The sequence below is a fragment of the Roseiflexus sp. RS-1 genome (genome assembly GCF_000016665.1).
In the GTDB taxonomy this organism is placed as follows: Bacteria; Chloroflexota; Chloroflexia; order Chloroflexales; family Roseiflexaceae; genus Roseiflexus.
The window spans coordinates 5,539,015-5,654,357 of the sequence record NC_009523.1 but is presented as its reverse complement, the minus strand read 5'-3'; the positions used below and the strand labels follow the sequence as shown (position 1 = coordinate 5,654,357).

Genomic DNA, 115,343 nt, shown 5'->3' with positions numbered 1-115,343 from the left:
TGCCGACCATGATGATGATGTACACCGGCGCCAGCACAATGGTCGAAGGTCCGGGCAGTAGCGAAGCAATTCGTGCGTTACTCGTGGAGCAGCACGGATGGTCGCTGCTGACGGCGGTGAACCTGATGCTCTTCTCGTTGCTCCACAATCCGTGCGGCACGACGATCCTCACAATCTATAAGGAAACCCGTTCGTATAAGTGGGCGGCGATGAGTGTGGTGATTACGCTGGGGATGGCATTTCTGGTAACGTTCATCACAGCCAGTCTGGCGCGCCTGATAGCACATCTGGTATAACCATATGCGCCGTACGATGGTGCTTGTTCCCGATCTGCGCTGTTTGCCATGGAGCGAGGGGTGACATCCTCACGGGGCGGTCGAGGACGTGATGCTCGCGCCCCCGTGAAGGGGCGCAGGGCTGCGTGCGGGCGGGACGCCCGCGCACCCAGGGGCTGTGCGGGCGAGACGCTTGCGCATTCGTGATGGGGCGGTGCTGCGTGCGGGGGAGATGCCTGCGTCCCCGTGAAGGGGCGCAGGGCTGCGTGCGGGCGGGACGCCCGCGCACCCAGGGCTGCGTGCGGGGGAGATGCCTGCGTCCCCGTGAAGGGGCGCAGGGCTGCGTGCGGGCGGGACGCCCGCGCACCCAGGGGCTGTGCTTGAGCAAGTCGTGCGTACATCTGCGACTGTGCGAGACGCCTGTGCACCCAGGGCCGCGTGCGGGGGAGATGCCTGCGTCCCCGTGAAGGGGCGCAGGGCTGCGTGCGGGCGGGACGCCCGCGCACCCAGGGCTGCGTGCGGGGGAGATGCCTGCGTCCCCGTGAAGGGGCGCAGGGCTGCGTGCGGGCGAGACGCCCGCGCACCCAGGGCTGCGTGCGGGGGAGATGCCTGCGTCCCCGTGAAGGGGCGCAGGGCTGCGTGCGGGCGGGACGCCCGCGCACCCAGGCGTGCTGGTGGGGGAGATGCCTGCGTCCCCGTGAAGGGGCGCAGGGCTGCGTGCGGGCGGGACGCCCGCGCACCCAGGCGTGCTGGTGGGGGAGATGCCTGCGCCCCCCAGCTTACAAGGGTGGGTTTTTTGGCAAGCCCCTGCGCGCCATCTCCCATTTCAGCCGTCAGGACGCCCAACCTCCCCCTTCTCCCCGTGTGGGTTGAAAGGGGGGGGATTTAGGGCGATTTCAGGCATTGGGACGGGTCATAGATATGCATGGTTACGCTGTCACCTATTTTGGGCAAGGGCTCCGGGCGCAACCACAAGCGGACCCAACAACGCCCTTGCGCCAGCAACCAGCGCAGGCGCCGACCTGCCCCCCGCCGGAGCAGGCTGATCACCCGCTGCGCCGTGCCGCTCCAGCGACGGCGCGGCGGCGCGCCGGTCGTCGGCGGCGCCCGCTTCAGGCGACCGGGCGGAACCCCCTGCTGTTCTGCATCTTCGATCCGCGTGCCGACGGCCACCGTCCACAGCGTGACCGTCGCCACTACCAGATACTGCCAGGCGACTGCATCCGGGTCCGTCAACTGACCGCGTTGCCAGTCCCAGCCCATCGACGTACTTTGGCGGAAGCCCGCCTCGTCCCAACTGCGCAGGGCATACCACGCGGCATCCACCCGCGCGGCTGAACGCTCGACGAGCGGCGCCCACGGTTCCGCATGGTCGGCGCCCCACGCCACCGCCAGCGTGCCCGCAATCCGCTTGGGTGCGTGCTTGAAGGCGACCCCCACGCCCACCCATCCATGCCCCGGTCCGGGCGCCAGGCGCAGCACCGACTGGCGCGCCTGACCGGTCGGCGCGAAGGTCGACGTGGGACGCACCCGCATGATGGGATGGACCTGCTGCGACCGGATGGCGTGCCACAGCCGGGGGCTCCACAACCCCTGATCCGCCAGCGTGAGGACCTCCTGGTCGCGCGGCAGCGCGCTGCGGGCCCAGCGCAGCATCCGCTCCCAGTGCGGTTCCCACGCACCCGGTTGGTTCGCCGGGACGATCACCCAGGCGACCGGCAGGGCGGTGCCCCGATAGAGGACGCTCATGCGCAGCAGAACGACGTCAGCGCGCCGATGGGAGGCATCCAGCCCAGGCGCCAGCGGTCCGCCGGTCCAGTGCGCGCGAATCCAGCGGAGCAGGTCGGCGCCGCACGCCAGCGGACTGACCACCGGTGGCGCACCCGCTGCGGGTGGGTCGGCGGTGTCAATGCGATGGGCCGGGGCGGCGATCCAGGCATCCCAGGCGTCCGCCAGGGTGGCGGCGCGGGCGATCCCGGCAGTGGCGAGCGCCGGCGCCAGCGCGGGACGATTGGCGCTCCCCGCCAAGAGGGCGCCCAAGACCCAGCGGGCCAGGGCGCGGCGCCGGTGACGCGACAAGCGCGGGAAGAGGGTCTGGATCTGCTGCTGCAGCAACCGTTCCGTGGGCGTGCGGGCCATTCGTTCTATGCGAGGGGGATCAACGATGCCAAAAGAACCGTTCCGTGGGCGTGCGGGCCATTCCATCCTCCGTGTCTCGCGATCCTTCCATGATCATGATACCGACGGATCGGCCCGTGCGTTCGGTGGAACGGAAACGGTTGACAATCTGCCTGCGAATCCCCCCCCTTTCAACCCCTTGTGGGAGAAGGGGGTCGGGGGGATGAGGGGCAAAGGCGTACGGGAATGCAGAACGTTGCTCATCTCTCCCAAAAACTCTACCCTTGCGAGCAGGGGGGTGAGGGGCAAAAGCGCACCGGAATGCAGAAAATCACGCATCTCTTTCAAGAAATCGACCCTTGAGAGTGCGTACCCAGGGGCTGTGCGGGCGGGACGCCCGCGCCCCCAGACAAGCGTGCGGGCGGGACGCCTGCGCCCCCAGGCTACATCCTGTTCGATTGTGATTTGATATCTGGTATCAATCTTTGTAGGGGTCGAACACATCTTCACCCGCCATCGCCACCCCCATCGGCTTGAGCGTATGGACGATCTTGATAGTGTTGGCGTGGTGCGCCAGCACCTCCTGCAGCGGTCGGTAGACGTGCGGGCTTTCGTCTGTACCGCCGCCGCGCAGTTCGACCCCTGCGCGCCGTACTGCTTCGAGCATCATTTCACGGGAGATTTTACCCGGTTTGACGACCTCCTGCACCCGCCGTCCGTTGCGCCGGACCCAGCGCCGCTTGCCAGCCGCCTGGATGCGACTCATCACGCGCCCTGCGCCATGGATGGTGCTGTGCAGCGCCAGGCGTGATTCGTCGCTCTCGACCCCCTCGACGACCACGCTAATGTCGCCCATCGAACCGCCGACGAACCCGCGCTGACCGGGCCAGGCAGGTGTGGCGCCCTTGCGCACAACGATCAACTCCTCGCCGTTCACCTTTTCTTTCCAGGCGTAGTTGTGGTGATTGTGAACCTCTTCCGTTACCTGTGCGCCGAGAATGTCGAGCACCTGCTGCACCACAAAATCGCGTCCCGCATAGGCATAACGCCCGGCGAGGGTCATCGCCTGCCAGTATGCCTGTCCCAGGTCGCTGCGTAGCGAGATGACCGTTGCTGGTTGCTGCATCGACTCACCCGGCGCGGGCGCGTCGAACGGTTTCCCGTGCGCCAGGTTGAGGAAGCCGCTGGCGATGCGATGACCGAGACCGCGGCTGCCAAAATGGGCGGCGACCCACACCCACCCCTCTTCGTCCTCAAGAATATCGACCCAATGGTTGCCTGAACCAACCGTACCGAGTTGCTCACGCGCCAGCTGGCGCAGTTTGCCGACCTGCGGCAGATCGCGCCATGTGGGATCGTCGAAGAGTGGATGATCGGCAGCCTTACCGCTCGTTCCGCCAAGACCGAAAACCACCTCGCGCGCAACCTGATCCATGATGCGTTTGATATCCTTGCGAATGTCGTCGGCGCGCAGGTTGGTGCGCACACCTTTGATGCCGCATGAAATGTCGTACCCCACGCCGCTGGGACTGACGGCATCGCGGTATGCGACGACGCCGCCGATCGGCATGCTGTATCCGAGGTGCCCATCAGCCATCAGTGCAGCCTTGACCGCTTCCCGGTCGCTGGCGCACCGTTTGATCTGCTCGATGGTTCCCTCATCGTGTTCACCCCAGACAGGAATGCCATCAATCATGCGAAACATAGGCGTACCTTCTTTCTCTTTCAGAAGCATCAAAGACAATGATTTTCGCGCGCTGCGCCCGGTTCTTCTGTAGCTACTCGTCTGAACGATACACCACGATCCCGTCACGCTGAATGGCAGCGCGCAATTGCTCATCGATCACATCTTCTTCCCGCACAATATCCAGTTCATAGATGATCGGTGCGCACTCGAGCGCCTCGCACAGATCGTGCCACTCAGCCGCACTGATGTCCGGCGCAGAAATTGCCAGGTCGATATCAGATGCGCGGCGGGTGTGGCCGGTAGCGCGCGACCCGAAGATGCGCGCCTGCCTGACCGCCGGAAACCGACGCAAAATGGTGCGCAGAGTGGTCAGGTCGTCGAGGCGCAGCATGACCGTTGCCATTGATCACTCCCATGCAAGGCTCTGTATTGTTGTTGCCATCGCGCTCAGCCTGACCGCATACTCCTCAACGATAGCATTATAGGTGCGGCGCGCTAACGCCTCGTTATACGTTTGACTCGTCAGATTGCGGTCTTCGAGCATCCGCAACCAGACATCAGCCTCTTCCGGTGTTGCAATCAGTCCCTCAACAAATGCCGTTTTGATGGTGCTGCGTGGACTGTTGCATTCGTGCCCCTGATGCTCAAGGAAGAGTCGCAGCGCTTTCCAGGCGACTTCAAAGGTAAACTCGAAGCGCTTGATCGTTGCATCACGCGCTATGTCGGTTTCGGGTTGAGCCACTGCCTCAGCGAGACGGGCAGCAGCCTCTCGAACCTGCCTCTGACGCTCAATGAAACGTTCTCTGCTCATAGCAGCCGGATGGCGACATCTCTCGACTTCTGACATCCTAAATTATATCCTGCTATCGTTGCGTGTATGTGGCGCTTTTGTGGTTATATCCACTTGTACATTTTTGAACAAACTTGACATAGTTTATTGTTATTTTCTATAATTGAAATGACTGCACTCCGCCCTGCCTCCGACCTGTCGCATCGATACGTCAACTGCGCGCCGATCACGCGCCGATCAAAGGAGGTTCCCCATGAACGCGAAACGAAGCCTGGACGGGATGGACATCGAGACGAAGGCGACACGCTCGGATCGCACAAGCGTCGAAATGAGCGGTGCGCTCGCCGGGTTGGTCGGCGGAGTGATGATGGCGATTGTTGGTGCGATTCTTGCGCTTGCGATCGGCGATGATCTCTGGAAGGCGCCAAAATTGATCGCCACGTTCGTCGTCAGCCCGGATTCGGTGGCTGCGCCCGGCTTTCTTGCCGGTCCGGTGATTATCGGGAGCATGATCCACCTGGCGCTTTCGGTGCTCTTTGGGGTTGGGTTTGGCATCCTGACGACACGCATCTGGAAGATGCCGCTTGCGTATGGCGCTCCGATGGTGTTCGGGTTTGTGTATGGGCTGGCGATCTGGCTGATTGCGTACTTTATCGTGCTCCCACTCCTCAACCCGTTGATCCTGGAAATCTATGCGCCGTCGTTCCTGATCCAGAACCTGACCTATGGCATATCGGTTGGTCTGGCGTATGGCTTGCTGCATGCATCGTCGCGCAGTGAGATCACGGCGGGGCGACGCCTGCAGCGCGGGGAGGTGAAGACGGCTCGTTAAGTATGGTCTTTGAGTAATTATTCCGCCGTAGCCCGCGCAGGCGGGCTTCGCCTCGCATAGCCGAGGGCTTCAGCCCGACGGCACGCGGCGCATACCGGATTATAGCGGTTCTCATAGAGGTTGAACCTCCTCGGACAAGCGCAGTCATGCGCGCGTTCCCAATGCGGCGACCGCCTTGCGTGGCGGTCGGAGAGAAGACATGCGCCCCATCGTCGGGCGTGATTCGCTCGTGCGGGCTAAAGCCCTCCCTGAGCGCGTGGAAGCCCCTGCGGGGCTGGCGTGTCCTTCACCTTTCCCCGTGCCGGGGGCGTCGGGTTGATCCAGCCCGCAGGGCTTGCCCGACCTCAGCCAGGGCTTCAGCCAGCTGAGGCGCACGACGATGGAACGCTCTATAGCGAAATGCAAAATGATTGAGCCACGTGCGTGCCGGGTGCGCGGGCGTCTCGCCCGCATGACCGTATGAAGCGCGCAATTCCGAAGGTCAACTGTTTTGCACTTCGCTGTAGAAATCCAGGCACGGGTCAACGTATCTGAGAACTGCTATAATTCTCAGTATGTCCGACCTGAATTGAATTGCCACAGGTTTAAGGGCGCTCGCACGCCATCATCCGGGTTCCTGCACTGGACGTCGTGCTTAGCACGGCGCCCTGGTGTCGGACGCACCGATACCTGGTCTGCGTCTCATTTCCTGTTCCTCTGGTCCTCTCTCCTCCGGTTTGCAGTTCTCGTGATAATCCTCACGTGAAGCGCGCCACAAACCCGTCGAACGGCGGGGATGGCCTGGTACATTGGTGAGGCGTGATCTCGACTTATGGACATGCACAGGTTTTGCCCAACCTGCTATACTTTTTTCCAACCTCTTGGACTGCTTCTCCGTTTTCACAGCACAAACAGGAACACCGGTCTGGCGGATACGTTCGTTTAAGGAGGAACGCAATGAGCACGCAGTTGCGGATTGACCGTTCGGCGACAGCGCAGGTTGTACGGGTCTCAGCAGCGCCGCTTCTGACAAAGATCGAAGTGAGTGGCGCGATTGCCGGTCTGGTTGGGGGCGTCACGATGGCAGTCGTAGGTGCAATCCTGGCGATTGCCATGGGTGCAGATCTGTGGAAGGCGCCGAAACTGATCGCAACCTTCGTGCTTGGCTTGGGCGCAACTGCCGGTACAGGCTTCGTTGTCCTGCCGGTGATTATCGGCAGTCTGATCCACCTGGCGCTTTCGGCGCTGTTCGGCGTGCTGTATGGGGTGCTCTCCTGCCGGATCTGGAAGATGCCGCTCGACTACGGTGCGCCGGTGGTGTTCGGATTTGTGTATGGGCTGGCAATCTGGCTGGTTGCGTACTTTGTCGTTCTGCCGGTTGTCAATCCGCTGCTGCTGGAAATCTACGCGCCGTCGTTCCTCATTCAGAATATGGTCTACGGTATGATCCTTGGCATGACCTACGCGGCATTCCGCTCTGCGCCGTATATTCACTTCGAGACGCGCTCCCCTGCGAAAGCGTAACATTGCTGAATAGAAAGGGATAGGCGGCTGGAACGATTGTTCCAGTCGCTTTTTGTTGTTGTTTACCACGGGAAACGACGGTGCAACGGCGTTTTCGAGGGTGCATATTCTGTAATCCGATGTCGTCGCGCCCATACCAGCGCTGCCCGGCGCGACGGCTGGCGCAGTTTGCGCAGGATGCTATGCACGTGCGCTTCAACCGTCTTGACCGCCAGCCCCAGTTCGACGGCAATCTCCCGATTGGTTGCGCCTTCCACCATAAGACGCAGGACGGCGCTTTCCCGTTCGCTCAACAGCGCCAGGGGCGCTGCTATATTGCGCTGCCAGGCGTCGATGCGCGTGCGCTGTTCCGCACTGAAGACGCGTGCGCCATCTGCTGCGCCCCGAATCGCCTCGACCAGCGCCGTCGTATCGTCGCTCTTGGTGACGAACGCCGCCGCGCCTGCCTCCCACGCTCGCACCAGGTAGACATCCCAATCGAACGCTGTCAGCAACACCGCCGCGCACGGCGATTGCGCAACGATGCGGCGTCCAAGGTCGATCCCGCACTCGTCGCCTAACCGGACGTCGATCACGGCGACATGTGGACGCTCAACCGCCAGGCGCTCCAGCGCTTCCGCCGCAGTCCCGGCTTCCGCTACTACCTGCATCCCCTCGTGCACTTCGATCTCTGCGCGCAAACCGCTCCGCACCAGCGGGTGATCGTCCACAATCAAAATACGCACCATCCGCCGAACCCCCTTCGCGTCTGCTGCGCCCGGCGCCTATTCCGCCTTTTCTTCCTCCTCCAGCGGCGCCGGACACGGCAGGCGCACCTGCACGCGCGTTCCCTGCCCCGGTTGGCTGACGATGCTCCACGCGCCGTCGAGCAGAGCCACCCGTTCGGCAATGCCGCGCAAGCCGTACCCGCCATCCAGCGCAGTGACTGCCTGCGGGTCGAACCCGACGCCGTCATCGGCGATCTCCAGAACGAGCGTTTCACCCACAACCCTGAGCCGCAGTGCAACCGACCGCGCCCGTGCGTGACGATACACATTGCTCAGCGCTTCGCGTGTGATCGCCAGCATCTGAAGCCCCGTTTCTTCCGGCAGATCCACCTCGTCGAGATCGAGGTCGACCGGAATGCCGGTCAGACGGGTGAAGGCGTCCGCCCCTTGCCGCAGTCGCTCGCTGAATGTGCGCGTATCGAGCGGATCGCGCAGGTCGCGCAGGTAGCGGCGCAACCCTTCCCAGGCCTGCACCGCCTGCGCATAGACGCGCTGCACCTCCTGGCGTCCCCCTTCATCGGCGCTGTGGCGAAGCGCCCCCTTGAGCAGCAGCACGATACTATACACCTGCTGCACCGCGTCGTCGTGGAGATCGCGCGCGATGCGCAGGCGCTCCTCGGCAGCGGCGCGCTGCACGGCGAGCCGTCGTTGCGCTTCGACCAGATGCAGGGCGTAGGCGCTCAGGGTCAGCAACCCGCCGAACATCATCCCATCGAGCGCCAGCGCTGTGATCACGTGCGCAGGCAGGCGCTGTTGCCACGCGATCCCGCCGTGCCAGGCGACGAGGAGCGCCAGGCTCCACCACAAGCCGCGTCGCCCAAAGAGATAGGGCGGCATCGTGAGCGCCGCAAAGGTGTAGCGATACAGCGGGCTATGCCAGCCGCCGGTCGCCAGGTTGAGCGTGATCAGGGCGATGGCGTCGCCGCCGACGAACCAGCGGCGATGCATGATTGTCGTTGCTTCCTGCGTCGGACGCAGCGCCAGGATCGTCCAGCCCAATGTGTAGATCGCAACCAGGATCAGGTGCGGGATCGCCTGCGGCAGACGTTCCGCTTCAATCAGAAAACTCTGCACCAGCGCCAGGCTCAACGCCGCCCAGCGAAACAGCAGCAGCCACATCAGCCCAATTTCCCGCTGCGCCAGGGAGCGATGCAACGCCTGCCATACGCCCATGGGAACCCTCATCCGCCCGTATCCGACCATACTGTACCATACGCGACAGGCGGATGTCTTCAGGGTTATGGTCTTTGAGTAAATAATCCGCTACAGCCCGTGCAGGCGGGCTTCGCCCTGGCTAGCCGAGGCGAAGCCCCACGGCTAGCGCGGTAGAGCGGAATAAATTCTCAATCTCCATAAACCCTGAATTCAGTTCATTCTCTGCCCGCTGTCGGCGCAGAAGACCGGGCTGGCAGCGCTATCGACCGGTTCGTGCGCGCTGCGCGCTGTAAAGACTCTCCGCAATTCAGGGTTGTTCCCTAATAGACACTGCTCTGTTGTCGTTGTAGACTCCACGTATCAGTGACGCCAGCAGAGAGTGGGAGGGCGCCGGACGACGCCCTCCACTCGCTCTGCGATTGGTTGACGGTACTGCGGGTTATGGTGATAGCGCGTGTGCCGGGTATCTGTACCTGGGAGCGAGCCGGGCTGATCGACGTGTCTGCTCTCACGCCCGCCAGCGTCACTGGCAACCGGTCGGTTGCGCATCGCCCGCCTGTTGGGGCACGTCTCCACACGTAACAACAGCGATTGGGCGCTGCTCACAGGCTGAGGCTCGATCCAGATGCTGTTGAACCAGGGCGCACTATCTGCTGTGCTACTCGCCGCGGAGTGTCCCGCTGCAGGTCAGAGGAGGTTCGAATATGATGAGACGTACGTCTGTGATCGTTTTTATTCTGGTACTGATATTCTCAGCATTCTCATCTACCCCTCTTCGTGCTGAAGGTCAACGGTATGATGATGAACCGGTCAAAGTGGTAACAAATCGCCGACAAGTCACCCTTTCTCGGGTATTCACATACGAAGACGGTCGAATTGAGCCAAATGCTTCCTTACCCGCGCCCGGTGGCGGGACTATTCAATGGATTGTTTCCTCAACTATCAATCTTTATGAATACGGTGCTGCCGATTGCGAGGTTAAGTCGTACACTTACGATCGTGTATGGCAGTTGTATCTCGAAAAAGGTCTCTGGATTATTGATTACAGGATTGTCAGTTCGGTAACCGATTATCGGAGAGATTACCGCAACATCTCGTTCTACAGCTGGTACAACGGTCGATTTTTTACCGGTTTTGGAGAACAGTACCTTCAATGCATCGGTGATCAGCATGTAGCAATCGTCGAGCCGGGGGGTAATTCTCACAAACTCCCCACCGTAGTCGATATATATTGGTGATGCACGTGCTCCAGAGTAGAGTTATCGCTTGAGATCGCCCTCCCTGCTCCAGTCACTCGAAAGATCGAGGAGTTGATTAATGACTGACACACCGATGGGTCATAGCTGTTTTCTCACCGCACACAGTGCAGGTTTGCTCCGTCGCCGTTTCATCACCGTGATTCTGATCGTCGGAATCTTGCAAGGCTGTGCGCAACCGGCGCCGGAGTTGCCTGGACCGTTGCCTGTTCGTGTCCTGGAGGCGCCAGATGCATGGCCACAACCGCCGCCACCGCTGGCAGTTGATGATCCCCGCGTGCAGAATGATCCGCAGATTCGGCAGCGCCTGCATCTGGAACACAATCAACCGTCAATCTATCTCCGATCTGCAGAACTGGTTCAACTCTCGCCCCATCCCACGCCAGCACCGTTCGTTCCTCCATCGCGCTCGCCGTTTCAGTTCGGTGGACGGATCACGGCAACGATCATCCCGTACCAGGAGTCAGCCCTGGATCGGCGTGATATGACCCGGACTCTGCATCTCGATCCTGAGCAACCGCTCCGCGGCGTACTGGCGATCGAAGGATCATTCCACGTGCACGGTCCAATGCATGACCTTGGGGTGATAGTGCTGTTCGATTATCAGCAGATTGAAGTAACGCTCGGCGGGATGACGGCGCGGGCGCACGTGGTTCGCATCCCGCAGGATCGGGGCGTGCTGTATGATTTTGCCATTCCTGACCGGCTTCCCCCAGGTAACCATACGTTGACTATTGTACTGATGTATGACCCGACTGGTCTCTACACCTCGTATGCCGTGCAAGACATGTATCTCGCACGAGGGCGGCGGGGTCTGACAGGACGCTGGCTGCCGCTTTCCGCGCCGTACGCATGGACGATCCCACTGCGTGTCGGCGCTGATGCCCGGCTGCCTGCGATTGATCTTCAGCATCCTGATCGTCTGCCCATTCCAACAAACTACTTGCACGGACGGCTCAAACTCTCGCGTTCCAGCAATCCGGGTGATGCCATTACGGGAATCGAAAGCCATGTGCTGGCGGCTGACGAAGCAGGACGGCTCTATGCCTTTGTTACATACGATCCGGTAGCGGGCGATCCGCAATTGCAGCAGACGCAGGCGATGCTCAGCGTCTTTCTCGATGATCAGCAAGTTCCCATTGCCGGAACGTTCGCCTATTTCTTCGATGTACACCCTGGCGAGCTGTACCGTATTCCGATTGATCTGCCTATACCAGACGATGGCTATGTTCATACTATCTCCGCTTTCGTCACGTTTTTGCCATTTTTGCCGTCGCAATACTTCGACGGTCCCCAACCCGATTGGTTGACTCTGGCGATGGATCCGCGGAGTGCGCGCGTCGTTCCAGTGGTTCCCAGTCGTGACTGGATTCCGTTCTTCCCGCCACTCACGCAGGAGTAACGGAACTGGTGTGGATAAGGTTCGCCTGTCTGTAAAACACGATCCCAAATTCAGGGTTGTTCCCTGATAGACACCGCTCTGCTGTCGTTGTAGACTCCACGTATCAGTGACGCCAGCAGAGAGTGGGGTGGTAGCGGACGACGCCTGGTCGTGCGTCTGGATGAGGCAAGCAAAGATCTGCACGCCACGCCCCCGATGCGCCGTGCCGATGGAGCCGGGTCAACCGCTGCTAGGAGAACGACGCATACGAACGGTGCGGGGTTGCCAATCGCCATATATGTTGATCGACCCCCTGCAGGGCTGGCGCACGGTGAACGTCACCGAGCGACGTACTGGCCGTGATGTTGCCGGGCGGTGGATATTGTCCATAATTACTCGTGCACTGATGTGACTGTCGTCTTAGCCGAGGACAGTCACATCATTACTGTTTCTGATGGCTCTTTCATCAACCAAATCATGGAGCTGCAAATGGGTAGAACGATTGTCCATATCTGAAGGAGATTGGATATGAGATGGGGAGTAGCCCTCTTGTTCGTAATAGGACTCACAGGCTGTTACGTGAGCGGAACAAGTGGAGAGCGGCCAGGTACAACCACCAGCGCAACTCGTACTGTAACGCAAACGTACACAGTGAATACAGATACAGACAGCCTGACCTATACGCTGACAGTGCCCGCAACATGGATGCTGGTACGCGGAGATGGAGCAGAGCTGCGCTTCCAGGAAGCTATGGCGCCTGCAACTCCCCTTGATCCCAGTGACGATCAGGCATATATCGGAGGGGTCAATATTCTTGACCAGTGTTCGAATGCGTCAACCGTTGACCAGATGTATGCTTGTGTGCTGCCCAATCATAGCACCGACCTCGCCATGAAAGCCGTGACCTCACCGGCGGGAGAAGGACGGGTGTATATGTTAGAACACTCCTACCCGGTCGGAGATCAGCGTCGCTGGTGGGCACAACACGCACTCATTCCTGTTGACCGGTATATTTTCGATATATGGATTCAAGTTGGGCCTGAGACAGCTGATCTGCCGGTTGACGCATTGACGGAAATGGTGAACACCTTTCAAGTTACGGTGAGTCACAATCTTACCCCCTCCACCCCTCGCGTGACGCCAGCGGCGGTAAGCGCGACGCTGGTAGCGGTGCGTGGGCTGAGTGGGGCGACTGCGCTGGCGGCAGGCAATGCGCATATCTGCGCTCTGTTGCAGACAGGGACGGTACAGTGCTGGGGGAGGAACGAGTCCGGGCAACTGGGCGATGGGACGAGCGGGGGAAGCCGCGCGACGCCGGTGGCAGTGCGTGGGCTGAGTGGGGTGACCGTGCTGGTGGCGGGCAGCGCCCACACCTGCGCCCTGCTGCAAACGGGGACAGTACAGTGCTGGGGATTGAACGATAACGGGCAACTGGGTGACGGGACAACCGCTAACCGCGCGACGCCGGTGGCAGTGCGTGGGCTGAGTGGGGTGACCGCGCTGGCGGCAGGCAGCGCCCACACCTGCGCCCTGCTGCAGACGGGGACGGCGCAGTGCTGGGGGTCGAACTTCTCCGGGCAACTGGGCGACGGGACGACGACCGACCGCCTGACGCCGGCGGTGGTGAGCGGGTTGAGCGGGGTGACTGCGCTGGCGGCGGGTTGGGATCACACCTGCGCCGTGCTGCAAACGGGGACGGTGCAGTGCTGGGGATCGAACTTCTCTGGGCAACTGGGCGACGGGACGACGACCGACCGCCTGACGCCGGTGGCGGTGAGCGGGTTGAGCGGGGTGACCGCGCTGGCGGCGGGCGGCGCGCACACCTGCGCCCTGCTGCCGACGGGGACAGTGCAGTGCTGGGGGAGGAACGAGTCCGGGCAACTAGGCGACGGGACAACCGCTAACCGTGTGACGCCGGTGGCGGTGAGCGGGTTGCGCGGGGCGACCGCGCTGGCGGCGGGCGGCGCCCACACCTGCGCCCTGCTGCCGACGGGGACGGCGCAGTGCTGGGGGAGGAACGAGTCTGGGCGACTGGGCGACGGGACGAGCGGGGGATTCCGCGCGACGCCGGTGGTGGTAAGCGGGTTGAGCGGGGCGACCGCGCTGGCGGCGGGCGGTGCGCACACCTGCGCTCTGTTGCAGACGGGGACGGCGCAGTGCTGGGGGGAGAACAGATTTTTGCGAAATTGACGGGCGCGATGGGAAGGCTGCCGACGGGGACGGTGCAGCGGAGTGCTCTCTTCGGTCAGTCAGGCATTGTTACGCTGGGCTCCTCGCCGTTGTCGCGCATGGTGGTCATAATCGCGCCGCAGGTATTCATTTCTGCGCCCACGTCCCGCTTCGACGGAGAGAGAAGGTGTGCACCGCGCCGACCGGTCCGTGCGCGCGGCGTGCTGCAAAGACTCTCCTCAATTCAGGGTTGTTCCCTGATAGACACTGCTCTGCCGTCGTTGTAGACTCCGGGTGTCAATTGTGTATCAATATTGATCTCACGCGCGAGGTCTGCTATGCTTGTGAGAAACCTGGCTGTCATCGTCGCGCTTCTCGTGCTGTGGCTATCTCCAAATGCCGGGAGCATCGCACGGCGATGCCACATTGTCAATGTCCTGTTTCAACGGTTGTTCATCGGTGTCGGCCTGATCTTCCTTACAAGCGGGTGTACAGTCGGTCAGGCCGATACTGCCACTCCTGCGGTGTCCACGCCTCCCGCGGTTACCGCATCCCCGACAGTTGAGCAAGCCGATGCCGCCACTCCTGCGGCCTCCACGCCTCCCGCAGTTGCCACTCCCCCTGCCGGTGTATCATTTCCTGCGCTGCTCGTTATCGATACTGATCAGCGCACGTTGATGGAGTACCGCAACGGTCAGGCGCAGCAACGCTTCGCTGACCTGACCGAAGGGGGAACCATCCTGGACGGGATGCTCGTTGCGGATGCCGTCGTCATTCTGCAGGAGAGAGGGCTCCGACGTATCCGGTTGACAGACGGCGACTCCAGATTCCAGTCCTTCAATCAGACGGTGCGTTCTGGCGCGCTCATCCGCGCTGGCGACGATACTGTGATCTACGAGGCAAAGGTCGATAATCCGCAGGCGGAATTCGGTGTGGGGACTGCAATTGAACTGTATCGAACTACAGATGATTCGATGAAGGCTCTCCTCACACTTGCCCGGAATGTGGGTGTTCTGCATATGACTGCTGACCAACAGCGTCTCTTCCTGCTGCCTTTCGGTCAGGATCCGTCCTTCGGCACCCTGCTGGTCGTCAACGTCGGCGATGGGCAGGTACTCGAGGAACGCGCCATCGAGGGAGAAGTGTTTGCAACGATCTCTCCTGATGGACGTCGTCTGGTGACAACGTCTCGCCGCGCTGCATCGGCGGGAGCGCAGGAGGAAGGGGTGCTATTGGACTACGACCTGACTGCTCCGTCTGCCACGCCGCAGATTATCTCCCTGCCGAAGGCGCCGGGCCATGCCTGGCGGCTGACCTGGTCGCCCGACAGTCGTGCATTGTATTTTCTGCTCCGTCCCGGCGATATCTACGATGAACCGGCGACCTCCTTCGGGGTATATCGCCTTGATGCAGCGTCGGGGGTCGTGGAGCAGGTGACGGAGACCGCCCCGGTTGATGCCTTTCTTCGCACTGATGGGCAATGGCTGATGCTCCAGCATAGCGGTGAGCGTCGTGTAACCATGATCAACCTTGCCACCAGATCGTCAACCGTCGTCGACCTGCCGACTCAAGCGATCGTTGTTGGTTGGCGGTAGGGAGCACCTGTGAGGTGTGCTGCTATCCCGGAACGGGCGACTGCGAAGAGCGGGGCGGCGTCGGATGACGCCCTCCGCTCTCTCAGCGAGGAATGGAAGTCAGACTTCCCCTTACACGCAGAACTATCGGAGGATAGGGAGGGATATGCAAAGCTATCGGTTTCCTGTCCGGCTTTTCGCACCTGTCGTTTCGGAAAGGAGCCATGATAACCTCGCAATCCGGACCGGTTGTTCTCGTGGTGGCGGATGATCTGCAGCGGCGCGAACAGCTGGCGGCGCTCCGCCGCCTTCGTCCGACCATCGCCATCGCGCACCCGCGCGGTCCCCTGGCGCGGCAGCTCTTCATGGACCTGCTCGCATGCGACGATGCAATCGACCCGTTGCCCTGGCTCATCAGCGCACGCGCGCAGACCGTCGCGCTGCTGGCGCTGGCGCTGGCGCTGGACTTTGCGACGAGCTGCGCGGCGTCTCGCAGCAATGAACGCCGCGCGCTCGCCGCCGCCAGCGACGCGGCGTGGTCGGCCGCCATGCGGGAAGCGGACGCGCGCAGTCGTGCGCTGTTCGGGCGGTTGCTGACCGCGTCGGACGCGTGGATTGCGCCCGACCGACTCGTTGACCGAATCGCGGATGCGCGAGACGCCGATGCGGTGCGTCGGCTCCTGAGTCAGATGCGCGCGCGGAGCGAGTTGCCGGTCGAGACCACGCCGCAGCGCTCCCTGGTCGAGCCGACGATCGCCGTCCTCCTGGCGGACCTGTTGCGCTTGCCGGATGCGGTCGACCCAGTCGCGTGGCTGGCGACCGCCCGTGGTGAAGCCGTGGCGCGCCTCAGTCTGGACGCGATGCTCCGGCAGGTGCTGCCGACGCCTCAGCACCTCCTGGCTGAACGCGGCGCGGAGGTCCGTCCGCCGATCCGGCCGCGCCTGCGCGTGCGGGCAGGATCGCTCATCGCCCGGCTGGAACGGATGGAGTTCTACGCCAACTGTTTCCGTCTGCATTTCCGTGCGCGGATCATCAGCGCCGACGCGGCGAAGATGATGTTCCAGTCGTTCACGCCCGATGCCCTGACCAGGTGGAATGGCGTCACCCGGGTGGTCGATGACGCTGGATACAGGTATGTGGTGCAGATCGAAGACTATGAGGTGATGAACCAATGCTGGTGGTGGCGGCAGGAGCTGACCCTGGTGTGCTGGCCGGCGCTAGACGCCGCCGCGCGCAGCCTGACGCTGCACCAGCAGCCAGCTGCGCTGGCGCGGTACCGAATACCGCGGATCGGTGACCAGATGGTCCCGCTCGCAATGCCGGAACTGGGTGCGCTCCAGGTGCGCATTCCGCTGCCACATGAAGTGGTCTTTGAGTAATTATTCCGCTCTAGCCCGCGCAGGCAGGCTTTGCCCTGGATAGCCGAGGGCTTATGGTCTTTGAGTAATTGTTCCGCTCTAGCCCGCGCAGGCGGGCTTTGCCTTGGCTAGCCGAGGGCTTATGGTCTTTGAATAAATAATCCGCTATCCGAGACCGACATACTGTAAAAGCTTTGGCGAGCCGGTTGCAAACGACGCGAAGAAGGCATCCAGATGGCTGCGCACCTGATCGCGATCCGTCGCCCAGCGATGCACGCGGGTGACCTCCTGACGCATCCACCGCCCCAGCTTCTCGATCGGGTTGCACCACGACGCATCCGTCGGCAACGGCATCAGTTGGATGGGCAGGCGGACATCTCCAGCCCGGCGCACGGCCCGTCCACTGGGGGTGGCCGGCCACTTGCCAGGACGGGACAACGCCCAGCGGGTCGTGTGCGGCGCACGCGCCACCAGGACATCCGGATGCACCTGGACCGGCCAATGATCCAGCATTACAGAGATGCGCTCAGCCTCAGGAGAGGCAGCGCGCCGGTCCGGGAAGAACGGCGCCAGCGTCGCCCGGCCCATCGTCGTCGCCCGCCGGGTGACCACTTGGCCCGTCACGACCTCCAAACTGCCCACGCTGCGCAGGTCACAATCGGTCGCCCGACTCCGTTCCGCCCGCACCGGATCGGCGCCCGCCCGTCCATCCCCGTTGGCCAGGGTCGGGCGCCGGGTGACCGGGACGTCATCCCGATCCACGGTCACCACCTGGTTGGGGTGCGCGCGGGCATCCGCCACCACGTCCGCACTCGCCTGCAGGTTGGCCTGCTAGTGAGGATCAGGGCGATGCCCATGCCTGCGGGCGCGCTGCCAGGGGAGGCCCAACCGATCCAGGATGCGGGCGATCCCGCGCAGCGCGGCGTCGCGTCCCCACCCCAACTGGCTGCGGATGGCGTCCAGGGTCCCGCGCGTCTGGGTCAGCCCGCACGGCCGCGGGTCACGGCGGACCAGATGCTCCACCTCAGGAGCCGCCGTCGCAGGGTCATGGCGGTCAGGGGGAACAAGCGGGCGTGCGCCCGCGTCCGTCCCGGATGGGGAGGCGCTCGATGCCCGCGGCGTCCCAGCGATTCAGCCAGCGAGAGACGGTTGCCGGATGGCGCGGACGCAGCACGCGTGCGCGCGCCGTGACAGCGGGCGGCACGCCGGACGCGATGCGCAGGAACGCTGCCGCCCGTTCACGCACATAGGGCGTGGGGGCGTGATCGCGCAGGTCTTCGCGGGCCTCCCGCTCCGCGACGGACACGTGAAGGGTCCGGCGTGCCGGCATCGCAACCTCCTGAGAAAGGCTTGACACGGATGGATATCAGTATAACGGAATATTTTTTCAAAGTCCATCAGCCCCACGGCTCGTGCGGTATAGCGGATTTAATTCTCAATCTCCATTAGCCCGACGGCAAGAGGCGCATACCGGATTAAATGCTCAATCTCCATGATTAGGAGTGGCGCTTTGGGGATTGAGCCGACGAATCCATACACACGCCCCGCGTCGACAGAGCGCGAAGGCGCACACCGCGCCGACCGGTTCGTGCGCGCTGCAAAGACTCTCCGCAATTCAGGGTTGTTCCCTGATAGACACTGCTCTGCCGTGGTTGTAGACTCCGGGTGTCAGGGACGCTCGTAGGGAGCGGGAGGGCGCCGGATGGCGATGGCTTGCAACACGAAGCCAGCACAGCGCCAGGGTCGGGGAATACCCCAGACGATACCCAGCGCTCCCGCAGACCTGAGAGGAGAGCGATAATGATCGCCTTCCTGCTTGTAGGTTGTCAGGCAGTACTGAGTGGCGCGCTGCTGTTTGCCGCATGTGCGAAGGCGCGTCAGTCTGACGTGCTGGCAGCGGTGTTGCAGGCTGGTGGTCATATGTATGGAGGTTGCTATGTACATTCCTCTGCTCACAGATATTCCGTATCGAGACATCCCCGGCACAATCATTGCCGAACTGCGGGAAGTTCCGCCCCACATGCGCGGTCACGGATTCACCCTGGCGAAGCTGCGCGCGTGGCTTGGCGGCGATGAAGGGTACATCACCGACCCGTACCGCGGCGAGCGCCACCTGGTGTCGCTCAAGCCGTGGCTGCAAACGAACCCGGATGTTGAACTGGCGCTCTTCTTTGATTTCATCTTCTTAGCGGAACTAACGGAGTGGTATCAGGACGCCGTGTCCCTGTTCACGCTCATACGGGGCGCATGTGCGAGTCGTGGAGGTGCAAAATGAAACGCATGTTAGGCATTGTAGGAAATTTGTTGAGCCTGCTGGCGCTCGTAGTCCTGGCAGGAGTGCTTGCCGCAACCTTTGGCGGGCTGCGAAGAGGAGCTCCACCAGGATCTCAAGCCTTTCTATCTCCTATTGAGACACCAACGCATCCCCCAAAGCCCATGCTGATGACACCATCGCCTACTATCCTGCCAGAGCCGTTGCCACCTCTGGTGACCGTTACTTTACCACCTTACCCGCCACCTCAGACACCGACACCCCTGGGGACGCTAACGTTTGTGCCCACACCACGGGTGACCGCCGCACCACCAGCGCCTGGTACACCCACGGCTGTACCCACGCCATCAGGGCCGCTGCCACCTGGTCTGAAGGTGGTGTATGGAGAAACAGATGGTCTTTCTGGGAAAACAACTATATGGCTGGCTAGTGCTGCGAATCTGACATTGCGGAGAGTGCTTGCTACCTTCGACCACAAGGTAGGTTATGGTGTGCAAGGGGCCGTTTCTCCTGACGGGAACAAGATAGTTTGCCTCGTCATACCTTCTGATGCTGGCGAAAGAGCTGCACGAACTACCGCAGGGGAACTGTGGGTTATCGACCTGGACGATGCGAGTCTTCATCATCTGGCAAATCAGGCAGGTTACCTGGCTATGTGGACACCTGACAGTCGCGCTCTGGTATTCGGTCGCCTGGTTGCCCTGGAGAGTCCCAAAAATCCCCAAGTGCCATTTCGGACAGAACTCTACCTGGTAACAGCCGATGGAGCAGAACAAAGGCTTCTTCTAGGCGATGAAACAGCCTACGGCCTCCAGCCACTCGGTTGGTCTGTGGATGGGCAGCAGTTCTATTATGCGATAGTAACTCTTCAGGGCCAATGGGAGCTTTGGACAGTAGATAGGACTGGTGGATTAACCCAGTTTCAGGCCTCCCTCCCTTCCCAGTACCTGATCCAGAGCGCTTCGCTTTCGCCAGATGGAACCAAAGTGCTCCTTAAAGTGTTGGATAGAGGTCAGTATGCCCTTATTGTGCTCCGTGTTGATGGGCTAGAGCAAAAGACAATCGTGAGTGGAGCAACAGGAGACCAGCCGATCAATCAGTACGCCGCAATCTGGTCTCCTGATGACCAGAGTATTTTCGCTCACATCCCTCCCCAGCCTGGACAGCCGGCCCACCTGGAGCGGATTGATCTACGAACGGGCCAGAGGCGCGTGATACCAACAGAGCCTATCGGTAGAGACGAATTCGTGATTCCTCAAGCATGGTCGCCGGATGGAAAGTGGCTGGTTGTCCTTAAATACCCTCGTCTCCAGTCCCTGGCTTATCTGATGCAAGCCACTGGGGGACCAATGGCGCAAATACCATTGACTCAACCTTCCAACTGGGTAAATCTGTTTGGGTGGACAGACCGAAGGTGATCAAGATGACTCTCGACTTTCTTGTTCCATAATGTGCAGGGAGAGAGCGATGTCAATGCGTTATGCACACTTTCAACCTCTGTTCAGAGCCGGACGATTGTTACTGTGTATGGCCTCGCTCAGCTTTCTTCTCCTGGCCCAGACGAGTGACCCTTCGCGATGTGCAGCCCAGGGAAGCTGCCCTGTGCCTGCCGCTTATGGTCGACAGCCTTATCCTGGCGAGTTGATTAATGCTTTCGATCGTGCGGGCACTAACCGTTTAGGGAACGAGGGTCCGAGTCTGCCTCAGATCTGGAAGGGATATCCTTCCTCGCAGGCCAGGTTGGTCTCTCCCTACGTGCCTTGTATACTTCTCAAAGTCATTGGCTATACGGAAAGCGCTGGCTGGAAACAGTTTGCTGCCGATTATGGGCGTTATGGCTACACGGTAGTCAGCGCAGATTGTGGCTATGGCATTATGCAAATCACTTCCGGTATGGGGGGTGGAGCAGGCTTTGAACCTGGCAGGGTAGCCGCCGAGCCCGCCTATAACATCGGTACCGGTGCACGCGTCCTGATCCAGAAATGGAATAGTCTGAATGTTTATATTGGCAACAACAACCCTTACGTAGTCGAGGACTGGTACTACGCGGTCTGGGCCTATAATGGATGGGGATGGGTCAACAATCCGAATCGTAATTGCCCGGATAACAATCCAAATTGTGGATACGCTTTCAACCCTTTCCGTCCTTCCTTCAATGGATCACAACCGCGATCCTGGTATCCCTATCAAGAAATTATCTGGGGGTATGCCGGTCATCCTCCTAGCGCCGGGTTTTGGGAAGCGGTACCACTTACGCTGCCGTCCAGACGGTCTATCACCAATCCGCCACCACCACACATCGTCACACCCCGGCCATCCCATGGCTCGTGCAGTGTAGTCTATCTACCGGCTATACTCAAGAATTATCCACGCTGAGATCAGCCCGTCCAAAATGGTGACTTTGAAGCCGGGCCTGCCTATCAGAACCCTGGAGGAGCAACTGCCATCAGTGCTCTCACTCTTCATTCTGGCAGTTGCTCCGTCTGGATCAGGCGTCCCAGGCGCCGTTGGCGGACGCACGGGTGGCGGCAGCTCGCGCCTTCGGCTGCCCGCTGGTTCCCGATCAGGCGCCAGCGCACAGCCGTTCGTCCCTGCCGTGAAGCCTCCGTGTCGATATGTTGCCCGATCAGATATGGACACTGTCGGTTGAGATGTGATATAAGTGTGGCTTACCGTTCGCTTCTTTCTCTGGATGTCCCCAGCACTTGCTCGCACCAGGGTTGAGCCGACGAATCTGCGCCCAACGTCCCGCTTCGACGGAGCGCGAAGGCGCGCACCGCGCCGACCGGTTCGTGCGCGCTGTGCGCTGCAAAGACTCTCCTCAATTCAGGGTTGTTCCCTGATAGACACTGCTCTGTCAGCGTGGTAGACTCCACGTATCAGTGACGCTAGCCAGGAGCGGGGCGGCGCCGGATGGCGATGGCTTGCAACACGAAGCCAGCACACCACCAGGGTCGGGGAATGCCCCAGACGATACCCGGCGCTCCCGTAGACCTGAAAGGAGAGCGATAATGATCGCCTTCCTGCTTGCAGGTTGCCAGGCAGTGCTGAGTAGCGCGCTGCTGTTTGCCGCGTGTGCAAAGGCGCGTCAGCCTGACGTGCTGGCAGCGGTGTTGCGGGCCGGTGGTCTGCCCGCAGCGGTCATCCGTCTGCTGATACTGTTGCTTCCGGCGTTGGAGGCTGGGTTGGCGCTGGCGGTGCTGACGAGTCCGCCTGCGCTTCTGCCGTGGACGATGGGGATCGTCACTGGAATGCTGCTGCTCGTTACCGTGTGGGGCATGTGGGTATGCGTTCGGCGGTTGTCGCTGGCGTGCAGTTGCCCCAGTACTGGAAAACGCGGGAGGTGGAGCGTCGCGCTGACGTGCAACGCCGGACTTGCGCTGCTGAGCGGTGTTGGGACGACGCTGAGCTTCTGGACGCCTGGTGTGTCGCCGGGATTGCCTGCGTGGGGGATGGCGTTGGTTGCCATCGGCGGCGCAGCGCTGATAGCGCTCGTGATGCACGTGCGAACGGCAACGCAAGAGACTTCAGACTATCAACAGGCGCCACGCGGAATGGCGCCGGTCGGGCGCCTGCACACACCGGCGCGACGACGACTCCTGCAGTTCTTTGGAGCGGCAGGCGGCGCGATCCTGGCGTTTCCACTCTTCCGCAGCGCGCCTGTGTTGGGCGATGGAGGGTCAAATGTCGTGGCACAGCGCATGCCTGCGCCCACGACGGCTCCGACAGATACGCTGAATGGTTGCATCTCACCACCCCGACCAGAGGAAGGCGGTTCAGACAGTGGTCAGTATAGTCGCTGTTCTGTACAGGTCTGTTATTGCACGTCGTGCTTTGAAGTATATGACAGCATCGACAAATCGTGGGTCTCAGTCGCCAGATATGTGTGCTATGATTCCTGCGATGGCACCACAGTTTGCTCAACGCCTACCTGGTCGTATAGAGGGCGCGTGTGCCGTCAACTCGGTTGTCCGTAATTGGTCATATGTATGGAGGCTGGTATGTACATTCCTCTGTTCACAGATATTCCATATCGAGACATCCCCGGCACAATCATCGTCGAACTGCGGGAAGTTCCGCCCCACATGCGCGGTCACGGATTCACCCTGGCGAAGCTGCGCGCGTGGCTTGGCGGCGATGAAGGGTACATCACCGACCCGTACCGCGGCGAGCGCCACCTGGTGTCGCTCAAGCCGTGGCTGCAAACGAACCCGGATGTTGAACTGGTACTCTTCTTTGATTTCATCTTCGATCAAGACTATGTTCGCCAGCACCCCGAACTGTTTCCGCCGCCTCCCGCGCGCCCCCCGGCGTTCATCAGAGACACCCGCCGCAAGGAAGACGACATTGGTCCGGGGTTGAGGCATCAGGAGGGGGAGTGACGCATCCGTCGCTCTGAAAGGGTAGAGGTTTTCAGGTTTCCATTGGTGCGGTCATACTCAATGGCCGCCATAATAGCGCTCTGCAGGTTGCGATACGTCGCCACATTCAGGTTAGCAACCCCCTGTTGCACCATCAGATGCGCGTTGGTCGCCGAGATGCCGGCCAGCATTGGCGTTGCTCCCAGCAGCGCTGCCGCCTGCATCGCGCGCGTCAGGATCGCCACGACATCGGGATCGACAACAGCGATGCCGGTGATGTCCAGAATGGCAACCCGCGCACGTCGCTCAGCAATCCCTTTCAACAGCGCATCGAGCAGAGCCTGCCCCCGTTGCGCATCCACATGACCCACGATGGGGAGAACAATCACTCCCTCCCACACCGGCAGCAGCGGAATCGAGAGTTGTTGAACGGTTTCAAACAGTCGGCGCTGCTCCTGAAGACTCTGTTCAAGTTCGTTGTTCCGCTCAGCAATTGCCGTTTGCTGCGCCACAATGTTTTCTACCATCCGGTTGAAGTTGCGCTGGAGCATGCCGATCTCGTCGTTGCGCGTGACAGGAATGCGCTGCGCGAGATCGCCGGCGCCGATCTCCTTGGTCACATGAGCAAGACGCTGGATCGGGCGGGTGATGGTCTGCACAATGCCGATGCTTCCCGCAATAGCGGCGAGCGTCATCAGAGCGATCAACGTCGCTATGACCAGCATGTTCTGAACGACCGGTTGGTACACCTCATCAAGCGGTTGCTCGACGGCGATGCCCAGCGTATAGTCGCCGATCTCGAATGTGCGTAGCATCATCAACACCGTCGTTCCGTCAGTGCCGGCGATGGTCTGATGTTCAGTGCTCCAGTCCGACAGCGCGACCGTGCGCCCGATCAGGTCGCGGTTGCGATGCGCGATCACGCGCCCGTCACTTTCAAGCAGGCTCACCGTTCCTCTGTCCCCGACCGGTATGTTGACCACCTGTTCGATCACGCGGTTCATACGCGCTTCGGCGATAAGAACCTGGGGCGGGTTGCCGGGGAGAAGATAGGGTAATGCTATCGGCAGCGATAATTCCCGGCTGAGCGGATTGAAGCGCAGGTCATCGAAGACCGGTCGTTCGGCGCCGATTGCGGCTTTGAAGAGCGGATCGGCAGCGCGGCTGGTCAACCGGTCAGGCGGAGTTATACCGATCCGCGCGACGTGCAGGCGCTCCATGCCGGTGTTATCAACGACTGCCAGGCTCTCGAACAGATTGCGTTCAAAGATCGTCCGGGCAAGCAGTTCCAGGCGCTGGTCTGTCGAACCGCTTACGAAGCCAGGGGAACGCACCAGGATGTTCATCTCCATCAGCGCTTCCTCGACAAAGTTCGCCAGGAGCGCCTCGGAGCGAAGCGCAATCTGATCCTGGATGCTCTGCGCCTGCCGGATTTGAAGGTCGCCCCCCATCCATGAGAGGATGCCGCCGACTGCGAGCATCGGCAGGAGTGCGAACAGGAGCAGGATGGCAAGCCATGTTTTCTGAATACTGCGGCTCATTCCCGGCCTCCGTATTTCTGGAACATGGCATCGGCGTTGGCAGTGGTGACTTCTTCAGTATCGAGAATGATTTCGCGCGGCGGCGTCTCGCGCTGTTCCAGTATTCGCAGCGCCCATTCGATGGCTTCGGCGCCGCCCGTAGGATAGACGTATGTCACATTGAGTTTGCCCTGCCGCACCGCCTGAATACCGCCATCGGAGGTCGCAAGCGCATCGATGCCGATAAAGAGGATGGCGTCGGTATCGCGCCCCTGCTCCTTTGCAACATTGAAGGCGGCAATGCCCATAGGATCGTTGTGGGCATAGACCACATCGACATCCGGGTTTGCTTCAAAGAGAACGCGCGCAAGCGCGTCAGCCCGTTCGGCGAGCCAGTCGGCGTTCTGACTGGCAATAATGCGCACATCCGGGTTGGCGGCGATCCCTTCGCGGAAGCCGTCGCCGCGCTCCTGCGTGGGGGTCGAGCCTTCCAGTCCACGCAGTTCGATGACCGTACACGGTGATCGCTGCTGTTCGCGGCACCAGCGCGCCGTATATTCGCCCGCCTTGCGCCCGATCAGGCGGTTATCGGCGCCGATCCACATCGTGTACTGTTCGCCCTTCACTTTGCGATCCAGCACGATCACCGGAATGCCGCGCTGAAATGCGCTCGCTACAATCGGGGTCAGCGGGGAGGCTTCGTTGGGCGAAATGATGAGGAGATCGATACCCTTGCTCAGGAAGGCTTCCACGTCTGCAATCTGCTGTGCATTGTTCTGGCGCGCATCAGTGAACTCGATCTCAATGTTGGGATGACGGGCGGCAGCCGCAGCGATCTGCGCATTCATCGCCTGGTGCCACGGTTCGGCGTTGTTCGCCTGCGACATGCCGATACGCCACCGGCGGGGAGCATCGCCGCCGGCTCCGCCTGGCGAGGATGTCGGTTGTGTGCAGGCGGCAAGCATAACGGGCAGCGCCAGCACCAGCAGCATCAGCCGCAGTTGAACCATCCTGACATGCATATCAACCTCCTGTGGCTTCATCGTGTGAGGGTTCGCCAGTTTCGCGGACGAGGGGTGCGCCTGCTCTGAGTGAGCAGTTTAGAAAAAAGCGTTGCTTTTCGCTAAGGGCGCGAGCGCGGGGTCGCGTCGGTCAGGCGTCGTACTGCCGCTCGAGGATCGCGCAGATGCAGGAACAGGGGTCTGCGCTGCGAGGGAAAACTCCCCGGCGTTTGCGCCTATTGTATCCATGTTGGTTGCATTTGCAAGTGCTGAAATGAAAACCGTGCGCGTGCCGGATGCGTGGGCGTCGCGCCTGCTGTTTCAGCACTCACCGTGGATTGGAATAGGTGACACGGATGGTGTTACGACGATTCAAATTGACATGTCTCCCGCGCCTCCGCGCCTCCGCGTGAGCCCGTCCAATGCACACATTCTGGGTTTGCCGTGTCGCACGAGGCGCCTGCTTCAGCGGAGTGTAGACCGAAATTCATTTCGGTCGACGCGTGGGGAGCACGATGTGCATGCCAGGTGCGCGGGCGTCGCGCCCGCATGACGGCTGCGGGCGCCGGGTGCGCGGGCGTTCCGCCCGCATGACGGCTGCGGTGTGAATGTGCGCGCCGGGAGCGCGGGCGTCCCCGCCCGCACGACGGCTGTGGGCGCCGGGTGCGCGGGCGTCCCCGCCCGCATGACGAATGAGACGCGCGATATGTGCCAGGTGCGCGGGCGTCGCGCCCGCATGACGGATTCGGTGCGAATGTGCGTGCCAAGTGTGCGGGCGTCCCCGCCCGCATGACGGATGCGGTGCGAATGTGCGTGCCGGGTGCGCGGGCGTCCCCGCCCGCATGACGACTGTGGGTGCCGGGAGCGCGGGCGTCCCCGCCCGCATGACAGACAAGACGCGCGATATGTGCCATGTGCACGGGCGTCGCGCCCGCATGGCGGCTGTGGGCGCCGGGAGCGTGGGCGTCCCTGCCCGTACGACGGACGAGGCGCGCGATCCTGGCGTTCAATTGTTTTGCACTCCAGCGCCTCCCTCGCTCTCCCGCGTACCCTCCAGGCGCCGCGATCCCGTTGATCGTCGCTGCATTGCACGAAATAGCGCCGCTGCGTTGCGCCTCCTTGCCGCGCCAGCGCGCCCCACATCGCTGATCGGCGTCGGGTAGCGCGGCGGTAGCAGGCACTTTGCGATGCACTGGAATGTATGGTATAATACCGAGGACACAATTCCTGTCCAAAGCAGCAGTGTATAGCACAGCTTGCGGTCCACTGGAATGTGTGGTATAGTACTAGAGGGTGATCACAAACCAAGAACACCCCGTTTATTACTCCTACAATTTAACCTCTATAGACGACGTATCTCCTAGTAACTCCTTTTACTATCTGGTTATCCCCTATACAGCATAGGATTACTCGTACATCAGATATTATCATTGTACGATCCGCTTAGCGATTAATCTTTATAACACGGTTTTTTTGACTCTATCAGGTGCCGGTTCAGAATGAACTGGCTTTTTTGTACATGGACAAAAAGTCGATCACTCGACGAAAGGGGGATAAAATGCTCGATATCTCCGCAAAACAATTCGTTCATACAGATTAAAATCTTTACATGTCCCTATCATAACTCAAAGGACTTTAATACGTATAAGCGGGTAGGATTTACCGTGAGAGAGTACCTGAACAAGCAATTGGTTGGATCAGGAGGCTTGATCGAGATGGAGTTTCACACCTGGAAAGATTATGTGGCAAGCGTGATTGCTGCTCTTGGCGGTAAGGCTCGGCTATATGAGATATATGATTATGTCATTTGCGAAACTACACTAAGACTACCAGATTCATGGCAAGCTATTATACGTTATACGATCTACATTCATTCGTCAGACTCTCGTGCATATAAGGGAGGTGAAGACCTATTTTACCGCTTAGATCGAGGATATTGGGGTTTAAGGTAAAATATACTCGATATCTGTATTCCAAAGATAATATAGCTTATATTAGATACTCTATGTGCCGCTCTTGTAGTCTAAATCCGTCTAGAAAACATATCATTAATAAATCTCCTAACTATCGAATTCTCCTCTATACAGCGTAGAACTATTCACGCGCCAGATCGCTTCTTGCGGTCCACTTGGCGATCAATTAAATTTATTTAATTTCTCTGGTTTATGAGAGTAGATATCTCAAAGAAAGGGGGAAAAACATGCCAAATCTCTTGCAGAATAATTTAGGGAGTAGGATCTGTTCCTATCACGGATTAAGAGACCTTAACGTATCCACACAAGAAGAATTTTCTATTTGGACTTTCAGGCAAGTTAGAGACATGATTGTACGAGGCGATGTAATACGTGCGCTTGCGGCTCTTTTCGTCTGCTGGAAGCGTTTGCCGGTTGCGCACATCCTGGCTTTGGAAAGAGGGATTTCGCCCTTGCTATGGATTCTCGGTGATGGAGATCGGGGGCGGGTGGGATACAGCAGGACAGGGGCAAGCGACCCGGCGCGAGAGTCGCTCCCCCGCACGCCGTGCCGCGCCAGCGCGTGATGCCCTCCCATAGCCGAACACTCTTTGGCATTCCGAGATTCGGCAGACTCCCCTGCATGCCAGACCGACAGTCGGCAAAGGTCACGGCTGCCGCACGGCGGGACATCCCCCTCACAGGGGTGAGTTTTTGGGGAACCCCCGCGTGCCATCTTCCGTTTCAGGCATCAGGGCGCCCCAACTCCCCCTTCTCCCCTTGTGGGAGAAGGGGGCAGGGGGGATGAGGGGCAAACGCGCACCGGAATGCAGAAAATCACGCATCTCTCCCAGGGAACCTATCCTTAAGAGTAGCGCGCAGCGGGGGCGGCAGGCAGCGCGGGCTCAATCATCGCGCTCGGTGGCGTGTAGCGTTTTTTATGGAACCTCTGTGCCCTTTGCGTTTCGGCAGTGCGTTTCTACAGCGGGATCAACTACGACACGATCAACCCCTGCCCTTCAAGCCAGAAGCGTCCCCACGCCATCACCCCCAGCATGATGGCGGTCACCACCAGCGCGACGGTCGCCGGGCGCGCCAGTTCAACCACGCGCGTCACCCGCCCCTCGTAGTTCATTACCAGCGCAACGATCAGCAGATTGACCGCGAACAAAATGCCGACGATGCCGGTCCAGGCGACAATGGCGATGGGCCAGTAGGTGATGGCGACATTGCCGTAGATCGCGGCGTGCACCAGAAAGCCGAGCAGCAACGCACCGCCGAGTTCACGCCAGTTGCCGATCACAGGTTGATCCATATCGGGGTCGCGCCGGAGCGAAAGGTTCAGCACCAGCAGAATGGCGACCGCCAGGGACACGCCCATGCCCAGACCGGTGAGCGTGCGCAGTTCGTTGCGCGGCGTGTAGAGATGGGGCAGGAAGAGATCAACAAACAGTGAATTGAATCCATCAACCGCCATGACGACGACCAGCGCCACCAGCGCGACGACAATAGCGGGCGGCGGCAGTTTCGCAGCGCGCTCGCGACCGAGCAGAAGAAGATAGATGAAGGTCAGCAGAAAGCCGCTGTAGATGCCGGTGTTGCGCGCGCAGAGCGGGAGTTGTTCGCCCCCCAGCGACACGTTGTGCACCTGAGCGCAGACGCCGTGCACAGCGGCGTACATCTTCCAGTTGAGCGGCGTGCCGGGCCAGAGCAGCATACCTGCCAGGATCGCTCCGAGCAGACCAATGAAGGCGAAGCGCCACGGAACCTCGCGCCCGTCGCGTTCACGCTCCTTGCGCGCGGCAATCTCGCGCCGCGCCAGTTCGATGATCTCCTCACTTGTGCGTTCCATGAAACCTCGCTGTCAACGTAATCGCTCCACCTGATCCTGCATCATCTCGAAACTCATGATGCCGATCTGACGATGATTGATGGTGCCATCGCTGTTGATAAAGTAACTGGTCGGAAGATTCTTTGCGCCGTACCGTTCGGCAATGTCGCCTTCCGGATTGGCGATCAGCGTGAAGGTCAGGTTGCGTTCACGCGCAAACGGAATGATGACATCCGCTAATTCGAGGCGGTTCACCCCCAGCACCACCACATCATCACGCGCGTCAATCCGCTGAAGGTCGGGCATTTCCTCCTCGCATGGCGCGCACCACGTCGCCCAGAAGTTGAGCACCACTTTTGTGCCGCGCAGATCGCTCAGGCGGCGCGTCTCACCGCCAGCAAAGGTAAAAGCGAAATCCGGCGCAGGATCGCCCGGCGCTGGCAATCTGCCGCCGCGGTCGATCATCCGCGACTCGATGGCAATACCCGGCGGAATATCGACCGGCGCCCGGTCCGTCGCAGGCGACGCTCCACGTTGTTCGCCGCATCCTGCCAGCGCCAGACTCACGATCACCAGCGCCCACAGGCGGATCGGTCGCCGCACCTGCCGACCGCCGACATTGTGTGGTCGCATCATTGCATCCCTCCGATTCCCCGCGCCTGCGCCGGAAGTTCGCGTTCGAGACGCGGATAGACGACCAGCATCACCGCCAGCGCCGCCAGTGCGCCGGTGATCATGCGCAGCCAGAAATTGAGCGAACCGATGTCGTCGCCGCCGTCGCGCCAGCCAAGGCTCAAGATCTCGTTGATGATATGCGTACCGGCATCGAGCGCCATCGGAACGAGCAACAGCGCGCCGAGCGTCAATGGCGCCGGACGGATCCAGCACCGCACGACGGAAAAGAGTATTCCGACGATGAACAGACCGCCGTAAAACGCCGTGCAGCGATGGCAGAACGCCACCTGATACCCGCAAAAACAGAACGAACGCTCAGGGCGTTGATGACACAAGGGCGTATATATGCGAAAAATGATCTCGCCTGCCACCGGATGCCCATTCGCCTTCAGCCAGGGCGACATCCACGGCAGACCGGCGTAGATGCCAGCGAGGAGATTCAACGATGCAAGCCAGTGGCGAAACAGCCATGCAACTGCTCGATCAATCCAGGGTGCAGGGCGGGATGGAAGTTCGGTCATCATAATGAGCATCATTATAGCAGAGAGGGCTTCGCTGTGCACCACAAGATAGACTGTCATGCGTCGTTCGGTGGGCTGCAAGCGTGGGAAGATCGGTGCAAACAGGATGAAGTGTTCGTAACTTATCGCCGCCGCGTAACTTTTTTGACAGAGATGCTGTTCATAGTTGTAGAGAGAAATCACAACGAAAGTCGAGATCACGGATAGTCGCCGGCGGAGGAGCAACGATGCACTGCTTGTTGCCCCGACTGTCGGGTATTGTTGCAGGGAGAGGGAAGATATGTATATCCTGGTTGCTGATGATGACCTGCCGAACGTCAAACTGACCGCGTTTGTTCTGGAAGAAGCGGGTTACAAGGTCATTAAGGCTTACGATGGCCCATCGATCCTGCAATCGGTCGAGCAGTACAATCCGGACCTCATCCTGCTCGATGTGATGATGCCGAAGACGAACGGATTCGATGTATGCCGTCAGATCCGGCGCACCTCCGATGTGCCGATCATTTTTCTTTCCGCTCGCTCGCAATTGCAGGATCGGGTGACCGGATTGCAGATCGGCGGGGACGATTATCTGGTCAAGCCGTTCGAGCCTTCCGAATTGCTGGCGCGGGTCGAAGCAGTATTGCGGCGGCGCAACAGCGATATGCTCAACCCCTCGGCGCGTCTGAGTCTGGGCGACCTGACGCTCGATCCGGTTGAGCACAAGGTGCTCTTTGCCGATGGGCGCATCGTTGAACTGACGCCGCTCGAATTTCGGTTGCTCTACTATCTGATGAAGAATGCTGGTCGCGTGCTGAACACCAGTCAGATCCTGAGCAAAGTCTGGGGGTACGATTACGAAGGCGAAAGCAATCTGGTTGCGGTCTATATCCGGCGCCTGCGCACGAAGATCGAGCGCGATCCCGAGCATCCCCGCCATGTGTTGACCGTGCGCAATCTTGGGTATAAGTTCGAGGCCTGAGGCAGTCCAGGTGTGTGCTGAGGCAGTCTGAGTGTGTGCCGATAGGGGGAAGTAGCAGCCATGATCGCTGGAGACACGCTTACGCGACAACTTCCATACTGGTTGATCGAACGCCGTGCATATCTGGGGCAGATGCTGGCGCCGGCGCCAGCATTGGCGCTGGCGGTGTGGTTAAGCGCTGCTGCACCTCCTGAGGCGCTCTGGATGGCGCTGATCGCCTACGCGCTGGTGCATCTCTGGCTGTTTTGGGTGGCGTATCATCATCCTGTGGGCATCGATCCACGGGCGCCGGGCGCCGGTTGGGTTGCTATCGGTGTCGATGCACTGCTGGGCGCGATTGTGGTGAGCGGTGCAACCGACCTTTCGTTCTTTTTGCCGGTCTATACGCTCATTGCATGGCGCGCTCTATCCGGGTACGGGCGCAACCAGGCTGCTCTTGCGCCCCTCTTCGCCATTGGACCGCTTTTCCTCTTTCAGTTTCTGCTGAGTCGCGCGGGTAGCGCGTCGCTGACGGCGGGGGAACAGTGGAGTGCGGCGGGGGTGCTTGCAGGCAGCCTGGGGTGTGGTATCGTCGCCATTATGACAGGCGCGCGGCAACAACGCTCGATCATGCGTCTGCGCAGCGAATTGCAGCGTGAACGCAACACCCGTGAGGCTCGCGTCGAAGAACTTGAGCATCTGGCGAACGAACTGCGGTTGCGTATGCGCGAACGCCACGCGCTTGAAGAAGGGTTGCGCGCGGTTACCAGCACGCTCAGCCTCGATGACGTGCTCGAACAGATCCTGGATAGCACGGTACAAACCTTTGGCGCCGAACGCACCCATGCGGTTGTGCTGACGCTGGCAACCGATGGGACGTTGACCAACCGTGTGTATGCCCGCGATGGCCAGATGCGCCCGCAGTGGGTCGAGCCGCTGATTCGTCGCGTGATGCACGATCAGGCGCCAGCGGTTGTTGCCGATGCCGCCCTTGATGCCGAGCTTGGCGCTATCAGCCGAAGCGGGTTGCGCTCAATCGTCTGTGTGCCGCTGTTCGTCGGTGACGGTCCGCCGAGGGGTGCGTTGACCGTGGTGAGCGCCACGTTTGCTGCGTTTTCCAGCAGCGATGCCCGCCATCTTGCGGCGTTCGCCGCGCAGGCTGGCATTGCCATTGGCAACGCCGAACTGCACAGCCGGTTGCGAAGGCAGCAGCAGTTGCTTCAGGCCGTGCTCCGCGACATCAACGATGGACTGGTCGTGCTTGATAATGAGTACAATGTCGTGCTGGCAAATCCGATAGGTCAGGCGCTCCTCAACGATACATCGGCGCCGCAACCCTGGCTGGAGCGTATGCGTGAACTGGCAAGCCGCCTCTCCGATGACGGTCGTCCGGTGGCGTCGCCGGAATGGGTTTTCGGCAGTCCAGACGCTGAAGAAGGTCAGATTGTCTATCAGGCGGTTGCGTCGCGGGTGCACACCGATGATGATCTGCCCGATCTGACGGCGATTGTGCTGCACGACATCACCGACCACAAAGCCGAAGAACGCGCCCGTATGGATTTCATCTCGATGGTATCGCACGAGTTGCGCAACCCGCTCCATACCCTCAACGGCTTTGTCAAACTGGTGCTCCAGGAACGCGCCGGTCCGCTGACGTCGTTGCAGCAGGATTTTCTCAAGATGGCGGACGAGCAGATCGAACAACTGAGCAGTCGTGTCGCCGAACTGCTCGAATACAACCGGTTCAAAGCCGGTCGGCTGGCATTGCAGCCCGACGTGGGCGATCTTGCGCTGCTCATTGCGGGCACGGTCAACCGGTTGAAACTACAGGCGGAGCAGCAGCAGCTGGCACTTGTCAGTCACGTGACGCACCTGCCGTTGTGCCGGTTCGACGGTCAGCGGATTGGCCAGGTGTTGACCAATCTGATCGAGAATGCGATCAAAGCAACTCCAGCCGGCGGCACGATCTCCGTCTCTGCCGACGTTCATGATCAGGAAGTCCGCGTGCGAGTCTCCGATACCGGCGTGGGCATTCCGGCAAGCGAATTAGGAAAGATATTCCAGCGGTTCTATCAGGTGGCGAAACACCGTCGCACCCACGGCAACAATCTCGGTCTGGGTCTGGCGATCTGCCAGCAGATCGTCGAAGGGCACGGCGGGCGCATCTGGGTCGAAAGCGAAGAGGGGGTCGGCACGACCTTTACCTTCACCCTGCCGCTGGCAGATGGGCAGGCGTGAATGACGATTCTTTTACCAAACTATAGACGGGTGTTCACCCGGTCATCAATAAAGGTGGCTATAATCTCTTCTGTGAAGATGTGATACGCCTGTGGCTTGTCGCTTGTGATCGGTTGAGGAACCCGTGAAGATCGCTCTGGTTGCGCTTCCCCGCCTTGACGAACCTTACGCAACGCCACCGCTGCCGTTGTGCTATGTCGCAGCATTCCTTGAACAGCAACGCCATATTGTGCGCATTTATGATCAGGCGCTCTATCAGAGCGATCCCCGCGTAGATTATCTGGAAGCGATCCGGGCATTCCGACCGCAGGTGACTATTGTTGCCGCCGATAACGTTGCGGAAGCCGCTGCAGTCGCGGGGCGCGTCACCTTCAGCGGAACAGCGCTGCCATTGCTGCTGGGAGTGCGGGATCATCTGCCGCCCTGGCTTGCGTCACACGCACTTGCCGAACTCAACCGCGTTCTGCCGCACGCGCCAGAGGTCAAACGCCTCGTTGCATGTGCGCTCCTGGCGCTTGATGACGACCTCGACCGGTTGCCATTCCCGGCACGGCATCTGCTCGCGCTTGAACGCTACCCGCTGACGACGCCGAAAGGCGAGTTGCGAACGCCGGTCCTGATCGGGCGGTTGCGCAGAGACGGAACGCCGGCGCCCCGTCAACCAGCGCTGCTGATGACGGAACTGCGCTCTCTTGTTCAAGAACATGGCGTGCGTCATGTCATGCTGAGCGGGTTGGCGCTTACCGACGATCTGGACTGGTTGTACGCCGTGTTGTCGCACCTCTCCAACATGCATCTTGGCATCAGATGGGAAGGACGTGTTTCGTACACGCGGCTCACCACTACCCTCCTGGAGGCGTTTCGTCGCAGCGGGTGCGAGGCATTGACCTTTGAATTCGCAGCGCTCGCGGCGCTCGAATCCAAAAGTGAACGTGATGCACTGATCCATGCTGTGCGTCAGGCGCGTGAACTGGGGATGCGCGTTACCGGACACATTGCACTCGATCCCCAGTACCCTGCGATTCCTGCCGTTGTCGATATGTCAGCCACGTTTGGGTTGGACGAAGTGCGCTTCTTCGTTGCACATCCAGTCGAGGCTCATCAGTACGAGGCGGCGGACATGGCAGCGTTAATTGCGCTCGCCCGGGAACACTACCGTGCGAGCCGCAGTCGCCAGTATTTCATCGACCGGTTTGGCGCCCATCTCGGAACCATGATCTGGTACGTCGGGCGAACCGGTCTCTTCGGCAAGCGCTGGGCGCACCCCCACGAGACGCAGACCGAAATTGCACTGGAACACGGGCGCTGAGGGGGAGGTTATCTATCCCCTGTCCCTCCATATGTTATAATCATGCTCACACCCCCAAATCATACTCAATGCCGTCAGGAGGACGAGGTATGCCTGTGTTCAAGGATTATGCCGAGCTGCACTTATGCCTGAGCACGTTGTACGACAAGGCGAAGTGCGATGCGCGCATTGCGCCGAAAATCCGCGACTCGCATCTGGTGATCCAGTTTCGCTATGAAGAACCGCGCGCTGTGGTGACCATCAATGCGGCAGCGCCGCCAACGCAACCCGGTGCGTATTTCGATGTCCTGTGGGGCGATGATACCGGATTGAAGCCGGATGTTGAGATGAGCATGAAGGCGGATATCGCTCATCAGTTCTGGCATGGCAAAATTAATCTGATGACGGCATTGGCGCGACGTCAGATTATTGCAAAGGGTCCGATTCCAAAAATCTTGAAATTGTTGCCTGCGGTTGAGCCTATGTACGAAATGTATCCACGTCTGCTCCGCGAAATGGGGCGCGCAGATCTGGTGTTGACCTAGAACGGGTGCAACCCACACACGGTGATACAGCTGGTCGAGGCTGCTGATCAACCGGTGCTCCGGGTTACAACAACGGTCACAGGTCTCATGCACCGCCTGAAGACAATGCATGTCTCCTGAACCGGCAGCGTTGCATGCCTGACGATCACATGCCGGTTTGTTGTGTCGGTCGGCGGAGGAGACGCCTCTACGACACGGTGTGTGCTGGTGGTTTGCTGCGGTCTATCGTCATGGTTGAACCCTGATGGTCATCACGCGAGCCGATGAGCAGCGAAGACATGTATGAACGCGGTGTGGCTGATGCCGAGCGCGGCGAGTTGCACCCGTTCTACTACCAGCATTACTACCATTACCGCCGGGGTTATGATCAGGCGCGGCGACGTATGCGTCGCACCCCATTGTCGCTGCTGAGCAGGCGCGGATGGTTGCTGACAATTGGAGTCGTGCTGGTCGTGGCGCTGGCAGTTGTGCTCGGTAGTGCGTTTCGCGGGAGTAATGCAGAGGATCTGGCATCGTTCGCAGCACCTGAAGCGGAGACTGTTGCTGCGGAACCTGTGCAACCGACTCGCACGCCCCTCTTCCCTACGGCGGTTCCGAGCGCAACACCTGCACCAATCGTGCGGACATTACGGGTTGGCGGGTCGGCGCAGGTGGCGAATACCGAAGGTCGCGCACTGCGTGGACGCGCTGCGCCAGGGTTGAAGGCGCCGGTGCGTGTCGCCTTCGCAGAGGGAGAACAGGTGCGCATCCTGGAGGGACCGGTAGCCGCCGACGGATATGTGTGGTGGCGCGTCGAAGGTCAGAAGGGTGCAGGATGGGCGGCGCAGCAATCGCTTGAGGGCGTCGTCTGGCTTGTGCCGGTCGAGTAAGTGGTCGTGTAGAGGATTTGCGTATCAAAGTCGCACCACTTGTCTGGCGCAAGACTGCTTCCAACTTCGCTCGAAACGTCGTATAATCGGTAGTGGCGCTGATGTCAATGGAGGTTTCCTATGAACTGGGTGGTTGTTACCTTCATGCTTCTGTTCGTCCTGGTTCCCTTCCTGCCGCTGGTGTGGTCGCTGGCGTACACCTGGATCACGGCGCCTGAGACGAAATCCTCTGAAGAGTAGTCGGTTGGGACGTAATCCGGGGAGGCGTCGGCAGCGATTGAGATGCCGGGTGCAACGGGTTCGGCTTCTTCGATCCTGATGGTCTTTGAGAAATAATCCGGTGTAGCCCGCGCAGGCGGGCTTCGCCTCGCATAGCCGGGGGCTTCAGCCCCACGGCACGAAGCGCATACGGGGGGCGCAGCAGCGCTGTACAGGGGGCGCGGGGGCGCAGCGCACCTCATGGTCTTTGAGTAAATAATCCGCTACAGCCCGCGCAGGCGGGCTTCGCCTCGCATAGCCGGGGGCTTCAGCCCCACGGCTAGCGCGGTAGAGCGGAATAAATTCTCAATCTCCATGAGCCCCACGGCACGAGGCGCATACCGGATTTAATGCTCAATCTCCATGAGGACCGGGGCTTTTCCGATTCATGGCGTGAGGCAGCCCTCGGTGAGGGCTGCATTTTTGTTGCCGCTGACATTTATGCAAAACATGTGCAAAGTATTGACAAAACATCGTGGGTGGAGTATGATAGTCAGCGAGGTTTACTGAACAGTCAAGCAGAAGAAGGGGTCTATGAACCTGCGTTCGCCAAAACTCTTTTTGTTCCTGACCGTCTTGATCGATCTGCTCGGTATCGGCATTGTGTTGCCGCTGATGCCGTACTATCTCAAGATCGTCGAGCAGTCGAGCATTCCATGGCTGGCAGCCAATCGCGCGATCATCGTCGGCGCATTGATGGCGTCCTTTGCGCTGATGCAGTTTCTCTTCACACCGGTGCTCGGCGCTCTGTCCGACCGGTATGGGCGCCGACCGATCCTGCTCATCAGCGTCCTGGGCAGCGGGCTGTCGTATGTGCTGTTCGGGTTTGCCGAATACCTGTCGTTTCTTGGGGTCGAAACAGTCCTGGCAATCCTGTTTATCGGTCGGATGCTGAGCGGAATTACCGGCGCAAGTATTTCGACTGCGCAGGCATACATTGCCGACACGACCACCCCCGAAGAGCGCACGAAGGGCATGGGCATGATCGGCGCAGCATTCGGTCTGGGTTTCATGCTCGGTCCGGCGCTCGGCGGATTGTTGAGCACAATCAGCCTGGAAGCGCCAGCATTCGTTGCCGCCGGTCTTGCATTCGCAAATGTGATCTTTGGTTACTTCAAGTTGCCGGAGTCGCTGCCGCCTGAGCGACGCATGGTCACGCCGATGCGTGGGATGAATCCGGTGTCGCGCCTGAGCGCGCTGTTGCGGCGATCCAGCATTCGTCCGCTGCTGATCGGCATCTTCCTGCTCAATATGGCATTTTCCGGCTTGCAGAGCAACTTTGCCGTGTTCAGCGATGTGCGCTTCGGTTTCGGTCCGCTCGATAATGCGCTGATCTTCACGCTGGTCGGGTTGCTGGCGGTGGTGATGCAGGGTTTTCTGATCCGCCGTTTGGTGCTTGCCTTTGGTGAGACGCGACTGGCAATCGCTGGCATGACGATGATGGCAGGCGCATTCATTGCGGTCGCCCTGGCGCCGGAGGCATGGATGCTCTTCCCGGCGGTTGGCGCCATCGCTATTGGTGATGGAATGGCAACACCGGCGTTGACCGGTCTGATCTCGCGGCGGGTGGACGCGCACGAGCAGGGAGCGACGCTGGGCGGGACGCAGGGGCTGATCAGCCTGACGCGGATCGCTGCGCCGATCCTGGCAGGTACGACGTTCGATCTGATCAACGTGAGTGCGCCATATTACCTGGGCGGCGCGCTGATCGCCGTGGCCGTCGCAGTTGTCGGTTCGGCGTTGTTGCCAGCATTGCGGAGCGGCGTTGGTCATGATCAGCCGCAGGGTGCGGTGATGATCGGAAGCGCAAAAGCGGAATGAGCGGCTGAACACTGATCTTTGTGGGGGTGCACGCTTGAGAGTGTTGCACCCCCTGATTTTGCCCCCCCGCAGACGTCAGACAGGCTGGAAAACCCGCAAGATCCATTCGTGTCTCCGCAGCGTACATCAGTGTGTATGATGAAGTGACATCACACTCGCTCACAATACAGGAGCTGCATGCGCGCTGTTATTCTGGCAGGTCGAGGACAGGCGGAACCCCGAACGGGAGCGACGCTCATTCGTCTGGCGGCGCATTGCCGTAAGGCCGGTGTTGCCTCTATCGTTGCCGCTGGATTTCTCCAGCATCAGCGCCCTTCCTTTGGTGAAGCGCTCGAACAGTGCGTTGCCCGGGGCGCCCGGGAGGCAGTCATTGTGCCGTACACACTGTCACTGGCGAAGGAGGACTGGGCGGATCTGGAACGCACGGTGCAACGCGCGCGCCAGGTTTACCCGCACCTCGCGCTGCGTATCGCTGAGGCGCTTGGGCATCATCATGCGTTGATAGAGGTGCTCATCCAGCGTGTGATCGAAGCCGATTATGTGGCAGCGCATCATATGCATCATGGTCGCCTCACCTGGCCCGGATGGCAGAAGCAGCGCGCAATCGGATTGCTGATCGTCGGGAAAGGGCTGCCAGACATCCCTGCGCCTCTGGAAGAAGCGATAACCACGTGTTGCCCGACTGCGACACGGTACACTGCTGTGCGCTTTTACGCTGCCGATCAGGACGGGGAAACCCTGAAATCATCCCTCCAGGCGCTGATTGCGCAGGGTTGCCAGGCGATCATCGTTGCGCCATACGCTCTGGAGCGATGTAGGATGACAGCGCCTGTCATCGAGCGCGCCATCGCCTGCGTATCTGCCAGATACCCTGAAGTGACCATTATTCAGGCGGAGCCTCTGGCGTATGATCGCCGGTTGATTACAGCAATCGCCGACCGGGTGCGCGCTGCAATCGATGTGTCGTAGATCGCTGGCGCTGTTTTCCGATCAGGATTGTTCATCCACCGGCATTTCAGCCTGACGAAGCGCGTGTTCCAGCATTTTGCGCAACTGCGCCAGATGTTGCTGTTTGCGCGGTTCTCGCAACGCGCGCGCCGTCGCCGTCCAGTAGCGGTGGTTCTCGATAAACGTCACCTGCGTCATGTACCACTGGACATCGCTCATCGGTCCGTCGAACGCTTCGTTTTCCGCGCGCAACTTTTCGCTTTGCCGCCAGAAATGCTCGTTGCCAAGCGTATCGAGGTCGGCATCCGCCAGGATCTGTTCCGTCAATGTCTTCGGCGATTGAGGAATGCGCGTTGCCATGATCATCCGGCAGATTTTGTCGATCTGTGCTGGCGTGTAGCCAAATTGAGGCAGAACCTTGGCGGCAATCTCTGCACCTGCCTGTTCGTGCTCTTCGCGGCGCACGACGAATCCAAGGTCGTGAAAATACGCGGCCGTGCGCAGGAGCAACAGGTCTTCACCGTTGACGCCCTCGGCGAGCGCCAGGCGCTCGACGGTCGGCACGACGTCGTCGCGCGTGTGATGCACTGAGTGGTATGTTACGGTTTCCGGCAATTCCTGTGCCAGTCGCATGAGGGCGTATGTTCGCGCACCCTCGAAATCCGGTTCGGTCATGATTATCTTTCCTCAGGCGCAGTTTCCTGAACAGGGAAAGATCATTCGACGCCTTTGTCGTATCGGCAAACGATCTCACCCGATGCCTTCTGTCATTATATGCTACCTGACAAGCATGTGCATAGGGCAATATGTAGTATCTTGCGTGATCACATGGTTGAAACAGGATTCTGCGCCCTACACCGCTCCAGGCTCACCGGTTGGGTCGACAGGACTGCTGGAGTGTGGATGATCCTGGCGCATTGCCGCAAGCGCCTGACGCGCTCCTGCGCTGAAGAATTGTGCATCGCTGCCGCTCATCAGCAGAGTCATACCGCGCGCTCGCCACACAGCCGTCTGCTGTGGGTCACTGCTGTGGATGCCACATGCAACGCCAGCACGCTGCGCGGCGTCCAGCACCCGTGCGATTGCCGACTCAACTTCCGGCGCGGTGACGCTCTCCACCCCCAGCGAGATCGTAAGGTCGAACGGTCCGATCAGCCCGGCATCGACGCCCGGCACAGCAAACAGATCATCGATGCGCTGCACGGCAGCCTCCCGTTCGATCTGGAGAATGACCAGCGTATGCTCATTCATGTGACGCACCAGATCGCGTGGCGCGGCGCCGCGGTAGTCGGTGTGACCACGACCGGCAGCTGCTCCACGCACACCCTCCGGCGGGTACTTTGCGTACCTGACCAGCGTCTGCGCCTGTTCGACAGTCTCGACGCGCGGAAGCATGATGCCCATCGCACCGGCATCCAGGGTGCGCGCCACGAGATCATATGCCAGGTCGGGAATCCGCACCAGTGGCGTGAGACCGGTCAGGCGCGCCACCCTGATCATTTCAGCGACCACGCCGAGATCGTAAACGCCGTGCTCCATATCGATGAACACAAAGTCGTACCCGGCGTGCGCCAGCATCATGACATATGCTGTGGATGCACTCTCGACGAGCATGGTTCCGTACACCGGCTGTCCGGCTTTGAGCGCCTGTTTCACGCGGTTGATCGGCAGCATTGGTTCCTCCTTTCGTTTGCATTCTACCGCGCTTTGGCATAGGATGCACAACGAACAGCAGGAAGATTGACGGTTGCCGATACAGGTTGAAGGCATGCTTTGAGCTTCAGCGACGTCGCCCCTTGTTTCGTGCAGTGGGCGTGACCGGCGCAAACGCACATCGAGGAAGCATTCGTCTCTCACAGGTCTGGCATCGTCTCAACCCCGAAAACATCCGCACGGGAAGCGATAATGGGGGAGGTTCACCATCGTATGCAGGCATCATTCAGCGGCGCGTTGACCGAACGTGACTGGAAGCGGCATATCAGCCATCCTTTCGAGGTTCCATCCGGTGCGACCCGGCTGTTCATTCGCCTGCGCTTCGAGCCGCCAGCGGTGAATGGCATCGACACCATGCTGTGTCTCTCACTCTTCGATCCAACCGGTTTCCGCGGCGCCGGGCACCGTGGCGGCGCACAGCACGATGTGGTCATCGACGCGACGCACGCAACGCCAGGCTACCTGCCCGGTTCGCTTCAGGCAGGTCAGTGGGATGCGGTCATCGATACCCATATGGTTGCCCCCGGCGCTCCCTGTCGCTACACGCTCGACATTTCGACAAGCGATGAGCCGGTTGCGCCACCCGCGCCACCTGAACCAACACCGGTCACCCGCCCGACGAAGACCCCCGGACGCGGCTGGTATCGCGGCGATCTGCACGCACATACGGTTCATTCAGACGGCGAATGGGATATACCGGCGTTGCTCGAAGCAGCGCGCGCCCGTCACCTGGATTTCGTGGCGCTGACCGACCACAATACCATTGCGCAATTGCACAACCTCGATATACTGACGACCGATGATCTGCTGGTGATGGGGGGGATGGAGTTGACGACATTCTGGGGACATGCGTTGAGTCTGGGAACGCGCCGCTGGATCGACTGGCGCGTCCGCACCGGTGAGCGCAGTATGCCGCAGATTGCCGCCGACGTTGAAAAAGAGGGCGGGTTATTCGTTATTGCGCATCCACTGGCGCCCGGCGACCCCTTCTGCACCGGCTGTGACTGGCGCTACGTGGACATGATGCCGGGAACGGCGCGCGCTGTCGAGGTGTGGAATGGATTGTGGAACGGCGACAGCAACAATGAAGCCGCACTGGCGTTGTGGTATCAATGGCTGAACTGGGGCTTGCGGATCACTGCAACTGCCGGAACCGATGCGCACGGTCCGGCGCCAGCCGGGGCGTGTCCTGGATTCAATGTTGTCTATGCAACCCGACGTGACGAAGGAGCGATTCTGCGCGCTATCGCTCATGGCCGACTCTATCTCAGCAGCGGTCCGGCGCTTGAACTGACCGGCGCCAGCGGCACGACGACCGGTATGATGGGGGATATGCTTCCCAGGGGTGCAGCAACTATTCAGGCGCGCTGGCGTGATGTTCCTCCTGGCGCGCGGTTGCGCCTGATTGCCAATGGCGCACAGATCGACGAGGATATCGCCACGCCGGGCGGGGAACGCTCATGGACGCTGAACGAGGGCGAAGCGCAATGGTGCGTTGCGGAAATTCGCGCAGCGGACGGCGAATTGCTGGCGGTGACGAATCCGATCTACTTTGAACCAGAAGAGTAATCAGGACACCCACACTCCCCCTTCTCCCCTTGCGTCGCACGCGGCGATGTATGACGCGATGGTTTCAGGCATCAGGACACTCAGGCTCCCCCTTCTCCCCTTGCGTCGCACGCGGCGATGTATGACGCGATGGTTTCAGGCATCAGGATGCCCACACTCCCCCTTCTCCCCTTGTGGAAGAAGGGGGTTGGGGGGATGAGGGGCAAAGGCGCGTGGAGTGCGCCGCGTCATCGACGCCCGGCATCCTGTTCGCGACGGTACGATTCGTCGAGCACTTCGACGACGTGCATAACTCTGGCGTTCAAGCCCGTCTTGCGCACACCGGCGATCAACTGTAAATGGCAACCGGTATTGCTTGTGACCACCAGCGTCGCGCCGGTCGCCGCGACATCCTTCATCTTCGCATCGAGCACCTGATCGGCAATATCGGGTTGTGCAATGTTGTAGACGCCAGCGCTGCCGCAGCAACGATCAGGTTGACGCAGTTCGACCAGTTCCAGCCCTGGAACGGTGCGCAGCAGGTCGCGCGGCTGGCGCGAGACCCGCTGACCATGGCGCAGGTGGCATGAGTCGACATATGTTGCGCGTATGCGCATTTCACCACGCGGCGGACGGTGGAGATGATCGGCGAGGAACTCATTCACATCACGCACCAGCGACGCAAATCGCTGTGCGCGTTCTGCGTAGAGCGGATCGTCCGCCAGCAGATGCGGATACTCCTTCAGCGCCAGACCACACCCGCCAGCGTTGATAACAATTGCCGTCACATCTTCCGCCAGAAATGCATCGATATTGCGTCGCGCCAGCGCGCGCGCAGCATCGCGTTCGCCGATATGCACGTGCGCTGCGCCGCAGCACGTCTGCATCATCGGCGTGATCACCTCGAACCCATTGCGCCGCAGCACCCGTCGCGTTGCCTGATTGACCGGCGCCAGAAACGCTTCCTGCACGCACCCGATGACGAACGCTACCCGTCCGCGCCGTTCGCCGACCGGCGGAGCAGGCGCACTATAATCGACATAACGCGGCGTTAGCGGCGGGATGATCGCTTCCATAGCGCGAAGATGTGGCGGAAGCACATTCAGGCGGCGAACGAGACCCTGAAGCCCGGTCTTTTGATAGAGCCACAGCGCCGACGCCATCAGTTTCAAACGCCCGCGATGCGGCATCAACTGGTGCAGACCGATCCAGCGGAGCGCTCGTTCTGCAGGGGACGGAGCACGGTGATGCTCGACCAGTTCTCGCGCCGGTTCGAGCAGCGCCCCATACTGCACGCCGGAGGGACAGGCTGTTTCGCAGGCGCGGCACGCCAGGCAGCGGGTGATGTGGGTGGCAAAGGCGCCATTGATCCGATCTTCCGCGATCTTTCCTTCATGAACTGCCCGCATAAGCGCAATGCGTCCGCGAGGAGAGTCCATTTCTGTTCCGAACACGTCATACGTCGGGCAGGCTTGCAGGCAAAGACCGCAGTGGATGCACTGGTCCAGTTTTTTGCGATACTCCTCGCTGCGCAACAGTTCGATGATCTGGCTCATAACGCTCCTGGATGATCGTTACAGGTCAGGCGAGCACGCACCGACACACCAGCATCGCAGTGCGCGCTGCCAGCGTGTTCTATGACATACACACGCACGTTCAGGCATAACACAGACTGCCCCTGTTCTCGTAAAACCGGGAGATTCGATCAGGCTGCGGTTTCTGGGATGGTGTATCGATGCTTCTCACCATTGTACTACGAATCGGTCAAGGCATGATAAGATAGCAGCGTGTATTTCTCCGAGGGTATGCCATGAACGATGATCAACCCGACTGGTGTTTGCAGACCAGACTGGTGCATGCAGGCGAGCGCGCGCCGGCGCCCGGATCGACGCCGACTGCTACTCCCATCTACACGAGCGCAACGTATCTGCACCCCGATCTGGCGGCGCTCGACACAGCGCTTGAAAGCGGCAGCGGGTATGTGTACACCCGCTATGGAAACCCCACGGTGGCCGCCCTGGAAGAGGCGATGACGGTCGTTGAGCGCGGCGCGGGCGCGACAGCGTTTGCTTCCGGGATGGCGGCGCTGTATGCGGCGTTGCTGGCGGCAGGCACGCCGCGTGGTGCAACCGCGCCCGCGCCGCGCGCTATTCTGGCGGCGCGTGATATGTATGGCGCGACAACCCTGCTGTTGCAGGAGTTTTTCGCCGCGCGCGGAACACGGATCGTTACGTGTGATATGTGCGATCTGAACGCAGTCGATGCGGCGCTGGAAGCGCACCGTCCCGATGTGCTGCTGGTTGAGCAACTCTCCAACCCGCTCTTGCGCGTGATCGACATTCGGGCGCTGGCGCAGCGTGCACGGGCGGCAGGCGCTCGGCTGGCAGTGGATAGCACCATTGTGACGCCAGTGTTGCAGCAACCACTGACACTCGGCGCCGATCTGGTCATTCACAGTGCGACGAAATATCTCGGCGGGCACGGCGATGTCGCTGGCGGCGTGGTCGTGGCGCGCACCGGTCTGGTCCGTGACACGTTGCGGCGCCAGGCGCGGTTGCTGGGCGCATCGCTCGGACCATTCGAGGCATACCAGATTCTGCGCGGCTTGAAGACGCTGGCGCTGCGTGTGCGTCAGCAGTGTCGTTCCGCTGCTGAGATTGCAACCTGGTTGACCACCCACCCGGCGGTTGCAACCGTGCACTATCCGGGTCTTGCCAGCCATCCGCAGCATACGCTGGCAACCGAAATGTTTGGAGGGTTGTTTGGCGCGCTTGTCACGTTTGAGTTGCGCGCAGCCAACCGTGAGGCATTGCATCGTTTCTTCGATGCGCTGCGTCTCATTTTGCCCGCCACGACTCTCGGAGATGTCTACACCCTTGCCAGCGCGCCGTCCATCGCGTCGCACCGCGAACTGACGCCGGAACAGCGCGCCGAGCGCGGCATCAGCGATGGCATGGTTCGTCTCTCGGTGGGGATCGAAGAGACTGCTGACATCATTGCCGATCTGCGTCACGCGCTCGACCGCCTGATCGACATGTGATATGACACCTGTCACCTGTCCGTATGGCAGTGACTGCACGGCAGGTTTGGGTTTTCGCCGCCATGGGGCGCCTGAATGCGGTGCATGCTATGGCAGGTCGGGCATCCGACGCGGGAAGGCGAACCGCTGTGGCATGCGGAACATCTTGGGAAGCGCACATGCGGCATCCGAACGATACTCTGCGCGTGCTGGTCATGACAGGTCATGCATCCTGTGAAAACCCGCAGTTCTTCGGGAAGCGGCTCGTCCTGATTGGCGACAGGCGTGGTCGCCACCGGCGACGGTGGTTGCGTCGGCGCCGGCGCAGCGGTCGGAGGCGCCGCTCCGGTTGGCGATGGCGGGATCGTCGGTGTTACGGCGGTGGGTGATACTGTTGCCGGTTCGGGTGTCCCCTGCGGCGTGGATGGAGCGTTCGTCGGATTGGTCGCTGTTGTGGTACGATTGTCGGTCGATGGTGAAGCAGGAGGGGTTGGCGACAATGAACTGCCGGTCGCTGTTGCGGTGCGATTGTCGGGCGACGGCAAAGCGGGAAGGGTTGGCGACAATCCTCCAGGCGATGGTTCGACCGTTGCTGAGAGCGTTGGTGAAGGGGTGACGGTTTCCGATGCCGCTGGCAAAGGTTGTGTTGGTGATGATGTCGGGGAAGATGGCGGCATCGTGGGCGCCTGTGCAACCGTCGTCTGATCGAGGGTCAGCAGATACGCGGTCAGATCGGCAACATCCTGCGCACTCAATATCTCCGCAAAATCGCGCCCCACCACCCCGCGCGCCAGTCCTGCCTCGAACCCCGGTACAACATAATCGTCATGCACCAGGATCGACCGTCGGATATAATCGTCAGCCGGGACGCCAGGCATACGTGAGCCAGCGCGGAGCGCAATACCTGCCAGGTTCGGTCCGATACCGTCACCGGCAGCCGGATCGACGGAATGACATCCACGACAGGCGACGAAGCCAGCGATCGTGACATCACCGACAAAAATCGCTGCACCGCGCTGCGGATCGCCGGTTGGTTGCGCCACCGGTGATGGACTCGACTCAGGAACTGCGGCGTTCGGGGCGCCAGGCGCCATCTGGTTGGCAACCGCACCGCATCCGGCAAGCAGGATCAACCAGAGGATCAACACCTTTGCCGCATGTCGCATCGATCGTCTCCTTCTCTTCGTGGCGTTCCACAGCGAAGATAGAAGAAAACCGCGCATGGCGGCGATACAGAGCGTTTACCTGCTGTAAATGATATGCAATATGTTTAAGAGTGTGTAAAGAAGATAATAGGTTGCGCGTGGGACAGCGTCACACTGCGGGCAGGCGATGAGATGGCGGTCGCCTGCCCGGATATCTGCTTGCAGGACTACTTTTCTACGTCACCGGTTTGAGGCGGTGAAACTCTTCGCGATCCCAGGCGCGCGATTCGAGAATGTGCAACAGACGGTTAACTGCGTCCCAGACATCGACAAAGCGGAGGTAGAGCGGCGCAAACCCGAAGCGCACAATATCCGGCGCGCGGAAGTCGCCGATAACATTGGCGGCGATCAACGCCTGCATCAGGGCGTATCCCTGGGGATGACGGAAACTGACCTGACTCCCACGGATGGCGTGATCGCGCGGGGTCACGAGTTCAAGACCATACCCGGCGCACCGCATATCGACCAGATGAATGAACAGATCGGTGAGCGCCAGCGATTTTGCCCGCACCTGCTGCATATCGGCTTCGAGCAGCAGATCGACGCCGCATTCGAGCGCCGCCATACTCAGGATCGGCGGTGTACCGCACAGGTAGCGACCGATCCCCGGCGCCGGCTCATAGATCGATGTGAATGCAAACGGCTCGGCATGCCCCATCCATCCCGAAAGCGGCTGACTGAACAGCGGTTGCCACCGGCGCGCAACGAACAGGTAGGCAGGCGCTCCAGGACCGCCGTTGAGATATTTGTAGCCGCACCCGACCGCAAAATCGACGCCGGCGCTGTTCAGATCTACCGGGATCGCTCCCGCAGAATGCGCCAGATCCCACAGCGTGAGTGCGCCACAGGCGTGCGCCTGCTGCGTCAGGGCGGGCAGATCGAACATACGCCCCGTCTTATAGTTGACGTGCGTCAACATCAATACTGCAATCTGATCGTCCAGGTATTCCGCGATCCTTTCACCATCCACCATCCGCAGTTCATACCCGCCGCCGAGATGCTGGATCAACCCCTGCGCAATGTAGAGATCGGTCGGGAAATTATCGCGCGTCGAGAGGATTACCCGGCGACCGGGATTCAGGGTAAGCGCAGCCGCCAGGGTCTTGAACAGATTGATCGATGTTGAGTCGGTGCAGATCACTTCATCTGGATGCGCTCCGATCAGGCGGGCGATCTTTGCGCCGATACGCGCCGGCGCGTTGATCCAGTCGCATGCCGTCCATCCCTTGATCAGCGTGCGCCCCCATTCTTCATTCACCGTCTGATGCATTCGCTCGACGGTTCGTTTTGGCAGTGGACCGAGTGAGTTGCCGTCCAGATAGATCAGGTTGTCGGGAATATGGAAGCAATCGCGGAAGTGCGCCAGCGGATCGGCGGCGTCGCGCGCCACGAGCGCAGCACGAGAGATAGGTGGGCTTTGCGACATGATGATACTCTCCTATCCAGATGCGGGCGCCGGTCGCAAGACGGCGGCAGCCTCGCCGACGTGTGTCTGCATTGCGGCAGAGCGCTCTATGCGGAGCGAGTCGCGGATTCTTCGGGCGCAAAGCGTGGGCGACATTATAGCACGAGCGAGGTTGAGCAATGCAAACGTTGTGTCGGTCTATTTTCACTGTTTTATCTTGACAAATCGATTTTATTAGGATATGCTAACCAACATCATGCGATGGATCGATATTCTGCATCACGTCCTGTCGAACCGCTTCAGGCGGTGGCGTAAGGCGCGGTATCGGGCGTCGCATTGGTGAAGCAAAAGGTCTGTCCAGAACAGGAAACCATGATGAACCACGTGTCTCGCCTTCTGGTTGCCAGTTTCCTCACGCTTGCAATAGTCGCCTGCGGGCAGGCGCCGATGCCAGCGGCGACGCCGGCTGCGACTGCCGCAACATCCGACCTCAGCGGCATAAAGACCTATCTGCTCGAACAATGCCGTGCACTCACCGGGGCGGCGACAGAACTCCAGGTCGCGTCTGATCGCTACTATGCCCTTGCCGGTGAAGTCGGATTCGATTACGCAGTCCTGTGGAGCACGCGCAGAGAAGCGGCGATTGCCGCGATCGAAGACGCTCGCGCCGCCTGGATGAAAGCCAGTCCGCTGTACGAAAAGATGGAAGGCATTGTCGCCGGAACTCCCAGCCTGGCACAGTTCGATGTTGATCTCGATGCGGGCGCAGCAGGCGTTGATGATCCAGAGAATGCCGTGTCGTTCGACCTGAAGTTGCCGGACGGTCGTGTGCTGCCCAAACCCGGCAATCTCTTCGGTGTCACAGAGAGCACGCTGTGGGGAACCGAACCGGCGTATGGCACAGATGTCGCTGCTGACTGGAATGGCGATGGCGTGATCGCCTTTGGCGAAACGCTGCCGGATGCCAGTGTTTTGAAGGGAAGCGTTGACATGCTGGCTCAGATGGCGAACGATCTTCAGGCGGCCGCTCAAGCCTGGACGCCGACCGAATCGGATGCGTTTACCGCGCTGGTGGTCATGGTGCCGACGATGAGTGAATATTTCGCGTCCTGGCGCGACTCGCGCTTCGTTCTGGGGGATGCTTCAACGCAACGAGACTTCAACGTCATTTCGCGTCTGGCTGACATCCAGGACATCCTCGGCGGGTTAGAGGTCGTCTACGCGCAGGTTCGTCCGCGAGTCGAAACGGTCGATGCCGCTCAGGCGAATCAGATCGCAGAAGGACTGCGCGATCTCAGAGCGTTCGTTGCCGACATCTACGCGCAGGAGCAGGGCGGCAGGCGCTTTACTCCCCAAGAAGCCGATCTGCTCGGTGCAGAAGCTCAGAATCGGGCGACTGCGATCACCGGTCAGATCAGTCAGGTTGCCGGTGTGCTTGGCATCCGTATTGTCGAGTAACAGCGAGGTGAGTTGGTCGAAACATCGCGAGCGTCGAACCCGAATGATGCAGTAATTCGAGGGAGTAATGCGTCGGTTATCTTTCTGGACAGCGCTTTTTGTCCTTCTCATGCTGCTGACGGTGCGTGTGGCGCAGGCGCAACAATCGCCGTCGCCCGGACAGGCAGCGGAAACCATTCGTAGCACGCTGGTTCAGATTCAGTTGCGTATGCGCGACGATCCGGCGGGCGCGCGCGTGCGCCTTGACTCGATTCGTACACGGTACACGACGACGCTGGCGCCAGCAATCGCCGCATATGCCGCGCAATCCGATGCGCACGCGCGCGCTGGCTTCTCTCTTGCCGATCAGGCGCTGGTTGGCGGAGATGAGGCGGCATTTGCCGCTGCTCGCGCGCAGATATGGACGGCGATCCTTGCTGGCGGATATCAGGTTGTGATCGGTTCGCTCCAGGCAGGAGAGGTCGAGCAGGCGCAACAGTGGCTGGCAGTGCGCGAGTTTCGCCATGCAACGCGCTTTTCGCGCCCGAATGCCGATGCCACGCGCGCGATCCATGAAGTCGCCAGGCGGGGTGCTCCTGTAACCGATGCAATTCTGGCGGTACAGGCGGATCTGTTTGATACATACCAGGCGCGCCTGAACGAAGCGCTGGCAACAGTTCGCGCCGTTGATGCGCGCGGCTTCACTGCGCGACGCGCTGAAGCAGGAGCGCTCGCCGAAGGGTATTTTTCCATTCTTGCGCCTGCTTATGCAGAGCAGCGGGGCGAAACTGCCGCCGCAACGGTGCGTGCGCTGTTTGCGGCGTTGCGCCAGGCAACGCAGTCGGGTGACGATGTGGCAGGTGCGTTGACAGAGGTCGAGCAGGCGCTTCGTGGCTTTCGCGCTGCTCCTCTAAGCCCCGCAGAACAAAAGCGGCGCAGCGGACAGATGCTCCGTTTCTTGCGGCTTGTGCCGGTTGAATACGGACGTGGGGTGCGCAATGGTCAGGTAACCATTGATCTCGAAATTCGGGAAGCAATCACCTTTCATGCCGGTGCTGCCGCTGCATTTGCCGATCTGCGCGATCTGCTGGAACAGCGTGACCCTGGTGCCGCCGGTCGAGTCGCCCGGCAGTTCGATGAACTCGGTCAGATGCTTGCCGCTGCCGGAAGCCGCAGTGCAGTGGCTGACCCGTCGGACGTCGATGCCATAACCGCTGCTTTGCTGACCGATCTTGCGATCCTTCTGCCGCAGGAGTGGCAGAAGCAGGACAGCGGCGCCGATTTCGACGTCATTCGAACCGCGCTCGATCAGATGGAGCAGGCGGTCAGGGCTGGCGAGTACGAACTTGCCGAGTCGGCGCGCCTTGAAGCATACGCCGTGATGGAAATTGGACCGGAGGCGAAGTTGATCGCCTTTGCGCCGCAGTACAAACCGATCATCGAGGGATATTTCTGGTATGGACAGGGTGACCACAGCGGGCTGGCATTCCTGATCGAACGGAGAGCGTCAGCAGATGAGATTGCCGCCACGCGCGCCGCACTCGATCAGGCGCTTACCGAAGCCGAGCAGGCGCTGGCAGGAAGCAATGCGCCTGCCGCTGTTGCAACCAATGCTGCGATTATTGTCTTTCGTGAAGGATTGGAAGCCGTGGTCATCCTTGCATCATTGATGGGAAGCCTGAAAGTTGGCGCTCAGCGTCGCTTCCGCATTCCTCTCTGGATCGGTGCAGCAGTGGCGCTTGCCGCAACGGTCGTGACCTGGATGGTTGCTCAGGGTGCGTTGATGGCAATGGCGCGTTTGGGTGAGATGCTTGAAGCGATCGTGTCGCTCATCGCGGTTGCTGTGCTCTTGTTGATCACCAACTGGTTCTTTCACGATGTGTACTGGAAAGACTGGATGGCTGCGTTTCATCAGCGGAAAAAGCGCATCCTCGGCGGGCATGCCGGTCAGTGGCTCGGACTGATCACGCTTGGTTTCGCCAGTATCTACCGGGAAGGATTTGAGACGGTGCTCTTCCTTCAGGCGTTGACGCTCGAAGGTGACGCAATGGTTGTGCTCGTCGGCGTTGCGCTGGGTCTGGCGGGAACATTGCTGGTCGGACTGGCGGTGTTCGTGATGCAGGCGAAACTGCCGCACAAGAAGATGCTGATCGTGACCGGTATTCTGATCGGCGCCGTGCTGCTGCAGATGGTGGGGAAAACGGTCAATGTGTTGCAAGTCATCGGCTGGTTGCCGCTCCACCCGATTCGCTGGCTGGAGTTGCCGTACTGGACGGGATTCTGGTTCGGGTTGTATCCGACGTGGGAAGGGATCGGGTTGCAGGCTGCGGCAGCTATCTTCGTCATCGGCAGTTACTATCTGGCGGAATACATGCAACGACGGCAGCGTCGAATCGCGCTGGCATCGGAGATAGCGCCGCGCGGTTGAAATCGTGGGGCAGGGATGATGATCGCAGGCGTGTTCGCTGATCCGGGTGCGGGGATTGACTGGATCGCCCTGATCCAGATCGCACTGGCATTCGCTCTGCTATCGGTCTGTTGCTGGTTGATCGGGGTAACCCTGCAGGCGCGGCGGCAGAACCGTCGCAGGCAGCGTCGCGCTGCAACCGAGACCACCGCTCCCGACCCGGCTCGACTGCCCGCTGCTTCCCGGCGTCAGCGCTGCTGTCCGTTGACCGACATCGATCCACTTGACGCAGATCACCCGTCTGATCCTGCCCGGCATCGCTCGATCTCCGGGGATCTCTCGTAGGAGGATACTGCATATGATCAGGGTTATACCGCGCAATCGCCGCCTCACAGCGCTTGTCGATCAGTTGCTCGATGAGGAACTCTCCCGGCTCTCCGTTGATCCTCAGATCGGCGGTGTCTCACTGTCGCCTTCAGCGCGCGCTGCGGTTGTTGAGATTGTGACCCGTACCATCGAACGTGTCGCACGAGAAGAGACGACAAACACCGTGTCTCCTGTGCGTCATTGCGCCTGAGGATGAGCCAGTGCGGTTCTTTGTGAAGTGTAGCCAGAAGGGGGATATGTTATGGCAGAGGAAACATACGTACCCGGATCGAACCTGGATATCGCAAAGATGCCTGGGCACTGGTTGCTGGCACGGATGGGAAAGCGTGTGCTGCGCCCCGGTGGAATAGAACTGACGCGGCGTATGCTCGACACGCTGGCAATCGGTCCGAACGACCATGTCGTAGAGTTTGCGCCAGGGCTGGGAGTAACGGCGCGTCTGACGATCGCGCGCCAGCCTGCATCATACACCGGTATCGAGCGGGATGCAGCGGCGGCGACAGCCGTGCAAAAGTTCCTGACCTCTCCCCACTACCGCTGCCTGACGGGAAGTGCTGAGGAGTCAGGGCTAGAGGATGGATCGGCGACGGTCGTATACGGCGAAGCGATGCTGACAATGCATACACAAGGTCAAAAGGCGCGCATCGTGCGCGAAGCGTACCGCATATTGCGACCCGGCGGACGGTATGGTATTCATGAGCTTGGATTGACACCTGACAATCTCAACGACGAGAAAAAGGACGCAATACTACGAGACCTTTCTGCTGCAATCCACGTTGGCGCCCGACCGTTGACTTCCTCGGAATGGCGAGCAGTACTGGAAGCGGAGGGTTTCCAGGTGCAGGCTGAGCACACTGCGCCCATGCATTTGCTGGAGCCAGCCCGTATGCTTCAAGATGAAGGTCTGGGACGGACGCTGCGAATCGTTTTCAATATCCTGCGTACCCCGCAAGCGCGCCAGCGCATCCTGACGATGCGCCGCGTCTTTCGCGCCTATCAGGATCACTTGATGGCGATCTCGCTGGTAGCGGTTAAACCGGAGGTCGTATGAATGCCACAACGTTTCTTGATCTGGCGGAGCAGGTTACTATTCCTGAAGACGGTACAATCAGTCGCACACTCTATCAGGACAGCGGGTTGAAGGTGGTGGTGTTCGGCTTTGCAGCCGGGCAGGAATTGTCGGAGCATACGTCTTCTTCGCCAGCCATCATGCATTTCATCCAGGGCGAAGCGCAGGTGACGCTGGGAACCGATAGGATCGATGCGCGTCCCAATACCTGGGTTCATATGCCAGCGCATCTGCCCCACAGTATTCATGCGAAGACGCCGGTCATTATGCTGCTGCTCCTGTTGAAAGGTTCCCAATGACGCCATCGGTGCATTGCGGCTTGTCTCTGCGTGGTGCGGAAAGGCTCGTCTGGTGCTGTATCTGACCATTCTCACGCTGCACAACCTGATGCGATGGGTGGTTTTGCTGGCAGGGTTGTGGGCGCTGTATCGCGCCTATCGTGGCTGGATTGGCGCCCATCCATGGACTTCTGATGACCGACGTGCTGGACGCTGGTTCGCGCTGGCGCTTTCGCTCCAGTTGCTGATCGGCGGCGTCTTTTATTGTCTGCCAGAGTCTGTTGCCTGGCTGGCATGGACGAATCCGGAGACGGTCACGCGCGAGCCTTCACTCCGCTTTTTTGTGGTAGAGCACACGGTACAGATGTTCGTCGCTCTCAGCCTGGCGCATGCAGGGAGTGCGCTCGCGCAGAAGGGGCGCAATGACATCCAGCGTCATCGACGGGCGGCGCTCTTGTTCTCGATCAGTCTTCTCATCACATTTGTTGCTATCCCCTGGCCCTGGTCACCATACGAACGTCCACTTGTGCGGTTGGGATGGGGATGATAGATTTTGGAGGGTGCGTATGGCAGAAGCAACGACCGGTCCGGTTCGTCTTCGCCCCATCGCTCTGCCCGTCGAGCATGGCGGATGGGGATTTCTTGGCGCGCCCATCGTACTTGGTCTGTGGGTTGCGCCATCGGTCGCCGGAATCTGGCTCGGTCTGGCGGCGCTGGGCGCTTTTCTCATGCGTCAACCGTTGAAACTTGCGCTGGGCGATCGACAGCGCGGCAGGCGGTATCCGCGCACCGTGTGGGCGGAGCGGTTCGTTGCGCTGTATGGCGCTGGCGCTCTGACGGCGTTGCTGATCGCCTGGTTGACAACGGCGCATCCGTTCTGGTTGCCGCTCCTGCTGGCGGTTCCGTTCGCAATTGTGCAGTTGCGCTATGATCTGCTCAAGCAGAGTCGCTCACTGCTGGCAGAAATATGTGGCGCCAATGCGCTTGGTGCGCTTGCGCCCGCGATAGCGTTGTGCGGTGGATGGCGGATGACGCCGGCGTTTTTGCTCTGGCTCTTGCTGGCGCTCAAAGCCACCAGCGCTATCATCTACGTGCGCGCCCGGATTCGTCTGGCGCGTGGTGTACCTGCCGGTCGCGCACCGGTCTATCTGACTCATGCTGTCGCGCTGGCGCTCGTTGTCGGGTTGGCTGCGATAGACCTCGTTCCCTGGCTGGCGGGCGCTGTATTTGGTGTGTTGCTGCTGCGGGCTGTGCTTGGGTTGCTCCCGCGTAGTCTGGCGACGCCGACGCCAATCGTGGGGGTGCAGGAACTCGGTATGAGTTTTCTGACCGTCGCAGGCATTGCGGTGGGTTTCCAGATGGGTTTGTAGACTGCGGTTGCCTTACCCCTGGAAGAAGCGTTCGACCGGCACGGGCAGGGTGACCACTGACGACGGCAGGCGCGCCTGCCCGCGAAAGACGCCGTGTGAGCGATACCCGCCCTGTTCGAGCGTCAGAAGTTCCACCGTCTGCGCGCCGGGATCGACGATCCAGTACTCACCCACGCCCGCCCGCGCATAAGCGTCCTGCTTTTCGCGCCGGTCATACCCCGCCGTGCCGGGGGAAAGGATTTCAACGACCAGGTCGGGCGCGCCGATAATGCGACTGGGGGTGATGCGATCGAGATTGGCGCTGAGAATGACCACAATATCCGGCTGCACGACCGTATCCGGCGCCAGTTCGACATCGACCGGTGCTGCGAAGACTCGTCCCAACCCCGCAAACTCAACGTGAGTCACGAGAAATGTCACCAGTCGAGCGCTGACACTTTGATGCCCGGTGCCGGGGGCTGGCGTCATATAGAGCACTCCTGCGATGATTTCGTACCGGTTCCCGTCGTCGGGGAGCGCCGCATAGTCGGCATACGTCCAGCGTCCCTGGGGCGGACCGACGAGGGGGGCGGCAGCCGTGACAACCGGCAGGACGTCGAGCGGAACGGACGTCGTCATAGCGCTCTCCTTTCGGCGTGTTGCTCAAGGCATTGTAGCACACGCACGCGTGTCCGTCTGGAAGGGTAGAGTTCTTGGGAGCAATCGGCGGTTCGGCGCGTGCCGGCGTCTTATCGACCATACCCGGACATACTGATGCCGAGCAGGGTTGCGGCGGTCGCAAAACGCTCCGTCCAGATTCGTGCGCGCTGATCGCCTGCGCGTGCGCGCGCTGCCAGTTCGGCGTAGTGGGTTGCGCGGATGGCGAAGACATCATTCTGGGCGCGCCACAGATCGATCGCAAAGGGCAGCGCGCGCACCAACCGCGCCAGATTCAACAGGCGGTCGAACAGTACGGACGACTCCGGATCGGTCAGGAGACGCGCAGTTACCTGTTCAATGGAGCGGCGCAGTTCGCCAATCAGCGGCTCACGCGCCAGCGACACCCCCGCGCGATGCGCCGAGTCGATCAACGACCGCGCCCGCTCGAAGTCGGGAGGGTCTGCCGTGAGCGCCCGATAGATCGCCATGCTCATGGCGTACTCCGCGGCTGTGGCGACTTCGGGCGGCAGCGGGATGCCCTGGTTGGTCAGGAACGAAATCAGCGGCGTATGGCGGTCGTAGAGCCGCTGGTAGGCAGCGGCAGTCTCTTCGAGGGCGGGCGCCAGGATCGCCCGAACAATAGCCCGCTGTTCATCATAGAAGACCGACTTGAGCGAGTAATCGAGGCGCCCGAAATGCCGCGTCAGCGTCTGCACAACGTCGGCGAGATCGGCGCGTTCGAACGCTGGCGAAATGGTGTGCAGCAGATCGGCGTAACTCTCAGCGCCATCCTCGGTGCGCACGGCGCCGATCAGGTTCTGGTCGCCGAGATGCAGCACGCCGTAACGCAGTTCCGCCGATTCGAGCGTAATCGTTGATGTGACTCGCGCCACTCCCAGCGCCAGTTTTGCATGCCCGGCTTCCATTACCCGGTGGCGTCGCTGCTCGACGGTGTAGCAGTAGACCCGCTGTGGATCGGTCTGGATGTTGAACAGCGACGTCGCGGCATAGTGCGCCGCCACCTGGCGCAGGTCGACCACGTGCGGCAGAACCAGTTGTTCGTAGACGCCGCGACCGTTGACAAACTGCGGTATGTTACTGGGCGCTTCCGCAAGCCGCCGCAGGAACTCTGGTTCCAGATCGTCGCCGTCGAGCGCACGTGCAAGCTGAATTGCGCGCGCGGCGTAGTGCAGCACCTGGACCGTTTCAATCCCCGATAGTTCGGCGAAGAACCAGCCGCAACTGGTGTACATCAGCATTGCCTGGCGCTGGATCTCAAGCAGATGCAACACTTCGATCCGTTCTTCGGTGTTCAGTTCACGGGTCGCATGCTCGGCAAGGAACGCATTAACCGACTCAGGTGATCGGTCGAGCACAACACGGATGTAGTCGTCACGCGCAGTCCATGGATCGAACAGCAATCGCTCGGCGGCAGTCTCGAACCGCGCTGCGAGGGTATCGCGCAACCAGTCGAGCGCGGCACGGAGCGGCGCACGCCAGGTTTGCTTCCATCCCTCGCGCCCTCCGGTGCTGCAACCGCAGTCGCTTCGCCAGCGCTCGATACCGTGGAAGCAACTCCACGAGGTGCGTTCAGCGATCTGCACTTCGTGCGTTGGTGGATGAAGGGTCAGAAACGCAGCATAGTTTGTCAGACGCGCCAGGCGCTCGCGTTCGAGATAGTGGAGCGCATATGCCAGCGCCATATCACCGCGGGGATGGTGGTGTCCGTAGGTCTCACCATCGGTAGCAATGTGCACCAGTTGCGGTCCCATGCGCTCGTGGAACCCGCCGATCAGGCGATGGGCGAAGTTGTCGCCATTGTAGAGCAATCCCTCGAATGCGACTGCGCGCGAGATATGACCATTGTAGAAAAAGATGGCAATTGTGCGTCCCGACGGCAGATGCTGAAGATACGGCATCGTCGTATCAATTTTTCCGCCGCTCGCATCCTGCCAGGTCGTTGCGCCAATCTTCCGAACGGCGCGCGCCTGATAGGGCGACAGGATGGTGAAGCGAATACCGCACTCCGCCAGCGTTTCGAGCGTTTCGATATCGACGGCTGTTTCCGGGAGCCACATACCCTCCGGCATCCGTCCAAAGCGGCGCTCAAAGTCACGGATCCCCCAGATTACCTGCGTCCGCTTATCGCGCCGGTTTGCCAGCGGCATGATCATATGGTTGTACGCCTGTGCGATGGCAGACCCATGACCGGCGAAGAGCGTCCTGCTCTGCCGGTCTGCCTCGATGATCGCGTGATATGTTGCAGGAACGTACTTTTCGAGCCAGGCGAGCAGGGTGGGACCGAAGTTGAAACTGATTCGACTGTAGTTGTTGACGATCTGAATGATCCGACCGTCGCCATCAAGAATGCGCGACGCCGTGTTGGGCGTGTAGCATTCGGCGGCGATGCGCTCGTTCCAGTCATGGTATGGATGGGCTGAGTGTTGGGGCGCTATAGTTTCAAGCCACGGATTTTCTCGCGGCGGCTGGTAGAAATGTCCATGAATGCAAACGTAGCGTTCCACTCCTCACTCCTGCTTCTTCCGCTCTTCCCACAGTTCGGTGAACGTCTTTGGCGCAAACGGTGGAAAATCGCGTTGTTTCGTCCATCCGTCGAGCGGCGGCGGCAACCATCGCACCGGTCCATTCCGCCCAAGCAGGCGGGTGCCGAGAGATGCCATCTTCCCACCCAGGCGATAGAACGCCGGGTTGGTCATCACCTGGCGCCAGCCGAACATCGCCAGCGGTTCATAAACCTCGAATTTGCCGTTTTTCACCGCATCGGCGCGCAGGCGCAGCAACAGGTCGGGAATGGCGATCCTGACCGGGCACGCCCATTCGCACGCGCCGCAAAGACTGGAAGCGTGCGGCAGTTTGTGCGCGTCGGGAAGATCCGGTTGCAGCAGCGGGGTCAGGATCGCGCCGATCGGACCGGAGTAGACCCCGCCATACGCATGCCCGCCGATTGACTGGTAGACCGGACAGGCATTCAGGCAGGCGCCACACCGAATGCACATCAGCGCCTCAGCATATGGTCCGCCAATGATCTCCGAGCGGCGATTATCGAGCAGCACCAGGTGGAACTCATCTGGTCCATCCGGTTCGTGCGGGCGGCGCGGTCCGCTGATGATCGAGGTATACACCGAGAGGCGCTGCCCGGTTGCCGAGCGCGCGAGCACCTGCAACAACACACCCAGGTCATCAAGGCTCTCACAGATGCGCTCGATCCCCATAATAGCGACATGGATCCGTGGCGCAGTCGTCGTCAGGCGCGCGTTGCCCTCATTTTCGACGATGACGATCGCCCCTTCGTTCGCCACGCCGAAATTGACCCCGCTGATGCCCATATCCGCCTGGAGAAAGCGCTGCCGCAGAACGGTGCGCGCTGTGCGGGTCATTGTCGGGATGTCATCAGTCGGCTCCATGCCCAGATGGTGCACGAACAGGTCGCGCACCTGCTCGCGGGTCTTGTGAATTGCTGGCGCAATAATGTGAGATGGCGTCTCACCAGCAAGCTGGATGATATACTCTCCCAGATCGGTTTCAATGACTTCCAGCCCCGCCTGTTCGAGCGCCTCATTGAGATGGATCTCTTCCGACGCCATCGACTTTGATTTGACAATCGTGCGCACCCCACGCCGCCGGGCGAGATCGATGATGTACTGGCGCGCAGCGGCGCCATCCTCCGCCCAACAAACGTGCCCGCCGTACCGTTCGACATTTTCGGCAAGACGAACCAGCAGTTCATCGAGGCGCGCCAGCGCCCCGGCGCGAATGGCGCGCGCCTGATTGCGCAGCGCCTCGAAATTATCAACATCGGCGACGGCTCGCGCGCGATTGCCAGTGAAGCGAGTCGTCGCTCGCTCCAGAGCAGTTTGCAGTAACGGATCGTGCAACGCGCCATCCACCCGCTCAACGAAAGCAATCGTCTGTGACGACATACCTGTACGCCTCTCTCGTTGCTATTCGAACCCCTAAACCCTTACCCGATTTGCCAGCACTTCGGCGAGGTGACACGCTCGCACCCGTGATTTCGACCGACTGAGACCGCCAGCGATCTGTGTCATACAACTTGCGTCGCCGGTGACGACCAGATCGCACCCACATTCCGTGATGTGCGTCAATTTACGGTGCAGCATCGCTTCGGAGATCTGATGTTGCTTGACTGCGAACAGACCGCCGAAGCCGCAGCATTCGTCGCTTCCCGGCAGGGCGACGATCCGCGCGCCAGCGACATGATCAAGCAACGTGCGCGCCTGTCGTCCCAGCCCCATGTAGCGCATCCCGTGGCATGCATCGTGAAACGCGATGACGCCATCGTATCGCGCGCCGACATCGGTAACGCCGAGAACATCGACCAGATACTCGCTCAACTCATAGGTGCGGCTCGCCAGTTCTTTTGCTGCCGCTGCGTGGCGAGTGCCATGAAACAGTTCGTGGTACAGATGGCGAATCATCGATCCGCATGATCCGGAAGGGAGCACCACATCCCCCTGATTGCGCAGGATCTCGATGGTTCGTCCCGCAACGGCATAGGCATCGTCGCGGAACCCGGCATTGAACGCCATCTGCCCGCAACACGTCAGTCCACGAGGGACGTGCACCTCGACCCCCTGGCGTTCGAGCAGTTCGGCAGCGGCGAACCCAATGTCGGGATAGATCTGATCGACGATGCAGGTAACGAATAACGCGGCACGTCGGCGCGGCTGCGCGGTCATCAATGACCTCTTCTCTTGCTGATACAAAACTCTTCCAGATCGCATTATAACAAATGTCGCCAGGTGTGGCGCGCGACGCTGGCTCTCATAGAACTCTCATCTTCCGGTTGCATCCTTTGAACCGTCTGGCGCGTCAATCATGGTGAATATAGATGTCGCGGCGGTTATCAACTATCAGCAAGAACAGATTATTGACCAGACCGACAGCGAATACCGCCGCCATATCCCCTCTTTCACGGTCGCTCACAAGCGACCGTTTTTTGGTTGGCTGAGAATGACAACATGCTATGGAAGTTCGTCCTGATCCAACACGTGGCGTGGGCTTCCGGCAGGAATGCTGTATCGCCGGTGGCGCATCAGACGGCAAGAGTGAGCTGGCGCCCGCAGCGGAAAGCGCGAACGCCGCATCATCGGCAGCGCCGGTGGCGCACCAGACGGCAGGAGCGTACCCACACCCGCAGCGGAAAGTGCGAACGCCACATCATCGGCAGCGCCTGTTTCGCGGCAGAAATGTGGAAGGGGCGCGACTGCGCCCGCGTGGAAAGCGGATCGAGGTCACGCCCCGGTGTGAACGCCCCCAGTTGAACGACCGTACTCTCCGTTCCCAGTTCTCAAGTTCTCAGTTCCTGGTTCCTGGTTCCTGGTTCCTGGTTCTCGGTTCCTGGTTCTCAGCTCTCCCCATCCAGCGACTCGAGCAGCAATTCCGCCATATCCTTCCGTGCCAGTTGCTCATCGACACCGGCATTCTTTGCTGCGTCCTCGAACATGACCATGCAGAACGGACATGCGAGCGCCAGCGTTTGCGGTTTCTCTTGCATCAACTGCTCCAGGCGGATTGCATTGACGCCACGCTTGCCCCATCCTTCCATCCAGACATTGCCGCCGCCGCCGCCGCAGCACATCGCCCGTTCACGGTTCCAATCCGGCGCTTCGACGAGTTGCACGCCAGGAATGGCTTGCAGCACTGCGCGCGGCGAGTCGTAAATATCATTGTAGCGCCCGATATAGCATGGATCGTGGTAGACGACCTTCTGATTGATCGGTCGTTTCGGTGTGAGTTTCCCTTCGCGCACCAGTTGCGCCAGCAAGTCGGTATGGTGAACGACCTGATAATCGATGCCAGCGCGCCCGCCAAATTGCGGATACTCGTTCTTGATCGTATTGAAACAGTGTGCGCAGGTTGTCACGATCTTCTTGAACCTGTACTGATGCATGGTTTCGATATTTGTCTGCGCCTGTGCCTGGAACAGGAGTTCCTCTCCCATGCGGCGCGCCGGGTCGCCGGTGCAACTCTCCTCCTCGCCGAGGATCGCAAAATCGACGCCAGCGCGGGTCAACAGTTGCACCATCGCGCGGGCGACACGTTTCGAGCGCTCATCATAGGCGGGGGCGCATCCGACCCAGTACAGCACCTCGGCGCTCTCCTTCTCCGCCATCGTCGGCACGTCCAGCCCATCCGTCCAGGCAGTGCGCTCACGTGCTGGCAGGCGCCACGGATTGCCAGCGCGTTCGATGCCTTCCAGCACACGCTTGACATTCGAGGGCACCTCACTCTGGATCATGGTCAGGTTGCGCCGCACATCAACGATCAGGTCGACATGTTCGATCATTGCCGGGCACTCTTCCATACAGGCGCGGCATGTCGTACACGACCAGATCTCGTTCTCGGTATAGATTCCGTGTTCGACCAGCGGCAGCGTCTCGCGGTCACCCTCGATCGTTGCATAGACCGGCGTGCGCTCGGCGATTGGTTTAGGCGCTTCGTTATACTGGTCGGTGCTCAAAACCGTATGCGCCCGCCCCAGGCTGCCGTCGTGCAACAGCACCGGTTCGCCGCGTTGCAGGTTCGCCATTTTGGTGATCAGGAACTTGGGCGACAGTTGTGATCCCGAAGCGTATGCCGGACACTTCGACTGACACCGCCCGCACTGCATACAGGCATCGAAATCGAGCCGCTGTTTCCAGGTGAAATCCGCCAGCGTCGCCACACCGAGGCGCGGTTCGTCCTTCTCGATTTCGGCTTCCAGATTGGGAATGGGAGTCAGCGCCCCTTTTGGCTCCAGATCGCGGAAGAATGTGTTGAGCGGCGTATAGATGATGTGCTGAAGTTTCGAGAACGGTATCGACGCAATGAACGCGAACGATGCCAGCGTGTGACTGAACCAGAAGAACAGGTGCAACCCCAATCCGACCGGACTCCCATCGCCGAGACCGATGTTGCGAAACAGGATCGCCAGTCCATAGCCGACAAACGCACGCGGCGCCCAATCCTGGGTGAACACCGGCACGCCGCCGATCGTCTGGTTCGCCAGCCGCAACCCCTCGATAAAGTACCCGCTGAAGCCGATGTACCCCAGCACTGCCAGCGCCCACAGATCGGTGCGCCGGTTGTGCAGCCGGTCGGGGTATCTGGTGTAGCGACGGTACGCCATCCAGATCAGACCGGCGATAAAGAGCAACCCCATGAAATCCATGATCAGCTCATAGTTCTTGTAGAACTCACCGACCAGGATTTTCCCGGCGTTCTCTCCCATAAGCGGCACGGTAAAATCTTCTTCGACGGCGATGATGTCGGTGCCGATAAAGAGCGCGATGAAACCGAAGAAGACGATGGCATGCATAATGCCCGGTCGCCGGTCTTTGAGCGTCTTTTTCTGCCCGAACACCTGCACTACGAACTCGACTGCGCGTTTGCGGAGGTTGTCGATCCGCATATCGGGGCGCCCTTTGCGCCAGCGATTGACGTCGCGCAGCACTCCCCACGTCATCACCGCCAGCACGATGAGCGCAGAACCATACACCGTCAGCGAGCCGACCGTCTCGCCAACATTCCAGTAAATCTCACGGAAGGCTTCGGTCATACGGAGCTCCCCAGGGCCTCATGGCCAGAAACAAGAGATGGTCGCACAAAACCGGATCATCACCGCTCATTGAGGATTGCCGCCGCTCTGCGGAAGCGCTGCGCTGTTCTGTCCGAATGATAGCAGATGAGTCAACGCCGGTGCAGCATATCACGTAGAGCGCACCGCGTCAAAACGGCGCATACAATACACAGGACGTGGACAAATGCTTTACGCGAGTGTCCTGTGTAGACCATTGTCATTATGGCATATCGTCTCATCGCATGGGGAGAAGAGGCAACGTCAGGGGGTTAAAGATTCGTAACCAGTTTCTGGCGTGGGGCCAGGTGTCAGCCAGACGGTCAAAGAATGCCTGTTCGTCGCGCCATCCCATGGCAACCATCTCTCTGTCAGGTAGTTTCTTTCTGGCAACAGCGTATCATTACGGGGATGATCTGCCAATCGGAACGCCGCAATTCCCTTCACATCAAAGCTGGTAGAACACGATGCCTGCCTCAGACAGTATCACAACGCGGTAGACGTGCTTCAGATTTGCCTCTATCCCGCAGTGCAGGATAGGGGTCGAGGGTGAGGACGGATTGCCCATCGCAACACCAGAAAACGCATCTTTGCTCAAATGTTCTGTCCACCCCTAAACTTGTGGGAGAAGGGGGTTGGGGAGAGCACAGGTATAGGTTTTTTGGGAAGCCCCTGCGTGCCATCTCCCGTTTCAGGCATCTGGACGCCCAAACTCCCCCTTCTCCCCTTGTGGGTTGAAAGGGGGGGGATTCGCAGGCAGATTGTCAACCGTTTCCGTTCCACCGAACGCACGGGCCGATCCGTCGGTATCATGATCATGGAAGGATCGCGAGACACGGAGGATGGAATGGCCCGCACGCCCACGGAACGGTTGCTGCAGCAGCAGATCCAGACCCTCTTCCCGCGCTTGTCGCGTCACTGGCGCCGCGCCCTGGCCCGCTGGGTCTTGGGCGCCCTCTTGGCGGGGAGCGCCAATCGTCCCGCGCTGGCGCCGGCGCTCGCCACTGCCGGGATCGCCCGCGCCGCCACCCTGGCGGACGCCTGGGACGCCTGGATCGCCGCCCCGGCCCATCTCATAAACACCGCCGACCCACCTGCGGCGGGTGCGCCACCGGTGGTCAGTCCGCTGGCGTGCGGCGCCGACCTGCTCCGCTGGATTCGCGCGCACTGGACCGGCGGACCGCTCGTGCTCGGGCTGGATGCCTCCCATCGGCGCGCTGACGTCGTTCTGCTGCGCATGAGCGTCCTCTATCGGGGCGCTGCCCTGCCGGTCGCCTGGGTGATCGTCCCGGCGAACCAACCGGGCGCGTGGGAACCGCACTGGGAGCGGATGCTGCGCTGGGCCCGCAGCGCGCTGCCGCTCGACCAGGAGGTCCTCACGCTGGCGGATCAGGGGTTGTGGAGCCCCCGGCGGTGGCACGCCATCCGGTCGCAGCAGGTCCATCCCATCATGCGGGTGCGTCCCACGTCGACCTTCGCGCCGACCGGTCAGGTGCGCCAGTCGGTGCTGCGTCTGGCGCCCGGACCGGGGCATGGATGGGTGGGCGCGGGGGTCGCCTTCACGCACGCACCCAAGCGGATTGCGGGCACGCTGGCGGTGGCGTGGGGCGCCGGCCATGCGGAACCGTGGGTGCTGCTGACCGATCTGCCGCCCGCGCGGGTGGATGCCGCGTGGTATGCCCTGCGCAGTTGGGACGAGGCGGGCTTCCGCCAAAGTACGTCGATGGGCTGGGACTGGCAACGCGGTCAGGTGACGGACCCGGATGCGGTGGCCTGGCAGTATCTGGTGGTGGCGACGGTCACGCGGTGGACGGTGGCCGTCGGCACGCGGATCGACGATGCAGAACCGCAGGGGGTTCCGCCCGGTCGCTTGCGGCGGGCGCCGCCGACGACGGGCGCACCGCTGCGCCGTCGCTGGAGCGGCACGGCGCAGCGGGTGATCAGCCTGCTCCGGCGGGGGGCAGGTCGGCGCCTGCGCTGGTTGCTGGCGCAAGGGCGTTGTTGGGTCCGCTTGTGGTTGCGCCCGGAGCCCTTGCCCAAAATAGGTGACAGCGTAACCATGCATATCTATGACCCGTCCCAATGCCTGAAATCGCCCTAAATCCCCCCCCTTTCAACCCCGTGTGGGGGAAAGGGGTCGGGGGGATGAGGGGCAAAAGCGCACGGGAATAAAGAACGCAGGGAGAGGCAGAAACCTCTCCCCGCGTCACCGATGGCGATCATGTGCGGTGATGCACCATCACTCCTTTACCGGGATTCTGGTCTCCCCGACATGATCATGGACAGGAAGAAGACGGTAGCAACGATGAGCACGATGGTGAAGAAAGCCGCCAGAAACACGCCCATAGTCGACCTCCCTGGATAATAATGGTATTTTCCGGGAAATCCGATCTATTTCTTCATAAAAGAACTCATCGCTTGCAGTTCCCAGTATATCACAAACCTCACGGCGGCGCAAGGCAACGTGAGGTTTGATAACCCGGTTTTATGCCTGTTTTTTACACTTCTAACACATATCAAACACAATTCTAACACAATGAGAAGAAGCCTGTATTCTTATCCCGTCGTCGGATGATTTTTCCTGACGAGGGGTTGTCATGTTCCCGTCACAGAGACGAAGATAGAAGGGGTTCTTTCTTTCACGGGAGGCAGGAAACCGATTGTCTCTCTCCGAGAACCATGTCCGTGCGCGGCGCCGCCCTCTCCTGCCCGCATAATTTGTTCACTTTTTGCCGTCGGGCTGATGGAAATTGAGCATTATAGCAGTTCTCAGATACGTTGAACCCTGTCTGGGAGCGCCGTGTCGCGCGAGGCGCCCGCTTGCAGCGACAGGCGCAGCCCCGTCCAACAGGATTTGTGAGAACTGCGCTCCCCATCTCCGCGCCTCCGCGCCTAGTATAATCTAACGGGACACGGTATACCGTTCTGCGCCAGGTTCACGAGATCGCCGCGGAGTGTTGGGTAGCCGTGTCCTTCAACGCGACCAAGCCGAACAGTTATCTGGGCCCTCAAACCCGCATATGCTAGCAAGGCTGGCGCCGTTTTCCTCAGGAGGTTCTGTGTATGGCTTCCCGTGAGTCGCTCTTTATCGGCATTGATGTCTCCAAACAGACGCTGGATGTGGCGTTTGGCGCCGACCCGCACGCGCCACGCGAGACGATACCGTCTACCGACGAAGGTGTCCAGCTCCTGGTCACGCGACTCCAGCGCCTGCAGCCGACCCTGATTGTGCTGGAGGCGACCGGCGGGCTGGAGCGCATGGTGTTCGCCCAACTGCTCCAGGCTGGCGTGCCGACGGCGCGGGTGCAGCCACGCCGCGTGCGCGCCCTGGCGCACGCGGAAGGACGCCAGGCGAAGACCGACCGCCTGGATGCCCGGTTGCTCGCCCGCTTTGCCGAACGGGTGCGCCCGCCGCACCACCAAGCGACGGACGAGCAGCGCGCATCCTTGCGCGACCTGCTGGTCCGGCGGGAGCAGTTGATTCAGATGCGGACGGCTGAGATCAATCGGTTGACGGCTGCCGCGCCGAACCTCCGCCCGGGCATCCAGAAGCATATTGATTGGCTGGATCAGGAGATCCGTGCGCTTGAGCAGGAACGCGACAACGAGGCGGAGCGCACCGACGAGGTGCGCCGGAAACGGGAGCTGCTCGAAAGCGTGCCCGGCATCGGCGCGATCACCGCACTGAACCTGCTGCTCCGCCTGCCCGAACTGGGGACCATCAATCGCAAGGAAGCGGCGGCCGTTGTGGGCGTTGCGCCGTATGCCAATCAGAGCGGCGCACAGCGCAAACCCCGGCATATCTCCGGCGGCAGGAGGGATGTGCGCAGCGTGTTGTACATGGCGACCCTGGCGGCCACGCGGCGCCGTCTGGTCAGGCGCGCCTTCGATCAGCGCCTGTGTCAAGCTGGCAAGCCGCGCAAGGTCGCCATCGTCGCTGCGATGCGCAAGCTGCTGACTATTCTCGGCGCAATATTGCGTCAGCAAAAGCCCTGGGATCCGGCTGTGCATACGAGCGCCCCTTGACAAGCAACACAGTTACTCCGCGTGAGCCGGTTCGATGCACGCGGAGACGCGGAGCACGCGGAGGGATGATGCACAAGGCGTCTGCGCTCGATGGCGGGTGCAACCCTGCCCGACAAGACCGATCTTTGTGAGAACTGCTATAAATCCGCTCTACCGAACGAGCCGTGGAGCTGATGGAGATTGAAAATTAAATCCGCTATACTGCGCTAGCCGTGGGGCTGAAGCCCTCGGCTAACCAGGGCAAAGCCCGCCTGCGCGGGCTATACCGGATTATTTATTCAAAGACCATACGCCCTCGGCTAACCAGGGCAAAGCCCGCCTGCGCGGGCTATACCGGATTATTTATTCAAAGACCATACGCCCTCGGCTATGCAAGGTGAAGCCTGCCTGCGCGGGCTATGGCGGATTATTTCTCAAAGACCATCATTTCGGTCACCGCGTGGGAAGCGGGATGTTCATTGCGGGTGTCCAAGCGCTCGCTTCCGGCGGAGCGTAGACCGAAATTCATTTCGGTCACCGCGTGGGAAGCGGGATGTTCATTGCGGGTGTCCGAGCGCCCGCTTCCGGCGGAGCGTAGACCGAAATTCATTTCGGTCGCCACGTGGGAAGTGCGATGTTCATTGCGGTTGTCCAGGGAGTGTTCGACCTTACCCGAGTGGTATCACGCGACGCGCAGCACGATCTTCGCTGCGCGTGTTGCGCCTGCCAGCAATTCCTCGAACGCTGCCGGTCCTGCCGCCAGTGGTCGTTCTTCGAGCCAGTCGCCGTCGAGCGAAACGCGCCCTTCTGCCAGCAGCGCGAGCGCGCGCGCAAAATCGGCGTCGCTGTAGGTGAAACTGCCGGTCACGGTGATTTCCTGGCGCACAATGTAGTTGGCAGGAAGCATCGACTCTTCTTCGTGGAGCCCGATGAAAACAACACGTCCGCCAGGGGTGACGGCGCGCACTGCCTGATCGCGGGTGACGGTGAGACCCACTGCGTCGATGACGGCATCGACGCCGCCGGGAGCGAATGCCTGCACTGCATTGAGGACGTTATGACGTGCATTGATGGTTACAGTTGCACCCCAGGCGCGCGCCACTGCCAGTCGCCGATCGGAGACGTCGCTCATCAGGATGTGTTCGATCCCCGCGGCACGCGCAGCAACCAGGCAAAGTAGCCCGATCGGACCGGCGCCAAGAATAGCCAGGCGCTCCGGCGTTCCGGTGTGCGCTACAGCGCGGACACTGCACGCCAGCGGTTCGGTGAGCGATCCCAGCGTCAGCGACACGTGATCGGGCAGAGGGATGCAGAGATCTGCTGGCACTGCCACGTAGGTGGCGAATGCGCCCGGGCGATGGGCGCTGATCAGTTGTCGGTTGCGGCACAGGTTGCTCTTTCCCGCCCGGCAACGATCACATGCGCCGCACGTCAGCAACGGGTTGAAGGTTACGCGCACGCCAGCGCGCGCTGGCGACCCGTCGCTCAGCGCGGCATCACTGTCGAAGGCGATTCGCCCCGCCGCTTCGTGCCCCATGATCAGCGGTGGTTTTCGCAAACTATTCTGGCCAAGGTACCCGCTCAGTTCCGACCCGCAAATGCCAACCGCTTCCACTGCCACGAGCACCTCACCCGGTTCCGGCGTTGGCGCAGGCTCGCGACGCAGTTCCATCCTGCGCGGTCCGAGCCAGACCAGCGCGTCCATCGTGGATGTCATCATCAAATATACTCCAGCTGACTCACCCGCCGCCGCCACTCCGTCTTGATCTCCACCTGCGTTCCATTGCTCGCCTGGAAATCCATCAACAGGCGGTTGAACACATTCGGTTGATCGAGGAAGGGAAAATGGTTGGATCGCGGCAATTTGATAACCTGTTGCATTGAGGCATGGTCTTCGTGCAGGAAGCGCGCCTGATCAGGCGACACGATCGCATCCTTCTCGCCGAACACCGCCAGCAACGGCGTCTCCAGCCGTTCGAGGTCTTCGCGCAGATCGGTCTCGGCAACCGACGCGATGACACGCTGAACAACCGTTTCGGAGAGGCTATCGGTGTCCTCGATAATCTCGTTCAGGATCTGCGGATAATCGACATTGAGTTGACGCATCAACCGCGTCCAGACATTGCCAGGGGCGGCGCGTCCGAGGAGGCGTGACAGGGCGCCCGGCTTGACGTGGTTCTGAATCTGCGCACCCTGGATTGGCGTACTGACGATCATCAGGCGCGTGAACCGATCCGGATGCTGACTTACGGCGCGCAGCGCTACCATGCCGCCCAATCCATGCCCCACCAGGGTCGCTTTTGCGATGCCAAGGTGGTTCATAAAGTCTATCACCATGCCGACATACTCGGCGATTGAAAACGCTCCATCACGTCGGTCAGACTCGCCGAACCCCCAGAAATCGAGAGCGAACGTTCGGTAGCGTTCCGACGCATGCTCCATCGTCGGCAGCCAGTAGCGCCACGAGCCAAGCCAGCTGTGCAGAAAGATCACCGGTGCGCCGCGCCGACCGACGACCTCATAGTGCACCAATCGGTTGTCGATATGGATCGCGCTCATGACCAACTCTGCTCTGGCATCTCCGATGATGCTTCTGATGTGGACGGTCTCAGCGGGATGATGAAACTGAATGTGCTTCCTTTGCCGAGATCGCTTTCGACCCACATCTGACCGCCGTGCAGTTCGACGAATGATTTGGCGATCGACAGCCCCAATCCCGTGCCGCCGGCTTCATCGCGCAGCGGGTTGTCGGCGCGGTAGAAACGGCGGAACAAATGCTGCTGCTGCTCTGGCGAGATGCCGACGCCATTATCAATGACATCGACCTGCAGCAGACCTGCCGGGTTCAACCCGGCGCGCAGTTTGACGATCCCTTCGGGATAGGTGTATTTCACCGCATTCGACGCCAGGTTCAGCACGATCTGCGTCAGACGGCGCTTGTCTGCGAAAACAGGCGGCGTGTCTGCGGCAACATCGAAGGTGAACGACAGGCGTTTCCGTTTGATCTCGGCGCGCAACGTTTGTTCCACATCCCGGAAAATATCACCGATGACCACCTTCTCGAAGGTGAGCTGGATTTTATCGCTATCGATCCGACCAATCTCCAGAATATCGTTGATCAGGTCCATCAACCGGTTGGCATTGTTCTTGACAACGCCCAGCGACTTCTTCTGCTCTTCGTTGAGCGGTCCGTTGGCGCCGAGCAGCATCAGATCGACGTACCCCTTGATCGAGGTGAGCGGTGTGCGCAATTCATGAGAAACGCTGGAGATAAAGTCGCGCTTGGCGCGGTCGGCTTCGACTTCGCGGGTAATATCGTGCAAGACGATGACGCTACCGTAGATTGCATTGCGTGGGCCGACCCAGGGTGCAAAATTCAGCATGATCGACTGCGTCGGCTCTGGAAGTTCCAGCACTCGATTATGGTTCTTCGGCGTCTCGGTCAACGCCTGCAATCCCTGCTGCAAGCCCTCATAGATACGTTTTGCACGTTCGACGACGGTGCTGCCGTTGTGGTACTCGGCGATCCGCGTCAGCGGTTGATCAACGACGAACGTTGCCGGTATCCCCAGGATTTGCTCGGATGCCGCGTTGTAGAGCACAATCTTCCGCCCTCCATCAACCACGATGACGCCTTCACCCAGGCTTTGCAGGATTGCCTGGTTCTTACTGTTTTCCTCGCGCTGCTGCAACAAGAGATCGCTGCGCTCGGTGGCGATTTCGTTGATGATGGTATAGAGCGTGGCATTGTTGATGAAAATGGCTACCTCGTTGGCGATCGTCGTCAGCAACTGCATCTGATCCTGCTTGAAGAAATTGGTCTCTGCGCTGGTCACAATCAGCACGCCGATAGGATCTTCCTGCGCCATCAATGGGGCGGCAATGACCGAACGCACATCTTCAGCGCGTCCTTCTTCCTGTAACCAGCGATTGTCCTGGAGCACATCGCCGATACAGGCCGCCTTTTTATGACGCATAACCCAATCGGAGAGTCCCTTCTTGTCCCCAAAGGAGATAGGGAAGTGCTTTGCCTCGACCGAACCATCGGTGTTGAGGACGGCGCGGCAAATGAGGGTGCCGCTTTTGAGGTCCTTGAGCATGATCGAACCGCGCCGGGCGCCAACGGCCCTGGAAGCCAGTTCCAGCGCACGGTTCAGCGTGGTTTGCAGGTCGAGGCTGGCAGTCAATTCCAGGGTAATGGTGTGCAATGCCTGCAACCGGTCGCGCTCGGCGGCGAGCTGGTCGTTGGTTTGCTTGAGTTCTGCCGTGCGTTCCTGGACCCGTTGCTCAAGTTCGGCGGTCGCACGCTGCACTTCGGCGAACAGGCGCGCATTGTGGATCGCCTGGGCTGCCTGGCTTGCCAGCGCGAATGCGATCTGTGCGTCCTCCTCGTCGTAGGCGCCGACGATGGTACTATCGACGTTGAGCACCCCGATCACTTCGTCGCCGACGATCAGCGGTGCGCCGATCCAGCCGCGGATATGTTCGGTGCCCTCATCGACGCTGGAAGACGGCGCCTGACGGGCATCGGCAAGGACGAGCGGACGGCGGGTGTACACGACCCGCGCCAGTGACGGATCATCATCAAGCGGCAGTTGCAGGTGTTCAACGCGCTCCTGGATCGACTCATCGAAGCCACGCGCAGCCACGATCCGCAGCATATCTCCTTCGCGCAGCATGAGCGATGCCGTATCGTAGGGAACCACCCGCGCCAGCTGGTCGAGGATCAGCGCAAAAATCTCATCCAGCGCCAGCGTACCGGTCAGTATTTTTGCAACCTCGCGCAGCGTATCGGCGACCCGACGGCGTTCCTGTTCACTCTGGAAGAGACGGACATTGCTCAACGCGATCGCGGCCTGATTGGCGACGGTGACCAGGAAGCGCTGCGCATCCTGGTCGAACTTGCCCGGCTCGTAGCTCTGCACATTCAGCACGCCGAAGATCTCGTCGCCTTGAATGATCGGCACGCCAAGCCAGGAGCAGATCGGCGGATCGTCGCAGTTGTAGGGGAGGAGGGCGACGGCTTCGACTTCCTGTTGCGTGCGGAGCAGCAGCGGTCGGCGTTCAAGAATGACCGTCGGCGTCAACCCGCCCATCAGATCGTCGATCACAATGACTTCTTTTTCCCGGTCAGGCGCGCGGCGACCATGTTCATAGACCAGCGGGAACGTCAGGCGTCGTGTCTTCGCGTCGTACAGAGCGATGAAGGATTGCGAGGTATCGAGCACCTCGCTCATGCCGCGATGGAGCGCTTCGAGGATCTCTTCGGTGCTGAGCGACACATTGATCGCCTGACTGATACGGTTCAGCGTGGTCAGTTCCGCGATGCGCCGCTCGCGTTCGGCGAAGAGTCGCGCGTTCTCCAGCGCAATCGCCGCCTGGTCGGCGATACCTGCAAGCAACGCCACTTCGTCGGCGCCGAACTCGCGCTCCTGAACGGTCATGACGCTGAGCACGCCGATCGTCTGCTCGCGGTACACAACCGGCACGCCCATAAACGATGTGTACTGATGCTCACGATTGAAATCCGGGTAGAGCGATGTGCCATCTTCATCTACATTCGCCACCACCAGCGGTTGTCCGCTGGCAGCGACGCGCCCGGTTAATCCCCTGCCCAGTGGGACGCGCAGAACTCGCGCCATCTCCGACGGAATGCCCTGCATGGCAGCCGGGGTAAGGAACCCATCGGCGTCGATCTTCCAGAGCGCTACCGTATCAACGCGTAGTTGACCGGCGACGATTGCCATCAGCGACTGCAACACATCCTCTGGCTTGAGCGACGAACTGAGCACCTGCGCCGTGCGCAGCAGCGTCGACAGTTCGCTGACTTTGCGTTGGAGCGCAGTCGCGCTATCGCGCGCTTCGGTGAACAGACGGATGTTCTGCACGCCAAGCGCCACCTGCACGGCGACTGTGCTCAGGAAAGCGAGTTCGCGGTCGCTGTAGGCGCGTGGCGTCGAACTCTGCAATGTCAGCACCCCGACAACTTCCTTGTCACCCGCCACCAGCGGCACGCCGACGCACGATGCCGGGGTTTGTCCGGGGTCAATGAGATGAATGAAGTCCAGGCAGACCTCGACTGACGCCGGGGACATATCCTCCAGACGCACCGATTGCCGTGCTGCGATAACGTGCCTGAGCAGACTTTCCGGTGATGGAGCGCGACCGATGTAGCGATAGGAGCGCTCGTTGCCGGCGACGATGAACGCATTGCCGATGATATTGCGCTCCGCTTCATAGAGGCACGCAGCAAAGACATCGATCGGCAGGAAACCGGCAAGCGCCTCGTAGACTCCGGTGAACATCCGCTCGATATCGAGCGTCGAACTGGTAATATGCCCGATATGATTGATGAGGTTCAGTTCATTGATGCGTTGTCCGCGTTCGGCGAAGAGTTGAGCGTTCGATAGCGCAACGGCAAGCTGGTTTGCGATGGTCGACAACCACTGCACATCGCGCTCGCTGAAAGCGTGCGGCTCAAAACTCTGCACCGAAAGGACGCCGATCGGCTGGTTCTGACGCATCAACGGGATGCCGACCCATGAGCGGATCGCTTCTCCCAGATTGACCGGCGACGCTGGCAGGCGATCCTGCTCTTCCAGGTAGTCCTTGATGTAGAGCATTTCGCCGTGCTCGATCACCCATCCGCTGAGTCCACTCCGTGGCAGAGTGCGTTTATGCAGGTGCGTTGCCGTCTCGCGCTCACGCTTGAACATCTCGAAGCGGAGTTCATCGCGGGACTGGTTGTACGATGCAACGAAGCAGAACGACGGAACGCCGACGTGCGCGATGATCTCGGCATAGATCCGTTCGAGCAGATCATCAAGGTCGAGCGACGAGACCATTGCCGTACTGGCGCGGTAGAGTGACGCCATCTGTTCCGCCTGCGATCGGGCTTCGCGCAGGAGCATGGCATTTTCGATGGCTATCGACGCCTGATCGGCGAAGATTTCGAGCGTTTCGACCGAACGCGGCGTTGGAGTATGACGGTCATACGGCTCGTCCACCACCATCATCCCGACCAGACGCGACCGGCTGCGATAGAGGGGAATGATCAGAAGATCGTCCGCCTGCCACTCATCCGGCGTGCGTGCTTCACCGGTTTCGAGGGTTGGCAGCAGACGCTGATCGGCTTCATCGAACAGCTCACGCATACGCCGACCGGGCACGAAGAAACTTCGCCCGACGCGAAACTGCGGATCGAGCAACCGCTCGATCAGGGACATCGGCAAACGACGCAGGCGGAGACGCTCGATCTCGGTCAACGGCAACCCGGCGGCAGCAACCAGCGATGCCGTTGTTCGATCATCGTTGTCGATCAGGTAGAACGCGACTGTGCGGTACCGCGCAGTTTCGGCGACGCTGAATGCGATCTGTTCCAGCACATCGTCGAGGGAACGGTCGGCGCGCATCTCCTGACCGATGCGCAGCACCTCGTTGAGGGTTGTGGCGCGTTGAGCAAGCAGGTCGCGCTGGCGACGCTGTTCGTGGTATCGCTCTTCGTTACCGATGGCGAGTGCAATCTGATCGGCAACCGCGCGCATAAAATCGAGCGCGTCGCGGTCGAAAACATGCGCGCGCGTGCTGTGCAGATTAATGACACCGACCACCTGCTCTTCGTAGTAGATCGGCACTGCCAGCGTTGCCAGGGGGAACGGTCCGATCAGCGCCGGACGATCATCGTGCGCCAAATGATCGATGACCCGCGCTTCGCCGCTGGCGATCACCTCTTCTGCAATGGTTCGTCCACCATCGAGTGCAACATTGATGAGTCGCCCTTCCTCTTCAATGCTGTACCCTCCGGCGACGATCAGGCGCACCGGTCCATTTTCGCCGACTGAACGCAGGACGATATAGGTTTGCGGGGTAATGGCGACGCTGATCGCATCGGACTGCTCCATCTCGAATGCTTCACGCTCCACCGTATAACCGCGCAGTGCAACGTATCCATGGGTGGCGCGGGTGGCGCGCAGCGCCTCTTTCAGCGCAAAATCGAGGATGTTGTGGAGATAGAGCGTCGATGTCAATTCTCGACTGATGCGTTGCAGCGACCGCAGTTGCACCAGGCGCGTCTGAAGATGTTCATCGTCCGCTGCATACCGTTGCGCACTGGCAAGCGCCTGCGCCGCCTGCGCTGCGAGGATGGTCAACAGGCGCTCCTCCTGTTCGCCGAAGCGTCCTGGTTGCACATCCACCAGTTCGAGAACGCCAAAGACCTGATCGCCCGCATGCAACGGCAGTGCCAGATACGCCCCAATCGATCGTCCATCGGCGAAGGTGGCGGAGCGCATATCATCAAGACGGAGCGCTCGCCGATACTGTGCGACCCACTCACTCAACGTCTGGTGGTCGTTGAACGGATGCACTGGCGTCGCAAAGGCGGCGCCAACTGCTGCCGCCTGCGTGATGCGTCCCGTTTCAGGGTCAATCCAGGTGATCGCTGCGGCAGTGCAGGGCACGAGTTGCTGTGCCCACTCGACCACCACATCCGGAAGATCGTCGGGTGCAGGACCGGAACTCAGGTGAAGACTGAAGGCGCGCAGGGTCTCAATTGGATCGAACGACAGGCGTTCGCGCGATCCGTCCAGATGCGCAGCCGGCGCTGCCGCATCGCGGTGCAGCAGCGTGATCAGGAGTTCGATCTGATGGCGCAGCGTTGTGAGGAAACCGGGCGCGAGTTGTTCGTGGTGGGCTGCGGGCATGCCGAGCCAGAGGAAGCCAGCCAGTTCATCACGATGATAGAGCGGAAGTTCAATTGTCTGGTCAGGAATTGGAACCGTGCGCTCGATCAGGCGCTGCCGCCGCTCTGGACTGATCCCCCAACCGGCGCTCGCCATCGCTCCGGCGAACTGCACCGCAACAACGCCCCACGGGCAGGGTAAATGATCCTGCCCCAGTTCGGCGATTCGCTGAACCATGTCCTGCGCACTGCCGCATCCGGATCGGCCGTATTCCGCCAACCCCGTGAGAATCTCCCATGCGCGGACCTGCGGTGACGTAACAGTTGTGGCGTCCATTGATGGGGACCTGTTGCACTCCCGGCGACAGCACGGTTTTTATTCGCCTGCGCCGATGATCTCTCACGTCCGTCCGATGCTCATATGGCTTTTGCGTCCCTGCTCGCGGGCTTCGGTGAGGGCGCGCTGCCGGACTTCCTCGACGCTCTCGCTGAGTTCGCGGATGTCGTAGAACGGACCGTCGTCGCTGGTCAGGATGCCGATCGAAAGCGACATCAACGGCAACTGGCGCACGCTGCCGTCCTCTCCCTGGATCGTGATGTAGCCGTTGCGGCGATCCTTGTAATCGTAGTGCAACCCGATATCCGCATCGAACCGATCGCACAGGCGCTGACAGATAGCCTGAATAGTATCAGGCGCCGATGTGATAACAAACGACGGACCGACGATCATCTGCCCGGCAAAATCTTCGGGACGTCCCAATTCATTGATCGCCTCACTGATCAGCAGCGCGGTGAATTTCAACACCTCTTCGCCCACCATCGCGCCATACGACTGGGTGAACGTTTCGAAGCCGTTGATATGCACCATCGCCAGCGCCCAACCGCTGGTTGCCAGCAGGGCGCGGTACTGCTCATTGATCAACTCGGCGGTCGGCAGGTTGGTCACCGGATGGGTCAGGTTCTTCTGACGTGCGCGGTCGAGGGCGCCTTTGACAATCGTATGCACCTCTTCGATATCGAAGGGTTTGACGATATAGTACTCTGCCTGAACTTCGCCAAGCCCCTTGAGGCGATCCTGCTTCTCGCCGCGGGCCGTCAGAAAGATGATTGGAATATGGCGCGTTCGTGCGCTCTGGCGGAGCGCCTTGCCGATCTCATACCCTTCCATATCGGGCAGATTGACATCGAGCAGCGCCAGATTGGGCGGCGTCTTACGACAGATTTCGAGCGCGGTCTGACCGCGAAGCGCGGTCATCACTTCATACCCCTGCGACGTAAAGTAGATCTTCAACAGACTGGAGATGTCGGGGGCGTCTTCGACGACCAGGATTTTTTCTTTGCTCACGGAATAGCCTCCTAGCGTCGCGCGGGAACAGTTGGCGCAAACGACATAGACACCAGCATCGGACCGTGCGGCTCATCATCGCCATTCTGGTTCGCAAGATCGTAACGGTGCGGCCAGCGATAGACGGTGCGGCGCGGCTCGCCACTCTCGTCCACATCGTCATCATCGCTGGCAAGATGCACGACGTTGTGCCCGATGGCGGTGTCCGGCGCTGAATAGAGCAGCACGGTATTAGATTCTATCATACGTGCGGGGTAGACGACAAAACCGCTGCCGATTTTGACATTATGCCCGACTGCCGACCCCAGCACCGGCAGTCCAACCTCAACCAGTTCCGGTTTCTCGGCGCCTTTCCAGCGATGGAAGGTGCGGATCGGGCGATTCAGCAGATGGAAATCGGTAAAGATATTGCCAGCGCCAATGAACGTATTCCTTCCCACCACGCATAGTTGCAGGCAGCTGAGTTGGGCGACCATCGAATTCTCCATCAGCGTCGTCATAAACAGACCGGCATTGAACGGCAGGTAGCAGCGGTCGCTCACTACGCTCAACATCACCTGCGATCCCTGCATGATGTTGACATTATCGCCGATCAGACTATTCGTAATGACTACGCCAGCGCCGATATAGACATTGTTGCCGATCACGGTCGGTCCGTGAATGATTGCCGTCGGGTCAATTGAGCAGTTCTTGCCGATTTTCACCAGGCGCGAGCAGGACAGAAAATGGTTGCGCCAGGGCGGTGCAAAGGGATTGAGACGTTCTATAAGCGTCGTCAGCGAAACGGCAATCTTTTCCTTCCAGCTTTCCTCCACCAGTTGTTCGTGGATGCGTCCCCACGAGAAGACGCCGAACGGCGAGTTTGCCAGGAAGAGATGCACCCAGTTCTCGATTGACAGGAAGGCGCGCATCGGCACCTGAAACACCAGATCGCCGTGCCGCGCCATATAACTGGGAACATGGTAGTACCCCATCTCACGCGGAAGCGTATCGATCACCAGCGGCTCCGGATCGGCGTCAGGACCGCGCGGGAAGTAGAACATATCGGCGACATAGACGCCGTGACGCTCGTCCAGGCGAATGCCTTCTTGCAGATGCAGGGCATGGGTGACAATTGCAGCGTCGTCTCGTGCAAACGCAATGCGGCAGGCGCGTCCCGACGAGCGTGCCATGCGAATGAACGCAGCGATCAGGTATTCGTTAAAAAACAGATTGTCGCGATAGACGAACAATTCTTCATTGCCAGGCGGAATCTCTTCGAGCGAATCGACTTCCAGCGCGCCACGGCAGTAGGGCGCGAGCAAGTCGCGTTGCAGCACCCAGAGTGGCTTGTTCAGCACCCGCAGGTCGCGCGCCGGCTCGCCAAACGGGGGGATGAGCGTGTGCTCGCGGATAATAATGCGTTTCATAGATGTGACTCCCCGCTACGATGGCCGGAGATCATGGAGTGGGCGATCCTCCTTCCGGTCTCTGCCCTGTACTATACAGAATAGGGAAGTGTCCCTTCAAGGGCATGAGATTACAGTCGAATTACGCGTCGGGAAGTCGTGGAAACGCGCCAAAACCAGGCAATTTTATTGTGCGGGACGGGGAATCACAAGAAACACACGCTGTGGAAGACGCGACGCAACGTAGTCGGTCAACCGCACCGTGTGCTTCTCAGGAGGTTCGGAGCGTGCCCGTCCCCTCTCCATTGCGCAAGACACCACACCTCCGAAAAGCGCTATGACTCTTCCGCCAGGATACGGTCAGTCAACAGGATCTTTGTCAATCGCAAAGATGCAGCGTTCGCATCCCATACCCTGGCACTCGGTCTGTTCAATACGGAAGGAATGCCCGCCCGTCACCCAGGTCAGCGCTTCTTCAAGGATGCCCTGCGCCAGGTGCCCGACCGGACGATCCGATTTGCGCCCCCAGCAGATCGGACATTTATCGATAATGTAGAGGAATTGCCCTTTACGCTCCTCGACGTGCGACGGTTGATCGCTGAAGCGGTCGAAGGTTTGCGCTGTCGCGTTGAGGACGATCTTCATCTTCATCGTCATCGGCATGAGCTTCAGCGCAAGGTCAGCCATACCGAGGAGCGGACCGAACTCTTTCAGCCCCAGGTTGAATGCATAGCGCCCGGCGCGCAACTCCATGCCACGGGCGCCGCGCGGCCCGTACATCGTCTCCGTGGCTTTGGAGATCGCCGACAAATCCGAGAACGGAAATTCTCGCTTAAGATTGTTCGGCGGGTAGTTATTGACCAGATGCCGGGTTCCGGCCAGATTCAACAGCGCATTGACGCCATTTCTGCCCATGACGTCTTCGAGGCTGATGAGATACAGGCGGCCGATAAGGTTAGGATAGTATCGCGCCTCAGGTTCATCTGCGCTGCCACGCTCGTCAGGCATTGCCCGGCTCCTTACGGGTCTCAGGAGTAAAGGATTGGTTAGCAATCGCCATTACTTCAATGGCTTGCACCATTGTACACGAAGGGATAGGGATCGTCAACAGCGTTCACGGGGTTTCATCGTATGATGCACCATCATACGATGAGGATTCGCACCGCTGTGATCGAGAATATGGGCATCGGTGGCAATTGCCCGGCGCGCAGCCGGGCTGTTCCGGTATGCATTGCCAGCGGCTATAATGCCCGGCAAACGATGCAAAGGCTGTCCAGGATTGCGCCGTCTGCGCATTCAGACGTGTCCGCTGAGTGACTGGTTTGGTGTATGCGGATTGTGATGCTTGCTCCATTTGGCATCCGCCCGAAAGGGACGCTGGCGGCGCGTATGTTGCCGCTGGCGCAGGCGCTCGTGCGACGCGGACATCAGGTGGTCATCGTTGCGCCGCCGGTGCATAACCCCGATGATGCTGCAACGTGCGTCGAATATGAGGGAGTGCCGGTGATCCATACTGCCGCGCCGCGAGCGCCAGGCGTGGCGCAGCAGACGCTGGCGCTGCTGCAAGCGACGCTGCGGCAACGTCCTGATGTTGTGCATCTCTTCAAACCGAAAGGGTACGCTGGTCTGGCGGCGCTGGCGCTGCATCACCTTCGTCCGGCGCTGCCGCTGGTGGTGGATACCGATGATTGGGAGGGTCCCGGCGGCTGGAATGATCTGCTCCCCTATCCATCAGCGGCGAAGCGGCTATTTGCCTGGCAGGAGCGCGATCTGCTGCGTCGCGCTGACGCAATCACCGTTGCCAGTCGCGCACTCGAGACGCTGGTGTGGAGCATGGGCATCGCGCCTGATCGCGTCTTCTACCTCCCCAACGGCGTCAGACCCTCAACCCTCAACCTTCAACCCTCAACCTTCAACCTTCAACCTTCAACCCTCAACCTTCAACCCTCAACCTTCAACCCTCAACCTTCAACCCTCAACCTTCAACCCTCAACCTTCAACCCTCAACCTTCAACCTTCAACCTCCTCCTCTACACCCGCTTCTGGGAACTCGATGTGCGCGAGGTCGTTGCGGCGCTGGTCGGGGTTGCCGCCCGTTGCCCGAATGTGCGCCTGATTATCGTCGGCAAGGGCGAACGTGGCGAGGAGAACGAGTTGCTGCGACTGGTTCAACGTACCGGTCTCGCTTCCTTCGTCGATTATCGTGGCTGGTTGATGCCGGATCACATCCCGGCGACGCTGGCAGAAGCCGATGTCGCGCTTATGCCGATGCGGGATACGCTGATCAACCGTGCACGCGGTCTGGCAAAACTGCTCGAATTGATGGGCGCCGGTCTCCCGATTGTCGCCAGTCGGGTGGGGCAGGCAGCCGAATATCTGGAGCACGGGGTCAGTGGCTGGCTTGTGCCGCCGGAGAATCCTGGGGCGCTGGCGGAGGCGGTGCTGCGACTGATCGGCGATGCAGACCTGCGACAACGCCTGGGCATTGGTGCGCAGTACGCTGCCCGGCAGTACTCCTGGGACCTGCTTGCCCCAATCGCTGAACGGGCGTATGCGCAGGCGGTGAATCAGTCTTATTATCAATTTGACTCCATGTCGATCAATCGCATACCCTGACATCGCCATATACTACAGAGTGGCAACCGAATCGCGTGGAGGTGGACTGGGGATGTCCGAAGGTGATGTCAGCGTCGGACAGGCATCGCGCACGCACGAGACGCGCGATACACGTATGGCGATTCCCACCGACGATCCTCAGGCGGCGCTGGCGTTCTGTCGCCGGCTGGCAGGGTTGCTCATAGATCATTCCGACAATGGCGTCATGCCGCCGTCGCGTCCACATCTCTCTGTTGTCTTGCCAGTCTTCAACGAGCGCGAAAACCTGCCTGCGCTCTACGAACGGTTGGTACGCGTGCTCGATGCCGGGAACCACTCGTATGAACTGGTGTTTGTCGATGATGGGAGCCGCGACGGGAGCCGTGATGTGTTGTACGCCCTTGCAGAACGCGACCCGCGCGTTGTCGTTGTCGAACTGGCGCGCAATTTCGGGCATCAGATCGCAATCAGCGCCGGGCTGGACTATGCGCGCGGCGATGGCGTGATTGTGATGGATTCGGATTTGCAGGATCCGCCGGAGGTGCTGCCGGAGTTCATCGCACGCTGGCGCGAGGGGTACGATGTGGTCTACGCGGTGCGCGCGAGCCGGAAGGAGAATCTGCTGCTGCGGGCGGCATATGCGCTGTTCTACCGCCTGTTGCGATGGATTGCCAATATTGATATTCCCCTCGATGCTGGCGATTTTTGCCTGATGGACCGGCGGGTGGTGGATGTGTTGACCGCCATGCCGGAACGCAACCGGTTTGTGCGCGGCATTCGCAGTTGGGTGGGGATGAAGCAGATCGGGTTGCCGTATGATCGGCAGGGACGTTATGCCGGAAAGCCGAAGTATACGTTGAGCCGATTGACCTATCTGGCGATCGACGGAATCGTGGCGTTCAGTTTTGTGCCGCTGCGGATCATCACCATTCTTGGCTTCATTGTTTCTGCCGTGTCGATTGCACTGGCGATCCTCTATACCGTGCAGCGCCTGGCGTTTGGGTTGACGCCGCCTGGATTTCCAACGTTGATCGTGGCTATTTTCTTCCTGGCAGGCATTCAACTGATCACCATCGGCGTCATTGGTGAATATGTGGGGCGTATTTATGAAGAAGTGAAACAACGCCCGCTGTATGTGGTTCGACGTGTGACGGGGAGGATGGGTTGAGGGTTGAAGGTTGAAGGTTGCAGGTTGCGGGTTGCAGGTTGAACGGTGTAAGAGGCGAAGTTGTGCGTATTCTGATGCTCAACAATGAGTTCCCGCCGCTCGGCGGTGGAACAGGCTCGGTCAATCAGGCGCTGTTGCAGCGGTTGGCGCATGTTGCCGATCTGGAGATCGACCTGTTCACAGCAGCTCTGGGACGCACGCCAGAACGGGAGCAGTTCAGCGAACGCATCCGCCTGTACAAGGTTCCGGTCGATAACCACGATATCCACCACTCATCGAACCGTGAGTTGCTCACGTATGCGGCGCTGGCATTGCCAGCGGCGCTGGCGCGCCATCGGGTGCTGCCGTATGACTTCTGCTTTGCCTGGAGCGCTGTACCTGCCGGTTCGGTCGCGCTGGCGTTGCGCCGTCTCTGCGGATTGCCGTATCTGGTGCGGGTGAGCGGACCGGATATCCCCGGTTTCGAGGAGCGCTACGCGCGGCTCTATCCGATACTGACGCCGATCATTCGATCAGTGTGGCGAAATGCGACGCTCGTTGTGGCGAAGTGTGACGGAGAAGCTGCGATGATCCGCCGGGTCGATCCGTCTATCGCGCCAGTGCTGGCGCCGAATGGCGTTGATGTGCGCGCGTTTCGGATGGCGGCGCCGCGCAACAATGGTCCGCTGCGGATCATCTGCGTGGCGCGCCTGATCGAGCGCAAAGGGCAACGCCATCTGCTGGCGGCATTGCGTCGTCTGCGCGATGCCGGTGTGACCGCGACGGTCGAATTCGTCGGGACTGGTGATGCAGCGCAGGCATATCGCGCCGAAGCCGATCGTCTGGGGATCGCCGATCAGGTGACGTTTGCCGGGTACGTGCCGCGCGAACGGATTGCCGACCATTATGCTGCGGCTGATGTCTTTGTGCTGCCGTCGTACAACGAGGGGATGAGTGTGGCGACGCTCGAAGCAATGGCGGCCGGGTTGCCGCTGGTGGTCACCCGCACCGGAGGCACTGCGGAACTGGTGCAGGAGGGGGAGAATGGGTTGACCTTTGCGTGGGGTGATGTCGAGACCCTTGCGCAGCACCTGGCGTATCTTGCCGCGAACCGTGAGGTGGTGCGGCAGATGGGGGCAGCGTCACGGCGTCGCGCGGAGCGGATGTCGTGGGATGCAGTCGCGGCGCGCTATCTGGAGATTTTCGACCGGATGCTGAACCGGGATGTCCACGGAACGGCGTGCGTGGTAGAATCCCTGCAAGATCATAAGGCGAGGAGGGACGAGCATGACCATAACTGCGGCGACCGCGCCGGAGGTAGACCCGACCAAACCGCCACCGGCGGAGTTTCTGCCGGACTATGACCAGTTCGTGACCGAGGATGATGCGCCGGTGGACAATTTCTTCTCCGAAAAGCAGCAGCGCCTGCTGACCGAGCCGCTCTACAGCGCACGAATGGCGGAACGCCTGGGACGACCGCTGCTGGCGGCGGCGAATGTGGGGGTGTTCTACGGCGAGGGGCAGCCTGCGATTGTGCCGGATGCGCTGGTGAGCCTGGACGTGGCGCTGGCGGCGGACCTGTGGCCCAAGGCGAACCGGTCGTACTTCATCTGGCGCTTCGGCAAGCCGCCGGACGCAGTGGTGGAGATTGTGTCGAACCGCGAAGGGGGCGAACTGGGGTCCAAGCGGGAGCGCTACGCGCAATTGGGGGTGGCGTACTACGTGGTGTTCGACCCGCAGCGGTTGCTGGGGGAGGAGGCGCTGCGGTGCTACGAGTTGCGCGGGCGGACGTATGCGCCGTGTGCGGAGAACTGGCTGGGGGACATCGGTCTGGGGGTGCGGTTATGGGAAGGGGAATACGAAGGGGTGAAGGCGGTCTGGCTGCGCTGGTGTGATCGAGAGGGGAACGTCATCCCGACCGGGGCGGAACTGGCGGCGGCGGAGCGAGCGCGGGCGGAAGCGGAGCGGCAACGGGCGGAGGAAGAGCAGCGGCGCGCGGAGGAAGCCCGCCAGCAGGCCGCAGCGGAGCGGCAACGGGCGGAGGAAGAGCAGCGGCGCGCGGAGGAAGCCCGCCAGCAGGCCGCAGCGGAGCGGCAACGGGCGGAGGAGGAGCGGGTGCGAGCGGAGCGCCTGGCGGCGCGGTTGCGCGCACTGGGGATTGACCCGGACGCCGAAGCGCTGTAGGCGGATGCGGCGATCTGTGCCCGAAGCAGAGCGAGAAACGGGCGGAAGGAGGGACGAGGATGACGGTGACTATTCCGGCGACCGCGCCGGAGGTGGACCCGACCAAACCGCCGCCGGCGGAGTATCTGCCGGACTATGACCAGTTCGTGACCGAGGATGATGCGCCGGTGGACAATTTCTTCTCCGAAAAGCAGCAGCGCCTGCTGACCGAGCCGCTCTACAGCGCACGAATGGCGGAACGCCTGGGACGACCGCTGCTGGCGGCGGCGAATGTGGGGGTGTTCTACGGCGAGGGGCAGCCCGCCATCGTGCCGGACGCGCTGGTGAGCCTGGACGTGGAACTGGCGGCGGACCTGTGGCCCAAGCCGAACCGGTCGTACTTCATCTGGCGCTTCGGCAAGCCGCCGGACGCGGTGGTGGAGATTGTGTCGAACCGGGAGGGGGGCGAACTGGGGTCCAAGCGGGAGCGGTACGCGCAATTGGGAGTAGCGTACTACGTGGTGTTCGACCCGCAGCGGGTGCTGGGGGAGGAGATGCTGCGGTGCTACGAGTTGCGCGGGCGGACGTATGCGCCGTGCACGGGGGGCTGGCTGGAGGATATCGGTCTGGGGGTGCGGTTGTGGGAGGGGGAGTACGAAGGGGTGAGGACGGTCTGGCTGCGCTGGTGTGATCGAGAGGGAAACGTCATCCCGACCGGGGCGGAACTGGCGGAAGCGGAGCGAGCGCGGGCGGAAGCGGAGCGGCAACGGGCGGAGGAGGAGCAGCGGCGCGCAGAAGCGGAGCGAGCGCGGGCGGAGGAAGCGCAGCGGCGCGCCGAGGCGGAGCGAGCGCGGGCGGAGGAAGCGCAGCGGCGCGCGGAGGAAGCCCGCCAGCAGGCCGCAGCAGAGCGGCAGCGAGCAGAAGAAGAGCAGCGGCGCGCCGAGGCGGAGCGGCAACGAGTGAAGGAAGCGCAGCGGCGCGCGGAAGAAGCCCGCCAGCAGGCCGCAGCGGAGCGGGCGCGAGCGGAGCGCCTGGCGGCGCGGTTGCGCGCGCTGGGGATTGATCCGGACGCCGAAGCGCTGTAGGCGGATGCGGCGATCTGTGCCCGAAGCAGAGCGAGAAACGGGCGGAAGGAGGGACGAGGATGACGGTGACTATTCCGGCGACCGCGCCGGAGGTGGACCCGACCAAACCGCCGCCGGCGGAGTATCTGCCGGACTATGACCAGTTCGTGACCGAGGATGATGCGCCGGTGGACAATTTCTTCTCCGAAAAGCAGCAGCGCCTGCTGACCGAGCCGCTCTACAGCGCACGGGTGGCGGAACGCCTGGGACGACCGCTGCTGGCGGCGGCGAACGTGGGAGTGTTCTACGGCGAGGGACAGCCCGCCATCGTGCCGGACGCGCTGGTGAGCCTGGACGTGGAACTGGCGGCGGACCTGTGGCCCAAGGCGAACCGGTCGTACTTCATCTGGCGCTTCGGCAAGCCGCCGGACGCGGTGGTGGAGATTGTGTCGAACCGGGAGGGGGGCGAACTGGGGTCCAAGCGGGAGCGCTACGCGCAATTGGGGGTGGCGTACTACGTGGTGTTCGACCCGCAGCGGTTGCTGGGGGAGGAGGCGCTGCGGTGCTACGAGTTGCGCGGACGGACGTATGCGCCGTGCGCGGAGAACTGGCTGGGGGACATCGGTCTGGGGGTGCGGTTATGGGAAGGAGAATACGAAGGGGTGACGGCGGTCTGGCTGCGCTGGTGTGACCAGGAAGGGAACGTCATCCCGACCGGGGCGGAACTGGCGGAAGCGGAGCGGCAGCGGGCGGAGGCAGAGCGAGCGCGGGCGGAGGCGGAGCAGCAGCGCGCCGAGGCGGAGCGAGCGCGAGCGGAGCGCCTGGCGGCGCGGTTGCGCGCGCTGGGGATTGATCCGGACGCCGAAGCGCTGTAGGCGGATGCGGCGATCTGTGCCCGAAGCAGAGCGAGAAACGGGCGGAAGGAGGGACGAGGATGACGGTGACTATTCCGGCGACCGCGCCGGAGGTGGACCCGACCAAACCGCCGCCGGCGGAGTATCTGCCGGACTATGACCAGTTCGTGACCGAGGATGATGCGCCGGTGGACAATTTCTTCTCCGAAAAGCAGCAGCGCCTGCTGACCGAGCCGCTCTACAGCGCACGAATGGCGGAACGCCTGGGACGACCGCTGCTGGCGGCGGCGAATGTGGGGGTGTTCTACGGCGAGGGACAGCCCGCCATCGTGCCGGACGCGCTGGTGAGCCTGGACGTGGAACTGGCGGCGGACCTGTGGCCCAAGCCGAACCGGTCGTACTTCATCTGGCGCTTCGGCAAGCCGCCGGACGCGGTGGTGGAGATCGTGTCGAACCGGGAGGGGGGCGAACTGGGGTCCAAGCGGGAGCGCTACGCGCAATTGGGGGTGGCGTACTATGTGGTGTTCGACCCGCAGCGGTTGCTGGGGGAGGAGGTGCTGCGGTGCTACGAGTTGCGCGGACGGACGTATGCGCCGTGCGCGGGGGGCTGGCTGGAGGACATCGGTCTGGGGGTGCGGTTGTGGGAGGGGGAATACGAAGGGGTGAAAGCGGTCTGGCTGCGCTGGTGTGATCAGGAGGGGAACGTGATCCCGACCGGGGCGGAACTGGCGGAAGCGGAGCGAGCGCGAGCGGAGCGCCTGGCGGCGCGGTTGCGCGCACTGGGGATTGACCCGGACGCCGAAGCGCTGTAGGCGGATGCGGCGATCTGTGCCCGAAGCAGAGCGAGAAACGGGCGGAAGGAGGGACGAGGATGACGGTGACTATTCCGGCGACCGCGCCGGAGGTGGACCCGACCAAACCGCCGCCGGCGGAGTATCTGCCGGACTATGACCAGTTCGTGACCGAGGATGATGCGCCGGTGGACAATTTCTTCTCCGAAAAGCAGCAGCGCCTGCTGACCGAGCCGCTCTACAGCGCACGAATGGCGGAACGCCTGGGACGACCGCTGCTGGCGGCGGCGAATGTGGGGGTGTTCTACGGCGAGGGACAGCCCGCCATCGTGCCGGACGCGCTGGTGAGCCTGGACGTGGAACTGGCGGCGGACCTGTGGCCCAAGCCGAACCGGTCGTACTTCATCTGGCGCTTCGGCAAGCCGCCGGACGCGGTGGTGGAGATCGTGTCGAACCGGGAGGGGGGCGAACTGGGGTCCAAGCGGGAGCGCTACGCGCAATTGGGGGTGGCGTACTATGTGGTGTTCGACCCGCAGCGGTTGCTGGGGGAGGAGGTGCTGCGGTGCTACGAGTTGCGCGGGCGGACGTATGCGCCGTGCGCGGGGGGCTGGCTGGGAGATGTAGGATTGGGGGTGCGGTTATGGGAGGGGGAGTACGAAGGGGTGAGGACGGTCTGGCTGCGCTGGTGTGATCAGGAGGGGAACGTGATCCCGACCGGGGCGGAACTGGCGGAAGCGGAGCGGCAGCGGGCGGAGGAAGAGCAGCGGCGCGCGGAGGAAGCCCGCCAGCGCGCGGAAGCGGAGCGGGCGCGGGCGGAGGAAGAGCAGCGGCGCGCGGAGGAAGCCCGCCAGCGCGCGGAAGCGGAGCGGCAGCGGGCGGAGCGCCTGGCGGCGCGGTTGCGCGCGCTGGGGATTGACCCGGACGCCGAAGGGATATAGGCGGCAATCTGCGTCTGAAGCAGGGCAGGGCGCGCGTGGAAGGAGGGACGAGCATGACCGTGACTGCGGCGACCGCGCCGGAGGTGGACCCGACCAAACCGCCGCCGGCGGAGTATCTGCCGGACTATGACCAGTTCGTGACCGAGGATGATGCGCCGGTGGACAATTTCTTCTCCGAAAAGCAGCAGCGCCTGCTGACCGAGCCGCTCTACAGCGCACGAATGGCGGAACGCCTGGGACGACCGCTGCTGGCGGCGGCGAATGTGGGGGTGTTCTACGGCGAGGGACAGCCCGCCATCGTGCCGGACGCGCTGGTGAGCCTGGACGTGGAACTGGCGGCGGACCTGTGGCCCAAGCCGAACCGGTCGTACTTCATCTGGCGCTTCGGCAAGCCGCCGGACGCGGTGGTGGAGATCGTGTCGAACCGGGAGGGGGGCGAACTGGGGTCCAAGCGGGAGCGCTACGCGCAATTGGGGGTGGCGTACTACGTGGTGTTCGACCCGCAGCGGGTGCTGGGGGAGGAGGTGCTGCGGTGCTACGAGTTGCGCGGGCGGACGTATGCGCCGTGTGCGGGGGGCTGGCTGGAGGACATCGGTCTGGGGGTGCGGTTGTGGGAGGGAGAATACGAAGGGGTGAAAGCGGTCTGGCTGCGCTGGTGTGATCGAGAGGGGAACGTCATCCCGACCGGGGCGGAACTGGCGGAAGCGGAGCGGCAGCGGGCGGAGGCAGAGCGAGCGCGGGCGGAGCGCCTGGCAGCGCGGTTGCGCGCGCTGGGGATTGACCCGGACGCCGAAGCGACATAGGAGCCAGCGGTATGTGCGGCATCTGCGGCATAGCGTCACCCGATCTTGCCCAACCGGTCGATGCCGACCTGCTGCGGCGCATGAACGCGCGCATCATTCATCGCGGTCCCGACAGCGACGGGTTCTATATCGATGGCGGGTTCGGCATGGCGATGCGACGCCTGGCAATCATCGATGTGCGCGGCGGGGATCAACCGATCAGCAGTGAAGATGGGCAGGTGCTGGTCACGTTCAATGGCGAAATCTTCAATTTTCAGGAACTGCGCCGCGATCTGGAGCAGCGCGGGCATCGCTTCGCCACCTCCAGCGATACCGAAGTTATCGTTCACGGCTACGAAGAGTGGGGTGATGATGCGCTACTGCGCTTCAATGGGATGTTTGCATTTGCGCTATGGGATCGGCGCAGGCAACGGTTGCTGCTCGCGCGCGACCGCATGGGGAAGAAACCGCTCTACTGGTGGCATCATCCGGCGCACGGGTTGCTGTGGGGATCGGAAGCGAAGTGTATCCTGACTGCGCCCTGGGTCGAGCGACGGGTCGAGCCGCTGGCGCTGCACCACTACCTGACGCTCCAGTACACGCCAGACCCGCTGACCATGTTTGCCGGAATCTTTCAGTTGCCGGCTGCGCACAAACTGGTCTTTGAAGCCAATCACCCGCCGCGCATCGAACGCTGGTGGCAACTCGACTTCGAGCCGAAACTGCGTTTGAGCGACGGCGAAGTGGTTGAGCAGGCGCGCATCCTGCTCCGCGAAGCGGTTGCGCGGCGCCTGATCGCCGAGGTGCCGCTGGGCGCCTTTCTGAGCGGCGGCATCGACTCATCGATCATCGTGGCGCTGATGGCAGAACAGACGAGCGCGCCGGTCAAAACCTTCTCGATAGGCTTCAGTGAGCCGCGCTTCTCCGAGACGCAGTACGCGCGCGCTGTCGCTGAACGGTATGCGACCGACCATCACGAGTTCATCTTCCGTCCCGCCGATCTGACAGCAACGATTGAAGCAGTGATCGACGCCTGTGACGAACCGCTGGCAGACCCGGCGGCATTGCCATTGTTTGAGTTGTCGCGTCAGACGCGGAAGCATGTGACTGTGGCGCTGTGCGGCGATGGCGGCGATGAGACGCTGGCGGGGTATCAGCGCTACGCGCTCGATGGGTTGCTGCGACCATACGCAGCGCTGCCAGCGTGGATCACCCGGCGAGCCGTGCCAGCAGCGGTCGGCATACTGCCCGATCCGGCGTGGATACCGGAGGATCGCAGCCCCATTACCGGACTGAAACGCCTGGCGCAGTGGTCGGCGACGAACCCCAAAGCGTCGCTGGTGCGCTGGGGTTCGTACTTCAGCCACGAAGCAAAACTGGCGCTCTATACCGACCAATGGCGCAATGCATTTGCGCATATCGATACGGCAGATGTCATCGCCACTGCCTACGACGAGGCGCATGCTGCAAATCGCCTGGATCGGACGCTCTACGCCGATCATGTCACCTATCTGGCGGGCGATCTGCTACCAAAGACCGACCGCATGAGCATGGCGCATGCCGTTGAGGTGCGTGCACCATTTCTTGATGACTGGTGGGTCGAATGGACGGCGCGGCTGCCGGAGCGCTTCAAGGTGCGCGGCAGGCAAACAAAATGGTTGCTCAAAGCCGCTTTCGGCGACAAGCTGCCGCCCGCTATTGCAGCGCGCGGCAAACAGGGATTCAGCGTCCCGGTGGGGCAATGGTTGCGCGGCGAGTTGCGCGCATGGGCGCGTGAACGACTGCTGGACAATCCCGTGCTGCACAGATGGTTCCGTCCTGAGGCGATTGCTCGCTTGCTGACCGAGCACGACAGCGGTCGGATCAACCACGGGAAGCGCCTGTGGGCGTTGCTCTTGTTCGGAGTGTGGGGGGAGCGTTACAAACCGTATCTGTAAAGCGATGAAAGTCCTTTTTTGCATCGACCACCTCCGATCCGATGGGACGCAGCGCGTTCTCTGTCAACTGACGATGGGTTTGACCAGGCGCCGCCATCGAGTTACCACGCTTTGTCTCAACGACTCTTTCGATGCGCCTATGCTCGATAGTCTGCGGGCAGCGGGCGCAGATGTAAAAATTGCAGGCAAGGCAGGTCTGGCAGGCGGCTATGGCATTGTCGATATCGTGCACTGGATGCAGCGAGAGCGCTTCGATGCGGCAGTAACAATGCTCTTCTGGTCCGATGTCATTGGGCGCATTACAGCACGCCTGGCGCATATACCGCGTCTCATTTCATCAATTCGAGCGCGCAACCGGCAGTATGCTCTCTGGCAGTTGCTTCTCGTGCGGGCGACGATGCCTCTTGTGGATGCAGTCGTCCTGAACAGTCGTCGGGTTGCTGCATTCGCGGTCGCTGGAGAAGGCGCTCCTCCTGACCGGCTTGTCCATATCCCGAACGGTGTCGATGTGTCGTCATACGAACGTGCTCTACCACGCACAGCGCTTTGCGCCCGATTTGGCGTGCCGGAGGATGCCATGATTATTGGTAGCATCGGGCGGTTGACATACCAAAAAGGGTTCGATGTGCTTCTCGATGCACTGGCTCAACTTCCACTCGTAAATGTGCATCTCATCGTGGCAGGCGCAGGGGAAGAGCGGGAGCATCTGCACAGGCAGGCTCGATGCCTGGGTATCGATAGACGGGTTCATCTGGTTGGATATCGCAGAGATGTCCCCCAATGGTTGGGGGCGCTCGATGTGTATGTTCAACCATCGCGCTTCGAGGGAGCGCCCAATGCGCTGCTTGAAGCAATGGCCGCAGGATGCCCGATTGTTGCGACCGAGGTTGACGGCAACAGCGAACTGATTGCTGATGGGATTCATGGCTGGTTAGTGCAGGCAGATCATGTCGGCTCTCTGGCGGGCGCTCTGGGCGAAGCGTTGGCGAATCGACCAGAAGCGCGGCGACGTGGTGCAGCTGCATATGAGCGTGCACGAACAGAGTTTAGCGTCGAGCGTATGGTGGAAAGGTGGGAACAGGTGTTGACGAACAATTGCTGTGCGCCGACCCCCTGACCATTTCGCCAGCGGTGATACGTTCGCCTGCGATGCGTCTGGCAAAAACGCTGCTTGATCACGCGCTGGCGCTCTACTGGCGTGGTGTGCGCGGCGTGCTCTATCCGTCGGACTGAGAATGATGGGCGGTACACGATGAGACCACTCCTATCAACCGTCATCGTTAACAGTGACGGATGCGCCGATACGCTGCGTTGCCTGGAGTCACTTTTCGCTCATCCGCCGGATCTCGCGACACTCGCCCGGCTCGTTGACGCTCTCCCAGAGCACGAAATCATTCTGGTCGATAATCGGTCACGCGATGGATGCGTGGCGCAGGTGCGTGAACGCTTTCCTTCAGTGAAGATTATCGAGTCTCCGACACGCCAGGGATTTTCCCGGAATTACAATCTTGGCATTCGACAGACGAGCGGGGTATTTGTTCTGGTGCTCAATAATGATACGCTCGTGCATCCCGGCGCTTTGACAACACTACTGAACGTCATGATCGAAACTCCATCATATGGGATGGCAGGTCCGCGTCTAGTCGGGCGCGATGGATGGGTGCAGGCAGTTTGTGCACGTCCAGTTCTGACGCCTCGGGAGTATCTCCTGACGCAATCGATCGCTGATCCTGGTTTTCCAATAGGACGACTATGGCTGTTGTATCAGCAGATGAGCGTCGCGCGTCGGCGGAGTGGTCTGGCGCCGTGCATCAGCGGCGCATGTATGCTGGTGCGGCGGACGGCTTTTGAGCAGACCGGGCTTTTCGATGAAGCGGTCGATTTCTACTACGAAGATATTGAATGGTGTCATCGCATGGCATGTTATGGCTGGCAGGTGGGGTATGTCGCAGAGGCGACTATTACGCATATCGGGGATCAATCGATCAGCAAAGTCAAAGTCTGGGCAAAACAGAGCGAATACTTCAGTGCACTGCGCTACTTTCGTCGCTATCATCACCTTACCGACCAGGACGCTCGTGTTCTGCGCATTGTGACCTCGTTTGGATGGTTGATGCGAGGAATTACGTTCTTACTCGCTGAAGGATTGTTTGGATACAAAGGGCATGCCCGCGCCTATCTCTATCTCTGGAAATGGATTTTGAGCGACCCTTCCGCAGATGGTACGCAGGCGCAGAGGAAGCAATGACAGGAATGCGCACGCATCGTCCAGAACGCTCGGTTCTGATGGTTGGTTACTATTACACACCAATCGAGAATCCAGGTACGCGTCGGCTTGGAGCGTTCGCCCGCTATCTACCGCAGTACGGATATCGTCCAGTCGTGCTGACGACTTCCAGTTACGGCGCCTGCGCCGATGATGACGCCCGTCTGATTTTTCGCGCTCCAGATATCCTCGATGTGGGACGCTGGCTCGCGCGCCGCGTTTATTGCGCACGAAGCGTAGATTTGGGTGATCGATTGTCGCCGATGATAACGCCGGACAGTCGTCTGAGTCGCGTGCTGGAACACGTCTTGATCCCCGACATCCATATTGGATGGGTTCCTGGCGCAGTCCTGCGTGGCAGAGCGCTCTTGCGCTCCGGCGCTTTCGGTGTCATCTTCAGCAGTTCGCCGCCGCCTTCGGCGCATCTTGCAGCGCTGGCGCTGAAGCGGATGTCGGGATTGCCCTGGGTCGCCGATTTCCGTGATGGATGGACATTTGAGCCGCCAAACCCAGTTATGTTCACCTCACCGGCGCGTCTACGCATCGAACGCACCCTTGAACGTGCTGTCGTGCTCAGTGCGGATCGGATTGTGACCGTCAATCGGGTGATCGCCGACGATCTCCGCCGCAGATATCCAGCGACGGCAGGCAGAATTGCCGTCATCAGCAACGGGTATGATTCCGCCGATATTGCCGGATTGCAATCGTATGTGAAGGGAGAGCGATTGCGTATTATCCATACCGGCTCGCTGGCGTACAGCCGAAGTCAAACAACTATCAATGGATTTCTTGCAGCGCTGGATCGTCTCCATCAGCAGCAATCACCGATTCTGGCAGACCTGGACGTGTGTTTCGTCGGGCGCCTGAATGCATCAGAACGCGATATGCTGACCCGAACCGGTTGTCAGGGATGCGTGACTGTTGAAGGTCCGCTTTCTCATCGTGAAGCGCTTCAACGGCAGTTCAGCGCCGATGTGCTGTTGCTGGTGACATCTGCAAACGCTGCCAGCGTCACCACCAGTAAACTGTTTGAATATCTTGCCAGCGGACGACCTGTTCTGGCACTAACGGGTCGCTCGGCGGCGGCAGAGTTGATCGAGGAACTCGACGCCGGCATTGTGGTTGCGCCAGATGATGTTGAGGGCATCTGTCGTGCGTTGGAGCGGTTTCATGAGCGCTGGCGCTCCAATGAACTGCCCACCCGCGTCGATCCGCGTGTGCAACGCTTTGATCGACGTAGTCTGACCGGCGATCTGGCGCGGATGTTCGATACGCTGGTTGAAGTGGAGACAAAAGACAAATTGTAGTGCAATACGCGCTGATGCCATCGATCATCAAGCCCCAGCGATTGTTTCGGAGTAAATAATGCTATGCCCCAATTCCTCGACTATCCCCGCTACGCATGGCAGGTCTGGCGCGGCGACCGTTCGCGCGGCGAGGCGGACCTGGACGCGAGCCGACGTGCGGATCTCGCCGGTCTGGTGGATTTCTCGCATCCGCTGACGATCCTCGACCTGGCGAATGGTCGGCTGCGTCCACAGTACGCGATCCTGCGCGCACAGGGGCATCGGGTGATCGGCATCGATCTCGTCAATCGCCCAGAACATTCGTGGCAAGGGCGCGCCTACGCTGTTGCGCGTGCGCTCTATGCCGACCGGTTGCGCCTGCCGCCGTCGGCAATGCGCCCCGATGCACTGGTCTGCGGCGATGTCGGGCACCTGCCGTTCCCGGACGCGACCTTCGATCTTGTGACGTCGGTGGCAGCATTTGAGCACTTCCTTGACGTGCCGGCAGTCGTTGCGGAAGTCGCGCGGGTGCTGAAACCTGGTGGCGTGGTGTGGGCGGCGATCCATGTCTTCACTGCGCCATCTGGCGGGCATAACCTGAGTTTCGCCGAAGTGCCGCTCCGCCATGTGCCGCCGGGGGTCGAACCGTGGGATCATCTGCGGCAGCGACGCCTGCCCTTCAGCGTGCCGCTGAACGAATGGCGCATTCGTGATTATCTCGCGGTGTTCACCAGGCACTTCGACGTGCTCCGGCACTACTGTCACATGAGCGAAGGGGAACATCTGCTGACGCCGGAGATCGAAGCCGAACTTGCCGCGCGCGGGTAATGGAGATTGAGAATTTATTCCACTATACCGCGCTAGCCGTGGGGCTGAAGCCCTCGGCTAGCCAGGGCGAAGCCCGCCTGCGCGGGCTATGGCGGATTATTTATTCAAAGACCATTACCCGCGATGAGTTGACATGCGGCGCATATGTGATTGTCGCTCGCCGCACGACGTAGCAGGAAGAGCAAAGGCAGTGCGCATTCTGTTTCTTTCCTATTTCTTTCCGCCGTACAACATCATTGCTTCAGTTCGCGCCGGAAAGACGGCAACATACCTGCATCGGTTCGGGCACGACGTTCGGGTCGTAACGGCTCGACCGCTCCCATATCCGGTCGATCTGCCCGTTGAATTTCCGCAGGAGCGCATCTCTGCCACGCGCTGGCTTGATATCAGCTGGCCCCACACGCTTGCCACCCGTTGTCGTGGTCGAGGCGCCAGCGTTGCCGGTCTCGTTGGCGGCGCGCAACCACTGCGATCCCCGTACCATCTGGCAATCCGGCTGCTGGACATCTATCGTATCCTGCTGGCGTTTCCTGATGATGCGATTGGCTGGTTTCCATTTGGATGGGCACAAGGAGAGCGTTTATTGAAAGAGTGGCGCCCAGATGTAATCGTTGCCAGCAGCGGACCTCCAACATCGCTGCTGATTGCCGCTGCACTGCGGCAGCGGCATGGTGTGCCCTGGGTCGGTGAGTTGCGCGATCTCTGGACGGATAATCACTACTATACCTTTCCCACGTGGCGGCGGGTGCTGGAAACGTGGATCGAGCGCCGGACACTGCGCACTGCTGCGGGTCTGGTCACTGTCTCTGAGCCGCTGGCGCAAATGCTGCGCCTGCGCTACGATATGCCGGTATGTGTGGTGCTGAACGGTTTCGATCCAGCCGACTACCCGCCTGTACAACGGTTGCAGCCGGATCGATTCCTGCGCATTGTGTACACCGGCAATGTGTATGCAGGCAAACGGAGCGCCGCGCCGCTCTTCGCCGCATTGCAGCGCCTTGGATCACGCGCCGGGCAGGTGCGGGTCACGTTCTACGGCTGGGGTGTTCAGGGGATGGTGTCCATCATGTCAGAGGCGCAGCATTACGGTGTAGCCCATGTGCTGGAGGTGAAAGATGCGGTGCCATATCGGGAAGCGCTGGGTCTCCAGCGCGCCGCCGATGTGGTGCTGTTGCTCCTCTGGAACGATCCGCGTGAACGCGGGGTGTACACCGGCAAACTCTTCGAGTACCTGGGGGCGCGCCGCCCGATTCTGGGGATCGGTCCCGCCGATAACGTTGCGGCTGACCTGATCCGTGAGCGCCAGGCGGGGATGGTCTCCGCCGATCCTGATGAGATTGCCGGGCAACTTATCCGCTGGCTGGATGCAAAGGAGTGTGGTGGTATTCCCGACCTGCCAGCGTCGGTTGCGGCAGGATTGTCGCGTGAGGAACAGACTCGTCGCCTGGAGTGGTTTCTGATACAGATTGTCGGCAAACCATCGCCGGGTTGATGATAGGGCTTCCCGATGAACCACATCACCTCTGCCGGTCGAACCGATGCTGTTGGGCGCCCGTTGTCCACTGTTCGCGCAGCGTTGCTGATCGCTGCCGCAACATTGCTCATCGGTCTCTGGAACCTGGAGGGTCCTGAGTTCTGGTGGGACGAGGGATGGACGCTTTCGGTGGCGCGCAATGTCGTTGAGCGCGGGCACTATGGTCGCTTGCTCGACGGTCAACCTGCGCCCGGCGGGCTGGAAGCGTCGCCGGTGGTAACGTTGCCGGTCGCGTTGAGTTTTCAGGTCTTTGGCGTGGGTCTCTGGCAGGGGCGACTCGTCAGCCTGGCAGCGGCGGCTGCGGCGCTGGCGCTGATGTTCGTTCTGGCTGCGCGGCTCTACGACCGGCGGGTGGCGTGGGGAACGCCCGGCGCGCTCCTGTTGCTCACGGCGCATCCGCAGTTGAATGCGCTTCTGACCGGGAGGCAGGCGCTGGGTGAGATGCCGATGCTCCTTTTCTTGATGGGCGGGTATCTCTGTCTGGACGCGGCAGTGCGCGGACGAGCGTTCTGGATCGCGCCGGCGGCGCTGCTCTGGGCGCTTGCGTCGCTTGCCAAAGCGCAAACATTGCCGTTCTGGGTCGTCTCGATGGCGGGCGCGACAGGCGTGGCGCTGCTGATGCATCGCTGGCGTGCAGCCGCACTGGTGGCGGGAGGGGCGCTGCTGGCGTACCTGGCGCGTCCATGGGTGTTGCAGATTGTAATGCTGCCGGTTACGGGGCGCACCCTGCCCGGCACGCCGGTCAGCGGCATCTATGACGTGACCGCGTTCGTGCCCAATCTATCGAACCGGTTGTTCGCCCTCCAGATGATCCTGATCGGCGGGATTCCGACGCTGATCGGGTTGGGGTACGCCGCATGGCGTCTCCTGAAGGATGTGCGAGCAACCAATCCGGCAAGCGATGATGATCGTGGCGCGCGGATCGTACTGCGCGCTGCACTGCTCGCCCTGGCAGGCAGCTGGTTCGCCTGGTTTGCCCTGCTATCGGTCGGCGTGCCGCGGTACCTCTTCCCGGCGACGTTCGTTGCGGGCATGTTTACTGCGGCGCTGGTGCACGACCTGACGAATGGATTTCGCCCGGCATTCGTGGTGGAGGGGCTGGTTGCCCCGCTCAGGACGCGACGATTGACGCAGTGGAGCGCGGGGGCATGGCTGGCGATGTTGCTGGCGGCGACGACAGCGCCGCTGACGATGCTGTCGTACTGGCAGCATTTCACCGCCGATGAGCGCGCTGCCGTTCGGGTGGCTGCATTCCTGAACACGCAGACGCCGCCTGACGCCCTGATCGAAACCTACGAAAGCGAATTGCACTTCCTGCTCGACCGCCGGTACCACTATCCGCCGGATCAGACGCACGTCGAGTTGAACCGGCGCAGTCTGCTGGGGCAGGACACGCCGGTTGCGTATGAACCGCCGGCGGTCTACCCTTCCTACCTGGTGGTGGGGCGGTTTGCGGCGGGCAACCGCCTGTATGACACGGCGCTCGCGTCGGGCGCTTTCCGCGAAGTCATGCAGGACGGGCGGTACACCGTGTACGAACGGGTAAGGAAATAAACCGGCGGCGGGGCTGTGGCGGAGCGAACAGGAAGGGAGAAAGCATGCGCATCCTGTTGATTTCATACTACTTTCCGCCCCACAACATTGTCGCCGCCGTTCGCACGGGAAAAACGGCGAAGTATCTCTGGCAGCACGGGCACGAGGTGCGCGTGCTGACCGCGCAGCGTCTGCCGTTCGCTGCGAACCTGCCGCTGGAAATCCCGCCCGACGCCGTTATCCGCACTCGACGGATTGATACCTGCTGGCTTTCCTCGCAGGTGCAGCGCATGCGTCAGCAAGCGGCATTCGTGCAGACGGTGGCGCAACAAGCGCAAACGCGCCAGATGCGCTGGCTGCGCCAGATGATGATCGCCTATCGCACACTCTGCGCCTTTCCCGATGAAGCCATCGGATGGTACCCCTTTGCTCTGGCAGCAGCGCGGCGGTTGTGGCAACGCTGGCAACCGGACGTTCTGCTGGCAAGCAGCGCTCCGCCAACGACCCTCCTGCTGGCGCATGCCCTTCATCGGCAGTATGGCGTCCCGTGGGTTGGTGAACTGCGCGATCTGTGGACCGACAATCATTACTACCCCTTTCCCCTCTGGCGAAAGGCGCTCGATGCCTGGCTGGAACGCCGGATTCTTCAGAGCGCCGCCGGGTTGGTGACCGTTTCGGCGCCGCTGGCGCAGACGCTCGAATGGCGATCCGGAAAGCCGGTCGGTGTGGTGCTCAACGGCTTCGATCCGGGGGATTATCCGCCGCAACGGTTGCCTGCCAGCGGCGGGATACTGCACATCGTGTACACCGGCGTGGTCTATCCTGATCACCAGAGCGCGGCGCCTCTCTTTGCAGCGCTGCGCCATCTCGGTGAACGTGCAGAGCGAGTGCGGGTCAGTTTCTATGGGAATGGCGCCGGGTACGCGCTCGCGGAGGCGCAGGATCAGGGAGTGGAGCAGATGGTCGTCTGTCATGGTCCGGTTCCCTACGCCGACGCCCTTGCACAGCAGCGCGCCGCCGACGTCTTACTGCTGCTCCTGTGGAACGATCCGCGTGAACGCGGGGTGTACACCGGCAAACTGTTCGAATATCTGGGCGCACGCCGCCCAATCCTGGCGATCGGACCGGCGGACAATGTGGCGGCAGCACTGATCCGCGAACGACAGGCAGGGATAGTATTATCCGATCCAGCGGAGATCGCCAATCACCTGGCGCGCTGGCTGGAAGCAAAGGAACGCGGCGCCGACATTCCCGACCTGCCAGCGTCGGTTGCGGCAGGATTATCGCGCGAGGAACAGACTCGTCGCCTGGAGCGGTTTCTGGAGCGCTTCGTCGGCGTTGCTTCGATAGAGTAGTAGAATTGACAGGGTGACGCATCTACAGCGAAGTGCAAAACAGTTGACCTTCGGAATTGCGCGCTTCATACGGTCATGCGGGCGAGACGCCCGCGCACCCGGCACGCACGTGGCTCAATCATTTTGCATTTCGCTATAAAGCGAAGTGCAAGGTTAAGGAGCATCATGGGCACAACCTACATCCCTTCCATGCCCGCCGTTGCCGTCATCGGTTGCGGCTACTGGGGCAAGAACCTGGTGCGCAACTTCTACCATCTTGGCGCACTGGCGATGGTGTGTGATTCGACCGAAGCCGGACGCGCGGCGGCAATGCAGATCGCACCGAACGTTCCGGTAGTTGCCAGTCTTGATGAAGTCACCACCGGCGCCGTCGTGATTGCGACGCCAGCGGCGACCCACTACGAGATTGCGCGCCATGCCCTGGAGACCGGGCGCGATGTGTTTGTTGAGAAACCGCTGGCGCTGACATATGCCCAGGGCGCGCGGTTGGTGCAGATTGCACGCGAACAGCGCCGCATCCTCATGGTCGGGCATGTGCTCGAATATCATCCGGCGGTGGTACGGTTGATCGAGATGGTGCGCAACGGCGATCTTGGCGTCATCCACTACATCTACTCCAATCGACTGAGTCTCGGAAAAGTGCGGCGTGAAGAGAACATCCTCTGGAGTTTCGCGCCGCACGACATCGCTGTCATTCTCCGATTGCTCGGCGCGATGCCGGTTCAGGTTTCCGCAGCCGGAGGCAACTACATTCAGCCCAACATCGCCGATGTGACCGTGACGAATCTGCTGTTCGACAACGGTGTGCGTGCGCATATCCATGTCTCCTGGCTGCACCCGTTCAAAGAGCAACGTCTGGTCGTCATCGGCTCGCAGAAGATGGCGAGTTTTGACGATGTGGCAAAGGAACTGGTGCTGTACGATCAGCGTGTCGAAGTGCGCGAAGGGGAGCCGGTGCCGGTGCGTGGCGCCGGTGAGCGCGTCCCCTTCGATCCCACCGAGCCGTTGCGCCTGGAGTGTGAAGCGTTTTTGCGCGCGATCATGACCCGCGAACCGCCACTGACCGATGGTGAAAGTGGGTTGCGCGTGTTGCGGGTATTGCAGGCAGCGCAGCGCTCCCTGGTGACGAACGGTGAACCGGTGCCGCTGCTCGTCGAAGTGGAGTCGTAGGAGTATGAGCAAACCACTCACCATCGTCACCATCGTCGGCGCACGCCCGCAATTTATCAAGGCTGCCGCCATCAGTCGCGTCTTGCGGCAACGTCATCGTGAAGTGCTGGTGCACACCGGGCAGCACTACGACGCCAGCATGTCGGCAGTATTCTTTCAAGAACTGGATATCCCTGAACCGGATGTGAATCTGGCGGTCGGTTCGGCGAGCCACGGAGCGCAAACCGGCGCAATGCTGGCGGGGATCGAAGAGGTGTTGCTGGCGGAACGTCCCGACTGGACGCTGGTCTACGGCGACACCAACTCAACACTTGCCGGCGCGCTGGCTGCGGCAAAGTTACACATTCCAGTCGCCCACGTTGAAGCCGGTCTGCGCAGTTTCAACCGCGCTATGCCGGAAGAGATCAACCGGGTTTTGACCGATCATGTCTCCGATCTCCTTCTCTGCCCGAGCCAGACGGCGGTCGATAACCTGGCGCGCGAAGGGATCACCCACAGGGTTGCGCTGGTCGGCGATGTGATGGCGGATGTGCTGCGCCTTGCGGTTGAACGGGCGGATGCCGCTCTGCCGGACATACCGGGCGTGGAATCCGGCGCCTATGCCCTGGCGACCGTTCATCGCGCCGAGAATACTGACGATCCGGCGCGTCTGCGCGGTATTTTGACCGGTCTCTCATCGCTTGAGATGATGGTCATCTTCCCTGTGCATCCACGTGCACGCCGCGCCATTGCCACGATTGGATGGACGCCCCCGGATCATGTGCGTCTGATCGAACCGGTTGGCTACCTGAGTATGGTTGCGCTTATGCGCAGCGCGCGCGTCATCCTGACCGATTCGGGCGGTGTACAGAAAGAAGCGTACTGGCTGGGAGTCCCGTGTGTCACGTTGCGTGATGAGACGGAGTGGGTCGAAACAGTGACGCATGGATGGAATACCCTGGTCGGCGCCGATCCTGAACAGATCGTTGCTGCAGCGCGGCAACCATACCCGTCGATGCCGCGTCCGCCGCTCTATGGCGATGGTCACGCGGCTGAGCGGTGCGTGGCAGCGCTGGAGGGGGTGGGAAGGTTGAAGGTTGAAGGTTGAAACGTGGGAACGTTGAACGTTGGAAGGTTGAAGGTTGCAGGTTGAACGTTGAAATGTGGGAACGTTGAGCGTTGGAAGGTTGAAGGTTGAAGGTTGAACGTTGAAATGTGGGAACGTTGAACCGTAGGAAGGTTGAACGTTGAACCGTGGGAGCGTTGAACGTTGAAACGCGGGAACGTTGAACGTTGAACGTGGGAACGTTGAACGTTGAAACGCGGGAACGTTGAACGTTATAGAGCACTGAAAAGGAGTTGAGATGGCGGGCGATCGCTCGTTCTTTGTTCACCCGACCGCAATCATCGACGAGCCGTGTGAGATTGGCGCGGGCACGAAAATCTGGCACTTCTGCCACGTGATGGCGGGGGCGCGGATTGGCGCGAACTGTGTGCTGGGGCAGAACGTCCTGGTTGCCAGCGATGTAATTATCGGCAATGGCTGCAAGATTCAGAACAACGTCTCGCTCTACACCGGCGTCGAACTGGAAGATTTCGTCTTCTGCGGGCCGTCGTGTGTTTTCACGAATGTGGTCAATCCACGCGCTGAAATCAATCGCCGTGCCGAGTTTCTGCGCACCCTGGTGCGGCGCGGCGCCACGATCGGCGCCAATGCAACGATTGTCTGCGGCGCGACGATTGGACGCTACGCCTTCATTGGCGCCGGCGCCGTGGTGCGTGGCGATGTGCCGGACTATGCGCTGATGCTGGGTGTTCCGGCACGCCGCCGCGGATGGATGAGTCGTCACGGATTTCGCCTGCCTGATCCTGACGCTGACGGACTCATGGTTTGTCCGGGGAGCGGATGGCGGTATCGTCTGGTTGCGCCGGAGGTGGTGCGGTGTGAGGATTGGGGGGAGGAGGAGGAGTTGAAGGTTGAACGTTGAAGGTTGGAACGTTGAACGTTGAACGTTGAAGGTTGGAACGTTGAAGGTTGGAACGTTGAAGGTTGGAACGTTGAACGTTGGAACGTTGAAGGTTGGAACGTTGAACGTTGAACGTTGAAGGTTGGAACGTTGAAGGTTGGAACGTTGAAGGTTGGAACGTTGAACGTTGAAGGTTGGAACGTTGAACGTTGAACGTTGGAACGCAGGGGATGAATATGGCGACGATTGAACGTTTTGAAGACCTTGAGGCGTGGCAGCGTGCACGGGAGCTTACCAACGTTATCTACGATATGTCCGATGTCGGTGCGTTTGCGCGCGATTTCGCGCTGCGTGACCAGATACGCCGCGCAGCGGTGTCTATCATGTCAAACATCGCCGAGGGCTTCGAAAGCCGCACCTCGAGACTTTACATCGAACACCTGGGAAGAGCAAAAGCCTCGTGCGGCGAAGTTCGTTCACAACTGTATCTGGCATACGATCGCCAGTATGTGTCAGGTGAGGTCTTCGAGCAGACTCTTGCTCTGGCAGAAAGTGTCAGCCGATTGACCCACGGTTTGATCCGGTATCTGTCGAATGCCAGGATCAACGAAATCCGAGAAGACACAGCCTGCTACGCTGAATATGCAGTGTCATACGCTTCAAATTTCGCGTCCGTGCACTACCAGGAGGTCACAGTGACAACCAATGAATCTCAAGTACCGCCTGCATCGGAGGCGTCACCTTCCCACCTTCAACCTTCCCACCTTCAACCTTCCCACCTTCAACCTTCCCACCTTCAACCTTCCGTGCCTCTACTGGATCTCAAAGCGCAGTACACCGCCATCCGCGACGAGATTCGCGCCGCCATCGATCGTGTCGCCGATGCGCAGCAGTTTATTCTGGGTCCCGAAGTCGAAGCGCTGGAGCGCGAGGTTGCCGCGTACTCCGGGTGCGCCTATGGCATTGGCGTATCGTCAGGCACCGATGCGCTGCTGGTAGCGCTCATGGCGATTGACATTCGTCCAGGCGACGAGGTGATCACCACCCCCTACACCTTCTTCGCCACCGCCGGTTCGATTGCCCGGCTTGGCGCTGTGCCGGTATTCGTCGATATCGACCCGCTGACGTTCAACATCGACCCGACTGCCATCGAGGCGCGGATCACGCCGCGCACCCGTGTGATCATGCCGGTGCATCTGTACGGTCAGATGGCTGACATGGATCCAATTATGGACATCGCACAGCGCCACGGTCTGGTTGTGATCGAAGATGCAGCGCAGGCCATCGGCTCGGAGTACAAAGGACGACGTGCAGGCTCAATCGGGCATATGGGATGCTTCAGTTTCTTCCCCTCCAAGAACCTGGGCGGTTTCGGCGACGGCGGCATGGTCACCACCAACGATGCTGCGCTCGCGGAGCGGATCCGTTTGTTGCGCGGGCATGGCGCGCATCCCAAGTACTACCACAAACTGATCGGCGGCAACTTTCGCCTCGATGCCCTGCAGGCTGCCGTGCTGCGGGTCAAGTTGAAGTATCTGGATGACTGGACGGCAGGTCGGCAGCGGAATGCGGCGACCTACCGACGCCTGTTCGCCGAAGCAGGGTTGACCATCGACCCGCCTTCCTGTCTGACTGCCGGGTGTCACGCGCGCAACAAAGGCGACTGCACGCTGCCGCCGGGCAGGGTCGTGCTGCCGGTTGAAGCGCCAGACCGCAGGCATATCTACAACCAGTTCGTCATCCGCATGGCGCAGCGGGATCGAGTGATGGCGGCGCTCAAAGCCCGCCAGATTGGTCATGAGATCTACTACCCTGTGCCATTACACCTGCAAGAATGCTTTGCTTACCTGGGGCAGCGTCCCGGCGATCTGCCAGCGAGCGAATGCGCCGCCGCCGAAACGCTGGCGTTGCCGATCTACCCGGAACTGACCGACGCCATGCTGGCGGCAGTGGTCGAGGCAGTGGCGGCGGGGGTACGGGAAGCCTGACCGTCGCCGCGCCGTTCCGCGACCGTGCGCAGTCATCGCCTGGCGCGGCGCATGCCTGAGTTGTGCTACAATGACATGACACTGGTGCATCTAATGGCGATGATCCGCGCGATCAACCAATGCGTCAGGGAGGCGCCGTTGTGACGCAAACTACCGCCAAGCCATCACCGCCTATCGCGCCCGCAGACGACCCCTTCCGCTACGGGTGGCGCTACGTGTTGCGCCCGACGCCCGACGACCCCCAGCATCTCGAACAGGTTCCGCTGACCCTCGACGACGTGCTGCACCCGGACGTGGGAGATTTCATCGTGCACAGCGACCGTCACGAAACCGACCGGATGTACCTCACCGCCGTGCTGCGCGCACGGCTGGAGGCGTCCGGCGCAGCGATTGTGCTCAGCGACGTGCGCATCGCGTGGGACGTCCCCGACCTGCGCCCGCACGGGCCGGATGTGATGGTCATCCCCGGCATCGCCGAACGCCAGGACTGGAGCACGTTCGACGTGGCGGTCGAGGGGGCGCGCCCGGCGCTGATTATCGAGATCACGTCGCCGGAGACGCGGGTGAACGACCTGAAGCGGAAGGTGGCGCACGACGCGCGGGCGGGGGTGGCGCAATATGTGATTGTCGACCGCATCGGGCGGGGCGGGGCGCGGCGGGTGCGGTTGCTGGACTACCGGCTGGCGGGAGGGGTCTATCGGCGGCGCGCGCCGGACGCGGCGGGGCGGGTGCATCTGGCCATCGCCAATCTGTGGCTGGGGGTGGCAGGGGATCACGTGGTGTGCTACGACGAGCGCGGCGCGGCGTTCGGTGACTATGCGACGGCAGTGCGGCAGGCAGCAGCGGCTGAGGAGCGTGCGCAACGGGAAACGGCGGCGCACACGGAGGTCGAAGCGCGCGCCCGTGCCGAGGCGGAGGAACAAGCGCGGCGAGAAGCAGCGGCGCGAGCAGAGCTCGAAGCGCGCATGCGTGACCTTGAGGCGGAACTGCGCCGATTGCGGGGCGAGACGTAGCGCGGCGACCGAACGGCGGGGAAGCGCCAGGGCGACCTGTCGGCGCCTGGTTGGTGGAGCAGGGGTTGATCATGTTGCATACAGGTTGATTCAATTCCGCAATCTTTGTTCGGTAGAGTAGATGCTATGATATGAAGGACTGCGTTTAATATTCTTCTTGCCAGAGTGGGGTGTTTTGAACCATCATTTGGTTCTACTGGAAGTGTAGGCTTTGGTTTATCAAATTGTTATGCGGCACACAGGCAAATTTTCAGATCTCTTTTCTTATAAACTGTTTTTCTTTTGAGACTTACCGGTTATTAGGGTTCTTTCGATGAAAGCGGTTAAGAAAATTTCTTCTTCCCTGTACTCATCAGTTTTTGGTGAAAATTTGCGTTTTCGGAGAAATACCGTTCTAGCAGTAAAGGCAAATGTTCTCGCTCAGGTAATATCATTCGCTTTTGCGCCAATAATAACCAGAATGTACAGCCCCGCAGATTTTGGGGTACTAGCGGTAATAAACTCAATACTTTCTTTCTTTCTCTCTTTCTCTTCATTGAAATTAGATTGGTCTATCCCAAATACAAGATCTCGCTGTCAGGCGTTTATTCTTTTGTTCGTTGGTCTGTTGACCCTTTCTTTGGTTAGTTCATCGCTATTTGTTTTTGTTTGGTTCTGTGATGGTAGATGTACACCCTATTTTCAGAACATAAACCCTTTTCTTTGGTTTCTGCCTGTTCTTTTGTTGACCAGCGGTTTTCAGCAATTGTTGCAGGCATGGTACGTGCGAGAGGCAAACTTTGAACACACTAGCAAGGTTAGAGTATATCAAAGCATTACAGGGACGATTTCTTTGCTCTTTGGGGGTTTTGCGAAAATGGGGGTTACTGCCTTGATCGGTAGTACTCTTTTGTCTAGTTTGGTAGGTCTAAGTATTCTCACTTACCATGCCAGATTAAAGAACCTTCTTAGAAGACTATCTTTTGCGCGCTTAAGGTCTAGTTTGAGAAGCTTTTGGCGAGATTCGGTTGCTTCCACTTTTGTTGCCATCGTTAATACCGCTAGTCTTACGATTGTTCCTTTTTTACTCTCGGTATACTATAGTGCAACAGAAGTCGGTTGGTATGCTTTTATGTATCGTGTTGTTCTAACTCCAGTTGATGTCATTACTTCTGCTATTTCACAAAGTTTTTGGGCAGAAGCTGCCAATCTAATAAAATATGATCGATCAGGTCTTAGAAAGCTGTATATGAGAACTATCCGGCACTTGTTAGCCATAGCTGTGCTGGTTGCCCTAATTGCTTTACTAGGCCCCTTTTACGTGGGCTTTGTGTTCGGGGAAGATTGGTATAGAGCAGGTTATGTTCTTGCCGCATTAGCGCCACTTCTCCTTGGACATATTGCAATACCGACTCTTTCTCATCTGGTGGTTCATCGGAAACAACATTGGCAGTTAATCTGGGACATTCTCCGCTGTGCGTTTTTGGTAGTGGCAATAGTGGTTTGTAGTGAAATGAATATGAGCATCGAGATTACGGTTCTTGCGAGTTCGTTCGTTATGTTAGTTATGTATCTCGTTCTGTTTTGGCTTAATCTCGTTAACTTGGAGGTAAAGTGATGTATCACAATGATTACTACGCAAATTTTGGAGACATGTCAGTAGAAGAATACGTGGACTTTTTTCTCTCTACTGGTCAGTTAGAGCGAATTGATCAAATTATTGATATGATTCCACAGGATGTAGAATCTGTTTTGGATGTAGGCGCTGGTTTTGGACATCTTCTTGAGACTGCTTGGCGAAAGCGTGGTATAAAGGGAGTTGGTATCGAGATAACAGACTCGAAGATAGAGTATGCTAAAAGACATGGTATCGATATGCGTAAGGGCGAAGCATCTGCTCTTCCGTTTCCAGACAAAAATTTCGATCTTGTTGTTTCATGCGAGGTTATAGAACATCTTCCTTATGGTTCATATGAAAAAGCACTTTCTGAGTTTGAAAGAGTATCCAAAAGGTATATACTTATCGAGGTACCTTTCGATGAGAAGCGGAGGTTTGTCAAGTGTCCTTACTGTGGTGCGACTTCCCATCCTTGTTACCATATGAGGTCATTTCGAGATGATAACATGGTAAAACTTTTCCCCAATTCAAGGTTGATTGGGACTAAGAAAATAGGTGAAAGATCTGAGTTGCACTTCGAGGGTTTTTTGTCTAAATTTCCCATCCGTTCGTGGCCTCCTTTTATGGTTTGTCCATCGTGCGGCTATAGATTGCATCAGGTTCCGAGGGATGCTATTTATCAGAATAGGACGAGCCAAAGTGTCAGGAATTATCTAAAGAAAATATTACTGTCGATTCTTGGTAGAAAGGTGCCTTTATCTATCTTAGGGCTTTATTCTGTCGATTAAGTTTACGGATGGATGCGTCAGTCGATAGGCGGTCGATCACATGAACGAGCTACGATCAAAAAAGTTCTGGACTGAAGCCTGGCGACGTCATATTGATGGCTATTTGAGAGCCAGACCTCGTTGTGGTTATTGGATAGAGACTTTCTTTTCGAAGAGTCTAACATTTTTGGAAATAGCATCGGGTAGTTGTAGAGATAGTTTGTATCTTGCACAAAGAGGGTTTAATATATTAGCTTGTGACTTTGAGCTAGAAGCTCTAAAGTTGGTAAATGATCGTTTTTTTAACTCTAATCTACCGTTGTTTAGCGCAAACGCCTTTTGTCTTCCATTTATGGATCGTTCTTTCGATGTAACGTTTTCGAACGGATTTTGGATTTGTTACAGCGATGATAGAGATCTGTATTCTCTTATTCGGGAGCAAGTTCGGATAACACGGAGGTATGTCGTTTCGTTTGTCCATAATGGGGAAAATCAAGGACTTGTGGCTCACTTTAGGAGCCTTTCATCTTACGACTCTCTTTATAACATTAGATTCCTTAAGAGACGTGAAGTTTTGGATATCGTTAGCTCTTCGGGAATTTTGTATAAGAATGTATATTTTCGGAAGTTCGGTGGAAAGATGGACTGCTTGTATAGCGGGGTAGTAAATAATGTTCCCAATCCTCTGAGTTCTTTCGCACAACTTTTGGTTCCTCGGCTCTATAATTTTCAACCCTGGGAAGAAACTGAAAGGATTGTGTGTATTATCGAACTTTACTAAGAGGGCGATCAGAAAACCGGATTTGTGGTATCATGATGGTGACCATGTCGTTCTGATGAGGAGCAATCTGGTATGCCACGACGTGCACGTCGATCCTATCCAACCAATTATGCGACCGATCTGACCGATGCGCACTGGGCCGCCATCGCGCCACTTGTCGCCGCGCCGTCGCCCAACGGCGGGCGTCCGACCGACATCGATCGCCGCGCGATCGTCAACGCCCTGCTGGACAACCATCGCACGGGCTGTCAATGGCGCATGCTTCCAAAAGATTTTCCGCCAATGAGCTCCGTTCGGTACTATTTCGACAAATGGAATCGTGATGGAACCTTCATCAAAATCAATGATGCGCTGCGCAAACCGGCGTGACAAGCGCTGAATCGCGACCCGGAGCCGTCCATCAGCGTCCTGGACTCCCAATCCGTCCGAAGCAGGCGGAGAGCGCAGCTACGATGGGGGAAAAAAAGGTCAATGGGCGCAAACGGCAATTCTGGGTTGACACCAATGGGTTCTTGGTGCGCGTGTTGGCACATCCCGCCGATATTTCGGATACTGAAGGCGCCGAGTGGCTTCTCGCCGCGCATCATCAATCATTTCCCCGGATGCGCGAGATTCGCGTAGATGAGGGGTATAAACAAGGGTTAGATGAATGGATGCAACAGAACACGACGATACGCCTGAATAGTATTGAAAAACCGCCCGGACAAAAGGGATGTGCGGTCATTCCGAAGCGATGGGTGGTGGAACGCTCGATTGCGTGGGCGGGACGCAATCGGTTGTTGCGGCGAATAATTATTCGCCGCAACAACCGCAACCCAGAATCAAGCGAAGCCTTTCTTTATCTCGGTTCTATTGCAATGCTCCTGAATCGGCTCTATCCGAGATGTTAGTTTTTGATCACGCTCTAAGCGATTATGAGATACTACATTTTTGAACCATATTTAGATCAATCGTACACTATTGCTTCCTGGCTGGCTCGCTACAAAAAGGCAGATCTGCATGGCTTGGTCATGGAAGGTATGAGTCTTGTTGATAGGAGGTATAAATCGGTCTTTCCGCTGCGTGAAGTTGATCTATTTGATACTGATGGATGCTTGATACCGACGGGTGCTGCTTCGACAAAGTACTTGCTTGAGAGACAAGATGTATATCTCGGTCAGGTAGCGCTTACTCAAAGTGCAATTCGTGTATATGATAAGTTTTGGATGTTAAAGCAGGTAGAGCAGATCGGTATACCTTCTCCTGTAACTTGGCACGAATTGGAAGAAGTTTCAATGGTTCCGTTTTTTTATAAGCAGTACTACGAAATAGGTGGTGGAATAAGGGGTATAGCTCGAAGAAAAAGTGATGTTCCCAGATCAGACCTAAAAAGTCTAATGTTTCAGGAGTTAATAGAGAGCAGAGGTACATACGGCGTGTCTTTTTTGGCGGATCGTGGGAAGATACTAACGTATCATGTACACCATGAGGTCGAAAGTTATCCGGATTGCGGTGGATCTGCAGTGATTATAGAGAACTATAATAATAAAAGGTTGCTTGAGTATTCAGAAGAGTTGATATCTGGTTTGGGTTACTCGGGATGGGGATTATGCGAGTATAAGTATTGTCCAAGGAGGGAAGATTTTGTTTTCATGGAGTTGAATGCTAAGTTTTGGGCTTCTTGTGAGTTCACATTTCGGAATAATCCTAGTTTTGTGTACTTACTCTTTGATATTGATTATCAACCAAGACCCGTCGAAAGGATGATATTCCTGGAGCGCGCATTCTTAAGGGGGGTTCCTTTCGTGATTTCTCGCTTATTCGAAATCACGAGTAAAGGAAGTGTTTACACTGAAGAAGGTTGGTTTATCAGGACTCTGGTGTCTAGAACTCCTCGTTTTTTGATATCTTTTGCTAAGCGCTTACTGATACATCGAAGTACTTCAAAAAAATGGTAAAAGCAACCAAGATCTCCGAATACGTTCAACTCTTTGTCGACTCGGTTTTGGGTATACGTGGCGTAGAGATCGACGATCGACACGAGCAAGTTGTTTTTAGAGAGTTATCACGATTGCCGGAAAAACAATTGTATATCCTTGATCGGTGGGGCAATTGGGAATGGACTTTTTCTGAGTCCCAGCGCGAAGGTAAACTCTACTATCCCTGGATTGATGAATCCCTGGCTGAACTGCGCCATCGTCTCATGCAAGAACATCCTGAGTGGCCATGGATGCCTCTCTGGCCAGAGAGACGCTCTTTTGCACTTTGTCTGACACACGATGTTGATCTGGTGTCACAATACCACACGGTGCCTGAGCTTTTCAGGGTTTGGTATCGTGTAGTTCGATCTTCTGGAAAGAAGATGGAAAAGGTTAGACGGATGATAGGATCGCTACGTGCCCTAACGATCCCTTTATCGAAAACAAGAATAGATCCGTTGTGGCATTACGAGGATTGGTTGAAACTTGAGGATCGCTATGGCTTTCGATCTACTTTTTTCTTCTTTCCTTCGCATGTTGCCAAACCATCTGTTTGGGACGCAGCGTACCATTTTGATGACCACGTTCGTTTCGCTGGTCGCTCGATGAGAGTGCGAGATATGATGCAGGTTATTCAGCGGGCCGGATGGGATGTAGGACTGCATGGAAGTTATTATTCTGCTACTGAACCAGGAATTCTTGGCGATGAACGGTCTCAGATCGAAAGAGTAATCGGAGAAAGAGTTATTAGCATAAGGCAGCATTGGTTACATTATGATATTCTCCGTACACCGCGTTTACAGGCCGAAGCGGGGTTATTGTGTGACTCTACTCAAGGATTCAACCGAAATATCGGATTCCGTGCTGGAACTTCTTTCCCATATTGGTGTTGGGATCACGAATCACAGTCTTCTCTACCCGTTCTTGAGATTCCTATGCACATTATGGATGGTGCTCTCTTTACAACAAATGCGCTTGAGTATAACCTTGAACTGGCAATTCATCACTGTGTGCAATTGTTGGATCGGGTTGCTAAGGTGGGAGGTTGCCTGACACTTAACTGGCATCCGAACTATCTTAATGATGACAAATGGTGGTCGGTATACGAGACGCTTTTAGAGGAAGCCGCGCGTCGAAATGCCTGGGGATGTTCAGTGGGGCAACTGTATTCCTGGTGGACGCAACGAGAACGTCGCCTCGAATGGATTCCTGCGTCTGCGTCATCAGGCATTTGATCGGGTACGCTCGTGTTCCACAAAAGAGCGTTTGAGAAAGTACAGAAGTCACGCATACATCGGAACGAAGGGTACGCCAATGGATTACTATACCCTTCCTGAAGCGGAGAGGAGTATTCAAGATGCCGGGGCGATCCTCCAGTTCTGTGAAAATATACTGGCTGGACTCGCAGCGCGTGATGGAGAAACTCAAAGCCGTCGCGCGTCAGATGAGGGCGAGCCATCCGGAGATTGAACAGGTGCTCTTGTTTGGTTCTCTGGCGCGCGGCGAAGCGGCTCCTGGTAGCGATGCCGACCTGCTGGTGATTCTGTCATCGTCCACCCAGCCGTTTCTGGAACGCATCCCACGTTATCTGCCGGTAGGATTGCCAGTGGGTGTGGATGTGTTTCCTTATACCCGTGAGGAGATTGATCGTATGCTGGCTGAAGGCAACCTCTTTATCAGACAGGCTACCCGAGAAGGTATAGCCCTGGCATAGATGTTTACCACCGAGGCAAAGTGCGAAGGTTGAAGGTGGGACGGTTGAAAATTGAACCCGGTTCTCAGTTCTCGGTTCTCAGTTCCCGGTTCTCGGTTCTCAGTTCTCGGTTCCTGGTTCTCAGTTCTCAGTTCTCAGTTCTTGGTTCTCAGTTCTCAGTTCTTGGTTCTTGGTTCTTATGTGCGGCATCTACGGCATCTGGCATCGTGACGGGCGACCGGTCGATCTGGCGGCAGTGCAAACCGCGACGAGCCGGTTGCGTCATCGTGGACCGGACGATGAGGGGTATCTGCTGGCGTCGCCAGAGGAAGGGTGGTGTGCGCCGTATGCTGGCGCCGAGACCGATCCGCGTCTGGCGCTGCCGCCGCTCGATCAGGCGCATGGCATAGGGTGTAGTCTGGCGTTCGGGTTTCGCCGCCTTGCGATCCTCGACCTGTCGCCCGCCGGTCATCAACCAATGGTCAGCGCCGATGGGCGCTTCTGGATCGTGTTCAACGGCGAGATTTACAACTACATCGAACTGCGCGAAGAGTTGCAGCGCCTTGGGCATCGCTTTCGCAGCGGCGGCGATACGGAGGTCATTCTGGCGGCATATGCGCAGTGGGACGAGGCATGCCTGGATCGTCTGAACGGGATGTGGGCGTTTGCGATCTGGGATCGTGAGCGGCGCGAACTCTTTCTGGCGCGCGACCGCTTTGGGGTCAAGCCGCTCTACTATGTGGCAACCGGTCAGACCTTCGCCTTCGCCTCCGAGATCAAGGCGCTGGTCGGGCGACACGCGCTGCCTTTCACCCCGGAGCCGCTTGCCATCTATCAGTTCCTTGTCGATGGACGCCTGCCCGATCCACAGCACGGTGCGACCTTTTTTGCCGGGGTGCGTTCGCTCCCGCCAGGGCATTGCATGCGGATTACGGATGGATCGCCTGCCGCGCCGCGTCGCTACTACGACGTCGCCCTGCCGGATGGTCACCATCGCGTCCAGGCGCCGGAAACGATCATTGCAGCGTACCGCGACCTCTTCATCGATGCTGTGCGGCTCGAACTGCGCTCCGATGTCGCGATCGGCACCTGCTTAAGCGGCGGCATCGACTCGTCATCTATCGTTTGCGCTGTCAACCGCCTCATGAGCCAGGACGGACTCTCGGCAGCGCAGATCGGAGAGCGGCAGAAGACGTTCAGCGCGGTGTATGAGAGTGAGGGGCGCTATAACGAGCGACGCCACATCGAGCGCGTGTTGCGCGCCACGACTGCCGACGGTCACTTTGTGGTTCCCACGGTTGAGCGTTTGCTGGCGGATCTTGAGCGGTTGACATGGCACCAGGACGAGCCGTTTCAATCGACCAGCATTTTCGCGCAGTGGTGCGTCATGGGGTTGGCGCGTGAACGCGGTGTCACCGTGCTGCTCGATGGGCAGGGCGCCGATGAGTTGCTGGCGGGCTACCGTCCCTATGCGCGCTATCTCGGCGATCTGCTGCGCGGAGGACGTGGCGCCACGTTGCTTGCCGAAGTCGTTGCCCTGAGTGCGCGCAGCGGTCAGCCAGCATTGCCGCTGCTGCGCAATGCGCTGATCTTCGCCCTGCCAGCGCCTGCTGTCGAACTGGCGTATGTCGGGCGACAATTCCTGCGCGCGCGATCAACTGTTCTGCGCCCCGATTTCGCCGATGCATACCGTCGCGTCGATCTGGTAGATATTCCTTCCTGGTGCGAACAGGAAACGCTCGACCATCATTTGCGCGATGCGGTGATGGCAAGCAGCCTGCCGCACCTCTTACGGTATGAAGACCGCAACTCGATGGCATTCAGCATCGAAGCGCGGGTCCCGTTCCTCGATCATCGTCTGGTCGAGTTCGTGTTCCAGTGCGCACCGCATCTGCGCATTCGCCGGGGATGGACAAAATGGGTGCATCGGCAGGCGATGGAAGGGTTGTTGCCGGACGCT

General features: G+C 60.0%; 92 protein-coding genes and 2 pseudogenes (2 of these 94 only partly in view). 63 read left to right on the top strand and 31 right to left on the bottom strand.

The genetic code is table 11. From position 1 onward, the window contains the following. Positions 1–296, top strand: the final stretch of a protein-coding gene (locus ROSERS_RS26550) for a nucleoside recognition domain-containing protein (RefSeq protein WP_232282722.1). The gene continues 1,102 nt to the left of window position 1, outside the view; only the last 296 of its 1,398 coding nucleotides appear in the window; its start codon lies off the left edge, out of view; its stop codon occupies positions 294–296. 864 nt (positions 297–1,160) lie between these two features. On the opposite strand, the gene ROSERS_RS23170 is transcribed toward ROSERS_RS26550, so the two are convergent. The 4 genes from ROSERS_RS23170 to ROSERS_RS23155 form a co-directional block, all read right to left on the bottom strand. Continuing rightward, complete coding sequence (locus ROSERS_RS23170; protein ID WP_011959177.1) at positions 1,161–2,414, bottom strand: hypothetical protein; 1,254 nt, start codon at positions 2,412–2,414, stop codon at positions 1,161–1,163. A gap of 457 nt (positions 2,415–2,871) precedes the next feature. Then, a complete protein-coding gene (locus ROSERS_RS23165) occupies positions 2,872–4,098 on the bottom strand; it encodes an RtcB family protein (RefSeq protein ID WP_011959176.1) in 1,227 nt (408 codons plus the stop codon). Between the two features lie 73 nt (positions 4,099–4,171). Further along, positions 4,172–4,483 carry a nucleotidyltransferase domain-containing protein gene (locus ROSERS_RS23160; protein ID WP_011959175.1) on the bottom strand — a complete coding sequence of 104 codons (312 nt, stop codon included), beginning with the start codon at positions 4,481–4,483 and terminating at the stop codon, positions 4,172–4,174. 3 nt (positions 4,484–4,486) lie between these two features. Further along, entirely contained in the window at positions 4,487–4,891 is a 405-nt protein-coding gene (locus ROSERS_RS23155; protein ID WP_041334409.1) for a nucleotidyltransferase substrate binding protein, read from the bottom strand. Positions 4,892–5,123: 232 nt separating this feature from the next. On the opposite strand from ROSERS_RS23155, the gene ROSERS_RS23150 reads away from it, so the two are divergent. Beyond that, complete coding sequence (locus ROSERS_RS23150) at positions 5,124–5,702, top strand: hypothetical protein (RefSeq protein WP_011959173.1); 579 nt, start codon at positions 5,124–5,126, stop codon at positions 5,700–5,702. Between the two features lie 936 nt (positions 5,703–6,638). Next, a complete protein-coding gene (locus tag ROSERS_RS23145) occupies positions 6,639–7,205 on the top strand; it encodes a hypothetical protein (RefSeq protein WP_011959172.1) in 567 nt (188 codons plus the stop codon). Positions 7,206–7,267: 62 nt separating this feature from the next. On the opposite strand, the gene ROSERS_RS23140 is transcribed toward ROSERS_RS23145, so the two are convergent. Together ROSERS_RS23140 and ROSERS_RS24515 are read right to left on the bottom strand one after the other, a co-directional pair. Then, the gene (locus ROSERS_RS23140; protein ID WP_011959171.1) at positions 7,268–7,933 is read right to left on the bottom strand and encodes a response regulator transcription factor; all 666 of its coding nucleotides are present in this window, start codon (positions 7,931–7,933) and stop codon (positions 7,268–7,270) included. Positions 7,934–7,969: 36 nt separating this feature from the next. Then, complete coding sequence (locus tag ROSERS_RS24515; protein ID WP_011959170.1) at positions 7,970–9,145, bottom strand: sensor histidine kinase; 1,176 nt, start codon at positions 9,143–9,145, stop codon at positions 7,970–7,972. A gap of 686 nt (positions 9,146–9,831) precedes the next feature. Here ROSERS_RS24515 and ROSERS_RS23130 point away from each other — a divergent pair. From ROSERS_RS23130 to ROSERS_RS23110, 5 genes are all read left to right on the top strand, one after another. Beyond that, the gene (locus tag ROSERS_RS23130; RefSeq protein ID WP_011959169.1) at positions 9,832–10,365 is read left to right on the top strand and encodes a hypothetical protein; all 534 of its coding nucleotides are present in this window, start codon (positions 9,832–9,834) and stop codon (positions 10,363–10,365) included. Between the two features lie 79 nt (positions 10,366–10,444). Then, positions 10,445–11,785: a hypothetical protein gene (locus ROSERS_RS23125; RefSeq protein WP_011959168.1), complete on the top strand. Its 1,341-nt coding sequence runs from the start codon at positions 10,445–10,447 to the stop codon at positions 11,783–11,785. Positions 11,786–12,865: 1,080 nt separating this feature from the next. After that, positions 12,866–13,954 carry an RCC1 domain-containing protein gene (locus ROSERS_RS23120; RefSeq protein WP_232282721.1) on the top strand — a complete coding sequence of 363 codons (1,089 nt, stop codon included), beginning with the start codon at positions 12,866–12,868 and terminating at the stop codon, positions 13,952–13,954. 317 nt (positions 13,955–14,271) lie between these two features. Then, positions 14,272–15,528 carry a TolB family protein gene (locus tag ROSERS_RS23115; RefSeq protein WP_011959166.1) on the top strand — a complete coding sequence of 419 codons (1,257 nt, stop codon included), beginning with the start codon at positions 14,272–14,274 and terminating at the stop codon, positions 15,526–15,528. A gap of 203 nt (positions 15,529–15,731) precedes the next feature. Then, entirely contained in the window at positions 15,732–16,886 is a 1,155-nt protein-coding gene (locus tag ROSERS_RS23110) for a hypothetical protein (protein WP_011959165.1), read from the top strand. A 144-nt stretch (positions 16,887–17,030) separates the two neighbouring features. Here the strand turns inward: ROSERS_RS23110 and ROSERS_RS27080 are convergent, their stop codons facing one another. The 3 genes from ROSERS_RS27080 to ROSERS_RS26335 all read right to left on the bottom strand — a co-directional run bounded on the left by ROSERS_RS27080 (position 17,031) and on the right by ROSERS_RS26335 (position 18,785). Beyond that, positions 17,031–17,666 carry a hypothetical protein gene (locus ROSERS_RS27080; RefSeq protein WP_232282720.1) on the bottom strand — a complete coding sequence of 212 codons (636 nt, stop codon included), beginning with the start codon at positions 17,664–17,666 and terminating at the stop codon, positions 17,031–17,033. Between the two features lie 253 nt (positions 17,667–17,919). Next, the gene (locus ROSERS_RS27070) at positions 17,920–18,195 is read right to left on the bottom strand and encodes a helix-turn-helix domain-containing protein (RefSeq protein ID WP_041334399.1); all 276 of its coding nucleotides are present in this window, start codon (positions 18,193–18,195) and stop codon (positions 17,920–17,922) included. Between the two features lie 338 nt (positions 18,196–18,533). Further along, a complete protein-coding gene (locus ROSERS_RS26335; RefSeq protein ID WP_157041204.1) occupies positions 18,534–18,785 on the bottom strand; it encodes a hypothetical protein in 252 nt (83 codons plus the stop codon). Between the two features lie 16 nt (positions 18,786–18,801). On the opposite strand from ROSERS_RS26335, the gene ROSERS_RS23090 reads away from it, so the two are divergent. The 3 genes from ROSERS_RS23090 to ROSERS_RS23075 all read left to right on the top strand — a co-directional run bounded on the left by ROSERS_RS23090 (position 18,802) and on the right by ROSERS_RS23075 (position 23,519). After that, entirely contained in the window at positions 18,802–19,140 is a 339-nt protein-coding gene (locus ROSERS_RS23090; protein WP_011959164.1) for a hypothetical protein, read from the top strand. A gap of 3,008 nt (positions 19,141–22,148) precedes the next feature. Beyond that, positions 22,149–23,114, top strand: coding sequence for a MauE/DoxX family redox-associated membrane protein (locus ROSERS_RS23080; protein ID WP_011959161.1), 966 nt, complete (start codon positions 22,149–22,151; stop codon positions 23,112–23,114). A gap of 24 nt (positions 23,115–23,138) precedes the next feature. Then, the gene (locus ROSERS_RS23075) at positions 23,139–23,519 is read left to right on the top strand and encodes a hypothetical protein (protein WP_011959160.1); all 381 of its coding nucleotides are present in this window, start codon (positions 23,139–23,141) and stop codon (positions 23,517–23,519) included. Here ROSERS_RS23075 and ROSERS_RS23070 read toward each other — a convergent pair. After that, positions 23,504–25,039: a HAMP domain-containing protein gene (locus tag ROSERS_RS23070; protein WP_011959159.1), complete on the bottom strand. Its 1,536-nt coding sequence runs from the start codon at positions 25,037–25,039 to the stop codon at positions 23,504–23,506. The two genes, ROSERS_RS23075 and ROSERS_RS23070, sit on opposite strands and share 16 nt — an antisense overlap. After that, a complete protein-coding gene (locus tag ROSERS_RS23065) occupies positions 25,036–26,040 on the bottom strand; it encodes a substrate-binding domain-containing protein (RefSeq protein ID WP_011959158.1) in 1,005 nt (334 codons plus the stop codon). The genes ROSERS_RS23070 and ROSERS_RS23065 overlap by 4 nt, the downstream gene beginning before the upstream one ends. 863 nt (positions 26,041–26,903) lie before the next feature. On the opposite strand from ROSERS_RS23065, the gene ROSERS_RS26330 reads away from it, so the two are divergent. Beyond that, positions 26,904–27,182, top strand: a complete 279-nt coding sequence (locus ROSERS_RS26330) for a hypothetical protein (protein ID WP_157041202.1) — start codon at positions 26,904–26,906, stop codon at positions 27,180–27,182. Between the two features lie 1,783 nt (positions 27,183–28,965). Here ROSERS_RS26330 and ROSERS_RS23060 read toward each other — a convergent pair. The 3 genes from ROSERS_RS23060 to ROSERS_RS23050 are packed head-to-tail and all read right to left on the bottom strand — an operon-like array spanning position 28,966 to position 31,199. Beyond that, positions 28,966–29,823 carry a DUF2085 domain-containing protein gene (locus ROSERS_RS23060; protein WP_011959155.1) on the bottom strand — a complete coding sequence of 286 codons (858 nt, stop codon included), beginning with the start codon at positions 29,821–29,823 and terminating at the stop codon, positions 28,966–28,968. 12 nt (positions 29,824–29,835) lie between these two features. Then, positions 29,836–30,438 carry a TlpA family protein disulfide reductase gene (locus ROSERS_RS23055; RefSeq protein WP_011959154.1) on the bottom strand — a complete coding sequence of 201 codons (603 nt, stop codon included), beginning with the start codon at positions 30,436–30,438 and terminating at the stop codon, positions 29,836–29,838. After that, on the bottom strand, positions 30,435–31,199 hold the full coding sequence (locus tag ROSERS_RS23050) for a DUF2085 domain-containing protein (RefSeq protein WP_011959153.1): 765 nt from the start codon (positions 31,197–31,199) through the stop codon (positions 30,435–30,437). Before ROSERS_RS23050 ends, ROSERS_RS23055 begins: the two co-directional genes overlap by 4 nt. A 79-nt stretch (positions 31,200–31,278) precedes the next feature. Here ROSERS_RS23050 and ROSERS_RS23045 point away from each other — a divergent pair, with 79 nt between their 5' ends. The 7 genes from ROSERS_RS23045 to ROSERS_RS23015 all read left to right on the top strand — a co-directional run bounded on the left by ROSERS_RS23045 (position 31,279) and on the right by ROSERS_RS23015 (position 39,926). Further along, positions 31,279–31,959 carry a response regulator transcription factor gene (locus ROSERS_RS23045; RefSeq protein ID WP_011959152.1) on the top strand — a complete coding sequence of 227 codons (681 nt, stop codon included), beginning with the start codon at positions 31,279–31,281 and terminating at the stop codon, positions 31,957–31,959. Positions 31,960–32,019: 60 nt separating this feature from the next. Beyond that, a complete protein-coding gene (locus ROSERS_RS23040) occupies positions 32,020–34,176 on the top strand; it encodes an ATP-binding protein (protein WP_011959151.1) in 2,157 nt (718 codons plus the stop codon). Positions 34,177–34,300: 124 nt separating this feature from the next. After that, entirely contained in the window at positions 34,301–35,485 is a 1,185-nt protein-coding gene (locus tag ROSERS_RS23035; protein WP_011959150.1) for a radical SAM protein, read from the top strand. Positions 35,486–35,574: 89 nt separating this feature from the next. Then, positions 35,575–36,009, top strand: coding sequence for a hypothetical protein (locus ROSERS_RS23030; protein ID WP_011959149.1), 435 nt, complete (start codon positions 35,575–35,577; stop codon positions 36,007–36,009). 278 nt (positions 36,010–36,287) lie between these two features. Continuing rightward, on the top strand, positions 36,288–36,878 hold the full coding sequence (locus ROSERS_RS23025; protein WP_157041201.1) for an SH3 domain-containing protein: 591 nt from the start codon (positions 36,288–36,290) through the stop codon (positions 36,876–36,878). A 792-nt stretch (positions 36,879–37,670) separates the two neighbouring features. Further along, entirely contained in the window at positions 37,671–38,957 is a 1,287-nt protein-coding gene (locus tag ROSERS_RS23020) for a tetracycline resistance MFS efflux pump (RefSeq protein ID WP_011959147.1), read from the top strand. Between the two features lie 177 nt (positions 38,958–39,134). Next, positions 39,135–39,926, top strand: a complete 792-nt coding sequence (locus ROSERS_RS23015) for a sirohydrochlorin chelatase (RefSeq protein WP_011959146.1) — start codon at positions 39,135–39,137, stop codon at positions 39,924–39,926. Positions 39,927–39,947: 21 nt separating this feature from the next. Here the strand turns inward: ROSERS_RS23015 and ROSERS_RS23010 are convergent, their stop codons facing one another. Beyond that, positions 39,948–40,580 carry an HD domain-containing protein gene (locus ROSERS_RS23010; RefSeq protein WP_011959145.1) on the bottom strand — a complete coding sequence of 211 codons (633 nt, stop codon included), beginning with the start codon at positions 40,578–40,580 and terminating at the stop codon, positions 39,948–39,950. A gap of 177 nt (positions 40,581–40,757) precedes the next feature. Then, positions 40,758–41,579 carry an HpcH/HpaI aldolase family protein gene (locus ROSERS_RS23005; RefSeq protein ID WP_011959144.1) on the bottom strand — a complete coding sequence of 274 codons (822 nt, stop codon included), beginning with the start codon at positions 41,577–41,579 and terminating at the stop codon, positions 40,758–40,760. 252 nt (positions 41,580–41,831) lie between these two features. Between ROSERS_RS23005 and ROSERS_RS23000 the strand changes: the two genes are divergently transcribed. Beyond that, entirely contained in the window at positions 41,832–43,187 is a 1,356-nt protein-coding gene (locus tag ROSERS_RS23000; RefSeq protein WP_232282719.1) for a CehA/McbA family metallohydrolase, read from the top strand. A gap of 227 nt (positions 43,188–43,414) precedes the next feature. Here the strand turns inward: ROSERS_RS23000 and ROSERS_RS22995 are convergent, their stop codons facing one another. Continuing rightward, on the bottom strand, positions 43,415–44,722 hold the full coding sequence (locus ROSERS_RS22995) for a (Fe-S)-binding protein (RefSeq protein WP_011959142.1): 1,308 nt from the start codon (positions 44,720–44,722) through the stop codon (positions 43,415–43,417). Between the two features lie 254 nt (positions 44,723–44,976). Here ROSERS_RS22995 and ROSERS_RS22990 point away from each other — a divergent pair, with 254 nt between their 5' ends. Further along, entirely contained in the window at positions 44,977–46,206 is a 1,230-nt protein-coding gene (locus ROSERS_RS22990; protein ID WP_011959141.1) for a trans-sulfuration enzyme family protein, read from the top strand. Between the two features lie 11 nt (positions 46,207–46,217). Here the strand turns inward: ROSERS_RS22990 and ROSERS_RS22985 are convergent, their stop codons facing one another. Together ROSERS_RS22985 and kynU are read right to left on the bottom strand one after the other, a co-directional pair. Beyond that, on the bottom strand, positions 46,218–47,351 hold the full coding sequence (locus ROSERS_RS22985) for a c-type cytochrome (RefSeq protein ID WP_011959140.1): 1,134 nt from the start codon (positions 47,349–47,351) through the stop codon (positions 46,218–46,220). Positions 47,352–47,565: 214 nt separating this feature from the next. Then, positions 47,566–48,816: a kynureninase gene (gene kynU / locus ROSERS_RS22980; RefSeq protein WP_011959139.1), complete on the bottom strand. Its 1,251-nt coding sequence runs from the start codon at positions 48,814–48,816 to the stop codon at positions 47,566–47,568. A 354-nt stretch (positions 48,817–49,170) separates the two neighbouring features. Here kynU and ROSERS_RS22975 point away from each other — a divergent pair, with 354 nt between their 5' ends. From ROSERS_RS22975 to ROSERS_RS22940, 8 genes are all read left to right on the top strand, one after another. Next, entirely contained in the window at positions 49,171–50,253 is a 1,083-nt protein-coding gene (locus tag ROSERS_RS22975) for an imelysin family protein (protein WP_198136412.1), read from the top strand. A gap of 67 nt (positions 50,254–50,320) precedes the next feature. Then, positions 50,321–52,660, top strand: coding sequence for an FTR1 family iron permease (locus ROSERS_RS22970; protein ID WP_011959137.1), 2,340 nt, complete (start codon positions 50,321–50,323; stop codon positions 52,658–52,660). Between the two features lie 15 nt (positions 52,661–52,675). Next, entirely contained in the window at positions 52,676–52,984 is a 309-nt protein-coding gene (locus ROSERS_RS22965; RefSeq protein ID WP_011959136.1) for a hypothetical protein, read from the top strand. Between the two features lie 13 nt (positions 52,985–52,997). Further along, positions 52,998–53,216: a hypothetical protein gene (locus tag ROSERS_RS22960; RefSeq protein ID WP_011959135.1), complete on the top strand. Its 219-nt coding sequence runs from the start codon at positions 52,998–53,000 to the stop codon at positions 53,214–53,216. Between the two features lie 51 nt (positions 53,217–53,267). Continuing rightward, complete coding sequence (locus ROSERS_RS22955) at positions 53,268–54,077, top strand: class I SAM-dependent methyltransferase (protein WP_011959134.1); 810 nt, start codon at positions 53,268–53,270, stop codon at positions 54,075–54,077. Then, positions 54,074–54,394 carry a cupin domain-containing protein gene (locus ROSERS_RS22950; RefSeq protein ID WP_011959133.1) on the top strand — a complete coding sequence of 107 codons (321 nt, stop codon included), beginning with the start codon at positions 54,074–54,076 and terminating at the stop codon, positions 54,392–54,394. The genes ROSERS_RS22955 and ROSERS_RS22950 overlap by 4 nt, the downstream gene beginning before the upstream one ends. Before the next feature lie 52 nt (positions 54,395–54,446). Then, positions 54,447–54,920 (top strand): hypothetical protein, encoded by a 474-nt coding sequence (locus ROSERS_RS22945; protein ID WP_011959132.1) that lies wholly within the window; start codon positions 54,447–54,449, stop codon positions 54,918–54,920. A 19-nt stretch (positions 54,921–54,939) separates the two neighbouring features. Further along, positions 54,940–55,743: a YwiC-like family protein gene (locus ROSERS_RS22940; RefSeq protein ID WP_011959131.1), complete on the top strand. Its 804-nt coding sequence runs from the start codon at positions 54,940–54,942 to the stop codon at positions 55,741–55,743. Positions 55,744–55,755: 12 nt separating this feature from the next. Here ROSERS_RS22940 and ROSERS_RS22935 read toward each other — a convergent pair whose 3' ends face one another. From ROSERS_RS22935 to ROSERS_RS22915, 5 genes are all read right to left on the bottom strand, one after another. After that, on the bottom strand, positions 55,756–56,361 hold the full coding sequence (locus ROSERS_RS22935) for a Uma2 family endonuclease (RefSeq protein ID WP_011959130.1): 606 nt from the start codon (positions 56,359–56,361) through the stop codon (positions 55,756–55,758). Positions 56,362–56,471: 110 nt separating this feature from the next. Beyond that, positions 56,472–58,907, bottom strand: a complete 2,436-nt coding sequence (locus ROSERS_RS22930) for a DUF3536 domain-containing protein (RefSeq protein WP_011959129.1) — start codon at positions 58,905–58,907, stop codon at positions 56,472–56,474. Between the two features lie 3 nt (positions 58,908–58,910). Further along, the gene (locus ROSERS_RS22925) at positions 58,911–60,323 is read right to left on the bottom strand and encodes a LutB/LldF family L-lactate oxidation iron-sulfur protein (RefSeq protein ID WP_011959128.1); all 1,413 of its coding nucleotides are present in this window, start codon (positions 60,321–60,323) and stop codon (positions 58,911–58,913) included. 33 nt (positions 60,324–60,356) lie between these two features. Continuing rightward, complete coding sequence (locus ROSERS_RS22920) at positions 60,357–61,100, bottom strand: (Fe-S)-binding protein (RefSeq protein WP_011959127.1); 744 nt, start codon at positions 61,098–61,100, stop codon at positions 60,357–60,359. Positions 61,101–61,768: 668 nt separating this feature from the next. Beyond that, the gene (locus ROSERS_RS22915; RefSeq protein ID WP_011959126.1) at positions 61,769–63,961 is read right to left on the bottom strand and encodes a heterodisulfide reductase-related iron-sulfur binding cluster; all 2,193 of its coding nucleotides are present in this window, start codon (positions 63,959–63,961) and stop codon (positions 61,769–61,771) included. Positions 63,962–64,925: 964 nt separating this feature from the next. On the opposite strand from ROSERS_RS22915, the gene ROSERS_RS22910 reads away from it, so the two are divergent. Then, the gene (locus ROSERS_RS22910) at positions 64,926–66,080 is read left to right on the top strand and encodes a transposase (RefSeq protein ID WP_232282718.1); all 1,155 of its coding nucleotides are present in this window, start codon (positions 64,926–64,928) and stop codon (positions 66,078–66,080) included. Between the two features lie 962 nt (positions 66,081–67,042). Beyond that, positions 67,043–68,005: an IS110-like element ISRfsp2 family transposase gene (locus ROSERS_RS22905; RefSeq protein ID WP_011959124.1), complete on the top strand. Its 963-nt coding sequence runs from the start codon at positions 67,043–67,045 to the stop codon at positions 68,003–68,005. 661 nt (positions 68,006–68,666) lie between these two features. Here the strand turns inward: ROSERS_RS22905 and ROSERS_RS22900 are convergent. The 6 genes from ROSERS_RS22900 to ROSERS_RS22875 form a co-directional block, all read right to left on the bottom strand. Then, on the bottom strand, positions 68,667–69,704 hold the full coding sequence (locus ROSERS_RS22900) for a galactitol-1-phosphate 5-dehydrogenase (protein ID WP_011959123.1): 1,038 nt from the start codon (positions 69,702–69,704) through the stop codon (positions 68,667–68,669). Further along, on the bottom strand, positions 69,704–70,543 hold the full coding sequence (locus ROSERS_RS22895) for an alpha/beta fold hydrolase (RefSeq protein WP_011959122.1): 840 nt from the start codon (positions 70,541–70,543) through the stop codon (positions 69,704–69,706). The genes ROSERS_RS22900 and ROSERS_RS22895 overlap by 1 nt, the downstream gene beginning before the upstream one ends. After that, positions 70,540–76,902 carry a GAF domain-containing protein gene (locus tag ROSERS_RS22890; protein WP_232282717.1) on the bottom strand — a complete coding sequence of 2,121 codons (6,363 nt, stop codon included), beginning with the start codon at positions 76,900–76,902 and terminating at the stop codon, positions 70,540–70,542. The genes ROSERS_RS22895 and ROSERS_RS22890 overlap by 4 nt, the downstream gene beginning before the upstream one ends. A 162-nt stretch (positions 76,903–77,064) precedes the next feature. Beyond that, positions 77,065–78,009 carry a GGDEF domain-containing response regulator gene (locus ROSERS_RS22885; protein ID WP_011959120.1) on the bottom strand — a complete coding sequence of 315 codons (945 nt, stop codon included), beginning with the start codon at positions 78,007–78,009 and terminating at the stop codon, positions 77,065–77,067. A gap of 11 nt (positions 78,010–78,020) precedes the next feature. Continuing rightward, positions 78,021–79,418: a multidrug transporter gene (locus ROSERS_RS22880; RefSeq protein ID WP_011959119.1), complete on the bottom strand. Its 1,398-nt coding sequence runs from the start codon at positions 79,416–79,418 to the stop codon at positions 78,021–78,023. A gap of 339 nt (positions 79,419–79,757) precedes the next feature. Next, positions 79,758–80,405 (bottom strand): 4-vinyl reductase, encoded by a 648-nt coding sequence (locus ROSERS_RS22875; protein ID WP_011959118.1) that lies wholly within the window; start codon positions 80,403–80,405, stop codon positions 79,758–79,760. 321 nt (positions 80,406–80,726) lie between these two features. On the opposite strand from ROSERS_RS22875, the gene ROSERS_RS22870 reads away from it, so the two are divergent. From ROSERS_RS22870 to ROSERS_RS22775, 21 genes are all read left to right on the top strand, one after another. After that, complete coding sequence (locus ROSERS_RS22870) at positions 80,727–82,013, top strand: glycosyltransferase family 4 protein (protein WP_011959117.1); 1,287 nt, start codon at positions 80,727–80,729, stop codon at positions 82,011–82,013. A 52-nt stretch (positions 82,014–82,065) separates the two neighbouring features. Next, the gene (locus ROSERS_RS22865) at positions 82,066–83,160 is read left to right on the top strand and encodes a glycosyltransferase family 2 protein (protein WP_011959116.1); all 1,095 of its coding nucleotides are present in this window, start codon (positions 82,066–82,068) and stop codon (positions 83,158–83,160) included. A 62-nt stretch (positions 83,161–83,222) separates the two neighbouring features. Then, positions 83,223–84,503: a glycosyltransferase family 4 protein gene (locus tag ROSERS_RS22860; protein ID WP_011959115.1), complete on the top strand. Its 1,281-nt coding sequence runs from the start codon at positions 83,223–83,225 to the stop codon at positions 84,501–84,503. Beyond that, positions 84,427–85,323, top strand: coding sequence for a Uma2 family endonuclease (locus ROSERS_RS22855; protein ID WP_011959114.1), 897 nt, complete (start codon positions 84,427–84,429; stop codon positions 85,321–85,323). The genes ROSERS_RS22860 and ROSERS_RS22855 overlap by 77 nt, the downstream gene beginning before the upstream one ends. 59 nt (positions 85,324–85,382) lie before the next feature. Then, a complete protein-coding gene (locus tag ROSERS_RS22850; protein ID WP_011959113.1) occupies positions 85,383–86,387 on the top strand; it encodes a Uma2 family endonuclease in 1,005 nt (334 codons plus the stop codon). Positions 86,388–86,446: 59 nt separating this feature from the next. Beyond that, positions 86,447–87,241, top strand: coding sequence for a Uma2 family endonuclease (locus ROSERS_RS22845; protein ID WP_011959112.1), 795 nt, complete (start codon positions 86,447–86,449; stop codon positions 87,239–87,241). 59 nt (positions 87,242–87,300) lie between these two features. Then, positions 87,301–88,032, top strand: coding sequence for a Uma2 family endonuclease (locus ROSERS_RS22840; RefSeq protein ID WP_011959111.1), 732 nt, complete (start codon positions 87,301–87,303; stop codon positions 88,030–88,032). 59 nt (positions 88,033–88,091) lie between these two features. Continuing rightward, entirely contained in the window at positions 88,092–88,949 is an 858-nt protein-coding gene (locus tag ROSERS_RS22835) for a Uma2 family endonuclease (protein ID WP_011959110.1), read from the top strand. A 53-nt stretch (positions 88,950–89,002) separates the two neighbouring features. Further along, on the top strand, positions 89,003–89,752 hold the full coding sequence (locus ROSERS_RS22830) for a Uma2 family endonuclease (protein WP_011959109.1): 750 nt from the start codon (positions 89,003–89,005) through the stop codon (positions 89,750–89,752). An 11-nt stretch (positions 89,753–89,763) separates the two neighbouring features. Beyond that, positions 89,764–91,668 (top strand): asparagine synthase (glutamine-hydrolyzing), encoded by a 1,905-nt coding sequence (asnB, locus tag ROSERS_RS22825; protein WP_011959108.1) that lies wholly within the window; start codon positions 89,764–89,766, stop codon positions 91,666–91,668. 4 nt (positions 91,669–91,672) lie between these two features. After that, a complete protein-coding gene (locus ROSERS_RS24510) occupies positions 91,673–92,785 on the top strand; it encodes a glycosyltransferase (protein WP_011959107.1) in 1,113 nt (370 codons plus the stop codon). Next, a complete protein-coding gene (locus ROSERS_RS26325) occupies positions 92,740–92,901 on the top strand; it encodes a hypothetical protein (RefSeq protein ID WP_157041200.1) in 162 nt (53 codons plus the stop codon). The genes ROSERS_RS24510 and ROSERS_RS26325 overlap by 46 nt, the downstream gene beginning before the upstream one ends. 19 nt (positions 92,902–92,920) lie before the next feature. Next, complete coding sequence (locus ROSERS_RS22815) at positions 92,921–93,916, top strand: glycosyltransferase family 2 protein (protein WP_011959106.1); 996 nt, start codon at positions 92,921–92,923, stop codon at positions 93,914–93,916. 5 nt (positions 93,917–93,921) lie between these two features. Next, positions 93,922–95,241, top strand: coding sequence for a glycosyltransferase family 4 protein (locus ROSERS_RS22810; protein WP_232282716.1), 1,320 nt, complete (start codon positions 93,922–93,924; stop codon positions 95,239–95,241). A gap of 63 nt (positions 95,242–95,304) precedes the next feature. Next, complete coding sequence (locus tag ROSERS_RS22805; RefSeq protein ID WP_011959104.1) at positions 95,305–96,048, top strand: class I SAM-dependent methyltransferase; 744 nt, start codon at positions 95,305–95,307, stop codon at positions 96,046–96,048. 190 nt (positions 96,049–96,238) lie between these two features. Then, positions 96,239–97,540: a glycosyltransferase gene (locus ROSERS_RS22800; protein ID WP_041334387.1), complete on the top strand. Its 1,302-nt coding sequence runs from the start codon at positions 96,239–96,241 to the stop codon at positions 97,538–97,540. A gap of 15 nt (positions 97,541–97,555) precedes the next feature. Further along, positions 97,556–99,136 carry a hypothetical protein gene (locus tag ROSERS_RS22795; protein WP_011959102.1) on the top strand — a complete coding sequence of 527 codons (1,581 nt, stop codon included), beginning with the start codon at positions 97,556–97,558 and terminating at the stop codon, positions 99,134–99,136. Between the two features lie 44 nt (positions 99,137–99,180). Further along, positions 99,181–100,470 (top strand): glycosyltransferase, encoded by a 1,290-nt coding sequence (locus tag ROSERS_RS22790; RefSeq protein ID WP_011959101.1) that lies wholly within the window; start codon positions 99,181–99,183, stop codon positions 100,468–100,470. A 165-nt stretch (positions 100,471–100,635) separates the two neighbouring features. After that, on the top strand, positions 100,636–101,640 hold the full coding sequence (locus tag ROSERS_RS22785; RefSeq protein WP_011959100.1) for a Gfo/Idh/MocA family protein: 1,005 nt from the start codon (positions 100,636–100,638) through the stop codon (positions 101,638–101,640). A 4-nt stretch (positions 101,641–101,644) separates the two neighbouring features. Further along, entirely contained in the window at positions 101,645–102,727 is a 1,083-nt protein-coding gene (wecB, locus tag ROSERS_RS22780) for a non-hydrolyzing UDP-N-acetylglucosamine 2-epimerase (protein WP_011959099.1), read from the top strand. A gap of 256 nt (positions 102,728–102,983) precedes the next feature. Then, a complete protein-coding gene (locus tag ROSERS_RS22775; RefSeq protein ID WP_011959098.1) occupies positions 102,984–103,607 on the top strand; it encodes an acyltransferase in 624 nt (207 codons plus the stop codon). On the opposite strand, the gene ROSERS_RS27490 is transcribed toward ROSERS_RS22775, so the two are convergent. Beyond that, positions 103,504–103,884: a pentapeptide repeat-containing protein gene (locus ROSERS_RS27490; RefSeq protein ID WP_198136338.1), complete on the bottom strand. Its 381-nt coding sequence runs from the start codon at positions 103,882–103,884 to the stop codon at positions 103,504–103,506. The two genes, ROSERS_RS22775 and ROSERS_RS27490, sit on opposite strands and share 104 nt — an antisense overlap. Here ROSERS_RS27490 and ROSERS_RS27485 point away from each other — a divergent pair. The 11 genes and pseudogenes from ROSERS_RS27485 to asnB (ROSERS_RS22745) all read left to right on the top strand — a co-directional run. After that, positions 103,817–104,164 (top strand): annotated as a pseudogene (locus tag ROSERS_RS27485) (four helix bundle protein); the annotation flags it as partial. The gene ROSERS_RS27490 and the pseudogene ROSERS_RS27485 overlap by 68 nt on opposite strands. Positions 104,165–104,281: 117 nt before the next feature. Beyond that, positions 104,282–105,574: a DegT/DnrJ/EryC1/StrS aminotransferase family protein gene (locus tag ROSERS_RS22770; protein ID WP_198136411.1), complete on the top strand. Its 1,293-nt coding sequence runs from the start codon at positions 104,282–104,284 to the stop codon at positions 105,572–105,574. A gap of 140 nt (positions 105,575–105,714) precedes the next feature. Continuing rightward, entirely contained in the window at positions 105,715–106,587 is an 873-nt protein-coding gene (locus ROSERS_RS22765) for a Uma2 family endonuclease (RefSeq protein WP_011959096.1), read from the top strand. A gap of 313 nt (positions 106,588–106,900) precedes the next feature. Further along, complete coding sequence (locus ROSERS_RS25475) at positions 106,901–108,184, top strand: oligosaccharide flippase family protein (protein WP_011959095.1); 1,284 nt, start codon at positions 106,901–106,903, stop codon at positions 108,182–108,184. After that, entirely contained in the window at positions 108,184–108,972 is a 789-nt protein-coding gene (locus ROSERS_RS25470) for a class I SAM-dependent methyltransferase (RefSeq protein ID WP_011959094.1), read from the top strand. The genes ROSERS_RS25475 and ROSERS_RS25470 overlap by 1 nt, the downstream gene beginning before the upstream one ends. Positions 108,973–109,012: 40 nt before the next feature. Continuing rightward, a complete protein-coding gene (locus ROSERS_RS27480) occupies positions 109,013–109,732 on the top strand; it encodes a class I SAM-dependent methyltransferase (protein WP_011959093.1) in 720 nt (239 codons plus the stop codon). A gap of 72 nt (positions 109,733–109,804) precedes the next feature. Next, positions 109,805–110,622 (top strand): annotated as a pseudogene (locus tag ROSERS_RS27475) (IS5 family transposase). 24 nt (positions 110,623–110,646) lie between these two features. Next, positions 110,647–111,669: a hypothetical protein gene (locus tag ROSERS_RS26315; protein ID WP_011959092.1), complete on the top strand. Its 1,023-nt coding sequence runs from the start codon at positions 110,647–110,649 to the stop codon at positions 111,667–111,669. Then, positions 111,663–112,925 (top strand): polysaccharide deacetylase family protein, encoded by a 1,263-nt coding sequence (locus ROSERS_RS25455; RefSeq protein WP_011959091.1) that lies wholly within the window; start codon positions 111,663–111,665, stop codon positions 112,923–112,925. The genes ROSERS_RS26315 and ROSERS_RS25455 overlap by 7 nt, the downstream gene beginning before the upstream one ends. 122 nt (positions 112,926–113,047) lie before the next feature. Beyond that, on the top strand, positions 113,048–113,404 hold the full coding sequence (locus ROSERS_RS22750; RefSeq protein ID WP_011959090.1) for a nucleotidyltransferase domain-containing protein: 357 nt from the start codon (positions 113,048–113,050) through the stop codon (positions 113,402–113,404). A gap of 178 nt (positions 113,405–113,582) precedes the next feature. Then, positions 113,583–115,343: the 5' portion of an asparagine synthase (glutamine-hydrolyzing) gene (gene asnB / locus ROSERS_RS22745; RefSeq protein WP_011959089.1), read on the top strand. Its footprint extends 237 nt past the window's final position; only the first 1,761 of its 1,998 coding nucleotides appear in the window; it begins with the start codon at positions 113,583–113,585; the stop codon falls past the right edge of the window.

Excerpts from the sequence above, each read along its gene's own strand:
- ROSERS_RS23025 (WP_157041201.1), top strand. The coding sequence starts at position 36,288 with ATGTATGAACGCGGTGTGGCTGATGCCGAGCGCGGCGAGTTGCACCCG.
- ROSERS_RS22850 (WP_011959113.1), top strand. The coding sequence starts at position 85,383 with ATGACGGTGACTATTCCGGCGACCGCGCCGGAGGTGGACCCGACCAAA.
- ROSERS_RS22990 (WP_011959141.1), top strand. The coding sequence starts at position 44,977 with ATGAACGATGATCAACCCGACTGGTGTTTGCAGACCAGACTGGTGCAT.
- ROSERS_RS23125 (WP_011959168.1), top strand. The coding sequence starts at position 10,445 with ATGACTGACACACCGATGGGTCATAGCTGTTTTCTCACCGCACACAGT.
- ROSERS_RS22890 (WP_232282717.1), bottom strand. The coding sequence starts at position 76,902 with ATGGTTCAGCGAATCGCCGAACTGGGGCAGGATCATTTACCCTGCCCG.
- ROSERS_RS23005 (WP_011959144.1), bottom strand. The coding sequence starts at position 41,579 with ATGCTGCCGATCAACCGCGTGAAACAGGCGCTCAAAGCCGGACAGCCG.
- ROSERS_RS25470 (WP_011959094.1), top strand. The coding sequence starts at position 108,184 with ATGTATCACAATGATTACTACGCAAATTTTGGAGACATGTCAGTAGAA.
- ROSERS_RS22845 (WP_011959112.1), top strand. The coding sequence starts at position 86,447 with ATGACGGTGACTATTCCGGCGACCGCGCCGGAGGTGGACCCGACCAAA.
- ROSERS_RS22830 (WP_011959109.1), top strand. The coding sequence starts at position 89,003 with ATGACCGTGACTGCGGCGACCGCGCCGGAGGTGGACCCGACCAAACCG.
- ROSERS_RS24510 (WP_011959107.1), top strand. The coding sequence starts at position 91,673 with ATGAAAGTCCTTTTTTGCATCGACCACCTCCGATCCGATGGGACGCAG.
- ROSERS_RS22840 (WP_011959111.1), top strand. The coding sequence starts at position 87,301 with ATGACGGTGACTATTCCGGCGACCGCGCCGGAGGTGGACCCGACCAAA.
- ROSERS_RS22985 (WP_011959140.1), bottom strand. The coding sequence starts at position 47,351 with ATGCGACATGCGGCAAAGGTGTTGATCCTCTGGTTGATCCTGCTTGCC.
- ROSERS_RS23000 (WP_232282719.1), top strand. The coding sequence starts at position 41,832 with ATGCAGGCATCATTCAGCGGCGCGTTGACCGAACGTGACTGGAAGCGG.
- ROSERS_RS23145 (WP_011959172.1), top strand. The coding sequence starts at position 6,639 with ATGAGCACGCAGTTGCGGATTGACCGTTCGGCGACAGCGCAGGTTGTA.
- kynU (WP_011959139.1), bottom strand. The coding sequence starts at position 48,816 with ATGTCGCAAAGCCCACCTATCTCTCGTGCTGCGCTCGTGGCGCGCGAC.
- ROSERS_RS23140 (WP_011959171.1), bottom strand. The coding sequence starts at position 7,933 with ATGGTGCGTATTTTGATTGTGGACGATCACCCGCTGGTGCGGAGCGGT.
- ROSERS_RS22875 (WP_011959118.1), bottom strand. The coding sequence starts at position 80,405 with ATGCCTGACGAGCGTGGCAGCGCAGATGAACCTGAGGCGCGATACTAT.
- ROSERS_RS22955 (WP_011959134.1), top strand. The coding sequence starts at position 53,268 with ATGGCAGAGGAAACATACGTACCCGGATCGAACCTGGATATCGCAAAG.
- ROSERS_RS22805 (WP_011959104.1), top strand. The coding sequence starts at position 95,305 with ATGCCCCAATTCCTCGACTATCCCCGCTACGCATGGCAGGTCTGGCGC.
- ROSERS_RS26315 (WP_011959092.1), top strand. The coding sequence starts at position 110,647 with ATGAGATACTACATTTTTGAACCATATTTAGATCAATCGTACACTATT.
- ROSERS_RS22865 (WP_011959116.1), top strand. The coding sequence starts at position 82,066 with ATGTCCGAAGGTGATGTCAGCGTCGGACAGGCATCGCGCACGCACGAG.
- ROSERS_RS23065 (WP_011959158.1), bottom strand. The coding sequence starts at position 26,040 with ATGCATGTCAGGATGGTTCAACTGCGGCTGATGCTGCTGGTGCTGGCG.
- ROSERS_RS26335 (WP_157041204.1), bottom strand. The coding sequence starts at position 18,785 with ATGACCACCAGCCTGCAACACCGCTGCCAGCACGTCAGACTGACGCGC.
- ROSERS_RS26330 (WP_157041202.1), top strand. The coding sequence starts at position 26,904 with ATGACAGACAAGACGCGCGATATGTGCCATGTGCACGGGCGTCGCGCC.
- ROSERS_RS22870 (WP_011959117.1), top strand. The coding sequence starts at position 80,727 with ATGCGGATTGTGATGCTTGCTCCATTTGGCATCCGCCCGAAAGGGACG.
- ROSERS_RS22795 (WP_011959102.1), top strand. The coding sequence starts at position 97,556 with ATGAACCACATCACCTCTGCCGGTCGAACCGATGCTGTTGGGCGCCCG.
- ROSERS_RS23030 (WP_011959149.1), top strand. The coding sequence starts at position 35,575 with ATGCCTGTGTTCAAGGATTATGCCGAGCTGCACTTATGCCTGAGCACG.
- ROSERS_RS23080 (WP_011959161.1), top strand. The coding sequence starts at position 22,149 with ATGATCGCCTTCCTGCTTGCAGGTTGCCAGGCAGTGCTGAGTAGCGCG.
- ROSERS_RS23130 (WP_011959169.1), top strand. The coding sequence starts at position 9,832 with ATGATGAGACGTACGTCTGTGATCGTTTTTATTCTGGTACTGATATTC.
- ROSERS_RS23160 (WP_011959175.1), bottom strand. The coding sequence starts at position 4,483 with ATGGCAACGGTCATGCTGCGCCTCGACGACCTGACCACTCTGCGCACC.
- ROSERS_RS22835 (WP_011959110.1), top strand. The coding sequence starts at position 88,092 with ATGACGGTGACTATTCCGGCGACCGCGCCGGAGGTGGACCCGACCAAA.
- ROSERS_RS23115 (WP_011959166.1), top strand. The coding sequence starts at position 14,272 with ATGCTTGTGAGAAACCTGGCTGTCATCGTCGCGCTTCTCGTGCTGTGG.
- ROSERS_RS22785 (WP_011959100.1), top strand. The coding sequence starts at position 100,636 with ATGGGCACAACCTACATCCCTTCCATGCCCGCCGTTGCCGTCATCGGT.
- ROSERS_RS22810 (WP_232282716.1), top strand. The coding sequence starts at position 93,922 with ATGCGCACGCATCGTCCAGAACGCTCGGTTCTGATGGTTGGTTACTAT.
- ROSERS_RS22940 (WP_011959131.1), top strand. The coding sequence starts at position 54,940 with ATGGCAGAAGCAACGACCGGTCCGGTTCGTCTTCGCCCCATCGCTCTG.
- ROSERS_RS23165 (WP_011959176.1), bottom strand. The coding sequence starts at position 4,098 with ATGTTTCGCATGATTGATGGCATTCCTGTCTGGGGTGAACACGATGAG.
- ROSERS_RS23010 (WP_011959145.1), bottom strand. The coding sequence starts at position 40,580 with ATGACCGAACCGGATTTCGAGGGTGCGCGAACATACGCCCTCATGCGA.
- ROSERS_RS22975 (WP_198136412.1), top strand. The coding sequence starts at position 49,171 with ATGAACCACGTGTCTCGCCTTCTGGTTGCCAGTTTCCTCACGCTTGCA.
- ROSERS_RS23150 (WP_011959173.1), top strand. The coding sequence starts at position 5,124 with ATGAACGCGAAACGAAGCCTGGACGGGATGGACATCGAGACGAAGGCG.
- ROSERS_RS22905 (WP_011959124.1), top strand. The coding sequence starts at position 67,043 with ATGGCTTCCCGTGAGTCGCTCTTTATCGGCATTGATGTCTCCAAACAG.
- ROSERS_RS23170 (WP_011959177.1), bottom strand. The coding sequence starts at position 2,414 with ATGGCCCGCACGCCCACGGAACGGTTGCTGCAGCAGCAGATCCAGACC.
- ROSERS_RS22750 (WP_011959090.1), top strand. The coding sequence starts at position 113,048 with ATGCCGGGGCGATCCTCCAGTTCTGTGAAAATATACTGGCTGGACTCG.
- ROSERS_RS27480 (WP_011959093.1), top strand. The coding sequence starts at position 109,013 with ATGAACGAGCTACGATCAAAAAAGTTCTGGACTGAAGCCTGGCGACGT.
- ROSERS_RS23045 (WP_011959152.1), top strand. The coding sequence starts at position 31,279 with ATGTATATCCTGGTTGCTGATGATGACCTGCCGAACGTCAAACTGACC.
- ROSERS_RS23090 (WP_011959164.1), top strand. The coding sequence starts at position 18,802 with ATGTACATTCCTCTGCTCACAGATATTCCGTATCGAGACATCCCCGGC.
- ROSERS_RS23020 (WP_011959147.1), top strand. The coding sequence starts at position 37,671 with ATGAACCTGCGTTCGCCAAAACTCTTTTTGTTCCTGACCGTCTTGATC.
- ROSERS_RS23055 (WP_011959154.1), bottom strand. The coding sequence starts at position 30,438 with ATGATGCGACCACACAATGTCGGCGGTCGGCAGGTGCGGCGACCGATC.
- ROSERS_RS23060 (WP_011959155.1), bottom strand. The coding sequence starts at position 29,823 with ATGGAACGCACAAGTGAGGAGATCATCGAACTGGCGCGGCGCGAGATT.
- ROSERS_RS23075 (WP_011959160.1), top strand. The coding sequence starts at position 23,139 with ATGTACATTCCTCTGTTCACAGATATTCCATATCGAGACATCCCCGGC.
- ROSERS_RS22855 (WP_011959114.1), top strand. The coding sequence starts at position 84,427 with ATGACCATAACTGCGGCGACCGCGCCGGAGGTAGACCCGACCAAACCG.
- ROSERS_RS22775 (WP_011959098.1), top strand. The coding sequence starts at position 102,984 with ATGGCGGGCGATCGCTCGTTCTTTGTTCACCCGACCGCAATCATCGAC.
- ROSERS_RS22880 (WP_011959119.1), bottom strand. The coding sequence starts at position 79,418 with ATGAAACGCATTATTATCCGCGAGCACACGCTCATCCCCCCGTTTGGC.
- ROSERS_RS23015 (WP_011959146.1), top strand. The coding sequence starts at position 39,135 with ATGCGCGCTGTTATTCTGGCAGGTCGAGGACAGGCGGAACCCCGAACG.
- ROSERS_RS22950 (WP_011959133.1), top strand. The coding sequence starts at position 54,074 with ATGAATGCCACAACGTTTCTTGATCTGGCGGAGCAGGTTACTATTCCT.
- ROSERS_RS22995 (WP_011959142.1), bottom strand. The coding sequence starts at position 44,722 with ATGAGCCAGATCATCGAACTGTTGCGCAGCGAGGAGTATCGCAAAAAA.
- ROSERS_RS22915 (WP_011959126.1), bottom strand. The coding sequence starts at position 63,961 with ATGACCGAAGCCTTCCGTGAGATTTACTGGAATGTTGGCGAGACGGTC.
- ROSERS_RS25475 (WP_011959095.1), top strand. The coding sequence starts at position 106,901 with ATGAAAGCGGTTAAGAAAATTTCTTCTTCCCTGTACTCATCAGTTTTT.
- ROSERS_RS22925 (WP_011959128.1), bottom strand. The coding sequence starts at position 60,323 with ATGTCGTCACAGACGATTGCTTTCGTTGAGCGGGTGGATGGCGCGTTG.
- ROSERS_RS22815 (WP_011959106.1), top strand. The coding sequence starts at position 92,921 with ATGAGACCACTCCTATCAACCGTCATCGTTAACAGTGACGGATGCGCC.
- ROSERS_RS25455 (WP_011959091.1), top strand. The coding sequence starts at position 111,663 with ATGGTAAAAGCAACCAAGATCTCCGAATACGTTCAACTCTTTGTCGAC.
- ROSERS_RS24515 (WP_011959170.1), bottom strand. The coding sequence starts at position 9,145 with ATGGGCGTATGGCAGGCGTTGCATCGCTCCCTGGCGCAGCGGGAAATT.
- ROSERS_RS22970 (WP_011959137.1), top strand. The coding sequence starts at position 50,321 with ATGCGTCGGTTATCTTTCTGGACAGCGCTTTTTGTCCTTCTCATGCTG.
- asnB (WP_011959108.1), top strand. The coding sequence starts at position 89,764 with ATGTGCGGCATCTGCGGCATAGCGTCACCCGATCTTGCCCAACCGGTC.
- ROSERS_RS23155 (WP_041334409.1), bottom strand. The coding sequence starts at position 4,891 with ATGAGCAGAGAACGTTTCATTGAGCGTCAGAGGCAGGTTCGAGAGGCT.
- ROSERS_RS22935 (WP_011959130.1), bottom strand. The coding sequence starts at position 56,361 with ATGACGACGTCCGTTCCGCTCGACGTCCTGCCGGTTGTCACGGCTGCC.
- ROSERS_RS22790 (WP_011959101.1), top strand. The coding sequence starts at position 99,181 with ATGCGCATCCTGTTGATTTCATACTACTTTCCGCCCCACAACATTGTC.
- wecB (WP_011959099.1), top strand. The coding sequence starts at position 101,645 with ATGAGCAAACCACTCACCATCGTCACCATCGTCGGCGCACGCCCGCAA.
- ROSERS_RS22900 (WP_011959123.1), bottom strand. The coding sequence starts at position 69,704 with ATGATGACATCCACGATGGACGCGCTGGTCTGGCTCGGACCGCGCAGG.
- ROSERS_RS22920 (WP_011959127.1), bottom strand. The coding sequence starts at position 61,100 with ATGACCGCGCAGCCGCGCCGACGTGCCGCGTTATTCGTTACCTGCATC.
- ROSERS_RS22895 (WP_011959122.1), bottom strand. The coding sequence starts at position 70,543 with ATGAGCGCGATCCATATCGACAACCGATTGGTGCACTATGAGGTCGTC.
- ROSERS_RS22960 (WP_011959135.1), top strand. The coding sequence starts at position 52,998 with ATGATCAGGGTTATACCGCGCAATCGCCGCCTCACAGCGCTTGTCGAT.
- ROSERS_RS23040 (WP_011959151.1), top strand. The coding sequence starts at position 32,020 with ATGATCGCTGGAGACACGCTTACGCGACAACTTCCATACTGGTTGATC.
- ROSERS_RS27070 (WP_041334399.1), bottom strand. The coding sequence starts at position 18,195 with ATGCCGGCACGCCGGACCCTTCACGTGTCCGTCGCGGAGCGGGAGGCC.
- ROSERS_RS23110 (WP_011959165.1), top strand. The coding sequence starts at position 15,732 with ATGATAACCTCGCAATCCGGACCGGTTGTTCTCGTGGTGGCGGATGAT.
- ROSERS_RS22965 (WP_011959136.1), top strand. The coding sequence starts at position 52,676 with ATGATGATCGCAGGCGTGTTCGCTGATCCGGGTGCGGGGATTGACTGG.
- ROSERS_RS23070 (WP_011959159.1), bottom strand. The coding sequence starts at position 25,039 with ATGAGCCGCAGTATTCAGAAAACATGGCTTGCCATCCTGCTCCTGTTC.